Source organism: Mesorhizobium sp. C399B (genome assembly GCF_030323185.1).
Classification (GTDB): Bacteria; Pseudomonadota; Alphaproteobacteria; order Rhizobiales; family Rhizobiaceae; genus Mesorhizobium.
This window is the reverse complement of record NZ_CP100472.1, coordinates 2,978,306-3,090,336: the sequence shown is the minus strand read 5'-3', so window position 1 is coordinate 3,090,336 and position 112,031 is coordinate 2,978,306. Positions and strand designations below refer to the sequence as shown.

Below are 112,031 nucleotides of genomic sequence, written 5' to 3'. Positions count from 1 at the left end.
GGTCGTCGGATTGCCGCGGCCAGACTTCGCCGAGACCTTCATGTCGGTGCCAGTCTTCATGGCGGCGATCAGCACAGGCTCTTCGGCGGCGTTCTCGACCCAGGCCGACTTGCCGCGGGTGAACATCGAGAACGTCTTCTTGTCGATGGTGACGGTGGCCTTGGAGCCTTCCTGGAATGTGTAGCCGGCGATGAATTGCGGCTCGTAGGACACTTGCTGGCCCGGGCGCTGGCTGACGAAGAAGAACATGTCGCCGTGATCGAGCGTCGGCGGCTGCTTGTCGGTCGGCACGGTGAGCACATAGCAGACCTTGCCGCCCTGCGCCTGGTAGCTGTAGGTGCCCCAGGCATTGTGCTGGCCGATCTTGGTCGCCTGCTGCGCCAGCGCCGGCGCGGCAAAGGCCACCAGGACCAGGCTCGAGACTAGTGCAATCAATCCGCGCATCGCTTTTCCCGTATTCCAAATGGTGCGGGGCAGGCCGGCTTGGCGTCCTGCCCGTCGCTTCATTTTGATTTAATCTGGGTTACCAAACGGTGAATTTCCCTTGGAAAAGGACATTCACCCATGGAAACCACCGCCATTTCCGCGCCGCTTCTTGAAAAAACGGCTTTCGCAATGTCCCTGCGGCGACTTGGAGGCCACGAAAGCGGCAAGAGTTTGACTTTTCGAACGGCCGCAGCGGAACCCGAAGCCAAGCCGCTATCGTCCTGTTTGATCGGAGGATTTCTTCTGAACCCAGTTGCCAACGCGACGCCGATTCAGCTCTTGTCGGCGATCGCCTCCTTGGCGGCCTTGCGGTGCGCAGGGGTGATATGGGCGCTTACCGCGGAGATCGCGGCGGTCAGCACGGCGATGTCGTCGGTGAAGCCGAGGCCGAAGACGAAATCGGGTATGACATCGACCGGCAGCACGAAATAGCCAAGCGCTGCCAGCAATATGCCCTTGGCACGCAAAGGCGTCTTCCTGTCGAGCGCGCAATAATAGCCGGCGACGACCTCTTCCATGAACGGAATCTGCCGGGCGGCCTTCTTGGCCGTGCGCCAGAATTTGGCGCGCACTTCACTCTCGTCGCCGAGCTTGCTGCCGAAGCCGAAGAAATCAAAACCGGGCTGCTGCGCCATCAATCCTCTCCTTGCCGGCCGTCGCGCTACGCGTTGCGCGCGGCCGCCACGGAAAATGTGGTGAAAGTCCCGGTCCACTGCAAGAGGATGGCGCCGATTTGGCGTTGCCGCCCCAGCGTTCAGCCGCCTGCATACCCATTCATCTTCTTGGCCAGCGCGATGTCGAGCGCGGTGACACCGCCGGCATCATGGGTGTTGAGCGTCACGTCGACAGTCTTGTAGACGTTCGACCAGTCGGGATGATGGTCCATCTTCTCGGCGGCCAGCGCGACGCGGGTCATGAAGGTGAAGGCTTCGGAAAAATTCTTGAAGACAAAGCTGCGCTTGATGGAGGCGCCATCGGCTGCCTGCGACCAGCCAGGCAGTTCGGCCAGTGCGGCGGCGATGGCGTCCTTGCTGAGTTTCTCTCTCTTCATGATGATTTCCCGTGCTATCCCACATATCGACCCTCACCATAATGCAAGTCGCCCAAAAGTCCTTTGCGTTTTGGGCTTCCAAATGCACGAACGGCGCATATCGAATGAGCGTAAAGCCGATAAATTCCATACTCTTCGTCTGCCTCGGCAACATCTGCCGTTCACCCCTGGCCGAAGGCGTGTTTCGCGCCGTGCTGGCGGAGCGCGGCCGCGACATGGTGCTGGACGATATTGTGCTGGACTCTGCGGCGACCGGCGGCTGGAACCTCGGCGAAGCGCCCGACCCGCGCTCGATCGCGATTGCGGCCCGCCACGGCATCGACATATCAGGGCAGCGGGCACGCAAGGTCAGGCCGGGGGATTTTTCGCGCTTCGACCTGATCCTCGGCATGGATAGGCAGAATGTCCGCGACCCTCAAGGCGTTGGCGCCGGCCGGTGCGCGCGAACGTATTCATCTCTTGGCAGAGTTTGCGCAGGGCAAAACCCGCGACGTGCCGGATCCCTATTATGACGGGGCCGAAGCGTTCGCTTCGGTCTACCGCATGATCCGCGAAGCGTCGGAGGCGCTGGCGACGAGATTGGTGGCGCGGGCGTCGACGCCGGAGAGCGGCCACGCCTCCTCGACAATGTAGGGACCGCCGCCGACCGAATCGCGCGACGACATCAGCACGAAGCGGCCGACGCGAAACGGTAGCGTCGCAAAATTGCCGCGCGCCGACAGGTACTGGGCGACGTCGAGCGGGCTCGAATTGCGCAAGCGTGCCAGCGTAACATGCGGGGTGAACTTGCGCGGGTCGGCGGGCAGGCCGAGCCGCTGGCAGATGCGGTCGATTTCGCTCTGCAGCGCCGAAAGGTCGGGCGAGGCGAAGACGCCGGCCCAGACGGCGTGCGGCTTCTTCTGGCCGAAAGCGCCAACTCCGGACAGGGTGAGCGAGAAGGATGGGCGGTGCACCCGGTCGAGCGCGTTGGCGATTTCGTCGGCGATATGGCCTTCGACGTCGCCGATGAAGCGCAGCGTCAGATGGTAGTTTTCGACATCGATCCAGCGGGCTCCGGGCAGGCCGCCCCTGAGCAGGGACAGCGAAAGAGCGGCGTCACGGGGTATTTCGAGGGCGGTGAAAAGACGCGGCATGGTGAGCCTCCCTTCCTCGAATCGAACTGTGCCCCTAGCGAATCATCGATAGTCAAACGGGGCAAGTGGTTTGTTGGTTGCAGGCATTTTTACGAACAGGCGCCTCCAAGCGATGAATAAGCACTATTGCCGTGCCGCCTCGGCGCTTGCATTACCCAGATGCTGCATATGCTCTTCGAGCGCAGCATGGATGACTCGGGTCATCGGCAGCCCGGTCTTTTGTTTCAAAGTTCGCGCGAGGCGAACGCCGCGTTATTCTCGTCAGACCGGCGTTCAACCGCCACCCTCAACTGCCGCAATCGCCTTCTCCACGGCGGGCATGATGCGCTCGACCATCGCTGCGATGCCCTTCGGATTGGGATGCAGGCCATCCTCCAACTGCAGGCCGGACTGCCCGGCGACGCCATCGAGAAAAAACGGATAGAGCGGCACATCGTATTTCGCGGCCAGCTTTGGGTAGATCGCATCGAAGGCGTTCTGGTAGTCGGCGCCGAGATTGGGAGCGGCGCGCATGCCGGCCAAAAGCACCGCGATCTTGCGCGCTTTCAGCTTCGCCAGCATGTCGTCCAGGTTCTTTTCCGTAATGCTGGGCGAGACGCCGCGCAGCATGTCGTTGGCGCCGAGTTCGAGGATAACCAGCCTTGTCCCATCCGGCACCGACCAGTCAAGCCGCGCCAAGCCGCCGCTCGAGGTGTCGCCTGAAACGCCGGCGTTGGCGACGGTGACGTCATGGCCTTTGGCGCGCAGCGCAGCTTGCAATTTGTCGGTAAAGCCATCGCCAGGCCCGAGGCCGAAACCGGCCATCAGGCTGTCGCCGAAGCCGACGATGGTGAACGTCTCGGCGCGCACGGACGAAATGGCGCCGCAAAGGGTGACGAAAAGGACGAGCCCTGCGGCATTCAAGCGTTTGAAAGATATCTTGCGTTTGAAAGACATGTGGCAGGCCCCATATACCCGAGGAATTCTTCCGGCGACGGCTTCCGGCAAGCAGAGCCTTCATCCTGATATAGGACGCTTTAATTGTGACAGAAGCCGTCATCGCGCTTAAAGACATATCCCTGACCCTGGGCCAAGGGGCTTCGTCTGTGCATGTGCTGAAAGGCGTCAGCCTTGACGTGACGCGCGGCGAGGCGACCGGCGTTGTCGGCCCTTCGGGTTCCGGCAAGTCGACCTTGCTGATGGTGCTGGCCGGGCTGGAGCGGGTCGATTCGGGCACGGTGCGCATTGCCGGCGAATTGCTGAACGGCAAAAGCGAGGACCAGCTCGCCTCGTTTCGGGGCCGAAACATTGGCATCGTCTTCCAGTCCTTCCATCTCATTCCCAACATGACGGCGCTCGAAAATGTCGCGGTGCCGCTGGAACTGGCCGGCCATGCCGATCCGTTCGGCGTCGCCGCGCAGGAGTTGGCGGCCGTCGGCCTGAGCGACCGCGTCACCCACTATCCCGGCGAACTCTCCGGCGGCGAACAGCAGCGCGTGGCGATCGCCCGCGCGCTGGCGCCGTCGCCGCGCATTCTGATTGCCGACGAGCCGACCGGCAATCTCGACCAGGCGACGGGGCGGCAGGTCGCCGACCTTTTGTTCGCCAAGGCGGCCGAGCGCGGCATGACCTTGGTGCTGGTCACGCACGATCCGGCCCTTGCGGCGCGCTGCTCGCGCCAGGTGTCGATGCGCTCCGGCCGCATCGAGGATGCGCCGGTAGCGCAGGTCAAGGTGCCGGCCTGATGCCACTGTCGCAGACGCTGAAGCTCGCGTTCCGCTTTTCGCTGCGCGAGATGCGCGGCGGACTGTCCGGCTTCATGATCTTCCTTGCCTGCATCGCGCTCGGCGTCGCTGCAATCGGCGGGGTCAATTCGGTGGCGCAGGCGATCACCGCAGGCGTTGCCGACCAGGGCCAGACGCTGCTTGGCGGCGACTTGCGCTTCCAGCTCAACCAGCGCGATGCGACGCCAGCCGAAAGCACCTTCCTCGACCGCCTCGGCACTGTGTCGCACAGCGCCAATATGCGCTCGATGGCGCGGCTGGAAGACGGCTCCGACCAGGCGCTGGTCGAGGCCAAGGCCGTCGACGACGTCTATCCGCTCTATGGCGCGATCGAGACCGCGCCGCAGCTTGGCAGAAAGGATTTGTTCGGCGAGAAATCAGGCGTCTTTGGCGCCGCCGCGCCCGACCTGTTGTTCGACCGGCTGAATGTGAAGATCGGTGACCGGCTGAAGGTCGGCAGCGCGACATTCGAATTGCGGGCCAGGCTGGTGAGCGAACCGGATGCGGTGTCGGACGGTTTCGGCTTCGCGCCGCGGCTGATGGTCTCGACCGCGGGGCTTGCCGCGTCCGGCCTGATCCAGCCAGGCAGCCTGGTCGAGAATGCCTACAAGGTTCGGCTGCCGGCCGGCGCCAGCGAGGCCGATCTCAAGACCATCCAAGATCGGGCGGCGAGCGATTTCCCTGAAGCCGGCTGGTCGATCCGCACGCGTTCCAATGCGGCGCCGGCGCTGTCGGCCAACATCGAGCGCTTCTCGCAATTCCTCACGCTGGTCGGGCTGACGGCGCTGGTCGTCGGTGGCGTCGGCGTTGCCAATGCGGTGCGCGCCTATCTCGACGGCAAGCGCGGCGTCATCGCCACCTTCAAGAGCCTTGGCGCCTCGGGCGGCTTCGTCTTCACCGTCTATCTCGTGCAGATCCTGATGATCGCCGGCCTCGGCATCGCGCTTGGCCTCATCCTCGGCGCCGCCATGCCGTTTGCTGCCAGCGCTGCGCTCCAGTCGGTCATTCCGGTGCCGGCTAAAGGCGGCTTCTATCCCGGTGCGCTGTCTCTTGCCGCGCTGTTCGGGCTGCTGGTGACGCTTGCCTTCGCGCTGTTGCCGCTCGGCCGCGCCCGCGATGTGCCGGCGACCGCGCTGTTTCGCGAAATGGGTTTTGAGGGCCGCGGCTTTCCACGCCTGCCCTATCTTGCCACGGCGGTCGGCATCGCGGTCGCTTTGGCGGCGCTCGCCATCCTGTTTTCCGGCGACCGGCGCATCGCCTTGATCTTCGTCGGCGCGACGGTCTTTGCCTTTCTGGTGTTGCGCCTGGTCGGTGCGCTGGTGCAGTGGGTGGCGCGCAAAAGCCCGCGTGTGCGCTCGGTCGCGCTCAGGCTCGCCATCGGCAACATCCACCGGCCCGGCGCGCTGACGCCGTCCGTCGTGCTGTCGCTGGGCCTCGGGCTGACGCTTTTGGTGACGCTGGCGCTGATCGACGGCAATCTCAGGCAGCAGATCTCCGGCAGTCTGCCGGAACGGGCGCCGAATTTCTTCTTCGTCGACATCCAGAATAGCGAGGTCGATGCCTTCTCGACATTGATCGGCAATGAGGCGCCGAAGGGAACGCTGGTCAAGGTGCCGATGCTGCGCGGCCGGGTGATGGCGCTGAACGGCGTTAGTGTCGACAAGGCCAATGTGCCATCGGAAGGCGCCTGGGTGCTGCGCGGCGATCGCGGCCTGACCTACGACGCCAAACAACCGGCCAATGCGACATTGACCGAGGGCAGCTGGTGGCCGGAGAACTACAGCGGCGAACCGCTGGTCTCGTTCTCCAACGATGAAGGCAAGGCGCTCGGCCTGAAGCTCGGCGATACCGTCACCGTCAATGTGCTCGGACGCAATGTGACGGCCAGGATCGCCAATTTCCGAGAGGTGCAATGGGAGACGATGGGCATCAACTTCGTCATGGTGTTCTCGCCCAACACTTTTGCAGGCGCGCCCCATGGCTGGCTGGCGACGCTGACCGAAAAGGATGCCACGGCAGCAGAGGATGCCCGCCTGCTCAACGCCGTCACCCGCGCCTTCCCGGCGGTGACGACAGTTCGGGTCAAGGACGCGCTCGACGTCGTCAACCGGCTGGTCGGCCAGCTCGGCACGGCGATCCGGGCCGCGGCCGGCGTGGCGATGATCGCTTCGGTGCTGGTGCTGGCCGGCGCGCTCGCCGCGGGAAATCGCGCCCGCATCCACGATGCCGTGGTGCTGAAGACGTTGGGCGCCACGAGGCGCACGCTGATCGCGGCGTTTTCGCTGGAATACATGCTGATCGGCCTGGCCACCGCGGTGTTTGCGTTGGCTGCCGGTGGCATCGCCGCCTGGTACATCGTTGCCCGCATCATGACGTTGCCGTCGCATTTCATGCCGGAGGTGGCAGTGGCGACCTTGGTGTTTGCGCTGGTGATCACGGTCGGCATCGGCCTTGCCGGCACCTGGCGGGTGCTCGGGCACAAGGCGGCGCCGGTGCTGCGCGACCTCTAGGCCCAAAACGGCAAGGTTGGCCGAATCTGCCGTTTCCGATTAAATCTTGGTAATGTGCAGTCATGGAAGCCCAAGAAAACCGGCTTCCGGAGATTCACCAAGCGTTGCAGCCCGTTACGGTCTTGTTCTTGACGTCAAGAACCATCATATTTCGCCACAGGCATGCTGGAGCCCCGCCAGCGGCGCCCAGGTCCGAAAGGGCCTGACACCGTACGGGGCAGAAGCAACAGAGGATTCCAATGGCTGAGCCCATTCGCAACTACCAGACTTCGGCCGTGCCGGGCGCGCGCGCCGACATCGACCAAGGCCTGCGCACTTACATGCTCAAGGTCTACAATTTGATGGGGCTTGGCCTCCTCATCACCGGCGTCGCCGCCTGGGGCGCTTTCCAGCTCGCCGTCACCGGCGACGGACAGCTGACCGCTTTCGGCACGCTGATCTATGCCAGCGCCTTCCGCTGGGTGGTCATCCTGGCTCCGCTCGCCGCCGTCTTCTTCCTGTCGTTCAGGATCCAGTCGATGAGCGTGGCCGCGGCGCAAACCACCTTCTGGGTCTATTCGGGCCTGGTCGGCCTGTCGCTGTCGACCATCTTCCTGGTCTACACCGGCGCCTCGATCACTCAGACCTTCTTTGCCACGGCGGCCGCCTTCGGCGCGCTGTCGCTCTACGGCTACACGACCAAGCGCGACCTTTCGGCGTTCGGCTCGTTCCTGGTCATGGGCGTGGTCGGCCTGGTGATCGCCATGCTGATCAACATCTTCCTGCAGTCGTCGGCGCTCGGCTTCGCCATCTCGGCGATCGGCGTGCTGATCTTCGCCGGGCTCACCGCCTATGACACGCAGACCATCAAGGAAATGTACTACGAAGGCGATCAGGCCGACGTTGCCGGCCGCAAGGCGATCATGGGCGCGTTGAGGCTATATCTCGACTTCATCAACCTGTTCATGTTCCTGCTGCAGTTCATGGGCGATCGCCGCTAGGCGGTCTTCCCATCAGGCAACTGGACCAGCTGATATCAAGAGGGCGGCCAACGGCCGCCCTTTTCTTTTGTGCCGGCCTTTGCTGTCATGGAGGCAGATGAATCGTCTGCATAAATCATGAGCACTATTTCCATCCGCGCGGCCTTGGAAGGCGACCTCGGCCGAATCACCGAGATCTACGGCGATGCCGTGACGCATGGCACCGCGAGCTATGAGCTCGAGCCGCCCAGCCGCACTGAGATGGGTGGGCGCTTCGACAGCCTGACGGCGGGGGGCTTTCCCTATCTGGTGGCGGAACGAGATGGCGCGCTGCTCGGCTACGCCTATGCCGGCGCGTTCCGGCCGCGCCCGGCCTACCGCTTCATCGTAGAGGATTCCGTCTATGTCGCGCCTGATGCGAAGGGCCAGGGCGTCGGGCTGCTGCTGATGCAGGCGCTGATTGAAGCCTGCCGTATGGCGGGCTTTCGCCAGATCGTCGCGGTGATCGGTGACGGCCATGCAGACAGCGCCTCGGTGCGGCTGCATGAAAAGCTCGGCTTTCGCCATTCCGGTCGCCTGGAAGGCTCCGGCTACAAGCATGGGCGCTGGCTTGACACGGTGTTCATGCAGCTGTCGCTGAATGGCGGCGCAACGGTTCCGCCCGATCCGCATTCGCTGCCGGAGCGGAAGTTTCGTGAGAGCCTGAGGAGCGGGAATTGAGGAGTTGAAGAACTGAAGAATTGAGGATTTGAATAGCAACAAACCCGGCGGTATTTCGACCGTTACATCCTCTTTTTTCAATTCTTCAATTCCCCAATTCTCAATTAGGCCTGGACAATCTTCAGCTTAGCATCGAAGACGTTGAGCACGCGACCGAGTTCCTGGCCGCGCTTGAGGATTCGGCCGCCGGCGGCGATGACGGCGAAGGCGCCTTGCCGGCGCGCCAGTTTCGGATCCTTGACGATCTGGAACAGCGGCACTTCGCTGGCCCGGCGGAAGACTGAAAACACAGCCCGATCAGACAGATGATCGATGGCATAGTCGCGCCATTCGTTGGCGGCGACCATGCGTCCGTACAGCCTCAGGATCTCATCGAGTTCACGCCGGTCGAAACGGACCGGCTGGTCGAGGCGTTCGCGTCGCGCCTCGTGCAGCGGGATCAATATTGCGGATGCGTCCCCATCCTCCGTCCCACCGCTGCGATCGGTCATCCCGCGATCCCTTTGAAAATGAATCTCGCTTGCAGAAGTTGGCGTGTTCGCCGTGGAATTGCAAGGCCCGGCTAACCATCCCGGGACCGCGCTGTTTTCGCAACGTCCAGTCACTTTTATAAAACGCGGTGTTTGAATTGGTGATGCCTCGCCACATTTCCGCCCTTTTTTATCCGCGCTCATGCCCCAATGTCCGACGAATTTACCGGCGTTGCCTGAGACGGTTCGGTCCGGCACCGGCTCGTAAACCCCAAGCCCCCCGCCCACGGGTCTGCGTCGGATCGAACCAACCTCGGACTTTCCTCAGGGAGAGACCGGGTGCGACGATCCCAAAGCCTAAATGACCGACGTCAGAAGCAAGCTGACGTCGGTTTTTTTGTTGGGCGGCGCCAGACACTTGTCGTCGTGATCCTTCACACCCCCCTCTGTCCTGCCGGACATCTCCCCGCAAGGGTGGAGATCAGATTTCGCGTTTGCTTTCGCCAATCTCAAACGTGGGACAGGATGGCGGATGTGGCGAAGCTGCCAATCTCCCTCCTTGCGGGGGAGATGGCCGGCAGGCCAGAGGGGGGTGCTGTCCCGCCGATATCAAAAGGTATGGACCAGCCTCTTAAGGCTTGTGAATAAACGCCGCGCCCAGAATAGGCCCCGGCAGGCCGTCCTTGCCAACCGATTGCAGCAGCACGGCGCAGCCGCCTTTCTTGGCGATCTCGGTCATCGGCAATTCGTAGCGCTGCGCCTTGCCGTGCCACATGCCGGCGGTCTGGATGCCGGTGACGGCGTTCCAGTAGGTCATGCTGCGGCCGGTGTTCTCGCCCTTGGCGATGGTCACCGTCTGCGGTGGTTCGAAATAGACGATGACGACATGGGCGTCGCTCGGGCCGCTACCGGCGTCGCCGGCATCGATCATGACGCGATCGCTGGTGCGGCTGACCTTGACGCTGACCCGCATGCCTTCACCGGATTTCTCCATGCGGGCAAGCGCGCCGTCGACCTCCTTGCGGCTGGCGCCGTTGACATGGCTGCGACCATTGATGACGGCTTGCGGCGTGTAGACGGAGCGGGTGCCGAAGGCGCGCATATAGTCATATTGCCGGTCGGTATTGTCCTTGCTGCTCAGCGTGTCCTGCCAGCCGAGATAGTCCCAGTAATTGACGTGGTAGGCGAGCGCGACGACGTTGTCCTTGGCCGCCAGCTCGGCAAAGAAAGCGTCCGCCGGCGGGCAGGAATTGCAGCCCTGGCTGGTGAACAGCTCGACCACGCCCAAGGGCCTGTCAATCTGCGGTTTGTCGGTCTGGGTCGTTCCCGATTCCTCGGCGAACCCGGTCCCGGCAAGCGCCGAGAAGGCCAGCGCAAAAGCCGCAAGCCGCAGAGGTTGTCGAGGTGCCATGATCGTTCCGATTCCCGCCGGTGACGCCGGCCTTGTTCTGGTTGCCCAGATTTGTGGCAGAAGCGACAGTCAACGGGAAGTCACGTTGCGGTGAAATTTTTGCTGCCGCAACCATGGGTATGGCATCACAGGGGGAGCACTTCACCGCCCGGTTCGATCGGGAGCATGGCATCAGGAGCGTGGGGCAGATCTTGCTGAGCCCAGCCGGTTTTTACTCCTGTCGTACAGGGCGGGGCTTCGATCGGGTCGGGCAATGCTTTGGAAAGACTGGGAGTAGGGAGTAGGGAGTAGGGAGTAGGGAGTAGGGAGTAGGGAGTAGGGAGTAGGGGATGTCGTTCCCCGCTACCGCCCAATCCCTACTGCCTAAGCCCTGGCCGCTACGCGGCCAGATCGCGCAGCACGTATTGCAAAATGCCGCCATTCTTGAAGTAGTCGAGTTCGTCCAGCGTATCGATGCGGCAGATGATCGGCACGTTCTTCACGGTGCCGTCGCCATAGGTCACCTTGGCGATCATCGTCTGGCGTGGCTTGATGGTGCTTATGCCGTCGATCTCGACCAGCTCGTCACCCTTGAGGTTGAGCGAGGCCCATGAGGTGCCTTCCTCGAAGACGAAGGGGATGACGCCCATGCCGACTAGGTTGGAGCGATGGATGCGCTCGAAGGACTGGGCGATGACGGCACGGACACCGAGGAGATTCGTTCCTTTAGCTGCCCAGTCGCGCGAGGAGCCGTTGCCGTATTCGACGCCGGCGAAGATGACCAGCGGCACGCCTTCCTTTTTGTATCTCATCGCCGCGTCGTAGATCGATTCCTCTTCCTTCGACGGGTAGTGGATGGTGTAGCCGCCCTCGCGGCCGTTCTCGCCCAGCATGTGGTTGCGGATGCGGATGTTGGCGAAGGTGCCGCGCATCATCACCTCATGGTTGCCGCGCCTTGTGCCGTACTGGTTGAAGTCGGCAACGCCGACGCCATGGTCGGTGAGGTATTTGCCGGCCGGGGAAGCGGCCTTGATCGAACCCGCCGGTGAGATGTGATCGGTGGTGATCTTGTCGCCGAACAGGCCGAGCACGCGCGCGCCCTTGATGTCGCCGATCTTGCCGAAACCGGAGGTCATGCCGGCGAAATAGGGCGGGTTCTGCACATAGGTCGAGTTGTCGTCCCAGGCATAGGTCTGGCCTTCCGGCGCCTTGACGTTCTGCCAGTATTCGTCGCCCTTGAAGACGTCGGCATATTTGCGGGCGAATAGCTCACGTGTGACGTTCTTCTCGATGAACTCCTGGATCTCGGCCGAACTCGGCCAGATATCCCTGAGATAGACCGGCTTGCCGTCGCGGCCTTCGCCGAGTGGCTCGGTGGTCAGGTCCTTGGTGACGGTGCCGGCCAAAGCATGGGCTACCACCAGCGGCGGCGACGCCAGATAGTTCGCCTGCACGTCAGGTGAAACACGGCCTTCGAAGTTGCGGTTGCCGGAGAGCACTGCGGCGGCGATCAGGCCCTTATCGTTGATGGTCTTGGAGATCGGCGCCGGCAGCGGGCCGGAATTGCCGATGCAGGTGGTGCAGCCGAAACCAACCAGGTTGAAGCCGATCTGGTCGAGCTCCTTCTGCAGGCCGGACTTTTCCAGATATTCGGCGACCACCTGGCTGCCCGGCGCCAGCGAGGTCTTCACCCACGGCTTCTGCTTGAGGCCGAGCCGGTTGGCGTTGCGCGCCAAAAGGCCGGCGCCGATCAGCACGCTCGGGTTGGAGGTGTTGGTGCAGGACGTGATGGCGGCAATGACGACATCGCCATGACCGAGATCATGGTCGGTGCCTTCGACGGCATAGCGCTTGTGGATTTCGGCAGCCTTCTTGTACTCGGTTTCCATCGCCTTTGCGAAGCCGGCCGGAATGCCTTCGAGCGGAACGCGGCCTTCGGGGCGCTTGGGACCTGCCATCGACGGCACGACGCTGTCGAGCTCGAGTTCGAGCAGGTCAGTGAAGACAGGGTCGGCCGAGCCGGCGTCACGCCACATGCCTTGCGCCTTGGAATAGGCCTCGACCAGGGCGATGCGGCTTTCCTCGCGGCCCGACATTGTGAGGTAGCGGATGGTCTCGCCGTCGACCGGGAAGAAGCCGCAGGTGGCGCCATATTCGGGCGCCATGTTGCCGATGGTGGCGCGGTCGGCCAGCGTCATGTTGGACAGGCCCGGGCCGAAGAACTCGACGAACTTGCCGACGACGCCCTTCTTGCGCAGCATCTGGGTGACGGTCAGTACGAGGTCGGTGGCGGTGATGCCCTCCCTGAGCTTGCCGGTAAGGCGGAAGCCGATGACTTCGGGCAACAGCATGGAAACCGGCTGGCCGAGCATCGCCGCCTCGGCCTCGATACCGCCGACGCCCCAGCCGAGCACGCCAAGGCCGTTGATCATGGTGGTGTGCGAATCGGTGCCGACGCAGGTGTCGGGATAAGCGGTGGTTTCGCCGTCTTCCGTGTTGGTCCAGACGACCTGACCGAGATATTCGAGGTTGACCTGATGGCAGATGCCGGTGCCGGGCGGCACGACGCGAAAATTGCGGAACGCCTGCTGGCCCCATTTCAGGAATTTATAGCGCTCTTCGTTGCGCTCATATTCGAGCTCGACATTCCTGGCAAAGGCCAGTGGCGTGCCGAATTCGTCGACGATGACGGAGTGGTCGATGACGAGGTCGACCGGCACCAGCGGATTGATCTTCTGCGGATCCCCGCCGAGCGCCTTGAGGCCGTCGCGCATGGCGGCCAGGTCGACCACCGCCGGGACGCCGGTGAAATCCTGCATCAGGACACGCGCGGGGCGATAGGCGATCTCGACGCCGGCGGTGCCCTTGTCGGTCAGCCAGCCGGCAACAGCCTGGATAGAGTCCTTGGTGACGGAGCGGCCGTCTTCATTGCGCAAAAGGTTTTCCAGCAGCACCTTCATCGAATAAGGCAGCTGGGCAATGCCGGTGAGGCCGTTCCTCTCGGCCTCGACCAGATTGTAATAGACATAGTCCGCGCCACCCACGGTGAGGGTGCGGCGGCAATTGAAACTGTCGAGGGATTTTGACACGTGCGGTCCGTCCTTGTCTGTTCAGCCTGAAAGGGAACGGACGCCGATGGGCATGCAATCACGCGCAAAGGTGCGGGTACGGCCATTTCCGCTGTCCGTTCCCAGCCAACCCGAGCCGTTCAAGGCGGCGCGTGCGCTGGTTCGGCGCAAATTCTGTTCCCGTGCCGACCGCTGGCACGGATGTCCCGCATATAGAGAATTTTCTGGAATAGTTCTAGACAGTTGCGGAGCAAATTTGTGCGATGCGGCAGCTATCGCGCGGTAAAGTTTTCGGGACGGGCAGGCATGCGGCTGATTGCCGAAAATCTGGGCGGCGAACGCGGCGGCGAGACGGTCTTTTCCGGCATCGGTTTTGCGCTCGACAAGGGCCAGGTGCTGGTCGTCACCGGGCCGAACGGCTCGGGCAAATCGACGCTGCTCAGGGTCATCGCCGGGCTGCTGCCGAAGGCGCAAGGCGATGTGCGCATCGAGGGCGGCGGCGAGACGTTTCCGACGATCGCTTCGGCGATCCACTATCTCGGCCACCTCAATGCAATGAAGACGGCGCTCAGCGTGGCGGAGAATCTGCGCTTCTGGCGCGATTTCAACGGCGACGGGCAGTCGGGTGTGGGGGAGGCGCTGGAGACGGTTGGTCTCGGCGGCATCGGCCATCTGCCTTTCGGATATCTGTCGACCGGGCAAAGGCGGCGGGCGGCGATTGCGAAATTGCTGGTCAGTCATAAGCCGCTGTGGCTGCTGGATGAGCCGACGGCTGGGCTGGACAAGGCCTCGGAGGCGCGGTTTGCGGGGCTGATGACGAGGCATTGCGCGGAGGGCGGGATTATTGTCGCGGCGACGCATTTGCCACTGGGATTGGATGGGGCGAAGGAATTGAGGATGGGAGCAATAGGGTGATGTCGGCATTCCCGCCCACCCCCCTCTGCCCTACCGGGCATCTCCCCCGCAGGGGGGGAGATCAGATGTCATGCCGGCTTTCGCCAATCACCGGCATTGAAAAAGAGGCGTCAGCAACGGAACTGCCAATCTCCCCCCTTGCGGGGGAGATGTCCGGGAGGACAGAGGGGGGTGTGAAGGAACGCCACCTGCGGCAAGATGGCGATCAAACCGCAGGCGCGGCTCGCCAATGCTAGCCCTCTTCCTGCGCGACGTCCGTCTCTCAATCCGTGCCGGGGGCGGGGCGCTCACCGGCGTCATCTTCTTCCTCGCCGTCATCGCCACCATCCCCTTCGGTGTCGGACCGGACCTGAAGCTGCTCGCCCGCATCGGTCCGGCGATCCTTTGGATCGGCGCTCTGCTCGCCTGCCTGCTCGGCCTCGACCGGCTGTTTCAGGCCGATCGCGAAGACGGTTCGCTCGATCTTCTGGTGCTGGGCAATGACCGCCACATGCTGGCGCTGACGGTGCTGGTGAAGTGCCTGGCGCACTGGATGGGCAGCGTTCTGCCGCTGGTGGTTGCGGCACCTCTGCTCGGCCTGTTCATGAACATGGAGCCGCTCAGCATCGGCGCCACCGCGCTCACGCTGCTGGTCGGCACGCCGGCCATCACTTTCATCGGCGCGGTCGGGGCGGCGGTGGCGGTGGCGCTGCCGCGCGGCGGGCTGCTGATCTCGGTGCTGGTGTTGCCGCTGACCATCCCGGTGCTGATCTTCGGGGTGTCGGCGAGCTACGGCGCGGTGGCCGACCCTGATCCGTTCCTGCAGCCCTTCCTCATTCTTGCCGCGCTGACGCTGTTTCTTGCCGTGCTGGGTCCGGTGGCGGCAGCACTGGCGCTGCGGCATGGAACGGATTGATATGACCGCTGCGGCGCGACGATCAATTGCGAAGCCCCAGCCGCAAAGCTAAGAAAGCCGCAAAGCCATGGGAAGGCCATGATCGAGCACGACGAAGTGACGGTGGAAGGGGAGCGAAGCGCATGAGTGCACACGCACTCTATGTCGCGGCCGCCTATGGCATCACGGTGATCGTGCTGGCCGGGCTGATCGGCTGGATCCTGCTCGACCAGCGGACCCGCAAGCGCGAACTGGCAGACCTCGAAGCGGCCGGCGTGCGGCGTCGCTCGGACAAAGCCGGTACTCGGGCCAGCACTGGGGCCAGCAAGCCATGAGCACGGAAATCGAAACGCCGGCGTCGCCGCGCCGCCGCCTGATCGTGCTGTTGCCGCTGCTGGTTTTTCTCGGCCTCGCCGGATTGTTCCTGTCGCAGCTTTTGTCGGGACGCGATGAGGCGGCAGTGCCGTCGGCGCTGATCGGCCTGCCGGCGCCGCAGACCAACCTGCCGGCGCTGGAAGGGTCAAACCTGCCCGGGCTGGATTCGAAAGCCTTCGCCGGCAAGGTAACGCTGGTCAACGTCTTTGCATCGTGGTGCGCGCCGTGCCGGGAAGAGCATCCGGTGCTCTTGCAGCTGTCGCAGGACAAGCGCTTCGTCATGGCCGCGCTAAACTACAAGGACCAAGCGCAAAACGCGCGCCGGTTCCTTGGTGATCTCGGCAATCCGTTCCAGGCGATAGGTGTCGACGAGGCCGGCCGCACGGCCATCGACTGGGGCGTCTACGGCGTGCCGGAAACCTTCGTCATCGGCAAGGACGGCAAGATTGCCTACAAGCATGTCGGGCCGCTGACAGGGGAGTCCGCGAGGGATGTTCTGTTGCCGCAGATTGAAAAGGCGCTCGCGGCACCGGGCTGACGTTGGCGCCATGCCCCCTCATCGGGCCGCTACGCGCCCCCTCCTCCCCGTGGGGGAGAAGAGGGAAGCATCGGCACAGGCTAGCTCCTCTCCCCGGGGGGAGAGGTCGGATTGCCCGAATTGCTCATGCAATTCGGTTTGGCAATCCGGGTGAGGGGGCGGTGCCCCGCTGAGGTCTGAAATGCTCAGCCGTAGATCTGCCTGTGGACCTGGTAGAGCATTTCCGAGCGGTCGGCGCGCAGGTCGGCCAGATCGCGGCTCGTCAGGTTTTCGATTTCCGCGACGAGGCGGTTATAGTGGCGGCGCTTGGCCATCGAGGTGCGCGCGCGGGAGAAGAGGTTGTCAAAAGCCATAGCAAGGGTCCTTTCGTGCCGCATATCAGCGGTGAATTTGTTCCTCCCTTGGTCGTTCGCACCATGACATAGGAATGGTGCGATGCAAAAAGAAGATGTTGCAATGCACCATTGCACAGGGCGCATAGCGGGTTAATACAGCGCTACAGCACCATAAACGGCCGGACAGGCTGGCGGGCCATGCCGGCCGGGCACCTTTTGTCTTACAAATTGCGCCTGCGCCACCTTGCCATCGCGCCCGCAGGCTGGCTTGATCCGCGCGTCACGTGATGCCCGGAGGAAATGCATGGCGACCGCAGACTATTACGAAATTCTGGATCCGCGTTTCGCGCGGCTGTTCAACGGGAACGCCCAGGTGGAAAAGCTGTTTACCGGATGTCAGTGGGCGGAAGGGCCGGCCTGGTTCGCCGCCGGCCGCTATGTCGTCTGGTCCGACATCCCCAACAACCGCATGCTGCGCTATGACGAGACCGACGGCAATGTCAGCGTCTTCCGTCAGCCCTCCGGCAATTCCAACGGCAACACCGTCGACCGCCAGGGCCGACTGGTGACGTGCGAGCATTCCGGCCGCCGCGTCAGCCGCACCGAGCATGACGGTTCCGTCACCACCATCGCGGCCGAATGGAAAGGCAAGCGGCTGAATTCGCCCAATGACGCGGTCGTGAAATCCGACGGCTCGATCTGGTTCACCGATCCGAGCTATGGCATCGACACCGACTATGAGGGCGACAAGGCCGAAAGCGAGATCGGCGCTTGCAATGTCTACCGGGTCGATGCGGATACGGGCGAGGTCGAGGCCGTCATCACCGACATGGTCCGGCCGAACGGGCTTGCCTTTTCACTGGATGAAAGCCAGCTCTATGTCGTCGACACCGGCCGCACCCATGGCGCGCAGAACCCCGCGCATATGCGGGTCTTCAACGTCGGCAAGCACGGCAAGAAGGTCTCGGGCGGGAAGGTGTTCGCTGACTGCACGGCCGGCCTATTCGACGGCTTCCGGCTCGACGAGGCCGGCCGCATCTGGACCAGTGCCGCCGACGGCATCCATTGCTACGATCCCGACGGCACGCTGATCGGCAAGGTCAAGGTGCCGGAAGTGACCGCCAATTGCGTGTTCGGCGGCAACAAGCTGAACTGCCTCTACATCGCCGGCACCACGTCGCTCTACATGGTGCGGCTGATGGTGAACGGGGCGAAGACGTATTGAGGCTGCTGGAAACGCTTCTCTGGCGGCCCTTGATGGCGTTTCTGCGCATGTCCGCGGCGCCTGTTGCGCGGCGGCCGCCGGAACGACCGACAAGCGATTCGCCGGAGCGGATTTCGGAGCCGCGGCGCGGCGCTATCAGACACAATTCAAGGGGAGGACATCATGCCATTCGTCAACATCCGCATCGTCAAGGAAGTGATCGCCGCTGATCCCGCTGGCAAGAAGGCCGACATTGCCAAAAAGGTCACGGCGGCCATCATGGACGCCACCGGGCTTAGCAATGACGACGTCTGGGTGGTGTTCGAAGAGGTCAACGCGCGCGACTGGTATGTCGGTGTGACCGATGTCGAGACGTTGCGGAAGGGGTAGCACAGCGGCACGTTGGGGTGCGCCGCCCCCTTTCGTTCGTCATCCTAGGGTCTGCGCCGCGTCGCTTCGCTCCTTGCTCCGCCCTAGGATGACGAGGCAACGTTTGCGCGTATAAAACTCGCGAAAACCTGCACCGCTTCGCGCATGGCCCGCAGGTTCTCGTCCTCTCCCAGGATCGCTTCTATCTCCGGCGGTTTCTTGCCGAGCAGGGCAATCTCCAGAACCGCATTCTCACAAAGCGCGAACGACATGGTGCGCATGATCTCGGCCAGCGCGGCGCGGGCATAGAGCGAGCGCGCGGAGGCGTGGGCCAGCATGGCGGGCTTGCCGACGGCGGCGTCGCGCGAGACCAGCCAGTCGAGCGCGTTTTTCATGCCGCCGGGCACGCCATGGGCATATTCGGGGCAGGAGACGATGATGCCGTCGACGCTGGTGACGACCTCGATCAGCCGCATGGCCTCGGCCGGTGTGCGCTCGCCTTCGTCATCCGGGTTGAAGATCGGCAGCAGGCCGAGCCCGTCATACACAGTTACGCGGCAATTCGAAGGCGCGTTCGCGGACAGCGCCACCAGCAGCGCCGAATTGGTCGAGGCGGCGCGCAGGCTGCCGGAGATGGCGAGGAGTTCGATCAAGGGCAAACAGGGCTAGCGAAAACCGGCAAAGGACCGCAATGGCGAATCGTACCCGAAATCTACCACAGGGTCTTGCTGTAGGCTTCGTCCAGCGAGCGGTCGAAATCGTCGGCAGTTTCGGCATGCGCCATCTGATCGGACAGGATCTGACCGAGCGTCGGCAACGTCGCGCGGTCGTGCCAGCTGTCCGGCTTCCACAATTCGGAGCACATGAAGGCCTTGGCGCAGTGCATGTAAGCGGCCTTGACGCTCACCACGACGACGCTTTGCGGTTGCTTGCCGTCGACGGTGAGGCGCTCGCGCAAACCGGCATCGACGGTTATGCGGGCGTCGCCATTGATGCGCAGCGTCTCGTTCATGCCGGGGATAAGAAAAAGCAGCCCGACCGAAGGGTTGAGCAGGATGTTTTCCAGCGTATCCAGCCGGTTGTTGCCGGGCCGGTCGGGAATGGCGATGGTCTTGTCGTCAAGGACAAGGGCGAAGCCGGGCCTGTCGCCTTTCGGCGTCACGTCGGCATTGCCTGCGCCGTCGGAAGAACCGATCAGCACGAAAGGGCTCTTGCCGATGAAAGAGCGGTAGTGGCCGTCGAGCGCCCTGAGTTCCTTGCGCATCGAGGTGTCGGTCGGCCGCGGCGTCTTGTAGATCGTCCTCAGTTCATCGCGCGTGGTAACGAATTCCATGGCCGTCTCCGTTTATTCGGGCGCAATTCCGGACGGAAAACCGCTTCACACTTTTCCTGGAATTGCTCTACTTGCCGGCTTCTTCCACCTTCTCGGTCTTATCCTCGATCGAATGGTGCAGGATCAGCGGCATCTGGCTGAAGGTGAACAACAGGGTGATCGGCATGATGCCCCAGACCTTGAAGGTAACCCAGAAGTCGGTGGAAAAATTCCGCCACACCACTTCATTGGCAAGAGCCAGGAACAGGAAGAACAGGCCCCAGCGGAAAGTCAGCTTGCGCCAGCCTTCGGCATCGAGGCGAAAGGCCGAATCGAAGACATAGCCGAGCAGCGATCGGCCGAAATACAGACCGCCGAGCAGCACGCCGCCGAACAGGGTGTTGACGATGGTCGGCTTCATCTTGATGAACACGTCGTCCTGCAGATAGAGCGTCAGCGCGCCGAAGATGAAGACGACGACGCCCGAGACCATCGGCATGATCGGCAAGGTGCGCAGCAGCAGCCAGGAGGCGATCAGCGCGATCGCCGTCGCCGCCATGAAAAGGCCGGTGGCGACGAAGATCGGCCCGCCGAATTCGGCCAGGACAGGAAATTTCTGCACCAGCCAGGCGCCGCGTGCATTGGCGAAGAAGAACACCATCAGCGGCCCGAGTTCCAGCACCAGCTTGAGCAGCGGATTGACGCTTTCTTTCTTCTTTCGCGGATCGGACGGGTCGCGTTCGAGGATGGGTGAGTTCATGACTTCCTTCTGACGCATGATCTTGTCCAAAAAGCCGTCAGCTCTTCGGGATCATTGCCTGTTACGCTACGCCGGCGATCGCCCTGGCGAATTCGCCGGCCGAGAATGGTTCGAGGTCGTCGACCTGTTCGCCGACGCCGATGAAGTAGACCGGCAGTTTGTGCTTTGCCGCGATCGCGACCAGAATACCGCCGCGCGCCGTGCCGTCCAGCTTGGTCATCACCAGGCCGTTGACGCCGGCGACATTGCGGAAGATCTCGACCTGATTGAGCGCATTCTGGCCGGTGGTGGCGTCGACCGTCTGCAGCACGGTATGCGGCGCTTCCGGATCGAGCTTGCCCAGCACGCGCACGATCTTTTCCAGCTCCGCCATCAGTTCGGTCTTGTTTTGCAGCCGGCCGGCGGTGTCGATGATCAGCACGTCGGAGCCGGCCTCCTTGGCGCGTTCGAAAGCGTCGTAGGCGAGGCCGGCGGCATCCGCGCCTATCTTCGAGGCGATGACCGGCGACTTCGTCCTCTCGCCCCAGATCTTCAGCTGCTCGATGGCTGCAGCGCGAAAGGTATCGCCGGCGGCCAGCATCACCGACAGGCCACCATCGGTAAGTTTGGCGGCGAGCTTGCCGATGGTCGTGGTCTTGCCGGTGCCGTTGACGCCGACCACCAGAATGACATGCGGCTTGTGCGACAGGTCGAGCTCCAGCGGCATGGCGACATGGGCCAGCACCTTCTCCACCTCGGCCGCCATGATGGTGCGGACATCCGCGTCGGAGACATCCTTGCCATAGCGGCTGGCGGCGAGCGCATCGGTGACGCGCAAGGCTGTTTCCATGCCGAGATCGGCGCGGATCAGCACGTCTTCGAGGTCCTGTAGCGTCTCTTCGTCGAGCTTTCGCTTGGTGAAGACGCCGGCAATGTTGCCGGTGAGTTCTTTCGAGGAGCGGGCAAGCCCGTCGCGCATGCGCTGGAACCAGGAGCGTCGCGGCGCCGGTTCGGGCGCCTTTTGCGGCTCGGCTTTCTGCTCGACCTTTTTGGTGACGGTGACTTTGCCGGGAGCTGGTTTTGACTGTGGCGAAGGTTGCGCGGCCGGCGCGGGCGCTAGCTCGGCAACGATGGTCTTGGCTTCGACCGGCGCGGGTACAGCTTCAACCGACGTGCGCTTTACCTCCCCCTTGATGGGGGAGGTCCCAAGCGAAGCTTGGGGGTGAGGGTGATTTGCGCTGGCGTCGGCGCCATCACCCCACCCCGCCGCTTCGCGTCGACCCTCCCCATCGAGGGGAGGGTGGGGCGCCTCGTCCTTCTCCCCGTGGCTATACGGGGAGAAGGTGCCGGCAGGCGGATGAGGGGCGGCGCTGACCTCTGAGGTAGGCTGTGCGGGCGGCGCGGACGGTTGCGGCACTTCGATCGGGGCGGCCGGTTCTGCTGGAGTATCGGCAGGCGTCGGCACTTCGACGGGAGCCGGCTCCAGCTGCGGTTCCGGACGCGATGGTTCGATCTCCGGCTCGGCCGGCGCCGGCGGCACTTCTTGGGGCTGCGGCTCGGGAGCCGGCTCCGGAACGGCTGGCGGCGCAGGAACTTCTTCCGGTGCAGGCGGCTCGGGTATCTCCGGCTCAGGCTGCGGTTCTTCTACCGGCGCGGGCTCCGGCAACGGTTCCGGCTCGGATGGGACGACCGGTTCCGGCGCGGGCGGGATGGTCGGCGCGGGTTCGGGCTTCGGTTCTTCTGGCGCCGACTGCGGCGCAGGCTTTACCTCCCCTCGATGGGGGAGGTCCCAAGCGAAGCTTGGGGGTGGGGGTGAGTGGCGCCGGCGTCGGCGCTCTCACCCCTCCCCGCCACTTCGTGGCGACCCTCCCCATCGAGGGGAGGGTGGGGCGTCGGCGGCTCGGGCTCCTCGCGCTTCAAGAACTCCGGAACGACCTGCTCGGCCGCCGGCTTCAGCGCCTCAAGCGCATCCCATTTGATCGGCGGCAGGGGAGCGGTTTCGTCGATGCGCTCCTCGACGACTTCCTTCTTGCCGAACGAAAATATGTTCTTGAAAAAACCGGCCATGCTTCAATCGTCTCAGGCGGCGCGGGCAGTGAGGGGCGAGGCTATCAGGCGCGCGCCGTCATGGCCGGTGATATCTGCCTCGACGATCTCGCCCGGCGCGCCGGTGCCTAGCGCGGCAAGCGTGAACCCTTCGGTGCGGCCAAGGCCGTCCCGCTCGACCAGGATCGACTGGCGCGTTCCCGGGAGTGACGACAAATGGCGGCGATACGCAGTCTCACCAGCGGCGCGCAGCTGGGCCGCGCGCTGCTTGACCAGTTCGCGGCGGACCTGCGGCATGCGCGCGGCGGGCGTGCCTTCGCGCGGCGAAAACGGGAAGACATGCAGGTGCGTCAGCCCACATTCCTCGACGATCTTTATCGAATTCTGAAACATTTCCTCGGTCTCGGTCGGGAAGCCGGCGATGATGTCGGCGCCGAAGACGATTTCGGGGCGCAGCTTGCGCACATCCTCGCAGAAGCGGATCGACTGGTCGCGCAAATGCCTGCGCTTCATGCGCTTCAGGATCATGTCGTCACCCGATTGCAGCGACAGATGCAGATGCGGCATCAGCCTGGGTTCGGTGGCGATGGCGTCGAGCAGATCATCATCCGCCTCAATCGAATCGATTGAGGACAGCCGCAGCCGCTTCACGTCGGGCACCTGCTTCAGGATGGTCTTCACCAGCTTTCCCAGCTTGGGCGCACCCGGCAGGTCGGCGCCGAAGCTGGTCATGTCGACGCCGGTCAGCACGATCTCGGCATAGCCGTTGCCGGCCAGACGCTTGACCTGCTCGACCACGGCGCCCATCGGCACCGACCGTGAATTGCCGCGCCCATATGGGATGATGCAGAAGGTGCAGCGGTGGTCGCAGCCGTTCTGCACCTGCACGAAAGCGCGCGCCCGGCCCTCGATGGCGTCGACCATATGGCCGGCGGTCTCGCGCACCGAGAAAATGTCGTTGACGCGCGCCTTCTCGCTGTCGTTGACGCCGAAATCCGGCAGCGCGCGGTAGGAGTTGGCCTTCAGCTTCTCTTCGTTGCCAAGCACGAGGTCGACCTCGTCCATGGCGGCAAAATTCTGCGGTTCGGTTTGCGCGGCGCAGCCGGTGACGATGATGCGCGCCGCCGGATTTTCGCGGCGGGCCTTTCTGATCGACTGCCTGGCCTGGCGCACCGCTTCGGCGGTGACGGCGCAGGTGTTGAAGATAATGGCGCCGCCTTTGAGCGCGCCGAGGCCGGCACTTTCGGCCTCGCGGCGCATCACTTGGGATTCATAGGTGTTGAGACGGCAGCCAAAGGTGACGACGTCTATGCCTTGGGAGTTGGGGCCCTTGGTATCGGCAAGTGCAGACATCAGGCCGCGCTTTTGGTGTCGCGGGCCCAGGTGCCGGTCGACGGATCGAAATTGCCGGAAAACTCCCATTCGGCAGCGCCGGTCAGGATGACGTGGTCGTCGTCGCGCCATTCCACATGCAGCGAGCCGCCGCCGGGCGTCATCAGCGTAACGCTGCGGCCGGTGCGCCGGGTGCGGGCAGCGGCGACGACGGAAGCGCAAGCGGCCGAGCCGCAAGCCTTGGTCAGGCCGGCGCCGCGCTCCCAGGTGCGGATGATCATCGTCTCCGGCGACGTTACCTGGGCGATGGTGATGTTGGCGCGCTCGGGGAAGATCGGATGGTTTTCGAGCAGCGGGCCGAAACGCTCGAGTTCGTAGGACCAGACATCGTTGTCGACCCAGAAGATAGCGTGAGGGTTGCCCATCGAGAGAGCCGAAGGCGAATGCAGCACCGGCGCGTCGATGGGGCCGATCTGCAACTCGATCATGCGGGTGTCGCGGAATTCCTCGGCCAGCGGAATGTCCTGCCAGCCAAAGCGCGGAGTGCCCATGTCGACCGAGATGGTGCCGTCGGCATGTTCGACGGCGTTGAGGATGCCGGCGCGGGTCTCGAAGGTGAAAGTCTTCTGGCCGGTTTCGGCGGCCAGCGCCTGGACGACACAGCGCATGCCGTTGCCGCAGGCCTGCGCGCCCGAGCCGTCGGAATTCAAGATGTCGATGTAAAAGGCGGTGCCCGGCGTGCGCGAATCGTGGATCGCCATGATCTGGTCGAACCTGGTCGCCGCATCGGCGTTCAGCGCGACAGCCGACGCCGCCGTGACCCTATCGGCACGGCCACGCATGTCGGCGACGATGATTTCGTTGCCGATGCCGTTCATCTTGGCGAAGGGGGCAGTGCCTGCCATGATCTGAGGTAATTCCTGTACGTTTCGCCGCTATATGGCGGAAACGGGCGGGAATTACCAGTGTGGGCTGCGTCTAGGTTACCGCGAAAACGCCGAGTACGATCAGCAGGAAGATGACGAGAACGATGCCGATCAGCAGGCGCGCGCCGGTGGCGGCGGCACCGGCCAGCGCCGGCATGCCGAGCAGGCTGGCGGCGGCAGCAACGATCAGAAGAATGATGATCCATTTGATCATGGACAATGCCTCGCAAATTGACTGGCCTGCAGCCGGCTTAAGAACGCATCTGCGGCGCTCTGGTTCCGTTGCCGCGAGGCTCTTTCCGACTGGGCGCGCTATTCGGCAATCTCGAAGTCGGTCGTGAAAGGCGCCGTCTTTGGCGAGTTCTCGTCGTGCATTAGGAAATCCGCGCGGTATTTGCCCGGGGGAACGCCATCCAGGGAGACGTTTAATTTGAAGAACATCTCTCGGTTATGCGAGCGCGAGGCGAGCTGGACCCGACCAAGCTTTTCGACGGCTCCCAGCTTCTCGCCCGACTGGGAAAGCACGGTAAGGTCAACGTAAAGCGCGATCTGGTTGTTGCCGAGCCCATCCGAGCCGTAGCCGTAACCGACCGGCTCCATATAAAGCACAATCTCTTCGCCCGGCTTGTAGACATGGTTCGGGCGCTCGGCGTAGGCGCCGAACCCGCTGGCCGACATGATATGCTTCACATTTTGCACGCCAAGCGGCATCGCTTGCCACAGAGCGTCCTCGGCGCTGCGGAATTTGTCCAGCGCGCCGGCGCCATCACCCGCCTGCAGTGCCTTTTCGGCTTCAGCGGCGCGATCGGTGATTTCACCCGCGAAAGCGGCCGGCGTCGAAATTACCAGCGCGATCAAAACTGCCAAGATTGATTTCATCTGTTCCCCCTGTTGCGATAGACCATCGGCTAAAATGGCAGTGCCGTAAACGGCCAAATGCAGACTCCAGCCGCGCTCGATCTCGGGAACGTCCCAAACCTCGCCCGGACGCAAGGCGCGAAACCGCTCACGCGCCAGGCCTTGCGCCTCAAGCGCTTCAGTCAGTTTTGCGCCGGCAGTTGCGCTCGACCGCCGATGCGCCGACCTGCTGCGGGCTCCGGTGCCGCTTTCGCAACCAATGTACCGGTTGGAACCGCGCTAGAGCGAAGACATGCCTTTTGTCCGCCAGCCATTTTGCGACAAATTTACAACAATTCGTGGTGCAAACCCTATTTTAACCATATCGGGTTGAAATTTCGCCACCTTCTCCATCTTGGTGAGGGGTGAGATTGTGCGGACGGCTTCCCCCCCAGCCGGATCCGACGGAGGTTTGAATGATTTTTTCGAGAAGCGGGCTGATGGCCGTATCGCTGGCAGCGCTCGTTGCGAGCGGCTGTTCGACCTCGCGTTTTTCATCGATGGATGACCAGCAGCCCGCCCCGCTGCAGCCCGCGCCCGCCGGCACGGTGAGCGGAAGCCAACTGCCGCCCCCGGCAGCGCCGGGCACCACCGACCCATCGCAATTCCCGACCGCGCCGGCAGGCGCGCAGGTCGCCTCGCTGCCGCCGGACGGATCGGCGCCGGCCGGAGCCTCCGACCTTACCGCTGCGAGCGTTGCCGGCGTCTGGAACGCCAGCGTGTCCGGACAGAGCTGCAAGGTGGCGACGCCGCAGACCAAATTCGGCGCCGGCTTCCGCGCCGGGCCGCTGCATTGCCCGCCGCCCATCGACGGCATCAAATCGTGGAACGTCGCCGGCAAGCAGCTGACGCTCTATGACGAGAATGGCGGCACGCTGGCGCGGCTCTATTCCTCGGGCGGTTCGAAATTCGACGGCCAGACTACCAACGGCTTGCCGATATCGCTTACAAGGTAGGCAGGGTATGCTGATATTCAGGTGAGGCCGGCCTGCGAACGGCGGCTTCCTGCGCTTCCGGTGCGTACTTAAGTACGCTCCGCTCCGGTTCTCAGGAGCCACCATTCTCGGCTCGGCCTGACCTGAACCGCAACACACCCTGATCTTTCCTGGAGCAATCCGCTCAAAGTAAGTGACGTGACCGATGCATCTGCGTGACGGCCTCCAGACCCATGCGACCGTCAGGCAGCGCTACGACCATCTGGTCGCAACCGGCGCCATCGAGCGCGATCCTGCGCAGGAGCGCATCGCCGCCGCGCTCGACCGGCTGACCGACGAGATCTCGGTCAAGCGGCTGGCGCACAAGTCGAGCGCGCTCGGCTGGCTGTTTGCCCGCAAGCGCGAGACGCGCGAGGTCGTCAAGGGCCTCTACATTCATGGCGGCGTCGGTCGCGGCAAGACCATGCTGATGGATATGTTCTTCGAGCTGTTGCCGGTCAGGCGCAAGCGCCGCGTTCATTTCAACGACTTCATGGCCGATGTGCAGGACCGCATCCAGAAGCACCGGCAGGCGCGCAAGAACGGCGACGTCAAGGAGGACGACCCGATCCCGCCGGTCGCGCTTCAGCTTGCCGAACAGGCCTGGGTGCTGTGCTTCGATGAGTTTTCGGTCACCGACATTGCCGATGCGATGGTCCTGTCGCGGCTGTTTTCGGCGCTGTTCGCCAATGGCGTGGTTCTGGTCGCCACCTCGAATGTCGCGCCGCAGGACCTTTATCGCGACGGGCTGAACCGCCAGCTTTTCCTGCCCTTCATCAGCATTCTCGAGCGCCACGCCCATGTGCTGACGCTTGATGCCGACAAGGACTACAGGCTGGAAAAGCTCGCCCGCACGCCGGTTTATGTCACCCCGGCGGATGCCGAAGCCGACCGTGTGCTCGACGAGGCCTGGCAGGCGATGACGCGTGGAGCGCTGACGGCCGAGACCTCGCTGACGCTCAAGGGGCGGCAAGTGAGGATACCGGCTGCCGCCGGGGATGCAGCGCGGTTTTCCTTCGCCGACCTCTGCGAAAAGCCGCTCGGCGCACGCGATTTCCTGGCCATTGCCGGCCGCTTCTCGACCGTCTTCATCGATCACGTGCCGGTGCTGGGCGAAGGCAAGCGCAACGAGGCCAAGCGCTTCATCCTCCTGATAGACACGCTCTACGATCATCACACGCGGCTGGTGGTGAGCGCTGAGGCTCCCCCGCCTGAGCTTTACACGGCCAGGCGCGGCGTCGAGGTGTTCGAATTCGAACGCACCGCCTCGCGGCTGATCGAGATGCAAAGCCGCGACTGGCTGGAGGACTGGGCGGAACGGCAGAAGGACAACGCGGAAGCGCAGGTCTGAGGGTTCCAAGAGGTCATTATGTAGTGATCCTTCGCCCCCCTCTGTCCTGCCGGAGATCTCCCCCACACGGGGGGAGATTGGCGGTTTCGGCGCTCCGCTCATTCCTGCGGCCATTGGAGATTGGCGAAAGGTCGCGTGACGTCCGGTCTCCCCCCTCGTGGGGGAGATGCCTGGCAAGGCAGAGGGGGGCGCTGTCCCGCCGACGCCTAAAGCTCATACACATACATCTCAAACGACTCCGCCGGCCCATGCACCTCCTCGCGCGATTCATAAAGCGCGCGCGCTGGAACATTGTCCGGTTCGGTGCCGACCCAGGCTTCGCCGCATCCCTGCTCGCGGCCGAGCGCGAACATGGCGTCGAGCATCTTTCGCGCGATGCCATGGCGCTGGAAGGCCGGCGAGACGCCGACTTCGTCGATGTAGAGTTCGGTCACCTTGTCGGGATGGCGGTGGATGATGGCAGCGCATTGGCCGACGACGACGCCGTCTGCCAGCGCGACAATCATTAAATGACCCGGCGAGGCGAGGTAAGCGGCAAGCCTGTCGGCCCGCACCGGCTCGTCGAACACGTCTTCGGCGATGCGCTTCACAAGGGCGTCATCGCCTGGATAGAGTCTTCTGATTTCCACGTTCATTGTATAAAACCTCTCAAGTCGGCCTACAAACCTTGACGTTTACGTAAGTCCCAATGTTTCTAACCGATTGAAATCATTCACTCGAAAATAATCGATTGAATATATTTTCCACCGGGGCTACTGGATGCGGCGAAATCTAGCTGAGACCACAGCATTCCGGCCTCTTCCTCGACGCCGTCAACAGATCGCCAGGGATTTTGGGCGTCGTCACAGACAAAGGGAAAATTTCCTCACATGGCACGCAACAAGATAGCGCTCATCGGCTCCGGCATGATCGGCGGCACGCTCGCTCACATGATCGGCCTCAAGGACCTCGGCGACGTGGTGCTGTTCGATATTGCCGAGGGCATCCCGCAAGGCAAGGGCCTCGATATCGCGCAGTCGTCGCCGGTCGACGGTTTTGACTCCCGGCTGACCGGCGTCAATGATTATGCCGGGATCGAGGGCGCCGATGTCTGCATCGTCACTGCCGGCGTGCCGCGCAAGCCGGGTATGAGCCGCGACGATCTGCTCGGCATCAACCTCAAGGTCATGGAACAGGTCGGCGCCGGGCTGAAGAAATACGCGCCCAAGGCCTTCGTCATCTGCATCACCAACCCGCTCGACGCCATGGTCTGGGCGCTGCAGAAGTTTTCGGGCCTGCCCAAGACCCATGTCGTCGGCATGGCCGGCGTGCTCGACAGCGCGCGCTTCCGCTATTTCCTGGCCGAGGAATTCAAGGTCTCGGTCGAGGACGTCACCGCCTTCGTGCTGGGTGGCCACGGCGATTCCATGGTGCCGATGATCCGCTATTCCACGGTGTCGGGCATTCCGCTGCCGGACCTCATCAAGATGGGTTGGACCTCGAAGGAAAAGCTCGACCAGATCGTGCAGCGTACCCGCGATGGCGGCGCCGAGATCGTCGGCCTCTTGAAGACCGGCTCGGCCTACTATGCGCCGGCCGCCTCGGCCATCTCGATGGCCGAATCCTACCTCAAGGACAAGAAGCGCGTGCTGCCTTGTGCGGCGCATCTCTCGGGCCAGTATGGCGTCAAGGGCACCTATGTCGGCGTTCCCGTGGTCATCGGCGCCGGCGGCGTCGAGCGCATCATCGAGATCGACCTCAACAAGGCCGAGCAGAAGATGTTCGACGCTTCGGTGGCGACGGTGCAGGGCCTGACCGAGGCTTGCGTCAAGATCGCCCCGCATCTCGCCTCGAAATAATCCTCCGGAGACCATCCAGATGAACATCCATGAATATCAAGGCAAGGCGCTGCTGAAGTCGTTTGGTGCGCCGGTGGCCGAAGGCGTGCCGGTGTTCAAGGCAAGCGAGGCGGAAGCCGCGGCACAAGCGCTGCCCGGCCCGCTCTATGTGGTGAAGAGCCAGATCCACGCCGGTGGCCGCGGCAAGGGGAAGTTCAAGGAACTGTCGCCCGACGCAAAGGGCGGCGTGCGGCTGGCTAAGTCGGTTGCCGAAGTCGTTGCCAACGCCAATGAGATGCTCGGCCACACGCTGGTGACCAAGCAGACCGGCCCCGCCGGCAAGCAGGTCAACCGTCTTTATATCGAGGACGGCGCCGACATCGAGCGCGAGCTTTATCTGTCGATCCTGGTCGACCGCTCGGTCGGCCGCATCGCTTTCGTCGTCTCGACCGAGGGCGGCATGGACATTGAAGGCGTCGCCCACGACACACCGGACAAGATCATCACCCGCGCCATCGATCCGCTGGCCGGCGTGACGACCATCGACGTCGACATATTGGTGGAAGCGCTGGGACTAAACGGCGATGCCGCCAAGGATGCCGGCACGCTGTTCCCGATCCTCTACAAGGCCTTTGTCGAGAAGGACATGAGCCTGCTCGAGGTCAACCCGCTGATCGTGATGAAAAACGGCCGCCTGCGCGTGCTGGACGCCAAGGTGTCGTTCGACAACAACGCGCTGTTTCGCCACCCCGAACTGATGGAATTGCGCGACACCACCGAAGAGGACGAGAAGGAGATCGAGGCGTCGAAATACGACCTCGCCTATGTCGCGCTCGACGGCAATATCGGCTGCATGGTCAATGGCGCCGGCCTCGCCATGGCGACTATGGACATCATCAAGCTCTACGGCGCCGAGCCCGCCAACTTCCTCGATGTCGGCGGCGGCGCGTCGAAGGAGAAGGTGACGGCGGCGTTCAAGATCATCACCAAGGATCCGGCCGTCAAAGGCATACTGATCAACATCTTCGGCGGCATCATGAAGTGCGACATCATCGCCGAGGGCGTCCTTGCCGCAGTCAAGGAAGTCGGCCTGGAAGTGCCGCTGGTGGTGCGTCTTGAAGGCACCAATGCCGAGCTCGGCAAGAAGATCATCAACGACAGCGGCCTCAACGTCGTGTCGGCGGACGATCTCGACGACGCAGCCAAGAAGATCGTGGCGGCGGTGAAGGGCTGAAGGCGAATGCCTCCGCGCAAGATAAACCTGGTCGAGGCGGCGGATCGAACGATCACCAAGGTCTTCGATCCGCATATTGCCGGCGACGTCAATGACAGCCAGGCCAAGGTCGCCAAGTTCGGCGAGACCTTCGACTGGCATGCGCACGAGCATGAGGACGAGGCTTTTCTCGTGCTGCGGGGCAAGATCGCCATCGATTTTCGCGACGGCCCGGTCGAGCTCGGCGAGGGCGATTTCATTGTCGTGCCGAAGGGCGTCGAGCACCGGCCGCGGTCGCTGACCGCCGAGCCGGTGGTGCTGATGTTCGAGCCGGCAACGACGCTCAACACCGGCAAGGCCAAGAGCGACCTCACCGTCTCCGACCTGAAGCGGCTCTGACCCATGAACGCGTTCTCCTTGCTCTCGGCCGATCACCAGCGCCTGCAGGCGCTGGTCGGCGCGTGGCGCGGCGAGGAAGAGGTGGCGGAAACACAATGGGCCGATGGTGGACCGGCGACGTCGGAAGTGCTGGGGGAGGCACAGTTCGGCGGCCTGTTCGTGGTGCAGCGCTATCGCCAGCGCCGCGACGGCACGGTCTCGTTCGGCTCGCACTCAGTGTTCGGATTCGATCAGCAAAACAGCCTCGTCACCATGCACCAGTTCGATTCCATGGGCTTTGTGCCGGCCTCGCCGGCCACAGGCGCATGGAACGGCAGCGAGCTCACTCTTGATCGGTCGTCGCCGCGCGGTTCCGCGCGGGTCACATATATTTTCGACAATGCCGATGCCTACCGCATGCGATTGCATTTCAAACCTGCCGGCAGCGACAGCTGGCAAGACATGGTGAGCGGCGTCTACCGGCGCGTCTCGCCTTCCTCGATCAACGGTTTTTAGAAAAGGGCTCCGATGTCCATTCTCATCGACAAGAACACCAAGGTGCTGGTGCAGGGCCTGACCGGCAAGACCGGCACGTTCCACACCGAACAGGCGCTGGCCTATCACGGCACCAGGATGGTGGGCGGTATCCATCCAAAGAAGGGTGGCGAGACCTGGACCGGCGCCAAGGGCGAAAACCTGCCGATCTTCGCCTCGGTCGCCGAGGGCAAGGAAAAGACCGGCGCCAACGCCTCGGTCGTCTATGTGCCGCCGGCGGGCGCCGCCGAAGCCATCCTCGAAGCCATCGAAGCCGAGATCCCGCTGATCGTCTGCATCACCGAAGGCATTCCGGTGATGGACATGGTCAGGGTCAAGGCGCGGCTCGACCGCTCGACCTCGCGGCTGATCGGCCCGAACTGCCCTGGTGTGCTCACCCCCGACGAATGCAAGATCGGCATCATGCCCGGCAACATCTTCCGCAAAGGCTCGGTCGGCGTTGTTTCGCGCTCGGGAACGCTTACCTATGAGGCAGTGTTCCAGACCACAAATGTCGGCCTCGGCCAGACGACCGCCGTCGGTATCGGCGGCGACCCCGTCAAAGGCACCGAGTTCATCGACGTGCTCGAGATGTTCCTCGCCGACGACGAGACCAAGTCGATCATCATGATCGGCGAGATCGGCGGTTCGGCCGAGGAAGACGCCGCGCAGTTCCTCAAGGACGAGGCCAAACGCGGCCGCAAAAAGCCGATGGCGGGCTTCATCGCCGGGCGCACCGCGCCGGCCGGTCGCACCATGGGCCATGCGGGCGCGGTCATCTCCGGCGGCAAGGGCGGCGCGGAAGACAAGATCGCGGCGATGGAATCGGCCGGCATTAAAGTATCGCCATCGCCGGCGCGTCTGGGCACGACGCTGGTCGAGGCGATCAAGGCCAAGTGAGTAGCGAGTAGTGAATAGCGAATAGGGAAAAGAGAGTAACGGCGCGACCCGGGAAAAATCCCTACTCGCTATTCGCTACTCACTATTCGCTTTTGAAAAGGAGACGGAGCCAGGCTCCGCGGACAAAAATGGCAAGACAAGATCAGGCCAACGACCAATTTTCGCTCACCTCTTTCCTCTATGGCGGCAATGCCGACTATATCGACGCGCTGTACGCGTCCTATGAGGATGATCCAGAGTCGGTAAACCCCGAATGGCAGGATTTTTTCGCCGGGCTGAAGGACGACGCCGGCGATGTGCGCAAGAACGCCAAGGGCGCTTCCTGGGCAAAGCCCTCCTGGCCGCTGCAGGCCAATGGCGAACTGGTGTCGGCGCTCGACGGCAATTGGGGCATCGTCGAGAAGCATCTGGAAAAGAAGGTCAAGGACAAGGCGGTCACCAATGGCGTCGTGCTGTCGGATGCCGACGTGCATCAGGCGACGCGCGATTCGGTGCGCGCCATCATGATGATCCGCGCCTTCCGCATGCGCGGCCATCTGCATGCCAATCTCGACCCGCTCGGCATCGCCAAGCCGCTTGAGGACTATAACGAGCTGTCCCCGGAGAATTACGGTTTCACCGCAGCCGACTACGACCGGCCGATCTTCCTCGACAATGTGCTCGGCCTCGAATTCGGCACCATCCGGCAGATGCTGGAGATCCTGACCCGCACCTATTGCTCGACGCTCGGTGTCGAGTTCATGCACATTTCCGACCCCGAGGAGAAGGCCTGGATCCAGGCGCGCATCGAGGGTGCCGACAAGGAGATTTCCTTCACCGCTACGGGAAAAAAAGCGATCCTGCAGAAGCTGGTCGAGGCCGAAGGCTTCGAGCAGTTCATCGATGTCAAGTACAAGGGTACCAAGCGCTTCGGCCTCGATGGCAGCGAAGGCCTGATCCCGGCGCTGGAGCAGATCATCAAGCGCGGCGGCCAGCTCGGCATGAAGGAGATCGTGCTCGGCATGGCGCATCGCGGCCGGCTGAACGTGCTGTCCCAGGTGATGGCCAAACCGCATCGCGCCATCTTCCACGAATTCAAGGGCGGCTCGGCCGCTCCTGACGAGGTCGAGGGCTCGGGCGACGTCAAGTACCATCTCGGCGCCTCGTCGGACCGCGAATTCGACGGCAACAAGGTGCATCTGTCGCTGACCGCCAATCCTTCGCATCTGGAAATCGTCGATCCGGTTGTGATGGGCAAGGCGCGCGCCAAGCAGGACTATCTGTTCGGCCGCAGCCGCGAGGAGATCGTGCCGCTGGAAGAGCGCGCCAAGGTGCTGCCGCTGCTTCTGCATGGCGACGCCGCCTTTGCTGGCCAGGGCGTAATCGCGGAAATTCTCGGCCTGTCGGGCCTGCGCGGCCACCGCGTCGCCGGCACGCTGCATTTCATCATCAACAACCAGATCGGCTTCACCACCAATCCGCGCTTCTCGCGCTCGTCGCCCTATCCGTCCGACGTCGCCAAGATGATCGAGGCGCCGATCTTCCACGTCAATGGCGACGACCCGGAAGCGGTGGTGCATGCCACCAAGGTGGCGATCGAATTTCGCATGAAGTTCCACAAGCCGGTGGTGGTGGACATGTTCTGCTATCGCCGCTTCGGCCACAATGAGGGCGACGAACCGGCCTTCACGCAGCCGATCATGTACGCCAACATCCGCAACCACAAGACGACGGTGCAGATCTATGGCGAGCGGCTGATCGCCGAGGGCCATATCAGCCAGGCCGAACTCGACAAGATGAAGGCCGACTGGCGCGCCCATCTGGAGTCCGAATGGGAAGTCGGCCAGCACTACAAGCCCAACAAGGCCGACTGGCTGGACGGCGCCTGGTCTGGTTTGCGCACCGCCGACAACCAGGACGAACAGCGCCGCGGCAAGACCGCCGTGCCGGTCAAGGTGCTGAAGGACATCGGCAAGAAACTGACCGAGGTGCCGAAAGGTTTCGAGGCGCACAAGACCATCATCCGCTTCCTCGAAAACCGCCGCCAGGCGATCGACTCCGGCGAAGGCATCGACTGGTCGACGGCCGAGGCGCTGGCCTTCGGCGCCATCCTGCTCGACGGCAATCCGATCCGGCTCTCCGGCCAGGATTCAGAACGCGGCACCTTCTCGCAGCGCCATTCCGTGCTCTACGACCAGCGCGACGAGACCCGCTACATCCCGCTCAACAATCTCTCGGCCGCACAGGCCGGCTACGAAGTCATCAACTCGATGCTGTCGGAAGAGGCGGTGCTCGGCTTCGAGTATGGCTACAGCCTGGCCGAGCCTAAGGCGCTGACGCTCTGGGAAGCGCAGTTCGGCGATTTCGCCAACGGCGCCCAGGTGGTGTTCGACCAGTTTATCTCGTCGGGCGAGCGCAAGTGGCTGCGCATGTCGGGCCTGGTCTGCCTGCTGCCGCATGGCTATGAGGGCCAGGGGCCGGAACATTCCTCGGCCCGGCTCGAGCGTTTCCTGCAGCTCTGCGCCGAAGACAATATGCAAGTCGCCAACTGCACCACGCCGGCAAACTACTTCCACATATTGCGCCGGCAACTGAAGCGCGACTTCCGCAAGCCGCTGATCCTGATGACGCCGAAGTCGCTGCTGCGCCACAAGCGGGCAGTGTCGACGCTGCCGGAGATTTCGGGCGAAAGCTCGTTCCACCGGCTGTTGTGGGACGACGCCCAGCTGTTGCAGAACCAGGCGATCAAGCTCACCAAGGATTCCAAAATCCGCCGCGTCGTGCTGTGCTCGGGCAAGGTCTATTACGACCTGTACGAGGAACGCGAGAAGCGCGGCATCAACGACATCTATCTCTTGCGCGTCGAACAGCTCTATCCGTTCCCGGCCAAGGCGCTGATCACCGAACTGTCGCGCTTCCGCAATGCCGAGATGGTGTGGTGCCAGGAGGAACCCAAGAATATGGGCGCCTGGTCGTTCATCGATCCGTATCTGGAATGGGTGCTGGCGCATATCGACGCCAAGCACCAGCGGGTGCGCTATACCGGACGTCCTGCGGCGGCATCGCCGGCGACCGGCTTGATGTCGAAGCATTTGGCGCAGCTCGCCGCCCTGCTCGAAGACGCGCTCGGCGAATAGAACAACCCGGCGAATAGAACAGACAGAGAAGAAACGGAACAGGCACAATGGCTACCGAAATCCGCGTTCCCACTCTCGGCGAATCCGTCACCGAGGCGACCATAGGCAAGTGGTTCAAGAAGGTCGGCGATGCCATTGCCGTCGACGAGCCGCTGGTCGAGCTCGAAACCGACAAGGTGACGGTGGAGGTGCCTGCCGCCGCCGCCGGCACGCTGGGCGAGATCACCGCCAAGGAAGGCGAGACCGTCGGCGTCGGCGCGTTGCTGGGTTCGATCTCGGCAGGCGTCGCCACGGCCGCCCCGGCGTCCAAGCAGGAGACCAAGCCGCAAGCTGTGTCGCAGGCGTCGAGCCCCGACGCGGCACATACGACCAAGCAGGCCGCGGCCGAGACCGCCAAGATAGCCGGCGACGCCGGGCCGGTCGAGCCGCGCACCATGCCGCCGGCGCCAGCTGCCGCAAAGCTGATCGCCGAGAACAATCTGTCGGTCGACCAGGTTTCCGGGTCGGGCAAGCGCGGCCAGGTGCTGAAGGGCGACGTGCTCGACGCGATTTCCAAGGGCGCGCCGTCGCAGCCGGCCGAAATTCCGAAGGCCGCACCGGCTCCGGTCGCCGTGCGTGCGCCGTCCTCGGGCGACGATGCGTCGCGCGAGGAGCGCGTGCGCATGACCAAGCTGCGCCAGACCATTGCGCGCCGGCTCAAGGAAGCGCAGTCGACCGCCGCCATGCTGACCACCTTCAACGAGGTCGACATGTCGGCGGTGATGGCGCTCAGGACCAAGTACAAGGACATCTTCGAGAAGAAGCACGGCGTGAAGCTCGGCTTCATGGGCTTCTTCACCAAAGCGGTTACGCACGCATTGAAGGAAATCCCCTCGGTCAATGCCGAGATCGACGGCACCGACATCATCTTCAAGAACTATGCCCATATCGGCGTTGCCGTCGGCACCGAAAAGGGTCTCGTCGTGCCAGTGGTGCGCAATGCCGACCAAATGTCGATTGCCGAGATCGAAAAGGATATCGGCCGGCTGGGCATTGCCGCGCGGGACGGCAAGCTGTCGGTCGCCGACATGCAGGGTGGTACGTTCACCATCTCCAATGGCGGCGTTTACGGCTCACTGATGTCGACGCCGATCCTCAATGCGCCGCAGTCCGGCATTTTGGGCATGCACAAGATCCAGGACCGGCCGGTCGTGGTCGGCGGCCAGATCGTGATCCGGCCGATGATGTACTTGGCGCTGAGCTACGATCACCGTATCGTCGACGGCAAGGAAGCCGTGACCTTCCTGGTCCGCGTCAAGGATAGCCTGGAGGATCCCGAACGGCTGGTGCTTGATTTGTGATCGGAGCTGATCCGTCATGAGCGGCTGGCTGGCGCGGTTTGGGTTCAAGCTGGGTCGAGTAGCGGGTAGCGTATTGAGGCGTTCCCGGCCGGCGGCTTCCGCCGCCATCTCTCCGCCGGCGACCTCGACTGAATGGGATTCGGCGCCGGCGAGCAGCAATCTCGGTGTCTTCGCTCTCAGCGAAGCCGAAATGGCGGAGCGGAAGATCATCGTCACCGCGATCGGTGAGCTTGAGCTACCGACCGGCGAAATCATCCCTTGCGATCCACTGATTACCGGGCTGGAACGGCCTGTGTTTAGCCGTAAGGTCAGGCCGGGATGCTATCCAGTCACGTTGCTTGAGGCGCAAGGCCGTGTTGCTGCAGCGGTATTGCGGTTTGGCACTGGCTTGCCGGTGCGGTGGGAGTTGGCTGCCTTCGTCCGCGACGTCGGCACATCGTCCTGGAAGTCTGGATTTATTGTCGATGACAATGTTGCTTCGTTCATGGACAAGTCGGTTCTGACGCTGATGTCCGAGCAGGAGGAACTCGACAGCTATCTTGCTGACGTTGCATGCTCGTTCGACAAGTTCCGCATGGATAATCCGGTTGATGGAAATCCGCTTAATATAGCCATGTTCGACACTGGCTTCGGTGATGGGAACTATTATTCCTTCTGGGGACTGGATGCGGCCGGCGAGCCGCTGGTCTTGATGACCGATTTCGAGGTGCTCGAAAACGCCGACGGCCGCGAGAGCAGCCCGAGCAATTCATGACAAACATCGCTTCGCCAATGATCGGATTTATGGCCGGGCTGGCTGTTCTCGCAGCGGGTTACGAGGCGCATGCCGCCTGCCCGCTGGCGCTTGCTGTCTATGGCGATGCCGAAAGCGAGGCCGGCATTGATTTCCGGCCGACGACGGATGCGGTCACCGTCACCAACTCGTTCAAGATGGTGCTCGACAAGGGCATCGTTCTCGACGGCATTGTCATGTGGACATCCGGTGTTTCGCGACCGCAAGGGTCGCTGATGTACAAATGCCCGACCGGCGACGTCACCGGTGACGAGCTTGCCGCCTGCACGGTCTGGCATGGCGTCATCTACAGCGCCGACGACAAGGGCAACATCGCGCTCCTGGCGGCGGAAGGCACGGACGCGCCGCAGAGCCTGATCTTCCCCGATCTCGGGCCGTCGCTGCAGATGTCGACGGCCTTCGGCCCGAACGGTTTCTCAAAACTGCCATGGGACGTGTTTCTGCTGAAAGGTTGCCAGGAATGAGCGCGTCCAAGAAGGTGCTTCTGGTCACCGGCGGCAGTCGTGGCATTGGCGCGGCCACCTGCCGGCTTGCGGCAAAGGCGCGCTACCGGGTCGCGGTCAACTATGCCTCGAACGAGGCTGCCGCCAAGGCGCTGGTCGACGAAATCGAGGCGGCGGGTGGCGAGGCATTTGCCGTCAAGGGCGACGTCGGCGTCGAAGCCGACATCGTCGCCATGTTCGAAGCCGTCGATCGCGCCTATGGCCGGCTCGACGCGCTGGTCAACAATGCCGGCGTCGTCGACGTCAAGGCGCGCGTCGATGAGATGAGCCTGGCGCGGCTGGAGCGCATGATGCGCATCAACGTCATCGGCTCGTTCCTGTGCGCGCGCGAAGCGGTCAAACGCATGTCGAGCAAGCATGGCGGCCAGGGCGGCGCCATCGTCAATATATCGTCGGCGGCGTCGCTACACGGCTCGCCCGGCGAATATGCCGACTATGCAGCGTCCAAGGCGGCGATCGACACTTTTACGCTCGGCCTGGCGCGCGAAGTCGCGACCGAAGGCGTGCGCGTCAACGCGATACGGCCGGGCATCATCGACACCGAGATCCACGCCTCGGGCGGCCAGCCGGACCGGGTCGAGCGGTTCCGCGACATGCTGCCGATGAAACGCGCCGGCACGGCCGATGAAGTCGCGCATGCGGTTCTCTATCTTTTGTCGGATGAGGCGTCCTATACGACGGGCGCGATCCTGAATGTCAGCGGCGGCCGCTGAAGGCCACAAATCAAAGGGATAAAGCATGATGTTCTCCGAAAACCGCTTCACACTTTTCGGCATCATCCTCTAGGCAAGAAGGACACCCATCATGGCTTATGACGTCGTTATCATCGGATCGGGACCGGGCGGCTATGTCTGCGCCATCAAGGCGGCGCAGCTCGGGCTGAAGGTCGCGGTGGTCGAGAAGAACGCGACCTTCGGCGGCACTTGCCTCAACATCGGCTGCATCCCGTCCAAGGCGCTGCTTTATGCCTCGGAGATGTTCGCCGAAGCGGGCCATTCCTTCGATACGCTGGGCGTCGAGATACCGGCGCCGAAACTCAATCTGAAGAAGATGATGGCGCACAAGGACGCGACCGTTTCGGCCAACGTCAATGGCGTCGCCTTCCTGTTCAAGAAAAACAAGATCGATAGTTTCCGTGGCACCGGGAAGGTGGTTGCGGCCGGCAAGGTGTTGGTGACGGCTGAGGACGGCAAGGTCGAGGAGATCGAGACGAAAAACATCGTTATTGCCACGGGCTCCGATGTCGCCGGCATTCCCGGCGTCAAGGTCGGCATCGACGAGAAGGTGATCGTATCGTCGACCGGCGCGCTGTCGCTGGAGAAAGTGCCTGGCCATCTGGTGGTGGTCGGCGGTGGGGTCATCGGTCTGGAGCTCGGCTCGGTCTGGGCACGGCTCGGCGCCAAGGTCACCGTGGTCGAATTCCTCGACACCATCCTGGGCGGCATGGACGGCGAGGTCTCCAAGCAGTTCCACCGCCTGCTTTCCAAGCAGGGTTTCGAGTTCAAGCTCGGCGCCAAGGTGACAGGGGTGACCAAGGCCAAAAAGGGCGCCGCCGTTACGTTCGAGCCGGTCAAGGGTGGTGCGGCCGAGACCATCGAGGCCGACGCGGTGCTGATCTCGACCGGACGCCGGGCCTATTCCGACAGCCTCGGGTTGAAAGAAGCCGGCGTCGCGGTCGACGAGCGCGGCCGGGTCAAGACCGACGGGCATCTCAGGACCAACGTGGCCGGCATCTACGCCATTGGCGACGTCATCGCCGGTCCGATGCTGGCGCACAAGGCCGAGGATGAAGGCGTGGCGGTGGCCGAGACCATTGCCGGCCAGGCCGGCCATGTGAATTACGACGTCATTCCGAGCGTCGTCTACACCAGCCCGGAAATCGCTTCGGTCGGCAAGACAGAGGAAGAGCTGAGGAAGGCCGGCATCGACTACAAAACCGGCAAATTCCCGTTCACCGCCAACGGCCGCGCGCGCGCCATGCTCCACACGGACGGCTTCGTGAAGATCCTCGCCGACAAAGCCAGCGACCGCGTGCTCGGCGTCCACATTGTCGGCTTCGGCGCCGGCGAGATGATTCATGAGGCGGCGGTGCTGATGGAATTCGGCGGCTCATCCGAAGACCTCGCCCGCACCTGCCACGCGCATCCGACAATGTCGGAAGCGGTGAAGGAAGCAGCGCTGGCGACGTTCTTCAAGCCGATCCATATTTAGGGAAACGCTGGAGGGACAGCACCCCCCTCTGGCCTGCCGGCCATCTCCCCCTCAAGGGGGGAGATTGGACTTCACCGCCGCGTCGCGAGCTTTCAAGTTTCTCACGTTTCTAACCTGGCGCTGTTCGTGAACTGCCGATCTCCCCTCTCGAGGGGGAGATGTCCGGCAGGACAGAGGGGGCGGTGAAGAATCGCGACGCTCGCCGATAGGTGCCCCAAACAAAACGGCCCGCTTTTCAGCGGGCCGTTCTTGGCTGGAATCAAGATGCCAGATCAGTTGGCCAGATTACGGGCTCGGCGCCGGAGCGGGCGCGGGTGCCGGGGCTGGCGCAGGAGCCGGTGCGGGAGCCGGTGCGGGAGCAGGGGCTGGTGCGGGAGCCGGTTCGGCGGGCTTCATCGGCTCAGCCGGTGCAGGTGCGGGCGCCGGTGTGCTGGCTGCCGGCGGCTCTGCGGGTGCAGGATGTTCGCCGCTTCTGCCGAAAACATAGTACGCGACAATCGCAAGGATGACGACGACCAGCGCAATCAGCCAGCCGCTGCCACCACCCGACCTGGGCGCTGGATCGTTAGGGTTCGCCATAAAAGTGTCCTCCGTGGATGAAAAGCATCAATCAACACCCCTCAACGCGCAACCGTTGAACGGGTTCATACTAGGCCTTCAAATTGACGAACGCAGGAAAATTCTGATTCGCAACCGCTTGTTGGCCTGTATTTCCCCCGCAAAATCAATCACGAACGAGGTAGAACGAGCTTAGCTGGCCTTTTCCGCCAAAAATAGGGCCAACCGCCTCCGCTTTGCGAATCAGTTGCGCACCGCACAGAGCCGGGCTTACGTGATTCGGTATTCAAGACGGGCGCTGCTCAGTCGACGGCGGTGACGGTATAGCCGGCCTTGCGAAAATCCTCGACCAGGCCTTCGGGGCCGGGAAGATGCATGGCGCCGACGGCCATGAAGGCATTGCCCTTGGCCAGGATCGGTGCGGCATGGTCGGCCATGACCTTGTTGCGGCCGGTGATCATCGTCCGGTCGAATTCGGCGTAACCTGCGTCGTCGTCTTCGTCGGGCGAGATCGAACGCAACAGCGGCCAGAAGGTGCCGGTGTCGCCGCGCTGGTAAAGCACGATCATGGTTTCGTTGATGTCGTTTATCTTGTCGCCGAGCTTCAGGGTCTCGACCAGCCCTTTGATGTGGAACGCAATCGGCAGCGAGGCTATGGCGCGCAGCTGGCTGGCAGCGGTCTCCAACCCTTCCACCGGCTTCCCCAAGGCCTTGGCGTCCTGCGCCAGCTTGACGTCCAGAACCGGTGCGCCGCCTGCCTGACGGGCGACCTCACAGACCGGCAGCGCGACCATGGCCGACAGCAGCCACGGCTTCATCTTGGAGACGCTCGCCGGCGGAATGCCGCGCGCATCGAGCCCTTTGTTCACCACCGCCGCATCCTCCGGCGACAACAGCGACGACAACGTCGTGTTGTCGGTGAACATCATCAGCTCGGGTTCCTTGAGCATGGCCTCCATCATCTTCTGCTTGTCGAGCACGTCGGTGGTCTCGATGATGATGGTGCCGGCAGCGTCATAGGCTTTCCTGGCTGCCGGCGGCAGAGTGGTCACGCGCGGGTCGGTCATGTGCATGGTGCCGAACAGGAAGGATGGCTTTTCGCCTGATTTCTCCAGCTTCCACAACAGGCCCTTGCCGTTCAGCGTCGCTGCTGCTTCCGTCTCGATCCTGGAATAGGTGGCGGGGTCTTCCTTCTGCAGGGCCGACAGCAGATCGGCGCCGGCGCAGGCCGGGGCTTCGGCATGCGCCCTGCCCATGGCAAGCAGCAGCACGACGAGAAAAGACAGGCAAAACACGGCGTTGAGCGCGACGAGCAGCTTCAGCGACACAAGGGCCGCGCGATCGGCAATGGCAAGGGCGCGTTTCATGGTGCGGTTCTAGGACTGAAAAGCGGCGAAACGGTTAACCGGCGTGGGGAAATTGTCCTGGACTTATACAGTGGTCACGCGCGGGGATGCGCGGATTCGTAAATCTCGAGCAGTCTTGCGGTGTCGACGCCGGTATAGACCTGCGTCGTTGACAGGCTGGCGTGGCCGAGCAGTTCCTGGATGGTGCGCAGGTCGCCGCCGCGCCCGAGCAGATGGGTGGCGAAGGAATGGCGCAACGCGTGCGGCGTCGCGGTGTCGGGCAGGTTCAGCGCCGAGCGCAGCCTGGCCATGTCGCGCTGGACGATGGCCGGGTTGAGCGGCCCGCCGCGGGCGCCGCGAAACAGCAGGCCCTTGGGATCGAGATGGTAGGGACACCGTTTTCGGTATTCGGCGATTGCCCGGAGCGCCACCGGCAGCACCGGCACCAGCCGTGTCTTGCCACCCTTGCCGGTGACGCGCAGCACGGTGTCGGCTTCCGATGCCAGGTCGGCGGCGCTGAGGCCCAGCGCTTCGGAAATGCGCAGGCCCGATCCATAAAGCAGCGTCAGCACGGCGGCGTTGCGGGCGGCGATCCAAGGCTCTTCAGCCAGCTGGCCTTCCACCGACACGACATGTTTGGCATCGCTGGCGGTCAGCGGCTTGGGCAGCGATTTCGGCTGGCGCGGCGCGCGCAACGCCGCGGCACCGGCGGCATTGGCGAGACCGCGCCGTTCGAGGAAGCGCAGCAGCGAGCGGATGCCGGCGAGGCCGCGTCCGAGCGTGCGGGCGCCGGCGCCGGCATTGCGCCGCGCGGCAAGAAAGCCGCGCAGATCGGCCGGGCGGAGAGTGGCGATGTCGGAAAGACCAGGCGAGCCGCCGCAATGCCCTGTGAGGAAATGCAGGAACTGGCGCGTGTCGCGCTCATAGGCTTCGACGGTCGCCGGCGACAGCCGGCGCTCGCGCGCCAGCATCTTCAGCCAGCTTTCGCGCGCTGCCTGGAGGTCGGGTTTTGCCGGGATGAGAAATTCCTGCATGCCGCCATTGTCAGGCAGCCGGGTTAGGAAGCGGTGAAGAACCTGTCATTGAAATGGCCACGAGCGATCATTGAAATGACGCCCGTAGGGCGTTAGAGCAGGGCAAAGGATATCAGCCATGTCGAAGCCCCAGAACCCCGTGCAAATGGCCGTAATCGGCGCCGCCCACGGCATCAAGGGCGAATTGCGGGTGAAGACCTTCACTGGCGAGCCGATGGCGCTGGCCGATTATGGGCCGCTCTATGCCAAGGACGGCCGCGCCTTCCAGATCATCGACATCAGGCCCGCCAACACCGTCGTGGTGGTGCGCTTCAAGGGCATTGCCGACCGCAACGCCGCCGAGGCGCTGGCCGGAACCGAGCTGTTCGTCGACCGCTCGATGCTGCCCGACGATGGCGAGGAGGACGAATTCTACCACGCCGATCTCGTCGGACTTGAAGTCCGCGACGATAAGGGCGCGGTCATCGGCAAGGTGGTGGCGGTGCATAATTTCGGCAGCGGCGACATTCTCGACGTTACCCTCGGCGGGCGCAAAGGCGTGCTGATCCCGTTCACCCAGGCCGCCGTGCCTCAGGTTTCGATCGCCGAAGGTTTTCTCCGCGTCGACCCGGCAGCCGCCGGCCTTGTTGAGGATGAGGATGGCGACGCGCCGCGCGAAGAAGATTTCGACGCGAAGGGCCGGCCGCGCGGGCCGCGCGAAGCCGGAGGCAACCGGTGACGTTCAAGGCGTCGGTGCTGACGCTCTATCCCGAGATGTTTCCGGGCGGGCTAGGCCTGTCGCTGGCCGGACGGGCGCTCGAAGTCGGGACATGGTCGCTGGAAGCTATCCAGATCCGCGACTTCGCCAGCGATCGCCATCACACCGTCGACGACACGCCGGCCGGCGGTGGCGCCGGCATGGTGATGCGCGCCGATGTGCTGGCCAAGGCGATCGACCACACGTCGCCGGCGGGCGATCCGCGGCCGCGTTTGCTGATGAGCCCGCGTGGAAAGCCGCTGACGCAGGCGCACGTGCGCGAACTGGCTGGCGGGCCAGGCGCCGTCATCGTTTGCGGCCGGTTCGAGGGCGTCGACCAGCGGCTGATCGAGGCGCGTGGACTGGAAGAGGTCTCCATCGGCGATTTCATCCTGTCGGGCGGCGAGCCGGCGGCGCTCGTACTGCTCGACGCCGTTGTGCGGCTGTTGCCCGGCGTCATGGGCAATGCGGTGTCGGGCGAGGAAGAAAGTTTCGAGAACGGCCTGCTCGAACACCCGCATTACACGCGGCCACAGGAGTTCGAAGGCCGCCCCATCCCCGACGTGCTGGTCTCCGGTAATCACAAGAAGATCGCCGCGTGGCGGCGCGCCGAGTCCGAGAAGCTGACCAGGGAGCGCCGGCCGGATTTGCTCGCCGCTCAGCCCTTGGCAAAATAGTAGACGGCGAGAAACAGGCCGACGGCGATGACGAAGCCGCGTACTGCGTTTTGCGGCACGCGCTTGGCGATCCAGACGCCGGCATAGCCGCCGAGCGCGCCGCCGGGGATCATGACGATTGCCTGAGGCCAGGCAACAACGCCGCCGGAAACGAAGACCAGTATGGCAACGGCGGCGATGACCACGGCCAGCATGTTCTTCAGCGCGTTCAGCCGGTGATAGTCGCCGGATTGCGTCAGGCCGAGCGTCGCCAGCATCATGACGCCCATGCCGGCGCCGAAGAAGCCGCCATAGATGGCGGTAGCGAACTGCGCCAGCGAACCGGCCAGAGAGCCGACCGTGGCTTCATGCCCAGGCTTCGGCGTTGGTTTCAGCCACGGCCCGGCGGCGAACAAGGCGGTTGCGGCCAGCAGCAGCCACGGCACGAGGGCGCGGAACGACGGATTTGAGAGCGCCAGCAGGATGAGCGCACCAGCCAGCGCTCCCAAAGCCGAGATCAGGGAAAGCAGCAGCGCGCCGCGCCAGAAATGCTTGATGTCGGTCCAGTAAGCCAGCGTCGAGGTGATGTAACCGGGAAACTGCGTTACCGAGGAGGTGGCGTTGGCGACGATCGGCGGCAGGCCGGCCAGCGTCATGGCGCCGAAGGTGATGAAGGTGCCGCCGCCGGCAACGGCGTTGACGGCGCCTGACAGAAAACCCGCGAGGAAGAGCAGGACTGCGTCGAAAACAGACATTGTGAGGCCGCCGGACAAGTGTGCTGCTCCCGGATTAGGAAGCTTGAAGGGCCGGCGCAACCCAAAAAAGACAGGGCCAAGGCGTGACAAGTCAGTGAAATAGCTGTATGTGCCCGCCCGTACTGGCGAGAAAAATCTCCCGGACCCGTCAACAATGACGGTGTAGTCGCCCCTGCCCAATGTTTCGAAGACAAGATGTCTCGGGGACAAAGGGCATAGCCGAGCGGTCAATGGAACTGCAAGGCGAGTGTCGGACGCTCTGACTGTCGGAAGAACAAGAAGTGGACTATTGAGATGGATATCATCCGTCAGCTCGAGGCCGAACAGGCCGCCAAGATCGAAGCCAAGCGCAAGCTTCCCGAGTTTCAGCCCGGCGACACCGTGCGCGTGCAGGTCCGCGTGACCGAAGGCACCCGCACCCGCGTCCAGGCCTATGAGGGCGTCGTCATCGCCCGCGCCGGCGCCGGCTTCCAGGAAAATTTCACCGTCCGCAAGATCTCCTACGGCGAAGGCGTCGAGCGCGTTTTCCCGGTCTACTCGCCGATGGTCGAAGGCGTCGAGATCGTGCGCCGCGGCAAGGTGCGCCGCGCCAAGCTCTATTATTTGCGCGACCGTCGCGGCAAGTCGGCCCGTATTTCGGAAAACACCGGCGTGCGCGCCCGCAAGCTGAACGATGAGGAGCGCGACGCGCTGAACGCTGAGAAGGCCCGCATCGAGGCCGAGAAGGTCGCCGCTGCCCAGGCGCTGGCCGCCGAGACGGCCGCCAAGGAAGCCGCCGAGAAGAAGGCCGCCGACGAGGCTGCAAAGGCGGCTGAAGCGACCCCGGCCGAATAAGATCTCGTCCAAGGATTTTGAAAAGGCGGCTTCGGCCGCCTTTTTTCGTTTCACCAGACTGTGAACGATTGCCGGCCGAGAGTTTGGCCACGGCTGTTGACCCGAATTACATCGTACACTAAATAATCGTTTACAAATCAAATGGAGAACTGACATGGCACTCTACACCACACAGGCTCGCGTCACCGGCGGCCGCGCCGGCCACGGCGAGACCAGCGACGGCCTGCTGAAGGTCGACCTCGCTTTGCCGAAGGAGCTCGGCGGACAGGGTGGCGCCACCAATCCCGAGCAGCTGTTCGCGGTCGGCTATGCCGCCTGCTTCGAAAGCGCCATCCGCTTCGTCGCGCGCAAGCAGAAGCTGCCGCTGGAGGATGCGGCGGTGAGCGCCACCGTCAGCCTGCTTCCCAATGGTGAAGGCTTCAAACTTGGTGTCGCACTCGCCGCGGAGACCAAAGGCCTTAATCAGGCGGCGGCGGAAGCGCTTGTATCGGCAGCGCATCAGATTTGCCCCTATTCCAATGCGATCAAAGGCAATATCGAGGTGGCGCTTTCGACAGTGGCGCTTCCGGCAAAGGCAGCATGACGACGAAGACCGAAACCAGGGCCAGCGAAGTCCCGGCGGACACCGCCGGGACACTCGCCGTTCCGCGCCTCGACCAGCAGCTCTGCTTCGCGCTCTATTCGGCGAGCGGGCTGATGACCAAGCTCTATCGGCCGCTGCTTGACCCGCTCGGCCTGACCTATCCGCAATATCTGGCGATGCTGGCGCTGTGGCAGCGTGCGCCGAGCACGGTCGGCGAACTCGGCGAGGCGCTGGGGCTGGATTCGGCGACATTGACGCCTCTGCTCAAGCGGATGGAAGCGGCTGGTCTCGTCACCCGCCGTCGCGATCCAGCCGACGAGCGCCGCGTGCTGGTCGAACCGACTGCCAAGGGCCAGGCGCTGCGCGCCCGCATCAAGAACGTATCCGCAGGTCTTGCCTGCGCCATGCCGCTCGAAGCTGAAGAGCTGAAGTCGCTGCACCGGACCTTGACTGGATTTGTGGCCAAGTTGCGCAACGCGACTTCACCGTCCTGACTCGTCGTTTGACGGATTTCCTTGTGTCCGTGAGAGGCCTGGTTTGCCGTCGCGGGATCACGGAATAAATTCCGACCGCGGGGCGTTCTAAAACCGCGTTGGTTGAAGGCATTGGAATCCGCTTTCACCGGACGCTGAGCACCGGACCGGCTTGCAAGCCGTCTGCGGACGGCTAAAGTCGCGCCTGGATTTTCATGCGAGCCCGGCTGCAAGCGGGCTTCTCATCCTGGAGCGTGTCATGACCAAATCGAAGCTGCTGCTGGCCGCCCTCGCGGCCTGTTTCCTCGCGCCCGTCGCTGCATGGGCGGCCGATGCGCTGCCCGATCTCGGCGGCAAGAAGGTCGTGGTGGTGACGGAAAACGCCTATCCGCCGCTGCAGTTCATCGACGCCAAGACCGGCAAGCAGATCGGCTGGGAATATGACGCGATGGACGAAATCGCCAAGCGGCTGAACTTCAAGGTGGAGTACCAGAACACCTCCTGGGACGCGATGATCCAGGCGGTTTCCGACAACCAGTACAACATCGGCATGACCGGCATCACCATCAAGGACGACCGAAAGGAGAAGGTCGATTTCTCCGACCCCTATATGCGTTCGGAGCAGTTCATGCTGGTGCGCGCCGATGAAAGCCGCTTCACCGACGCCAAGACCTTCGCCGCCTTCAAGGACGGGTTGATCGGCGCGCAGGCCGGAACGACGCCGTTCTACACCGCCGTCTACAGCGTGCTCGACGGCAATGAGCAGAACCCGCGCATCAAGCAGTTCGAGACCTTCGGCGCTTCGGTGCAGGCACTGAAATCCGGCGACGTCGATGTCGTCCTGACCGACGGCACCGCCGGCAAAGGCTATGTCGATGCCTCCGGCGGCAAGCTCAAGCTGATCGGCGGCCCGCTCGGCACCGAGGATTTTGGCTTCATCTTCCCGAAAGGCTCGGACCTGGTGAAGCCGGTCAACGCGGCGATCGCGGCGCTGAAGGCCGACGGCACGATCGAGGCGCTGAACAAGAAGTGGTTTCTCGACTACAAGATGGGGCAGTAGGCCGTCTTGGCGCGACGGCCGCTGACCCCCCTTGCGCGGGAGATGCCCGGCAGGGCAGAGGGGGGTGTGAAGGATCGCCTCCCTTTTGTTTTGAGCTTTTCCAAAGAGGCCAAAGGTTGTGACTGTAACCGTTTGACAGGTTGGAGGGACAGCACCCCCCTCTGTCCTGCCGGACATCTCCCCCGCAAGGGGGGAGATCGGCAGATCTTGCGAGCGCAGCTGTTCACCAGCGTTGGGCATTGATGCTCGCCTCAACCTCAAAACCCGATTTTCCCTGGTGGCTTGCCGCCGCGATCGCGCTCGCCGTCGTCGCTGCGCTCTCCATTGCCGCCAGCGATCTCTACGCCCAGGTTTTTGCCACCGTCGCCAAAGGCATCGGCATCACCATTCTTGTCACCGTGGTCGCCTTCGCGCTGGCTTCCGCCACCGGGCTCGGCATTGCGCTGATGGGGTTGTCGGGGTCGCGTTGGCTCAGGCAGATCGCTCGTTTCTATGTCGAGATCATCCGCGGCGTGCCGATCCTGGTACTGTTGTTCTGGATCGCCTTCGCCGGCGCGCCGGCCTTCGTGGCTGCGTGGAATGCGCTGACCGCGCCGCTACAAAACGCCGGCTATCTCGGCGAGCTTTTGGTGCGCGACGTGTCGCTGTTGTGGCGTGCGATCATGGCGCTGACCATCGGTTATTCCGCCTTCATCTCCGAGGTTTTTCGCGCGGGCATCCAGTCGGTCGAGAAAGGCCAGATCGAGGCTGCCAAGGCGCTCGGGCTGACGCGCACGCAGCGCTTCCGGCTGATCGTCTTCCCACAGGCGGTCCGCACCATCCTGCCGCCGCTCGGCAATGACTTCGTCGCCATGGTCAAGGATTCCTCGCTGGTCTCGGTGCTCGGCGTCGCCGACATCACGCAGATGGGCAAGATCTACGCCGCCGGCTCGTTCCGCTTCTTCGAGACCTATACGATCGTCGCCTATATCTATCTCATCCTCACCGTCAGCCTGTCGCTGGCGCTGCGGGGGCTGGAGCAACGACTGCGGCGGGCGCAGCAGGAATAGAAGTCCGACGCGGGCACGGCTACGATCGCGGAGGACAGGATTCCGGAGGATGCAGGCGATGACGATCGACAAGGCCAATGCGGCGCTGGGTACCGTCTATTCGGCCGACACGCCGGAAGGGCTGGCCAAGGCCTATGCAGACTGGGCCGCGACCTATGACGGCGAGACCGCTTCGCTCGGCTATCTGCTGCCGTTCCTGATCACCGCCTGGGTGGCGCGCCATGTGAAGGTGGGTGAAGGCCCGCTGCTCGACGCCGGCTGCGGCACCGGCCTGTCAGGTCCGTCATTGAAGGCGCTGGGTTATCACGACATTGCCGGCCTCGACCTCTCCGACGACATGCTGAAGATCGCCGGCAGCCGCAATGCCTATGGCGATCTGAAGCAGGCAATGCTCGGCGGGCCGCTGCCCTGGCCAGACGGGCATTTCCGCGCCTTCTTCTCGACTGGCGTGTTCACCATCAGCCATGCGCCGGCGTCCGGCCTGCACGAGCTTGTCCGCATCACCAGAAAAGGCGGCCACGCCATCTTCACGGTGCGCGACCAGGTGTTTGACAGCGGCGGCTTCCAGGGCGTGTTCGATGAGTTGGAACGGGCCGGGAAATGGCGGCCGGTCGAGCAAAGCCCATGGTTCCGCTGCTATGCGATCGCCGAGCCGGATGCGTTGGTAAAGACTTTTGTGTTCGAGGTGCTTTGAGCGCCGCCCCTTCCCTTTCTCTTACAAGGGGAGAAGCGAAAACACGCCGCAATTGCCGAAAAGCCAAAACATTGGTATGAGCCACGCCATGGAAGAGCTTTTTGGCGATCCGGCCTATAAGGGTTTCGTGCTGCAGGACAGAAAACGCCTGCCGTCGCGTTTCTCTTCGCGCATTTCCGGCGCGCTCACCAGCCGACTTAGCTAAGCCGCTTTCGCCGGGCCGAAGGCTTAGGCGCGTCTGCCCTTCCCCTTTTTGCAAATCGACGGACTTACGCACATGAGCGCACCGCGCACCCTCTACGACAAGATTTTCGACGACCATGTCGTCGATCGCCAGGATGATGGCACCTGTCTGCTCTACATCGACCGCCATCTCGTCCATGAAGTGACCAGCCCGCAGGCCTTCGAAGGTCTGCGCATGACCGGCAGAAAAGTCCGGCATCCGGAAAAGACGCTGGCCGTGGTCGATCACAATGTCTCGACCTCGCCCGAGCGCAAGTTCGGCATCAAGAACGAGGAAAGCCGCATCCAGGTCGAGGCCTTGGCCAAGAACGCTAGGGATTTCGGTGTCGAATATTATTCCGAGAACGATATCCGCCAAGGCATCGTCCACATCATCGGGCCGGAGCAGGGCTTCACGCTGCCTGGCATGACCATCGTCTGCGGCGACAGCCACACCTCGACGCATGGCGCCTTCGGCGCATTGGCACATGGCATCGGCACCTCCGAGGTCGAGCATGTGCTGGCGACCCAGACGCTGATCCAGCGCAAAGCCAAGAACATGCTGGTGCGTGTCGATGGCCAGTTGCCGGAAGGCGTCACCGCCAAGGACATTATCCTCGCCATCATCGGCGAGATCGGCACCGCCGGCGGCACCGGCTATGTCATCGAATATGCCGGTGAGGCGATCCGCGCGCTGTCGATGGAAGGCCGCATGACGATCTGCAACATGTCGATCGAGGGCGGCGCGCGCGCCGGCCTGATCGCGGCCGACGAAACCACCTTCGCCTATGTCAAGGGCAAGCCGCGCGCGCCGAAGGGCGCGTCGTGGGACGCCGCGCTCGAATACTGGAAGACGCTGCAGTCCGACGAGGGCGCGCATTTCGACAAGGTGATCGTGCTCGACGCGGCCAAGCTGCCGCCGATCGTCTCCTGGGGTTCCTCGCCCGAGGACGTCGTTTCGGTGCAGGGCGTCGTTCCCAATCCGGAAGAGATCACGGACGAGAACAAGCGGACGTCAAAGATCCGCGCGCTCGACTATATGGGGCTGACGCCGGGCACGAAGATCACCGACATCACGCTCGACCGCGTCTTCATCGGCTCCTGCACCAATGGCCGCATCGAGGATCTGCGTGCGGTGGCCAAGGTGGTCGAAGGCAAGACGGTGAGTGCGCATGTCGATGCGATGATCGTGCCGGGCTCCGGTCTGGTCAAGGAACAGGCGGAGGCCGAGGGTCTCGACAAGATCTTCATTGCCGCCGGTTTCGACTGGCGCGAGCCGGGCTGCTCGATGTGCCTGGCCATGAACGACGACCGGCTGAAGCCGCATGAGCGCTGCGCCTCGACCTCGAACCGCAATTTCGAGGGCCGGCAAGGCTTCAAGGGCCGCACCCATCTGGTGTCGCCGGCGATGGCGGCGGCGGCGGCGATCGCCGGCCATTTCGTCGACATCCGCGACTGGAAATAGCGCAGACTGTTTCAAGCCTGATCTGAGCTTATGCAAACCCCGAACGGCAAAACCGTTCGGGGTTTTGTTTAATGGGCGCCGCTCTAAGACCCTTGGGGTATATGCCCTAGCCGGCACGCCGGATGATTTCATGAAATTCCTCCCGGCTGCCGGGTTCGTCGGCCGCGACCACCAGCGCCAGTTCGCGCTCGTCGAAGATCTTGAACCACTCGTCCCATTCGACCAGCTCGTAGCCGCCTGCGTTGACCGGGCGTTCAGGTTGATCCTGGTCCTGATAGGCGTGCTGGCCGAAGACGAGCCTCAGCAACGGCTGCGTTCCGGTTTCGGGCGATACATCGACGATCGCCGGAAATCCGGCGCGCCCTGCGGCCCATGAGCGAATTGCTTCGTGGTCGGTCAGCGTGATCGTGTCGGCCATGAATAACTTCTCCTTGATTGCTGTCACGAAACGCCTGCCTCAGGTCCCGGTTCCGTGCAGCAGCTTCATCAGTGGCGACTTGCATATTCGTCCCGGCTTAACCGCTTGTTGGGGCTTGCGCTCTAAGGTCTTCCCTGACGTCAAGCGGGGAAGTCACCGTCCTTTGGACACCGGCCTGTTCATAGCGCTGCTCAATCCGACGATCGCGCTGGCGCTCGGCGCGGCGTTCCTCGTGCTATGGTTCTATCAGCGCCACCGGCCCTATCTGGCTGTGCTCGGCACGAGCTATTGCGTGTCCGCGCCCGGCTTCCTGCTGCAGTATTTCACGCTGCCCGGCGGCATGGTGCTGACCAAGCTGGTCTCCAACCTCTGCTTCACGCTCGCCGCCTGTTGCCTCGTCGGTGCGATCATCTCACGCTACGGCAGGCGCGTGCCCTATATCGCGATCGGCATTCTGGCGGGTGGCGGGATGGTGGCATTCTGCTGGTTCCTGTTCGTCCAGCCGGACTTGACTTGGCGCATCCTGTCGATCAATTTCGGCTTTGGCGGCCTCAGCCTGCTGGTCGCCGCCGAGCTGCGCGCCGTGCGCAAGAACGGCCCGACGGAAAAAATCCTGTTCGTACTGTCGCTGCTGTCCGGGCTGAACTTTATCGGCCGCACGCTGCTCGTCGTCATCTCGCACGGGCCGTTCACCAGCTATGACGGGTTTTATGGCTCGTCCTACTGGACGACGGCGCTTTTGACGCACGCGCTGCTGTCGTTGCTGATCGCGCTCTGCCTATTCTCGGCAGCTGCGCTCGACGTGATGAAGGCGCTGAAGACCGAGACGCACACCGATCCGCTGTCTGGCCTGCTCAACCGCAGGGGTTTCGAGGAGCGCGCCTTGCTGGTGCTGCAACACTGCGCCGCCGCCAAGGTGCCGGTCGCGCTGGTGCTGGCCGATCTCGATCACTTCAAGGCGCTCAACGACAAATATGGACATGCCGCGGGCGACCAGGTGATCGCCGACTTCGCCGCCAAGCTTCGCGCGGCCGCCGGCACGCGTGCGGTTGCCGGCCGCATCGGCGGCGAGGAGTTCGCCGTGCTTCTGTCGCTGAGCGATCTTGCCACGGCGCGGCTGTTTGCCGAAGCCGTGCGCACGCACTATTCGGCCGGCAGTGTCGACGGGTTGCCGCCGGGCACCAGGGTGACCGCGAGCTTCGGCGTCGCGGCGCGCACCGGCGACGAAGGGCTGGAGCCGCTGATGCGGCGCGCCGACGAAGCGCTCTACAAGGCCAAGAAGAACGGCCGCGACAGCGTGCGGCTTTCCTATGAGCGGGCCGAAACGGTGTTCATCCCGGATACAGGCAGCGTCGGTTAGCGTCTCGCTTAAACGGCCTCTCGGCCGTGCCGGATCATCAGCGGCAAGGGCTGAGGTTGGGCATTTCGCCGTCGGAGAGGCCGTACATATAGGAGCGGCCCTTCACGAACACCGGCGGCTGGTAGCAGCCACGCCTGGAGATGTGATCCGCCTCGTCTTCATAAAGGACTTCCGGTTCCGCTTCCGGCTGACCGGCGCTGGTATAGTCGGACAATTTCTTGGCCAGCCTGCCTTGGCCGACAATGATGCGCTTGTAGCCGGCGGCGCTGTCGATGACGAGATTGCCCAGGGAATCGGCATAGACACGGTCATGATGACGCGACCAGGCCATTGCCGGGGCGGCGAAGCCGAGACTGGCCGCAGCCAGCACAAGCGCCGCAAGGCGCTCTCTTCCTGAATTCGAAAGCATGGTGTCCTCTCTGATGTGGACCCGATCGAATCGGAAATTAACCTTTTCTTAATCTTTGTTAAGAGGGCAGGCGCATCCGGCGGCGATCTCTCGCCAAACATGGTTAATATCCGACGGGATGGAAAACCCGGGCGTCATCATTCGGCCATGCTTGCCCGCACCATCGGCCGCGACGCACACAACTACGCTGACGTCGGGTGAGCTTGATCTTGGTGGAACATCGCGGCTAGTTAGCCGCGCAGGAGGACAGCATATGGCGTTACGCCGGACGTTTCGGGTGACGCTGTTGTCGATCCCCTTGCTGACTGCCGCAGCCTGCGTGCCGCAGAACGGCGCGCCGACGGCGGTGAATACCGTACCACCCACTGTCGCGCCCGCGCCGGCTCAGCAGTCCGCCCCACCTGTGGCGCCCCCGGCTTCCGCAACGGCTCCTGCAGCACCTGCCGCACCGCCAGCCAAGATTGTCACCGACCTTACGGCCCCGCGGTCTGCTGTCGGCACGGCGACTTACAGATGCGGCAATGGCGGTGTGATCACCATCCAGAATCTCGGCACGGCGCTGCGCGTTGTCAGGCCAGACGGCACGACCGAGGAGTTTGCCGCATCACCCGCCAACCAGTCCAGCCGCTACCAGGAAGCGGCGTCGCATGACGCAATCGTGATCGACGCGCGCGAGGCGCTGGTGATGAAGAGGGGCTCGACACCACAGACCTGCAAACGATAGCCTGGCGTCGATTGCAAAGGAAATGCCGCACTGCAGCGAACGGTGCGCCGGCTTTCGACGGTGGCCAAATCGATTGAAGCGAAACAGCAGCCTTTTGTCAGACTAAATGACGTTTTCAAAACGATTTTCCGGCTTTGACGCGGTGCAAAAAGAGCATTAGAAACCGGCTGTCTGAAGTCATATATCGAGGCGGTAAGTGCCGCTTTCCACCGCGGCTCCGGACATCGAACTGGGGCAGCCATGAGCAAATCACCAGCCACCCGAACCGCCAGACGTGAACGGCCGCTCTCGCCGCACCTGACGATTTACCGCCCACCGATCACCATGACGATGTCAATCATTCATCGCATCACTGGCGGGGCGCTGTATTTCGGCACGCTGCTGGTCGCCGCGTGGCTGATGGCGGCGGCGAGTTCGCAAGGCGCTTTCGATTGGATCAACTGGGCCTTCGGCACCTGGCTCGGCCGGCTCATCCTGTTCGGCTACACCTGGGCGCTGATGCACCACATGCTGGGCGGCGTGCGCCATCTCGTCTGGGACACCGGCGCCGGGCTGGAGAAACACACGGCATCGAAGATCGCCTGGGCGACGCTCGCCGGTTCCATCCTGCTCACGCTGCTGATCTGGGTCGCCGGCTACATGGCGCGGGGAACCTTGTGATGAGCGGCACGAACAACAACGATATGCGCACGCCGCTGGCCAAGGTCCGCGGTCTGGGCTCGGCCCGCGAAGGCACCGGGCATTTCTGGCGACAGCGGCTGACGGCCATTGCCAACATCCCGCTGATACTGTTCTTCGTCGGGTTCCTGATCGCGCTCAATGGCGCCGGCTTCGCCGAGGTGCGGGCGGCGCTCGCCAGTCCGTTCGTGGCGCTGGTGTTGGCGCTGGTGCTCGTTTCCGGTCTCACCCATATGCGTGTCGGCATGCAGGTCATTATCGAGGATTACGTGCATGCCGAAGGCATGAAGCTGGCGCTGATCGCACTCAGCACGTTTTTCACCATAGCGGTCGGCGTCGCCTCGATCTTCGCCCTGCTCAAACTGGCATTCGGAGGCTGATTTGGCCAAGGACGCGAAATCGGCCACCGGCTATACCTTTGTCGACCACAAGTTCGACGTGGTGGTCGTCGGCGCCGGCGGCGCCGGCCTGCGCGCCACGCTCGGCATGGCCGAGCAGGGCCTGCGCACGGCCTGCATCACCAAAGTGTTCCCGACCCGCTCGCACACGGTGGCGGCACAAGGCGGCATTGCCGCGTCGCTGTCCAACATGGGTCCGGACTCCTGGCAGTGGCACATGTACGACACCGTCAAGGGTTCGGACTGGCTGGGCGACGTCGACGCCATGGAATATCTGGTGCGCGAGGCACCGGCGGCGGTCTACGAGCTCGAGCATTACGGCGTGCCGTTCTCGCGCACCGAAGAGGGCAAGATCTACCAGCGGCCGTTCGGCGGACACATGATGAATTATGGCGACGGCCCGCCGGTGCAGCGCACCTGTGCTGCCGCCGACCGCACCGGTCACGCCATCCTGCACACGCTCTACGGCCAGTCGCTGAAGAACAATGCACAGTTCTTCATCGAGTATTTTGCGCTCGACCTGATCATGGAACCGGACGGCACCTGCACCGGCGTCGTCGCCTGGAACCTCGACGACGGCACCATCCATCGCTTCTCCGCCAAGATGGTGGTGCTGGCGACCGGCGGATATGGCCGCGCCTATTTCTCGGCGACGTCGGCGCACACCTGTACAGGCGACGGCGGCGGCATGGCGGCACGGGCCGGCTTCCCGTTGCAGGATATGGAGTTCGTGCAGTTTCATCCGACCGGCATCTACGGCGCCGGCTGCCTGATCACCGAAGGCGCGCGCGGCGAGGGCGGCTATCTCGTCAATTCCGAGGGCGAGCGCTTCATGGAGCGCTACGCGCCGTCGGCCAAGGACCTGGCCTCGCGCGACGTCGTCTCGCGTTGCATGACGCTGGAGATCCGCGAAGGCCGCGGGGTCGGCAAGAACAAGGACCATATCTTCCTGCATCTCGACCATCTCGATCCGGCCGTGCTGCATGAGCGGCTGCCGGGCATTTCGGAATCGGCCAGGATTTTCGCCGGCGTCGACCTGACCAAGGAGCCGATCCCCGTGCTGCCGACGGTGCACTACAATATGGGCGGCGTGCCGACCAATTACTGGGGCGAGGTGCTGAACCCGACTGTCGAGAATCCTGACCGGGTGTCACCCGGGCTGATGGCGGTCGGCGAGGCCGGCTGTGCCTCCGTGCACGGCGCCAACCGGCTGGGCTCGAACTCGCTGATCGATCTGGTGGTGTTCGGCCGCGCCGCCGCAATCCGCGCCGGCCAGGTCATCGACCGCAATTCGGCGATCCCTTCGCCCAACGAAGCCTCGGTCGAAAACATCATGGACCGCTTCGACCGGCTGCGCCATGCCAATGGCTCGACGCCAACCGCCGTTCTGCGTGAGAAAATGCAGAAGGCGATGCAGGAAGACGCCGCCGTGTTCCGCACACAGGAGTCGCTCGAAAACGGCTGCAAGCGCATTTCGCAGATATGGACCGAGCTCAAGGACCTGAAAGTCTCCGACCGCTCGATGATCTGGAATTCCGACCTGGTCGAGACGCTGGAGCTGGAAAATCTGATGGCCAACGCCATCACCACGGTCTACGGCGCCGAGGCGCGCAAGGAGAGCCGCGGCGCGCATGCGCGCGAAGATTTTTCGGCCCGAGACGACATTATCTGGCGCAAGCATACGCTGGCCCGGCTAAGCGAGGACGGCCAGGTGAGCCTCAGCTATCGTCCCGTGCACACCGAGCCGCTGGTGGCGGAAAAGGACGGCGGCATCAGTCTTGCCAAGATCGCGCCGAAGGCCAGGGTATACTGACCATGGTGCCGAAGACCGTCATCCGAAAGGATCTGAGGTAATGGTCGAACTCACGCTTCCCAAGAACTCCAAGGTGCAGCCGGGCAAGACCTGGCCGAAGCCGGAGGGCGCCACCAACCTGCGGGAATACCGCATCTACCGCTGGTCGCCCGACGATGACGAGAACCCGCGCATCGACACCTATTTCGTCGACATGGACGATTGCGGGCCGATGGTGCTCGATGCGCTGCTCTGGATCAAGAACAAGATCGACCCGACGCTGGCGTTGCGCCGCTCCTGCCGCGAAGGCATTTGCGGCTCCTGCGCCATGAACATCGATGGCTCCAACACGCTGGCCTGCACCAAGGGCTGCGACGACATTTCCGGCGCCGTCAAAGTCTACCCGCTGCCGCATATGCAGGTGGTCAAGGATCTGGTGCCCGACCTCACCAATTTCTACGCCCAGCACGCCTCGATCCAGCCATGGCTGAAGACAGTGTCGCCAGAGCCAGCCAAGGAATGGCTGCAGAGCCATGAGGACCGCGAAAAGCTCGACGGGCTCTACGAGTGCATCCTATGCGCCTGCTGCTCGACCTCGTGCCCGAGCTATTGGTGGAACGGCGACCGCTATCTCGGCCCGGCGACGCTGCTGCAGGCCTATCGCTGGCTGATCGACAGCCGCGACGAAGCCACGGGCGAACGGCTCGACGATCTCGAAGACCCGTTCCGGCTCTACCGCTGCCACACCATCATGAACTGCGCCCAGACCTGCCCGAAGGGGCTCAACCCGGCCAAGGCGATTGCCGAGATCAAGAAGATGATGGTGGAGCGCAGAGTCTGACGCCGCCGCTACCCGCCGACTTTTCGCCGGACGCCGTCGCGGCGCTGCGCGCCCGCCTCGATCTGGTGCGAAGCCAGCCTGTAAAAATCCTGTTTGCCATCGAAAGCGGCAGCCGCGCCTGGGGGTTTCCGTCTCCCGACAGCGATTATGACTGCCGCTTTGTCTATATCAGACCGGTAACCGATCACCTCGTGCTGCAGCAGGCGCGCGATGTGATCGAGTTTCCGATCGAAGGCGAGATCGATGCCGGCGGCTGGGATCTGCGCAAGGCGTTGCTGCTGGCGCTTGGCGGCAATGCCGTCATAGTCGAATGGGCGAAGTCGCCGATCGTCTATGAGGAGGTTTCGGGGTTTCGCCAGCGCCTTCTCGATTTGCTGGCCGAGATCGTCGATCCGGCGAAGGTATCGCACCACTATCTCGGCCTTGCGCGTTCGCATGTCGCCAAGATCGGCAGTTTCTCCGGCGAGGTGAAGCTGAAGAAGCTGTTCTATCTGATCCGCCCGCTCGTGGCGCTCGACTGGATGGAACAGCGCGGCTTTGCCAGCCTGCCGCCGATGAACCTTGGCGAATGCCTCGATCAGACCGAGATACCGGCTCAAGCCAGCGACGAAATCCGCGGCCTGATCGAGCGCAAAAGCCGGACGCGGGAGATGGGCTCGGGCCTCATCCCGACCGCAATCGCGCGCTATCTCGAAGCCCGCTATGGTCACCACGAAATGAACCTAGTCGGCCCCGTCAGGGACAAAGCCGGCCAAGCGCGCAAACATGCCCTTGCAACCGAATTTTACCGCCGGGAGGCTGAACTTCAATGAGCGATGACCTTCCCATTCTCAATCCCGTCGAAGCCCGTGTGCTCGGCTGCCTGATCGAGAAGAAGGAGCTGACGCCGGATGTCTATCCGCTGACGCTGAATGCAGCACTTGCAGCCGCCAACCAGAAGACGGCGCGCGAGCCTGTGATGGCGCTCGAGCCGACAGAGGTGCATCGGACGCTGAAGCTGCTCGAGCAGAAGGGGCTGGTGCGTCAGATGTTCGGCTCGCGCGTCGAGCGCTATGAGCATCAGATGGCGCAGCGCTTCTCGCTGACGAGGCCGCAGACTGCGGTGATCGGCCTGCTTTTGCTGCGCGGGCCGCAGACGGCGCATGAGTTGCTGGCGCGAGCTGAGCGCATGGCGCGGTTTTCGTCGATCGAAGACCTGCGCGCTGAACTCGACATGCTGATCGGCCGCCGACCGCCGCTGATCCAGGAAATACCGCGCGGGCCAGGCCAGCGCGAGGACCGCTACGTGCATCTGCTCGCAGGACCGGTGGACGTCGCGGCGTTATCGGTGCAGCGGAGCGCGCCGGCCTTGCCTGCTTCCGACCTGGAAGCGAGATTGGAGGCTCTGGAGCAGGAAGTCGCAGCCCTTCGCGCCCGGCTTGATGCGCTGGGCGCTTAATAGTTATCCGAGACGTTGGTGGGACAGCACCCCCCTCTGGCCTGCCGGCCATCTCCCCCTCAAGTGGGGAGATCAGATGTCACGCCGGCCTTCGCCAATCACGAACGTCGAAAGAAAGTGCCAGCTACCGGGCTTCCAATCTCCCCGGGAGATGCCCGGCAGGGCAGAGGGGGGCGCGAAGGATCGCTACCCCGGGCAAAATCGGCGGATCACCCCAGTTTCGCGTCGAGCGACACTTTGATGGCGCCGAGTGCCTTCGAAACCGGGCACTCCGCCTTGGCCTTCTCGGCCAGTTCCTTGAACTTCGCCGCATCAATGCCCGGCACCTTGCCGATCAGGGTGATGGCGCTGCCGGTGATGCCGGTGCCGGGCACCAGCGTCACCACCGCCTTGGCGTCGAGCTCGGTGGCGGGCGTGCCGTTCTCGGCCAGGAAATGCGACAGCTGCATGGCGTAGCAGCCGGCGTGTGCCGCCGCGATCAACTCTTCGGGATTGGTGCCGGATTTGCCGCTCTCGTCCTCGAAGCGAGCCTTGAACGAATAGGGCGTGCCCTTCAAGGTGCCGCTCTGGCTGTCGAGCGTGCCCGTGCCCTCCTTCAGATTGCCTTTCCAGACGGCGTTTGCGGTGCGGTCCATAAGATTCTCCTTGATTACAGCGACAGCGCCGGCCACGCGGCGTTCCCTCCAACTATAGCGCGGCGGCAGGGGAAGACCACCGCGCTGTTTCGGCCGGATGCGACGCCGGCGAGCCCTGCAAATCTTTTCTGAAAAATGTGCGTGCAAAAATGTCGACTTGCATCGGCGCCGGCCGTCCTGCGAGCGTCCACGGATTCTCGTGGCGGATGGAGATCCAAGATGAACAATCTGTTTTCTGCCCATTGGAACGACGCCGACAAAAGCGCGCGTCTACACGAGATCGAGTGCTCGCGACCTTCCGGCTTCGGCCGGCTGCTTGCTGTGGCCGCTGTGATCGGCATTGCGGTCTGCGTGCTCGACCACGCTGCTGCCGGCAAGGATGCCGCCGGCACCGTGATCGCCTATGGGTCGTCACAGCAAGGGAGCTGGAAATGAAATATGTCTGTCTGGTGTACGGCGAGGAAAAGGACCTCCATGCCATGACGCCGGAGCGTTTGGCCAAGCTCGACGCCGATTCGATGGCCTATGATCGGTCATTGGACCAGCAAGGCAAGCTGATCATCGCGCAGGCGCTGCAATCGGTGAAGACGTCGAAGACGGTGCGGCGGCGCCAAGGCAAGCGGCTGATCACTGACGGTCCGTTTGCCGAAACCAAGGAGCAGTTGCTTGGTTTCGTCATGATCGAAGCCGACACTCTCGAACAGGCGCTGGAGATCGCCGGCAAAATTCCGCTGGCCGAAATCGGCACCGTCGAAGTCAGGGCGATCTACGACGTGCCGGGGTCTTAAACTAGCCCCCGCTCCCCCACACATCTATGCAGGCCGGCGGATCATATCCGCCGCCTTCTCGGCGATCATCACCACTGGCGAGGCGGTGTTGCCGGAGACGATGCGCGGCATGATCGAGGCGTCGACGACGCGCAGGCCCTCGACACCGGTCACGCGCAGGTCCGGGCTGACGACGGCGCGGTCGTCGACACCCATCCGGCAGGTGCCGACCGGGTGGAAGATGGTCGTCGCGATCGAGCCGATCTGGTGCAGCAGGTCATCGTCGGACTGGTGGGCGAGGCCCGGCAGGATCTCCTCCGGCCGGAAACCGGTAAGCGCCTTCGCAGTCATGATGCCGCGCGCCTGGCGCACCGAGCGCAGCGCGATCTCGCGGTCGCGCACCGTCGAGAGGTAGTTCAGCCGGATCTCCGGCTGCACCGCCAGGTCGCGCGTCGTGGTATGCACGGAGCCGAGGCTGTCGGGGCGCAGATTGCAGACCGACATGGTGATTGCCGGGAACGGGTGCAGCGGGTCGCCCAGCCGGTCGGTAGACAAGGGCTGGACGTGGTACTCCAGGTCCGGCGTCGCCATCGACGGATCGGATTTCGAGAACATGCCGAACTGGCTCGGCGCCATCGACATCGGTCCCGAGCGGCCAAAGGCATATTGCAGCGCGATCTTCGCCTTGCCGCTCAGGCTGTTGGCAAGCGTGTTGAGCGTCAGCGCCGCCGACACTTTATAGACGGTACGGATCTGCAGATGGTCCTGAAGGTTCTCGCCGACATTGGGGCTGGCGTGAACCACATCGATGCCGAGCGCGGCGAGGCGATCCGGCTCGCCGACCCCGGAAAGCTCCAGCAGTTTCGGCGTGTTGATCGAGCCGGCGGTCAGCAGCACCTCGCTGGCCTTTGCCTCGATGGTTTGGCCGCCGACGCGATAACAAACGCCGATAGCACGCTTGCCCTCGAACAGCACCGTCTCTACATGCGCGTTGACGACCAGCCTGAGGTTCGGCCGTCGCAGCGCCGGGCGCAGGAATGCTTTGGCCGTGTTCCAGCGCACGCCCTTGCTCTGGTTTACTTCGAAGAAACCCGACCCCTCATTGTCGCCGTCATTGAAATCCTCGCGCGGCATGATGCCGAATTCCTTGGCCGCCTCCTGCACCGTGTTCAGGATCGGCCAGGACAGGCGTTGCCGCGCCACTTTCCATTCGCCGCCGGAGCCATGCAGCTTGGTCTTGCCGCCATGATGGTCCTCGGATTTGAGGAAGTAGGGCAGCACATCGTCCCAGCCCCAGCCGACATTGCCCATCTGCCGCCAGCCATCATAGTCTGCCGCCTGTCCCCGCATGTAGATCATGCCGTTGACCGAGGTGCAGCCGCCCAGCACCTTGCCGCGGGGATAGACCAGCGAGCGGCCGTTCAGGCCGGCTTCGGGGGCAGTCTTCATCATCCAGTCGGTGCGCGGATTGCCGATGCAATAGAGATAGCCGACCGGGATATGCACCCAGTGATAATTGTCGCTGCCGCCGGCCTCAAGCAGCAGCACGCGCGTCGCCGGGTTTTCGCTCAGCCGATTGGCCAGCACGCAGCCCGCCGTGCCTGCGCCGACGATGATGTAGTCGTAGTCGCCATCGAGCCGTTGGGTCATTGCGGTGGTTTACTCGGTGTTCTACTCGGTTCTGCCGCCTGTTCGTCCCAGAACGATCGCAGCGTATCGGCAAGGCCGCAATAGGCGCGATAACGCCTGTTGTAATGGTCCTGCATGGCCGGGTTCGGACGATAGGCGGCGCTTGACCGGGTCATGGCGTCGACGCCGGCCTCATAGTCGGCGAACAGGCCGGCCGCGACCCCGGCGCCGATTGCCGCGCCAAGCGCGCCGGTCTCGCGCGCCTCAGGCACGGTGATCGGCACCCCAAGCCCGTCGGCGAAGATTTGCGGCCGGTGCTCGCTGCGCGAGCCGCCGCCGGACAGGACCGCCTTGTCGAAGCTGACACCGGCGTCCTTCAGGACATTGATGTGGCGCCGGTGCTCGAACATCACGCCCTCGAACAGCGCGCGCAGCATATGGCCTTCCCTATGCCAGCCGGCGAGGCCGTAGAAGCCGGCGCGGAACTCCGCCCCTTGTCCCGACCCGTAGAGAAACGGGTGGAACATCGGATCGTCCCAGGTTGGCGTCACCGCGCCGACAGCCGCGTTGCAGTGGCCGAACGGATCGTCATAATGGGCACCGCGCTCGACGAGTTCGCGTACATACCATTCGAGATTGGCGGCCGATGTAGCGCTGGATTCGATGTTGACGAAACGGCCGGGACCGAAGCGCGCCACCATGAAAACATCTGGGTCGACGACCGGCGCGGTGGAGAAGACCTGATTGACCGACCAGGTGCCGGCGATAACAGAGGCTTCGCCGGGACGCACGACGCCGGCTCCCATGGCGCTGGCGACGACGTCGAAATAGCCGGCGATGACCGGCGTGCCTTCCGCCAGTCCGGTCTCTTCAGCCGCTTGTGCGGTGACCGCGCCGGCGATGTCGGCGCTGTCGCGCAATCGAGGCAGTTTGGCCTGCGCGTCCTCGATGCCGTAGAGCGCGAGAAGCTCGGAATCATAGACGCCTTCGGGCATGCGGACGAGGCCGCAACCGGACATGTCGGAGACGTCGCTCCCCCGCTCCCCTGTCAGGCGGTAGGTGATGAAATCCTTGCACAGCATCGCTGTGCCGGCCGCGGCATAAAGGTCGGGCGCATGCTGCTTGACCCAGGCCAGCAAGGTCGGCGTCTGCGCCGGCCATGGCTTTTGCAAGCAGATGGCGTGCAGCGCTTCGGCATTTCGCGCCGCCAAGGCCGCCGCCATGCCGGCGGCGCGGGTGTCGAGCGACTGGATGCCGATCAGCGGTTCGCCGGCACGGTCGACCAGATAAAGGCCGTTGCCATGGCCGGCGCAACCGATGGCGGCGATTCCGCGGGCATCGATGCCGGCCTGCGCGATGCAGGCGCGGATAGCGTCGCGCGCATCGGCCCACATGCCGCCGAGGTCGCGCTCGACATAGCCGGGTTGCGGCGTCTGCGAACGGCCGGCGACCGCATGCATGGCGAGCTGCCGCCCGGCATAATCGAACAGCACCGCCTTGATGATGGTGTTGCCGGCGTCGAGGCCGAGCAGATAGGCGGCTTGATCAGCCATTGTTGTAGATGTCCCAAGCCTCTTCGCCGGCGTCGTTGTGGATCATCGCCATCAACGCACTCACTACCGCCTTCGGATTGGCATGCTGATAGATGTTGCGGCCATAGACCAGCCCCTTGGCGCCTTGTCTGAGCAGGGCTGACGATTTTGCCAGCACCGTCTTGAGATCGTCCTTGCCGCCGCCACGCACCAGCACCGGCACGCGTGCCGCCTCGACGACGCGGTGGAAATCTTCCGCGTGCTCGGTCGGGTCGGCCTTGATGATGTCGGCGCCCATTTCGGCGGCGAGCCGCACCAGCGTTACGATCTTTTCCGCATCGCCGTCGACCTGGTAGCCGCCCCTGATATCGTTGGGCAGCATGACCAGCGGCTCGATCATCAACGGCATGCCGTATCGCTGGCAGGCGGCGCGGACCTTGGCGATGTTTTCGACGCATTGGCGAAACAGCTCCGGCTCGTCGGGCAGCATGAACAAATTGACGACGACGCAGGCCGCATCCATCTCCAGCGCGCCGATGATCGGCTCGTCATAATTCTGCAGCATCGACCACATCACGCGGTGGCGCTGGGCATTGTAGGGGTTGCCCATGTCGATGCGCATGACCAGCGCCGGCTTGTCCTTGTCTTGCCGCGACTGCAAGAGGTCGGCCTGGCCATAGGTCAGCTGCAACGCGTCGGGCCCCGCCGCGATCAGCGTGTCGATGACACGTGGCATGTCCTCCAGGCCAACGAGAAACCCCGGCTCATTGCAGACGCCGTGATCGAGCGCCACGTCGAGGCAATTGCCGTTGGTGAACATCCGGTTCATCCGGGCCTTGGTGCTGACTTTCATGTTCTGCTCCTGGGATCGTGCGTTGGTCGAGCATCTCTTGCGAGACGCCGTGATAGGTGTCGAGTTCGGCGCTGAGACTTTTTATCTCCTCGTCGCGGTACGGATCGCTCCAGCCGCGTTCGGCGGCCAGTACATCGGCGATGCGCTCGATTGATACCGTCGAGATGTCGCCGGCAATGGCAAGCGACGTGCGGCGCAAGACAACATCCGAGAGGCAGGTCACGAACTCATGCCGGGCGAGATAGACGATCTCGGCCGTCGTGGTTTCGGTCCTGTCGTCGAGCCTGATATCGTCGGGACGTCCGAGGCAGAACAGGATGATGTCGCGCGCGCCGCTGCCGTAGCGATCGACGAGATACGCGGCGCGGTCGGTACCGATCGCGAACTCACCGGCGAGATCGGCTGCCATCGATTCCAGATCTGCGGGGAAACCGAGGCCGCCGCCGATCGGCAGCGCCAGCGTGCCGCGAATGCGCTCGCGGCCAAGCTCGGCCAGCACTTCGTCGGCCGCCTGTTCGGCGAAGGCGCGGAAGGTCGTCCACTTGCCGCCGATCATGCAGAACTGTGGGATGCCGCCGGCTATGCGATGCACGGAATGGCCTCGCGATATCCTGCCGGTGAAGGCATGGTCGCTCTTCGGCAGCGGCCGGATGCCGCTATAGGTGAAGACGACGTCGGCGGCACGGACCGGAATGGACGGGAATACCAACCGCGCCGCCGCCAATATGTAGTCGGTCTCGGCCGGTTCGCAGCGCACGCGCCCGGCTTCGCTGACGCGGATATCCGTCGAGCCGACCAGCACCTTGCCGAGATAGGGAAACATGATGCAGACGCGACCGTCGGCATTCTCGAAGAAAATCATGTGACCGCCGAGCGCACGGTAGAGCGGCTCGTTGTCGAGGATGAGGTGCGAGCCCTTGGTGCCCTCGACCAGGGGCGACGCGGGCTTTTCGGAGGCGTCGAGCCGGGCGATCGCCGAATCGAGCCAGGCGCCTGTCGCATTGACGATCGCCTTGACGGTCACGGCGAAACGTTCTCCGCCAGCCGTGTCGGTGAGTTCGAAGGCCGACCCTACCCGCGCAATCTCAGCGCGGTTCAGCGCGAGGCTGTCGGGCGCCAGGCGTGCGGTATCGAGCAGCAATTCGATGCCGAGCCGTTCGGGATAGCTTATCCATGCGTCGTAGTAGGTCGCGGAAAAACGAAGGTTGGGATCGAGCGCCGGCCATTGCGCGAAGGTCGCCCTGGCGCCACGGAAACTGTGGCGCGGCAGCACCCGGCGCTTGCGCGTCGTCCAGTCGTAGAGCGCGAGGCCTGCCTTGATCGCCAGCGCGCCACGGCTGGAAGGCGTTTCCGAAAAGCCGAGAAAGCCTGCCGCGCCGTTCATCAGCCCGGAGAAGACGGAGCGGATCGGAATTGTCGTCGGCAGCGGCCGCACCATATGCGGCGCATTGGCCAGCAGCGCGTCGCGTTCGCGCAGCGATTCCTGCACCAGGCCGAACTCGCCATTCTCGAGATAGCGCAGGCCGCCATGGATCATGCGCGAGGGTGCCGCACTGCAGCCCGAACAGAAATCGTTGCGTTCGACCAGCAGAACTCGGAGACCCTGCAGCGCCAGTTCGCGGAAAACGCCGATGCCGTTTATGCCGCCGCCCATGACAACGACATCGAACGCGCCGTTGCGGCGGATCGTGTCGAGGATGACGGTTCTCTGATCAGGCATGGCTTTGCCGGGCAAGGTTGGGCCGTTCTGCCGTCCGGTGGACGGCAGCTCAACTTGGTTCGGGTTACTGGTGGCGGTCAGGCGTCGAGATTGGTCAGATGGCGGCTGGCGGCCTCACTGATCTGGTTGATCTCCTGTCCCGACAATTTGATGCGGCCGGCCTGCGCGTTTTCCCTGGCTTGCTGCGGGCTGCGCGCGCCGCAGAGTGAGAAGGTGATGCCGGGCTGCTGCAGCGTCCAGGCGATGACCACCTGCGCCTCGCTGGCGCCGTGCGCCTCGGCACTCGGCTTGATCGCTTCCATCAGCGCTGCCACCTTGCGGCGGTTGGGCTGCGAGAAGCGCGGATTGTCCTTGCGCTGGTCGTCGCCGGTAAAGAGGCGGTCGGGACCGATCTTGCCCGAGAGCAGACCGAGCGCCAGCGACGAATAGCTGAGCACCGACACGTTGTTCCCGGCGCAGAAGGGCAAGAGATCCTGTTCCATGTCACGCGCAACCATGCTGTATTCCTGCTGGACCGCATCGAGTTGGCCGGCCGCGAGATAGGCCTTCACATCGGCGACGCTGACATTGCTGGCGCCGATGGAGCGGATCTTGCCCTGGGTCTTGAGGCGGTCGAGCGCTTCCATCGTTTCAGTGACCGGCGTGGTCGGATCCTGCCAGTGGGTGATGTAGTGGTCGATATGGTCGGTGCCGAGGCGGCGCAGGCTCTGCTCGACTTCGTAGACGACAGAGTCGGCACCGAGATAGCGATGCACCGGCGCGCCGTCATAGTCGAAGAAGTGGTTGCCCTTCTTGGTATGCCAGACCAGCCCAAGCTTGGTGGCAAGGACGACCTTGTCACGGCGACCCTTTATCGCCTTGCCGACGATTTCCTCCGACAGGCCTTGGCCATAGGCAGGCGCGGTGTCGATCAGCGAAACGCCTTCGTCGATCGAGGCGCGGATGGTGTCGACCGACTGCGCCTCATCGGTGCCGCCCCACATCCAGCCGCCAATGGCCCAGGTGCCGAGGCCAATCGCGGAGGCGGATATTCCCGACGCGCCAATGGTGCGCGTCAACATTTCAGGCGACATTGCGTATGCTCCCCGCATTGCTCAGGACTGCATTGGCCGTCTCTTCGTCGACGACCAGTGATTTGAGATAGTTGCCGCGAAGCGCTGCGCGGATCGGCCAGACCTTTTCGGCGCCGCTGGCGACGCCCATCACCGACCGGCAACGACCGAGCTCCGAAGGCGCCAGCGCCACCAGGCGGTCGTTGGGCGGATAGTCGGCCAGCGTGCCGTCGTCGCGGATCAGATGCGCAAGGAACTCGCCGACCGCGCCGCTGGCGGCGAGTTTTTCGCGGTCGGGATCGAGGCCCGGGTGGAGGTCGTAATAGCTCGACCCCGGCGTCTGGATCGAGCCGACGCCGACCAGCGCGATCGCCGCCTTGCGCGCCAGATCGAAGATTTCGCGCACCGAGGCCATGTCCAGCAGGAGATCGCGCTGCTCGCGGCTTTCGGCAAAGAGCGGCGCGTGCAAGAGCATGCTGGTACCGCCGAGGCGTTCGGCCAGCCGCGTCGCCAGATGGTTGACGTCGGTATAGTGCTTGCCCTGGACGCCGCCGGTCAGCGGCACGACGGTGACGTCGAAGGCGCGCTCGGGCTGCAGGTTTTCGACCAGCGCGCTGATCGCCTTGCCGCCGGTGATGGCAATGACGTCGCCGTCGCGCAAGGTCTCGAGCAACTGGTTGGCCGCCGCACGTCCCACTTGCTGCAGGGTGCTGTCGGGACTGCCGGCCACGGTCGGCGTCACGATCGCGGCCGCCAGTTGCGCGACCTCGATCAGCTGCTTTTCGATGTCGACGAGGCGCTGGAACGGGCTCTCGACCGCGATCCGCAGCATGCCGAGCTTGCGCCCTTGCGCGATAAGCCGATTGACCTTCGACGCCGAGAGGTTGAGCGCTGCCGCAATGTCGTTCTGCTTCATGCCGTCGACGAAGTGCAGCACCAGAACGGTGTGGATCTGCCGGATCGCCTCGAAATCTTCCCTGCCGTCCGCCATCTCAGCCCCGCCGCTTGTTGAAGTAGTAGTCGGCGGTGACCGCCGTCAGCAGAATGGACCCGCGGATGATGTCCTGCCAATAGACGGACACGTCGAGCAGAGCGAGCGAGCTTGAAACGACGGAGAGCAGGATGGTGCCGAGGATGGCGCCGAGAATGGTGCCGGAGCCGCCGGTCAGGCTGGCGCCGCCGATCACCGCGGCGGCGATGACGTTCAGCTCCATGCCGGCGCCGAAAGTCGGCTGGGCCGAGCCGAAGCGGGCCATGTAGATGACGCCGGCAAAGCCGCACAGTGTCGAGCAGAGCGTCGTCGTCAGGAACACGACCTTCTTGGTGCGGATGCCGGAATAGGCGGCCGCCTTCTCATTGCTGCCGGTGTAGAAGACTTTGCGGAAAATCGTCGTGCGGCGCAGCATGAAGTCGGACAGGATGACGAAGACGATGAAGATAATGATGACGACCGGAATGCCGCCAATGGCGCCCTGGCCGATGAATTTGAACTCGGGCGGCAGTGTGTAGAGCCCGAGCGGCCGGCCGCCGGTGCCAAGCAAGCAGAGCCCGCGCGCGATCACCATTACCGCCAGCGAGACGATGAAGTGGTGCAGTCCCACTCGGGTGACGAAGAAGCCCATGAATCCGCCGATGCCGGCGCATGCAGCGATGGCAACCAGCGATGCCAGCCAAGGGTCGACACCGCCGAGGAACAGCAGGCCGGCGATCACCATGGCGAGTGCGGTGACCGAACCGACCGAAAGGTCGATGCCGCCTGAGATCAGAAGGATCGTCATGCCGACGACGACGATGCCTTCGACCGCGAAGGCCATCGCCATCGCCCGCATGTTGTCCCAGGTCAGGAAGTACGGCGATGCGAGCGACATGACCGCAAAGAGCACGGCGATGATGAGGATCAGGCCGGTCTCGCGCATCCTGATCAGGCCGCCAAGCCTTTCACTGAACCCGATGCGGGCCGGCGGTGTCACGCTGTCCATGCTTTCCCCCACGATGCTCATGCGGCGCTCCGTTGCCGGCCGTCATCGGCAAGCGATGCCAGGACCATGATGTTTTCTTCGGTCATTTCCGCGCCGGTGACCTCGCCGGTGATGCGCCCTTCGCGCACGATCAGCACCCGGTCGCAGACGCCGATCAGTTCCGGCAGTTCCGACGAGATGACCACGATGCCGACGCCGTCGCGCGCCAGCTTGCGCAGGATCCGGTGGATTTCGGCCTTGGCGCCGACATCGACGCCGCGCGTCGGCTCGTCGAGGAAGATCACTTTCGGGTCTACCGACAGCATCTTGGCGATCGCCACCTTCTGTTGGTTGCCACCCGACAGCGTCGAAACCGGCTGGCCGACATGGCCGCACTTCAAGGACAGCTGCCTGCCGATCGTCTCCGCCCGCTGCTTCTCGCGGCGATCGTTGATGAGGCCGAAGCGGCTCGAGATCCGATCCACCGCCAGCGCCGAAATGTTGGCGGCGATCGACATATCGAGGAACAGCCCGTCACCCTTGCGGTCCTCGGAGAGGTAGACGATGCCGGCGGCGATGCTGTCGCCATAATGGGTCAGCGACAGCGGCTTGCCATGCAGGCTGACATTGCCGGTCACCTGACCCTCCAGCCGGCAGACACCCCGAACGATCTCGCTGCGACCGGCGCCGATCAGGCCGCCAATGCCGAGGATTTCGCCCTTGCGCAACTGGAAGCTGATGTCGCGGAAGGTGGTTGCTTCCGAGAGCTTGTTAACCTCGAGCAGGATTTCCTCAGCCCGCTCGTCGTCGCGCAGCTTCTCGGGATAGAGGCTGTCGATGACGCGGCCGACCATGGACGCCACCACCTGTTCGGGCGTCGTCGCCGATATGTCGAGCGTGGTGATGTACCGGCCGTCGCGCAGCACCGTGACGCGGTCGCAGTTTTCGAAGATTTCGGCCATGCGGTGCGAGATGTAGATGATGCCGATGCCTACGCCGGCAAGCTGGTGGATGATCTCGAACAGTTTCTTGGCCTCGCGCTCGGTCAGCGCTGCCGTCGGCTCGTCGAAGATGAGGACGCGGCAATCGAGCGTCAGCGCCTTGGCAATCTCGACCAGCTGCTGCTGGGAGATCGACAGGCTCCGCACCATTGCGGTTGGATCGATGTTGCCAAGTCGCGCCAGGATGGCTGTCGCACGTTTCTCGAGGTCGCGGTAATTCATCAGCAGCGCCTTGCTGGCGTTGGTGATCGACATGAAGATGTTTTCGGCCACCGAGACATCGGGGCAGAGCGCGATCTCCTGATGAACGAAGCCGATGCCGAGCTTTTGCGCCGCCAGCGGCGAGGGGATCGAAACGGAGCGGCCGTCGATCTGGATGTCGCCGCTGTCGGGCGGCAGTATGCCGTCGATCACCTTCATCAACGTCGACTTGCCGGCGCCGTTCTCGCCGGCAATGGCGTGGATTTCGCCGGCGCGCAGCTCGAACCCGACATCGCGCAACGCACGGACAGGGCCGAACGATTTGCTGAGGCCGGATATTTTGAGGAGGGCCGGTTTTTCCACGGAGGTTCTCGACTGCTCAGGAAGATGGAGGCAACCGCGCCAAGCGGCGCGGCTGCCCAATGGTCGGATCAGCTGGGATCGCGGCCCTGCATGTACTTGTTCAGGTCGAACGAGTCGGCATTCTCCTTGGTGATGACGGCAAAGCCGTTATCGGCGAAGGGGATGCTCATCGGGTTGTGGCCCGACGTCTTGTAGTCGTTGAACGGGTCGATCAGCTCCGGATGCGCCGCCATGAAGGTGGCGATGAAGCCGAGATAGCCCTGCATGCCCTGGTTCGGGCTCAGCGCCATGTGGATGTTGCCGGCCTTGATCTGCTCCAGCGTCGCCGGGGTGATGTCGGCATGCATGATCAGCACCTTGGCCTTGGCTTCGAGAACGGCCGCGACCGCGCCTTCAGCCGAGCCGGCTTCAGGAATCCACAGTGCCTTGAGGTTCGGGTTGGCCTGCAGCATCGAAGCCACCGCCTTGTTGGCGACATTGGCGTCCTGGTTGGAGACCTGGCGTCCGACCAGCTTCATCTTCGGATAGTTCTTGGCGAGATAGTCGATGAAGGCGGTGACGCGCAGATCGTGGTTGCTCTGGCCGGGGTTCTCAAGCACGCCATATTCGGCGTCGTCGCCGACCTGCTTGACGATCTCCTCGGCGGCAAACTTGGCTTCCGCCAGATTGTCCGAGGTGATGTAGGAGACGCGCTTGGATTTTGGCGAGTCGGCGGCGAAGGTGACGACGGTGGTGCCGTTCTCGATGGCGCGGTTGATCGGCTCGATGAACGGATCGGCCTGCATCGGGTGCAGCAGCACGCCGGCCGGCTTCTTGATCAGATCCTGTTCGAAGGAAGCGATCTGCTTGGCGATGTCATAGTCCGGCGTGCCCGAAAACACTGTCTTGCAGCCCATCGCCGCAGCCGCCTGCTTGAAGCCCTGATAGACCGGCACCCAATAGGGATGCGCGGAGACCATGACGTTCATCACGTAGGTCTCATCCGGCTTGCACTGAAACTTGCTCTCTGCCGACGCCGGCATCGCCAGGGTCAACGTCATCACAGCGGCGCTCAGCGCGCCCACCAGCCCAATCCTGTTCATTCTCTCCTCCGGGTTCCCCGACGATGAAAGCCTCGTCGCATCAGCTTTGCAAGAAATTTCATAAGATGAAATCTCTGGCGAGATTGAATACGGCGGGATTTGTGGCATGTCAATGATGGCGAACGAAATATCAGTATGTGAAATATCTTGCAGGTGGGGTGGGGTGGATGCGAAGTCGGCGTTATCGCCAAGCGGTGCACCATTAGATGCCCGTGACGAGCGACCTGAACCCAGGACGTCCGATCTCGGCGTCTGGATGATTAGGGGGCCAGCTCTGTTTTCTCATCAGATACAATTCTTGCGTGTTGAAGCAACGCCGGAGTTCTCCTATCGTCGCCGCATTTTCGGGGGAATTCGACATGCCTTTCCTGATTGCTATTCTCGGCGTGCTGGGAGCCGGGGCGTTCTGGTGGTATCGCATGAAGGCCATGAACGAAGCCGCGCGCGAGGTCGCCGACGTCGTCGGCCGCGTCCAGGGCAACATAAGGCGCAAGAAGCTGCGCAAGCAGGCGGCGCTGTCGCCGCTGACGGCGATCGACGATCCGGTGGTGGCGGCGGCAACGCTGATCACCGCACTGGCAGCGGAGCACGGCCCGATCCTGCCGAAGCGTGAAACGGTCATCCGCGAGGTGATCTCGCAGATTGCGGACAACCAGAAGAAGACCGATGAAGCCGTCGTCTACGCCAAATGGGCCGCGGCGCAGATCGACGACACGACGATCGTCATCGACAAGCTGGCGCCCTTCCTGCGCGAGCGCCTCGATCCGCATGAGCGCGAAGATCTGCTGCAGATGCTGGATCGTGTTGCCAAGAGCGGCGAGCAGAGTTTCAAGGTCCCCGACCAACGCATGCTGCGACTGCGGCAGAAGCTGGGGTTTGAGGTCAACTGACCTCGGTCAACATTGATCTTGAACGGAAGGCGGTCGTCCCCACATCAATGGGACGGTACCCCCAAACCGTCAAGGCACAGATGGAAGCAATTGCGTACGTGGCTGCGGAATTGGCCGATCTGATCGGCATGCTGTTTGGTGACAGATTGCGCAAATCCCGCGCCGGCAGGCTGGTGATCGGCACGCTGGTCGCCATTGTGGTCTTCTACTACCTTGTCTGGCTGCTAGATCGCCTCCCCCTTCAATAGTCGCGGTGTGCCGCCGGAAAGCCCCGACGCATGGCGGATGAAGAACTCCTTCAGCCTGGGCATCCGTTCGACAAGGCCGAGGCTTATGTCGCGGAGCTGGCGCAGCGCGCCGATGTCGTTGGAAAACAGCCGGTTCAGCACATCTGTGGTGACGCCCATCTGCACCGTGTCGAAGCGGCGCCATTGCTGGTAGCGCTCGAGCACGTCGAGCGCGCCGATATCCTGTCCCAAGCGATCGGCCTCGACCACCACTTCAGCAAGGGCCGCCACATCCTTGAAGCCGAGATTGAGGCCCTGGCCGGCGATCGGGTGGATGCCGTGCGCGGCGTCGCCGGCAAGCGCGATGCGCGGGGCGACAAAGGCGCGCGCGATGGTCAGGCCGAGCGGCCAGGCGCGCGGCTTGTCGGTGACGCGGATTTCGCCGAGCTTCAGGCCGAAGCGCAATTCAAGCTCCTGCTCGAAGACGAGGTCGTCGCCCGAGACCAGCTTTTCGGCATCCTCGGAACGTTCGACCCAGACCAGCGACGAACGGTTGGTGCCGTCCTCGGTCGGCTTGAGCGGCAGCGTTGCAAACGGGCCGGCCGGCAGAAAATGCTCTTCGGCGCGGCCATTGTGCGGGCGCTCATGCGCCACCGTGCAGACGATGCCGGACTGGCCATATTCCCATTTCACCGTCTTGATGCCGGCCATGTCGCGCAATTTGGAATTGACGCCGTCGGCGGCGACCAGCAGCCGCGCCTCAATCGCCGCGCCGTCGGCCAGATGCACGGTGATGCCGGCGCCATTGCCGTCGAACGATGCGACCGCGACACCTTCGCTGATGTCGATGCCGAGCTTTTGCGCGCGGCGGCGCAAGGCGCTGTTCAGGTCCTTGTTGGCGACCATGTGGGCGAACGGTTCGCCCGGCGCGACCTCGCCATCGAAGGTGAGAAACACCGGACGCACCGGATCGGCGGTGCGCGAATCGGTGACGATCATCTCGGTGATCGCCTGCGATTGCCCGACGATTTCCTGCCAGACGCCGAGCTGGTCGAGCATGCGGCAGGCGGCGGCGGCGATCGCCGAGGCGCGGCGGTCCTTCTGCCAGACGCCGGCGGGGGCAGCATCAACGACCGCCACGGCGAGGCCCGGCCGCGCCTGTTTCAGCGACACGGCGGCGGCGAGGCCGACATAGCCGGCGCCAGCGACCAGCACGTCGAGCGGGGTTTTTGCGTCCGGGTTGCGGTTCGCCATGTCAATTCCTTTCGAAGTCTCGACCATCCCCGCCCACTGGGGCATTCCGGCCTTGACTGCCCGCCATTCCTGTCGGAAACCGCCATAGCATCTTACGGCGAGGTCACGAAGCATGACGGCGGCCATGGACGAGCTTCTCAGCATTCTCGACCTCGAGCAGCTTGAACACAATCTGTACCGTGGTCGCAGCCCCAAGCTCGACTGGCAGCGCGTTTTCGGCGGCCAGACCATCGCCCAGGCGCTGGTCGCCGCGCAGCGCACCGTCGAGCCCGAGCGCCACGTGCATTCGCTGCACGGCTATTTCATGCGGCCCGGCGACACCAAGGTGCCGATCGTCTACGAGGTCGACCGCATCCGCGATGGCGGCTCCTTCACCACGCGGCGCGTGGTGGCGATCCAGCACGGCCAGGCGATCTTTTCGCTGGAAGCCTCGTTCCAGCAGGACGAGGTTGGCCTTGAGCATCAGCTGCCGATGCCGCGCGACGTGCCGCCGCCCGACAGCCTGTTGTCGCAGCGCGAATTGCTGGGCAAGTTCGGCGAGGCGGTGCCGGACGGCATCAAGCGCTACTGGGAGCGTGACCGGCCGATCGAGATGAAGCCGGTGATGCTGAAGCATTACACCAGCCGCGAAAAGCTGGAGCCGCAGCAGAACATCTGGATCCGCACCACCGGCCCGGTGCCGGCCGACCGCGGCATCCAGGCGGCGGTGCTTGCCTACCTCTCCGACATGACGCTGCTCGACACCTCGACCTTTGCGCACGGCCGCGCCATTTTCGACCGCGACATCCAGGCGGCGAGCCTCGACCATGCGATGTGGTTCCATCGCAGCCATCCGCTCGATGACTGGATCCTGTACACGCAGGACAGCCCGTCGACGCAGGGGTCGCGCGGCTTCACCCGCGGCTCGCTGTTTGCCCGCGACGGCACGCTGATCGCCTCGGTTGCCCAAGAAGGCCTGATCCGGCTGAAGCGGCCGCCTGCGGAATAGGCATTTTCGAAAAATTGCCTACTTTTTAATCAGTGACTGTCCGTTGACAGTGCGCACCGTGGCGCCGGGACTCGAGCGATCCGTTTGTTTACAATGAGTTAACACCCTGCTTCGGCAACTGGCACGGAGCTTGAATCCTGTTGGGCACTCTCCGGGCTTTTTGGGATCGGTGAAGGTGTGCAAACGCGGGGGACCGCAACAGCAAAGGGTGAAACCTTATGAAAATCGTGATGGCAATCATCAAGCCGTTCAAGCTCGACGAGGTGCGCGAAGCGCTCACCGCCGTCGGCATCCAGGGCCTGACCGTCACCGAAGTCAAAGGCTACGGGCGTCAGAAGGGACACACGGAAATCTATCGCGGGGCGGAATACGCGGTCAGTTTCCTGCCGAAAATCAAGATCGAAGTCGCGGTTAGCACAGACCTGGTCGACAAGGCCGTCGAAGCCATCACGGCGGCGGCCAAGACCGGCCAGATCGGCGACGGCAAGATCTTCGTCTTCGGCATCGATCAGGCGGTGCGCATCCGTACCGGCGAAACAGACACCGACGCACTTTGAGCGGCGAACACGTATTCCAATGGAGAGTTCAATGAATATACCTTCCACCTTGAAGTCAGTGGCGCGCTCCGCGCTGCTGGGCTCCTTAGCGCTCGGAGCATTGGGCACGGTTGCTGCCTTCGCGCAGGAGGCGGCTCCCGCCGTCGCGGCGGCAGCGCCAGCAGCGCCGGCTTTTACCGTCGACAAGGGCGACACCACGTGGATGATGATTTCCACCGTGCTGGTGCTGTTGATGACCATTCCCGGCCTTGCGCTTTTCTACGGCGGCCTGGTTCGTACCAAGAACATGCTGTCGGTGCTGATGCAGGTCTTCACCATCACCAGCGTGGTCATGATCATCTGGGTCTTCTACGGCTACAGCCTCGCCTTCACCCCGGGCAACGCCTTCGTCGGCGGCCTTTCGAAGATGTTTCTCTCCGGCGTCAACGTATCGACGCTTTCGGAAACCTTCAGCAAGGGCGTCGCCATTCCTGAACTGGTGTTCGTCGTCTTCCAGATGACCTTCGCCTGCATCACGCCCGCCCTGATCGTCGGCGCATTCGCCGAACGCGTCAAATTCTCCGCCTTGATCCTTTTCGTTATCCTATGGGTGACGTTAATCTACTTCCCGATCGCGCACATGGTCTGGTTCTGGGGCGGCCCGAGCGCCTATGCCGACCCGTCCGGCCTGATCTTCAGCTTCGGCGCCATCGACTTCGCCGGCGGCACGGTCGTTCACATCAATGCGGGCATTGCCGGTCTCGTCGGCGCGCTGATGATCGGCAAGCGCATCGGCTACAAGAAGGACATCATGGCGCCGCACTCGATGACGCTGACCATGGTCGGCGCTTCATTGCTGTGGGTCGGCTGGTTCGGCTTCAACGCCGGTTCGAACCTCGAAGCGAACGCCTATGCGGTGCTGGCGATGATCAACACCTTCGTCGCCACGGCGGCGGCGGCAGTGGCCTGGATCGTGCTTGAATCGCTGCTGCGCGGCAAAGCCTCCATGCTCGGCGCTGTTTCGGGCGCGGTCACCGGCCTCGTCGCGATTACGCCGGCTGCAGGTTTTGCCGGCCCGATGGGCGCTATCGTGCTTGGCATCGTTGCCACCTTCGTCTGCTACTTCTTCGTCTCGGTGGTGAAGAACACGTTCGACTATGATGACAGCCTCGATGTCTTCGGCGTCCACTGCGTCGGTGGCATCATCGGTGCGCTAGGCACTGGCATTCTGGTCAATCCCGCCCTCGGCGGCGCCGGCATCGTCGACTATTCGACGGCCGACTTCGCCGCCGGCTATGCCGGCACGGCCACGCAGCTCCTGGCGCAGGGCAAAGGCGTCCTGGTAACCCTGCTGTGGTCGGGCATCGGCAGCGCAATCCTCTACAAGGTCGTCGACTTGATCATCGGTCTGCGTCCGACAGCCGACGCCGAGCGCGAAGGCCTCGACCTGACTTCGCATGGCGAAGCGGCCTACCACTCGTAAGCACCGCGGGGCGGCTTCGGCCGCCCCGCATTCTCCCATCCCGTCGTGACGCTCCCGAAAGGAGTTCACGCTTTGAGGCCCGGGTTATTCCGGGCCTCTCTTTTTGGCAACCGTGCTGGCAGGCCTCGGTCCCTGCGCAATCACGTTCTAGTGATGGCCGCCGGCGGGGAGACGTCGACCGGATTGGTTCTGAACTGTTGAGACTGCCTACAGTGGAGTGAGCAAGATCGTGGCTCTGGGTGCGTATAGTTAATGCGGCCTTAACCTTCCCCCCGATAGTCTGACATCCGAATCTGCCGGAGTGCGTCATGCGCCCGGCCAGTCCATGACAGACGGGGAACGAAGCATGCGTTCAGGGGCTTCAGCACCGCTCGCGCTAACCGATACGGGGCACGGCATCCAGGCATTCGCGCGGCGCCAGGTCGGGCGGCTGGTCGGCGCCGGCCTGTTTGCGCTGGTCGCCTTTGGCGTCGCGGCGCTGGCGACCTGGAACGTCGCCGATCCCAGCTTCTCGCACGCCACCGACAACATCGTCACCAACGCCATGGGCTATGCGGGCGCGGTATTCTCCGACCTCGCCATGCAGTTCTTCGGCCTTGCCGCGGTTGCCGCCCTGGTGCCGGCGGTGATCTGGGGCTTTCTTCTGTTTTCGGCGCGCGGCGTCGACAGGCTGCCGAAGCGCGGCCTTGCCTGGTTCGGCTTCGCGCTGCTCGCGGCGGCGATGGCCGGCTGCGTGGTGCCGCCCAAGACGTGGCCGTTGCCGACCGGCCTCGGTGGCGTGTTCGGCGACATGGTGCTCAATATTCCGGGCCTGGTCATTGGCGGCTACCCGACCGGCATCGTTGCCAGCATCATTGCCATGGTGCTCATTGCGCCGGCGCTGTGGCTGTTTGCCTATGGCTCGGCGCTGATTGCGCGCAAGAACGGCTTTGCCGTCATGGAGCGCACCGCGGAGCCCGATCCCCGAGAGGACGACCTGCTCTTCGACGAAGACGAGGACGAGGGCGACGAGGGGATACTGGCGCTCGGCGCCGTTACCCACTGGTGGCTGTCTTTCCGCGCCTGGATGCATCGCCGGGCTGTGCGCCGCCAGCAGGAGCGCGACGAGTTCGAGCCGGAGATGGAGCAGCGCTCCACCGCATGGCGCCGCGCCGCCGAACGGGTCGAATCGGCGGAATTCGCCGAAGCGCGGATGAGCCCGGATGGCCGCGCCCGCGTCGAGCCGGAATTCTTCGCCGCCATGGTCAATGACCGCAGCGTTTCCGTCGATCCGGACGATGACGACGTCCTCGATGCCGGTTTCGACAATGGCGACGAGGAGGTCGAACTCGACGACGAGCCGGTCCAGCGCCGTGCCGCGCCGAACGCCAAGGTGCAGAACTTCCGGTCAGATGCGGCGACCCGCGTCGCCGCACCTGCGCCGCGTCCCGCTCCCGGCGCGCGCGTCCAGCGCGAGGCGCAGACCTCGCTGATCGGCTCGGAAACATTCGAAATGCCGTCGCTGCATTTCCTGTCGGAGCCGAAGAACGTGGTGCGCGACGCCAGCCTGTCCAAGGACGCGCTGGAGCAGAATGCGCGCCTGCTCGAAGGCGTTCTGGAGGATTTCGGCGTCAAGGGCGAGATTATCGCGGTGCGGCCCGGCCCCGTCGTCACGCTCTATGAACTGGAACCGGCGCCCGGCATCAAATCGTCCCGCGTCATCGGCCTGTCCGACGACATCGCCCGCTCGATGAGCGCGATTGCCTGCCGCGTCGCCGTGGTGCCGGGCCGCAACGCCATCGGCATCGAATTGCCGAATGCCAAGCGCGAGACCGTCTATCTCCGGGAGATCCTGGCCAGCCGCGATTTCGAGACGACCAAGTCCAAGCTGGCGCTGGCGCTGGGCAAGACCATCAATGGCGAGGCGGTGATCGTCGACATCGCCAAGATGCCGCATGTGCTGGTCGCAGGCACCACCGGCTCCGGCAAGTCCGTCGCCATCAACACCATGATCCTGTCGCTGCTCTACAAGCTGACGCCGCAGGACTGCCGGCTGATCATGATCGACCCGAAGATGCTCGAACTTTCCGTCTATGACGGCATCCCGCACCTTCTGACGCCGGTGGTCACCGACCCGAAGAAGGCCGTGGTGGCGTTGAAATGGACGGTGCGCGAGATGGAGGACCGCTACCGCAAGATGTCCAAGGTCGGCGTGCGCAACATCGACGGCTTCAACGCGCGCGTGCAGTTGGCTGAAAAGAAGGGCGAAAAAATCTCGCGCACCGTGCAGACCGGCTTCGACCGCCAGACCGGCGAGGCGATCTACGAGACCGAGAACCTCGATCTCGAGCCAATGCCCTACATCGTCGTCATCATCGACGAGATGGCCGATTTGATGATGGTCGCCGGCAAGGACATCGAAGGCGCGGTGCAGCGCCTGGCACAAATGGCGCGCGCGGCCGGCATCCATGTCATCATGGCGACGCAGCGTCCGTCGGTCGACGTCATCACCGGCACCATCAAGGCCAATTTCCCGACCCGTATCTCCTTTCAGGTGACGTCGAAGATCGACAGCCGCACCATTCTGGGCGAGCAGGGCGCCGAGCAGCTGCTCGGCATGGGCGACATGCTGTATATGGCCGGCGGCGGCCGCATCCAGCGCGTGCACGGCCCGTTCGTCGCCGACGACGAGGTCGAGAAGATCGTCGCCCATCTGAAGCTGCAGGGCGTGCCCGAATATCTCGACGCCATCACCGAGGATGACGGCGAGGACGATGACGAGCCGTCGGGCAAGGGCGGCGCTGGCGGCGGCGGCAACAGCAATTTCGAGGATTCCGACGATCCCTACGACCAGGCGGTCTCGGTCGTGCTGCGCGACGGCAAGGCGTCGACCAGCTACATCCAGCGCCGGCTCGGCATCGGCTACAACCGCGCCGCCTCGATCATCGAGAAGATGGAGAAGGAAGGCATTGTCGGCCCGGCCAACCATGCCGGCAAACGCGAAATCCTGGTGCCGACCGAGGACGACAAGTTCTGATCAGCCGATACGGCCCGGCGGCAACCTTGAACCTTTTGGCGCGTTTCAGCGACTGAGCGCTGTCAGGCCCGCCAAACTTAAGTCTAACTGGGGGTCCACGGACTGCAACGAGACACACACCACACGAGAGTGACCGGCATGAAAAACGATCTTTCCGCGATCAGCGATTTCGCTCCAAACCGTCGCCAGTTGCTCGGCCTTGGCCTGATGCTTGCCGGCGCCGCGGCCATCAACGTCGTGCCGGGGTTCCAGCTCTTGGCCTCGGCGCAGGCGGCGGTGCCGCCGACGGCGCAAAAGATCGCCGACCATTTCTCCTCGGTCAAATCGATGAGCGGCGAGTTCGTCCAGTTCGGCCCCAACAACCAGCAGACCGGCGGCAAGTTCTTCCTTGAGCGGCCAGGCAAGATTCGCTTCAACTATGACGGCAAGTCGAATTTCCGGGTGATTTCCGACGGCAAGTCGGTGGTCATCCTCAACAAGCGGCTGAAAACGTCCGATCTCTATCCGTTGTCGAAGACGCCGCTGAAGCTGTTGCTCGACACCAAGATCGACCTCTCGGGGGGCCGCGTGAAATCGATCAAGGAAGAGAGCGACCTCACCACCATCCAGCTTGCCGACAAGTCGGTGTTCGGCAATTCGAAGATCACCATGATGTTCGATCCGAAATCCTATGATCTGCGCCAGTGGACCATCACCGACGCGCAGGGCAAGGACACCACGGTGATGATCTACAACACCAAGGAAGGCGTCAGCTTCCCTGCGGACACCTTTGCCATCGACTATGCGGCGAACCGCGAGCTGAACACCAACCAGCGCTAGATGCGGTGAGGCCGGCCTGCCAATGGCGATCTCCTGCGCTTCCGGTGCTCACGTGGTTTAAGTACGCTCCGCTCCGGTTCTCGGAGACCGCCATTCGACTCGGCCTGATCTGAATCAGAGCCGCCGCCCGCAAAGGCTGGCTTGTGTTTGTGGCGCTAGGCTGGCAGTAGATCGGCGACCTTGTTCGGACCGCCGCATGCCCTTCTCCATCGCCACCTGGAACATCAACTCCGTGCGCCTGCGCATGCCGATCGTCGAGCGGCTGCTGACGGAGCAGGCGCCCGATGTGCTTTGCCTGCAGGAGACGAAGGTTCCCGACGAGCTGTTTCCGGAAAAGGCGTTCCGCAAGGCCGGCTACGAGCACATCGCATTCCATGGCCAGAAGGGCTATCACGGCGTTGCGACGGTGGCGCGGCGGCCGATCGAGATTGTCGAGAAACGGCGCTTCTGCGAGATCGATGACAGCCGGCATCTGTCGGTCAAGGTGCAGGCCGGCGGCAAGGCAATCCTGGTCCACAATTTCTACGTGCCGGCCGGCGGCGACGAGCCCGATCCGGAGATCAACCGCAAGTTCCGCCACAAGCTCGATTTCGTTGCCGAGATGAACGCCATCCGCGCCGCGCATGACGAGGTGTCGGCCTCGATCCTGGTCGGCGACCTCAACATCGCTCCGCAGGAGCACGATGTCTGGTCGCACAAGCAATTGCTCAACGTCGTCAGCCACACGCCGGTCGAGACGCAAAATTTCGACGCGATGCGGATCGCCGGCGACTGGGTCGACCTGATGCGGCTCGACGTGCCGCCAGAGCAGAAGCTCTACACCTGGTGGAGCTATCGCGCGCGGGACTGGGAAGCCTCGAACCGCGGCCGCCGGCTCGACCATGTCTGGTCGTCACCGAACCTGGTGCCGAGCTTTGCCGGCTATGAGATCCTGCGAGAGGCGCGTGGCTGGGAACGGCCCTCGGACCATGTGCCGGTGATTGCGCGGTTCGACCTGGATTAGGCGGGCCGATATTCAGGTGAGGCCGGCCTGCAAATGGCCGATACCTGCGCTTCCGGTGCTCGCGTACTTTGAGTACGCTCCGCTCCGGTTCTCGGTATCAGCCATTTTCGACTCGGCCTGACCTGAATCTCGACACACCCAAGCGTGAGCGCGGTCGCGGGGACCTACCCGCCAAACCTTGGCGCCAGCTTCTCGATGCGGGCGATCATGGCCTGGAAATCATCGAGGATGCGCTGGTGCAGTTTCACCGCCACCTCGGGATATTCCTCCAGAATGCGGCGAAACATCTTGCGGCTCAACCTTATCACTTCCGAATCGGTCTCGGCCGAGGCGCTGGTCAGCCGTCTTGAGTCGGCGATCAGCGCCAGTTCGCTGAGGATCGTGCCGGGGCCGGCGGTGCCGATCGGGATGCGGTCGCCATCCTGCTCCCGGTAGAGCACGATGCGGCCACTGACCACGATATAGGCCGAGTCGGCTTCGTCATCCTCGCGGTACAGCTTGCGGTCGGCCTGCAGATGGGTGGCTTCGGCGCCGAAGGCGAGCAGGCGCAGTTGTTCCTGCGTGAAACCCTCAAAGAGCTTCACGGCGGACAGGATGCGGATGTCGTCATCCAGCGCCATCTCTAGCTGCGTCCCCGAACGGTCAGTCCAATCCCTCCCTTAGAGCGCCGCGTGTCCAATTGAACGCGCAAAGGACGCTCTAACACTTCAATCTGCGCAGCGGGCCGATCCAGGCTCCCCCAGCCGGATCCTCCCCGAAACAGTCCCGCCCCGACCGCTTATTGAACAATGAAAAGTTTAAGGAACCAGCTTGTAGCCGCCGCTTTCTGTCACAAGAATTTCAGCATTGGAAGGATCGCGCTCGATCTTCTGGCGCAGCCGGTAGACGTGAGTTTCCAGCGTGTGCGTGGTGACGCCGGAATTGTAGCCCCACACTTCCTCGAGCAGGACGTCGCGCGTCACCACCTTCTGGTCGGCTCGATAGAGATATTTGATGATCGAGGCTTCCTTCTCGGTCAGCCGCACCTTGCCGCCGCGCTGGTCGATCAGAAGCTTCTGGCTGGGCTTGAACGTGTAGGGCCCGACCGAAAAGGTGGCGTCTTCGCTCTGCTCGTGCTGGCGCAGTTGTGCGCGTATGCGGGCGAGCAGCACGGCGAAGCGGAACGGCTTGGTGACATAGTCGTTGGCGCCGGCCTCGAGGCCCAGAATTGTGTCGGAATCGGTATCGTGGCCGGTCAGCATGATGATCGGCGCCTTGTAGCCGCCCTTGCGCAGGATCTTCACCGCCTCGCGGCCATCCATGTCGGGCAGCCCGACGTCCATGATGAGCAGGTCGATGAGCCCGCCGCGCGCCGCGGCGACGCCTTTGGCGGCGGTCGCTTCCTGCAAGACGTCGAATTCTTCGTAAAGGGCCAGTTGCTCGACGAGGGTTCCGCGCAGGTCGTCATCGTCGTCAACGATCAGAATGGTACGTGATGTCATGGATCAATCCATTGTTTTGAAAAGAATTTTCAGTTGACCGCCCCCCATTTATGCGGAAGCTGACCGGCGCAACAGTCCGATCACAGTGATTTGTTCCGTGACACGATCATACAAGAAAAAACGCGATCGCAATGCAGCCGGCGCAATTTTGCCGAAAGGGCTGCGTGTGCTGGTGGTTCGGGCGAGGCCGGGCAACCCCAGCCAGGGGATATTGCAGGCCGGCAGCAAGGTGTTTGCCTGCGCGCTCGGAGGCGGCGGCATCTCAGCCAACAAGCGCGAAGGCGACGGTGCGACGCCGCTTGGCGAGATGCGGATTTTGTCAGGATATTTTCGGGGCGATCATTTCGCGGCCGGCCGCAAAACCCGGCTGGCGATGGCGCCGATCGGCGCCGATCTCGGCTGGTGCGAGGTGCCGGACGACCGCAACTACAACCGGCCGGTGAAAATCCCCTATGGCGCCAGCCATGAGCGAATGCGGCGCGACGACCGCCTCTATGACGCCTGCCTTGTGCTCGACTGGAACATGGCGCCGCGCCGGCGCGGCCGCGGCAGCGCCATCTTCTTTCATCTGACCCGCCCAGGCTTCACACCGACGCAAGGCTGCGTGGCGGTGACAGCGCGGACAATGGCGCGGCTGTTGCCGCTGGTGTCGGACCGGACGGTGGTGAGGGTGGTGAGGTAGGGAGTAGGGAGTAGGGAGTAGGGAGTAGGGAGTAGGGAGTAGGGAGTAGGGAGTAGGGAGTAGGGAGTAGGGAGTAGGGAGTAGGATGGTCTCGGCGTCGTTTCAATCCTTCACTACTCACTACTCACTACTCACTACTCACTACTCCCTACTCACCATTGCCTAACGCCTTCTCGGCTTCTGCCACCCAGTGTCCAGCAATCCAAGCCGGCCGAGTTCCCGGTCCACGGCCCGCGTCACGTCCTTGCGCTGCGCGCCGACATCGCGCAGTTGGCGATCCGAAAGGTCCTCCACGTCCTGGCGCGGCAGGTTGATGGCGACTTTCGCCTGGCGAAGCCAGTCCGTTACGGCATGCAACCAGTTCGAGCGAGCTGCTGGCGAGTTCAAAACGAAGATGGACATGATGCGCTCCGTGTTCCGCCGGATATCAAATCCGGCTTGATGGTGTTTCGATGGATGCATCATGCCGCATTGAAATCCATAAGAGAAACGAGTAGTTCTTTTCGGACCGTCAAGTTTTATTTGAGGATACGGTGATGTCCCGTCTGTTGCCCGGAACGCGCGCGCTGAGGACTCTGGAAGCCGCCGCCCGCCACCTCAATTTTACCCGCGCTGCCGACGAGCTCGGGCTGACGCCGGCGGCGGTCAGCCACCAGATCAAGGAAATCGAGGATCAGCTCGGGCTGGTGCTGTTCACGCGAACCAGTCGTACCATCCGGTTGACCGAGGCAGGTACGGTGCTGTTCGAGGCCTCGATCGATGCGCTCGACCTGCTCAACCGGGCGGTGTCGCGGGCGCGCAAGCTGACGCGCGGCACGGCATTGCTGAAGGTGACGCTCGACGCGCAGTTCGCGTCAAAATGGCTGATGCGGCGCGTCGACGATTTTCGCAAACTTCAGCCCAGTATCGAGCTGAGGTTCGACATCGGCTACGAAGTGCGCGATTTCGAACTCGACGACGTCGATGTCGGCATCCGGTTCGGGGTCGGCAAGTATCCGGGGCTTCGCGCCCATCGCCTGTTCGACAACATCCTCATTCCGGTGTGCAGCCCGAGCCTGCTGACCTCCGGCCCGCCGCTGCGCGAACCGCGCGACCTCTTCAACCACACGCTTGCCCATATCGAATGGTCGCGCCAAGGCGTGACATGGCCGAACTGGCGCATGTGGATGGCGGCGGCCGGCATCAACGATTTCGACGACAGTCGGACTATCGTGTTTGGAACCTCCACCGATGCCGTGCAGGCGGCGCTCGACGGCAATGCCGTGGCGCTCGCCGAGTTCGCCATGGTGGCAAACGACCTTTCCCAGGGAAGGCTGGTGCAGCCCTTTGAACTCGGTCTGCGCGTGGGGCCGGAGTTCGGCTACTTCCTGGTCTATCCCGAGAGCACTGCCAACGATCCGCGCATCATCGCTTTCCGTGAATGGATCCTCGACGAAGTCGCCAGGACGCAGACCTGACGACTTCTGCAGGCCTCAGCCGGCGACCGGCGTCCCGAACCAGCCTATCACCGCGCCGATGATCAACAGCACGCCGAGCCAGTGGCCGCCGTCGATCAGGGTCAGGTCCCAGCCGAAATTCTCATAGCGATGGTTGGCCGTCAGCGTCGTGGCGACGAAACCCAGCCAGAGGACGAAGCCGAAGACCAGCCCTACGACAAGGACCGGCTCGCCGCCCGTCATCGCGCCGACGACCAAGGCCAAGACCAGCGCCATGATCAGCTCGGCGATGAAGGAGATGATGAAGGGCAATATTGATTTCTTTGACGTTGACGGATCGATCCTGGCCGCCCTCATCCAAGGCTTGCTGAGGGCCGTGTACCAGACGGCGCCAAACAGCCACGCCGCGACGGCCGCGACAGCCACCGCCAGCCAGTTCACCACTGAAAAATCCATAAAGTCCTCCCCTCAAGCATGCAGCCCAAAGCCTGACGGTTCTGGGATAACGACATGCGTATTCTTCAAATCAATGCGCGATGGAACGCCTGTTCGGCAATGCCGTCAAGCGAAGCGCCACACCGTGGTGCGCTTGACAAGGGCGTCCTCCAGCGCCCGCGTCACCGCCACTTCGTAGACGGCGAGCGGCTCCAGTCCCGCCTTCGGCATGTAGGAGCGGCCCGGATCGCCGACGAGGATGTCAGCGCCGCGCGCCTTCAGTGTCGAAAACCACGGCATCAGCGTGTCGGCGAAGGATTTGTCGTAGAAGACGTCGCCCGCCAGTACCACGTCCCAGCCGGCGTCGGTGCCGATGCAGTCCGTGCCGCAAAAGTCGATGGCAACGCCATTGGCCTCTGCGTTGAGGCGGATCGCCGTTTCGCAGAACGGGTCGATGTCGGCGGCGATCACGTGCGCCGCACCCGCCTTGGCGGCGGCGATGGCGACAAGGCCGGAGCCGGAGGCGAAGTCGAGCACGCGTTTGCCCCGCACATCCGACGGATTGTCCAGCACGTAGCGGGCAAGGCCCTGACCGCCGGCCCAGGCAAAGGCCCAGAACGGTGGCGGCAGGCCGATTTCGATCAGCTCGTTCTCCGTGCGCTGCCAGAGGTCATGCGCTTCGTCGGCCAGATTGAGGACAATCTCCGGCACATGCGGCGGCGACATAAGCGCCGTGTTGTCGAGAATGAACTTTTTCGCGCTGTTCGGCGTAAGGACCGTCACGGAGCCGGCGTCAGGCCGCCCATGCGGCAGACTTCCTTCCATTCGGCCGGCGTCACCGGCTGTACGGAAAGCCGTCCAAGCCGCACCAGCGCCATCTCGGCAAGCTTCGGATTGGCCTTGACCTGCTCCAGCGTCGGCGGGTTCGGCACGTCCTTGAAGGCGCGGATGTCGACGCATTCCCAGCGCGGATCGTCGGTGGTGCTGTCGGGATGGGCAAGCCCGCAGACTTCGGCAATGCCGACGACGTTCAGCCCTTCATTGGAGTGATAGAAGAAGCCGAGATCGCCGATCTGCATCGCCTTCATGTTGTTGCGCGCTGCATAGTTGCGCACGCCGTCCCACTGCGTGCCGGCCTTGCCCTTGGCCTTCAGCGCCTCGAAGGAGAAGACCGAAGGTTCGGATTTGAACAGCCAGTAGTTCATGTCTTTGCTCCAACTACTATTTTTTGCGCAATTCCGGACGGAAAACCGTTACACAATTTTCCTGGGATCGCTCTAGGCGCCGCCGGAACTAACTAGCCGCCGGCTTGTTGAAGGTCCAGTTCCACTGGCGGATTTCGACACTTTCGAACAGCCCGGCCTTGGCATAGGGGTCGGCAGCCGACAGCGCCTGCGCACCGGCGAGGTCGGGCGCTTCCACGACGACGAGGCTGCCATTGGGCTTGCCCTCGGCGTCGAGGAACGGGCCGGCAAAGGCCAGTTTGTTGTCGGCGTTCAGGCGTTCGAGAAAGGCGACGTGGACCGGCCGCGTATCGACCCGCACCTGCAGGCTGCCCGGCTTGTCCTTGCAAATCAACGCAAACAGCATGTTAAACTCCGGTTTGTTTGGGGATCAGAGGTCGGTTTCGGTTTTCAGGGGTCGCGTCATCAGCGCGGACACAGCCTGCCGAATGGTGATCGTGCCGTCCAGTATCGCCGACACCGCAGCGATGATCGGCGCGTCGATGTGGCGCTCGGTGGCGATGCGGGCGGCGATCGCCGCCGTCGGCACGCCTTCGGCGAGCGGCAGTCCGGCCAAGGGCTTGCCTTGCCCCAGCGCCAGCCCATAGGCGAAATTGCGCGACTGGGCCGAAGAGCAGGTGAGCAAAAGGTCGCCGAGGCCGGAAAGCCCCATCAGCGTCTCCGGCTTGGCGCCGAAGGATGCCCCGATGCGGCGCAGTTCGACGAAGCCGCGTGTCACCATGGCGGCCTGCGCGCTGGCGCCGAGCCCAGCGCCGGTGACGGCGCCAGCGGCAATGGCGAAGACATTCTTCAAAGCGCCACCAATCTCGACGCCGATCAAATCGTCGCTGGAATAGCAGCGCAGATTCTGCGCCGAAAAGCGCGCGGCAAGCTCGGCCGCCAAGGCGTCGTCGGGGGAAGCAACCACGACAGCGGTCGGCAGACCCCTGGCCACATCGGCGGCAAAGCTCGGACCGGACAAGGCCGAAACCGGAGTTTCGGGCAGGATCTCACCAACGATCGCCGACAGCAGCGCGCCGGTGTCGCGCTCGATGCCTTTGGCGCAGAGAACCAGCGGGATGCCTTTCGGCATATGGGGCTTTGCCGTCGTCAGCATGGCGCGCAGCGCCTGCGCCGGCGCCACGGCCAGCGCGCAATCGGCATCGGTCAGGGCCGTGCTGATATCGCTCGTCGCCGCAATGCCTGTTTCAATGGCGATGCCGGGGAGATAACGCGGGTTCTCGCCGCGGCGGATCGCGGAAACCGTCTCTTCGTCGCGGGCGTAGAGCCGGACATCGTGACCGGCGCGTAGCATCGCCAGCGCCAGCGCCGTGCCCCAGGCGCCGCCGCCAAGCACGGCAACGCGCCAGCCGGTCTTGTCCCTGCCGCTTGTCTTGCCGGCGCTCATGCTTTCGCTCCACGCCGGCCGGAGCCGACCATCGGCGCCGAAATGCTGTCCAGCGGCCAGCGCGAACGCGGCACGAAATCGAAGCCGTTCTCTTGCGACAAGCCTGCCCGCAACCGCTCGATCCCGGCCCAGGCGATCATCGCCGCATTGTCGGTGCAAAGCTTCAGCGGCGGCGCGACAAAGGCGAAGCCGGCCTCGGCGCACTGCTTCTGCAGCGTCGCCTTGATCGCTCTGTTGGCGGCGACGCCACCGGCAACGACCAGCGCCGGCTCGGCCTTGTCCGGAAATTCGTCACGGAAGCGGGCCAGCGCGCGGGCCACGCGGTCGCCAAGTGCGTCGGCTACCGCCGCCTGGAACGAGGCGCAGATGTCGGCGACATCCTGCTCGCTTAGCGGCTGGATGGCGGTCGCCGCCTGGCGCACGGCGGTCTTGAGGCCGGAGAAGGAGAAATCGGGCTGCGCCGAGCCCCTCATCGGCCGCGGAAAGGCAAAGCGCGTCGCATCGCCCGACATTGCCGCCTTTTCGACGTTCGGGCCGCCGGGATAGGGCAGGCCGAGCATTTTGGCCGTCTTGTCGAAAGCTTCGCCGAGCGCGTCGTCGATGGTCGTCGCCCAGCGTTGGTAGTCGCCGACGTCGCGCACGGCGACGATCTGGGTGTGGCCACCGGAGACCAGCAGCAGCAGATAGGGAAAGTCGAGCCCGTCGGTCAGCCTTGCGGTCAGTGCGTGGCCTTCGAGATGGTTGATGGCGATCAGCGGCTTGCCGGCGGCCGCTGCAATCGCCTTGGCCGTCATCAGGCCGACGATCAGCCCGCCGACCAGGCCGGGGCCGCCAGTGGCGGCAATGGCGTCGATGTCGGCCAGGGCTACGCCCGAATCCGCAAGAGCGGCCTCGACAATGCCGTCCAGCGCCTCGACATGGGCGCGCGCGGCGATCTCCGGCACGACGCCGCCGAAGGCGGCGTGCTCCTTGATCTGGCTGAGCACGATGTTGGACGCAATCACCGGCACGGAATCACCGTCCAGCGTCACCACGCTGGCGGCGGTCTCGTCGCAACTCGTCTCAATGCCCAGAACGCGGATCAATTCGTCGCTGTCTCCAGAGATTGTGTCGCCGGACTTTCCTAGTTAGAGGGAGTGCCGGAAACGCAAAGCCAGCCGGGGGTTATCACGGACCGCGCGCCATGCAAACTTTGAAAATCGGAACACGCGGCAGCCCGCTGGCGCTCGCCCAGGCGCATGAAACGCAGGCGCGGCTGATGGAAGCGCACGGCATGCCGGCGGAAGCCTTCGAGGTCGTCGTCATTTCGACCAGCGGCGACCGCATCCAGGACCGGCCGCTGTCGGAAGCCGGCGGCAAGGGTCTGTTCACCAAGGAAATCGAAGAGGCGCTGCTGGCCGGCACGATCGATATCGCCGTGCATTCCTCCAAGGATATGCCGACAGTGCTGCCGGACGGGCTGGAGCTGTCCGCCTTCCTGCCGCGCGAGGATGCGCGGGACGCCTTCATCGGAAAGGCGGTGAAGCGCATTGTTGATTTGCCGCAAGGCGCCAAGGTCGGGTCGTCTTCGCTCAGGCGCCAGGCGCTGATCCGGCGCATGCGGCCGGACCTAGACGTGGTCATGTTCCGCGGCAATGTGCAGACCAGGCTGCGCAAGCTGGAGGAAGGCGTCGCCGAAGGCACGATCCTCGCCTATGCCGGGCTGAAGCGGCTCGGGCTCGGCCATGTCGTCACCGACCTGATGCCGCTCGATGCTTTTCCGCCGGCGCCGGGACAAGGCGCAATCGGCATCGAAACCCGCATCGGCGACAGCGAGGTCGAAAAGATGCTGGTGGCCATCCATGATGTGCCGACAGGCCAGGCGCTGGCCTGTGAGCGCGCCTTCCTGGCGGCGCTCGACGGCTCCTGCCGCACGCCGATCGCCGGCTATGCGACGATCTCGGGCGGCAGGCTGGTTTTCGCCGGGCTGATCATTTCGCCCGATGGCACGCAATCGCATGAGGTCAAGGCCGAAGGCTTGGCGCTGGATGCCGCTGACATCGGCACGGACGCGGCCAGGATGGTGCGGGTCAAAGCGGGCGAAACCTTCTTCGACGGCTGGGTCTGATATGCGTGTCCTGGTGACGCGGCCGCAACCTGGGGCGTCGCGAACCATGCGGCGGCTGCAGGAATTGGGATTTGAGCCGCTCCTTCTGCCGCTGACCGAAACGGTGACACTGCGGGTTGGCGCCGATGCTGCGAGCGACAATGCCGTGGCCGTCGCTGTGACCAGCGCAAATGCGGTGCGGCATGCGCCGAAAGAACTCATTCGTGCGCTCGCCGCCTTGCCTTGCCATGCCGTCGGACGCAGGACGGCTGAAGCGGCACGTTCGACAGGGTTCTTGTCGGTCAGCGAAGGGGCGGGCGACGCCGAGCGGCTGGCCGAGGCGATTGCTGCCGGCCTTTCCGGCAAGGCGGTCGTCTATCTCACAGGGCGCGTGCGGTTTCCGGCATTCGAGGCGCGGCTGCGAAAGGCCGGCGTCGAGGTCCGCACCGTCGAAACCTACGACACGATTTCGCTCGATTATTCCGATGCTGAAATCCGTACACGCCTGTCCGATCAGGCGGTCGACGCGGTGCTGCTCTATTCAGCCAAGGCGGCGGCAGCGTTGCAGGCCTTGGCCAGCCGGGCGGAACTGCGCGATCTCTTTGAAAACATGCAGGCTTTTGCGCTCTCCGAGCGCGTGGCAGCGGCGTTTGACAATGCCGCCGGCAAAAAAATACGCATTGCGCGGGAACCGCAGGAGGAGGCGCTGCTTGAGCTGTTGCACCGCGGCGACTGAGCCCCGTGTCATCACGCCGCCCCTTTTCACCTGATGATGATGTGCTAGACCATTTTTCAAACCATCACGCGCCGTCGGGCGCCCAGACGAAGCAGGATTGCGGAGCCCAGGCATGGTCAAGACGCCGAAGATGCGACATTCGAAAAGCCGCCGCGAGCCGGTGACCATCGAACTCGAACCCGGCGCTGTCTCGCGCATTGCCGATGCGGATGCCGCCAAGACGGATGTCGCCAACTCGGACGACGTCGAGGCCCCGGCAGGGTCGGTTGCGGCTGAGGATGCGGCTGCCATGGCCAATGCGCAGCCGGAGACGCCTGACGAGCCCGTTCATGCCGATCAAGCCGATCTCGAGCCGTGGGAGCACTCCGATGCCGCGGCGCAGGCCGCTCCCGAAAGCGCCGATGCCAAGGCGTCCACCCAGGCGGAGCAGCCTTACCCCACTGCTTCGGATGCGCCACCGCGCGCCAGAACCTCCGACTTCAGTTTCGAGGATGCCTCGCCCAAGCCGGGTGCACCCAAGGAAACCCCAAGGACAGCCGGGAACCAGCCCATGGCCGCGCAACCGAAGCGCACGAACGGCATTGCCGCCGGCATCATCGGCGGTGTCATCGCGCTGGCTGCCGCCGGGGGGCTGCAGTTTGCCGGCGTGCTTGGCGCTCCGGGCTCAGGGGCGGGCACGGTCTCGCTCGACGGCGTCAATGGCGAGATCGCTTCGCTGAAGCGCGAAATCGCCGACCTCAGGGAAGCCAGCGGCAATGGCGCCGCAACGGCCAAGGTCGACGGGCTGTCTTCGGCGCTGGATCAGGTCAAGGCCGATGTCGCATCGCTGAAATCGGCGGTCGAAAAGGACGGCGCCGGCGACAATGCCGGGCTTGCCGCGCTTGGCGACAAGGTCAAGCAGATCGAGACGGCGGTTGCCGCCCTTGGCCAGGCCGGTGGTGCAGCGCCCGTCGATCTCGCGCCGCTCAATGAAAGACTGGCGGGCCTCGACGCACTGGTGAAATCGGCCGGTGAGGCAGCCAAGACGCAGGAAGGCAAGATCGCCGCGCTGGAGCAGTCGGTGACGCAGCTCGCCGGCAAGGTCGATGCGCAGGCCTCGCAGCCAAAGATCGCGATGGCCATCGCCGCTTCGGCCTTGAAGGCGGCGCTTGACCGCGGCGCGCCGTTCGCCGCCGAGTTGGAGACCTTTGCGGCGATCTCGCCCGATGCACCGCAGATTGCAGCGCTGCGCCCCTACGCTGAAAAGGGCGTCCCGACCCGCACCGAGATCGCCGGCGAGGCCGACGCCGCGGCCAATGCGATGGTCGCGGCGGCGACGCCGGTCGATGAAAATGCCGGCTTCTTCCAGAACCTTTTGTCGAGCGCCGAATCGCTGGTCAAGGTCCGGCCGATCGGCGGCGTCGAAGGCGCCGGCGCGCCGGAAACCGTGGCGCGCATCGAAGTGGCGGTCAATCAGGGCGACTACGCCAAGGCGCTCAGCGAATACGCAACGCTGCCGGATGCGGTCAAGGCTGCTGGCGCCGACTTTGCCGGCAAACTGAAGGCGCGCATCGACGTCGAGACGCAGGTCGACGCGCTGATTGCAGGAGCGATGAAGGCATGAGGACGACACGATGATCCGCATTCTCATCTTTCTCGCCGCCGTCTTCGCCCTCGGTCTGGGCTTTGCCTGGCTGGCCGATCGTCCCGGCGAGATGGTCGTTACCTTCAACGGTTACCAATACCAGGTCAGCCTGATGGTGGCGGCGGTGGCGATCGTTGCCGTCGTCGCAGCGGTGATGATCGTCTGGTGGCTGATCAAGTCGCTGTGGAACAGCCCATACACGATCTCGCGCTATTTCCGCGTCCGCCGCCGCGACCGCGGCTACCAGGCGCTGTCGACCGGCATGATCGCAGCCGGCGCCGGCGACGGCGCGCTGGCCCGCAAGAAGTCCAAGGAAGCCGCCAAACTGATCCGCTCCGACCAGGAGCCGCTGATCCAGCTGCTCGAAGCGCAAGCCTCGCTGCTCGAAGGCGACCATGAGGGCGCGCGCGAAAAATTCGAGGCCATGCTCGACGACCCCGAAATGCGGCTGCTTGGCCTGCGCGGGCTCTATCTCGAAGCCGAACGGCTCGGCGACCGCAACGCGGCGCGTCACTATGCCGGCCGCGCCGCTTCCGTCGCGCCGCAACTGGCTTGGGCCGCCGAATCGACGCTGGAAGATCTGACCGGGCGCGGCGACTGGGACGGCGCGCTGAAGCTGGTGGAGGCGCAGAAGTCGACCAGGCAGATCGAACGCGACGCCGCCAATCGCCGCCGCGCCGTGCTGTTGACCGCCAAGGCGCAGGCGCTGACCGACAGCGACCCCAATGCAGCCAAGGCAGCGGCACTCGAGGCAAACAAGCTCGCGCCCGATTTCGCGCCGGCCGCGGTTGCAGCCGCCAATCTTCTGTTCAAACAGAACGATGTGCGCAAAGGCTCGAAGATCCTTGAGGCAGCCTGGAAGGCTGAGCCGCATCCCGAGATCGCCGAGCTCTACACCCACGCAAGGCCGGGAGATGCCGTGGTCGATCGTCTCAACCGGGCGAAGAAGCTGCAGGAGCTGAAGCGCAACAATGCCGAATCGTCGATGACGGTGGCGCGCGCCGCGCTCGATGCGCAGGATTTTTCCACCGCCCGCCGCGAGGCGGAAGCGGCGATCCGCATGGATCGCCGGGAAGGCGCTTACCTGCTGCTGGCCGATATCGAGGAGGCAGAGACCGGCGACCAGGGCAAGATCAGGCAATTGCTGTCCAAGGCGGTCCGCGCGCCGCGCGATCCGGCCTGGGTCGCCGACGGCGTCGTCTCCGAACGCTGGGCGCCGGTATCGCCGGTCAGCGGCAAGCTCGACGCTTTCGCCTGGCGCGCGCCGATGGAGCGGCTGGGCCAGCTCATCGACAGCCATGAAGAAGCGTCCGAAGCCGATGTGCCGGTGCTTGCGGCACCCGCCAAGCCGGCAAAGGAAGCCGAAGTGATCGATCATCCGGCCATCGCCAGGACGAGCAGCGAGGCGCCGATCGAGCCGAAGCCTGCTGTGGGCGACGACCAGGTCACACCGGTCACTTCCGCCGCTTTCGCCGCAATACCACCCGATGCCGAACCCGTCGAACCTGCCGAGGAACTGGCGCGGCTGCCCGACGACCCCGGCGTCGACCCCGATGACGAAGCGGAGAAGTCACCGCGCCGCTTCCGCCTGTTTTGATCCCTGAAGCATGATCCCAAAAAGTGGATACCGGTTTTTGGAAAAGATCATGCTCCAATAAAGTGAAGTGAGCACCATGTTCGAACGCGTCCTGGCCTTTCTGAAAGACCTGCCCTCCGGGGCTGGGGCTCGCGCGAATGCGGACGATCCGCGCGTTGCGGCGTCGGCTTTGCTCTATCATGTGATGAATGCCGACGGCGTACGCCAGGATGTCGAGTGGGAGCGGTTCAAGCAGGTGCTGGCGCAGAGCTATTCGATCAGCGGCGACGAGCTCGATGCACTGGCTGCCGCCGGCGAGCGCGCCGACAATGAGGCGATCGACCTCTATGCCTTCACCAGCGTCTTGAAGCGCCATCTCGACGCCGAGGCGCGCAAGGCTTTCATCGGCCTGATGTGGGAAATCGTCTATGCCGACGGCGAACTGCATGAACTGGAGGACAACACCGTCTGGCGCGTTGCCGAACTGATCGGCGTCGAGCGCCAGGATCGCGTCGAGGCGCGCCGCAAGGCGGCGGCCGCCGCGCCCGACGCCAGCGGAACGTCGAGCGACGAATAGGATTCCGCCTTTCCATGCCGCCCAGACCGAGCTCGAAACCAAAAATCCTGATCGTGCTGCATCAGGAGACTTCGAGCCCCGGCCGGGTTGGCCACATGCTGCTCGAGGAAGGTTTCGACCTCGACATCCGCCGGCCGCCTCTTGGCGACAGCCTGCCGGAGACGCTGGAGGGACACGCCGGCGCCGTGGTGTTCGGCGGGCCGATGAGCGCCAATGACGAAGATGAGTTCGTCCGCCGCGAGACCAACTGGCTCAATGTTCCGCTAAAGGAGAATCGGCCCTTCCTCGGCATCTGCCTTGGCGCGCAGATGCTGGCCAATCATCTCGGCGGCAAGGTCGAGGGGCATGGCGAGGGGCTGGTCGAGATCGGCTGGTATCCGCTGAAGCCGACCGAAGCCGGCAAGAAGCTGCTGCCTTGGCCCGACATGGTCTACCAGTTTCACCGCGAAGGCTTTTCGCTGCCCAGGGATGCGACGCTGCTGGCGACGGCGGAAACCTACCCCAACCAGGCTTTTCGCTATGGCGACAATGCCTGGGGCATCCAGTTCCATGGCGAACTGACCCGGTTGATGATGCAGCGCTGGGTGGTGCGCGGCGCGCACCGTTTCGAATTGCCCGGCGCGCAGCCCGGCCGCGACCATCTCGGCGGCCGGCTGATCTGGGATATGCACCTCAAGCGCTGGCTGAGCGAATTTTTGAGCCTGATCTTCGGCAAGCCTACTGAGGGATAGAGCAAAATCCAACTACTCTGAACGGCCGAGCTTGCCCAAAGACGACTTACCTCTGGGAGGCGTGTACGATGGATCCGGGACCTTAGCCCGTTCCCGCAGATTTGGATTGCGCCCCAAACACTCCGATGGATCGAAAAACTCCGTGGCGCATTTAAGCTTCGGCTAATAACGGCCCCAGGAGAGAACCAATGAAGAAGACGCTGCTCATTTTGAGCCTACTCATTCCGCTCGCGGCATGCTCCCGCACCGAACAAGGCGCTGCCGTCGGTGGTTTGGGTGGCGCAGCTGTAGGCGCAGCAGTGGCCGGCGACCCGGTAAAAGGGGCGGTTGTTGGCGGGGCGGTCGGAGCGCTGGCCGGGGCGGTCATCGGGCACGCCAGCGAAGCCGGCCAGTGCAGATATCGCGGTCGGAACGGTCGAGTTTACGTTGCTCAGTGCCCGGACGGCTACTGATCTCAAAGACGCGTGATCTCTTTCGATCACGCGTCTTTTCGGGGTAGGATAACTGAATGGCATATAACAGCAAAAGACTGCGGGCTTTCTGGTTCGCCGTTGTCAGCGCTGTCGCGATAAACGCCGAACTTTCGACCGCGGCCTTGGCCGCACCTGTAGAAGCGAAGACGATTGCCGATCACTTCTCATCGGTAAAGTCCATGTCCGGGGACTTTGTCCAGTCGGGCCCAAGAGCGGAAAGGACCAAAGGGAAATTTTTCCTCCAGCGGCCGGGCAAGATCCGGTTCAACTATGCAGGCCAATCAGGGGTCAGCGTAATTGCAGATGGAAAATCCTTGGTGGTCTATAACAAGAAGCTCAAGACATCGCGGCTTTATGCTCTCTCGAAGACGCCGCTCAAGCTGCTCCTCGACAATCAGGTCAACTTTTCCGGCAATCGCCTCAAAAGTATCAAGGACGATGGCGCCCAGGTGATCATCAGGCTGGCCGACAAGTCGGCCTTCGGCAATTCGAATATCACTATGGTGTTTGACAGGGAATCGCTCGATCTACGCAGATGGACCCTGACTGACGAGAGGGGCCTTACCTCGACAGTCACCATATCCAACGTGAAGCAGGGCGTTCGCGCTCCTGCGGGCACCTTCACTATCGACTATGCCGCAAACCGTGAATTCAACACCAAAACGAAATAGTCGGCAGCGCCACGAACTGCCCGTGTAACACTACTCGGCGGCCGTCTCCGACGGCACCTCTGCCGGTGCCGAAGGCTCGGCCTCGGCATGCGGCTTGCGCCGTGAAAACAGCGACCTTAGCGTGACGTAGAACACCGGCGTCAGGAACAGGCCGACGAAGGTGACGCCGAGCATGCCGGAGAACACCGCGGTGCCGAGCGACTGGCGCATTTCCGCGCCCGGGCCCGTCGCGATCATCAGCGGCACGACGCCGAGGATGAACGAGAAGGCGGTCATCAGGATCGGCCGCAGCCTGAGCCGGCAGGCTTCGACGGCAGCCTCGGCGGCCGACAGGCCGCGTTCCTGCGCCTGCCGCGCGAATTCGACGATGAGGATCGCGTTCTTGGCGGCAAGTCCGATCAGCACGATGAGGCCGATCTGCACGAGGATGTTGTTGTCCAGCCCTCGGAACGACACGCCGAGCAACGCCGCGAGCACGCCGAGCGGCACCACCAGCACGATGGCGAAGGGCAGCACCCAGCTTTCATATTGCGCCGCCAGCGCCAGGAACACGAACAGCACCGACAGTCCGAAGATATAGACAGCGGCATTGCCGGTGTTGCGCTCCTGATAGGCGAGTTCGGTCCATTCGTAGGAGGTACCGGCCGGCAACGTCTGTGCCGTGATTGCTTCCATCTTGGCAAGCGCATCGCCGGTGGAAACACCGGGCGCGGCGTTGCCCTGCAGCGGCACGGAGACGTACATGTTGTAGCGCTGGACCAGCGCCGGGCCGGTGACGTCGCGGATCTCGATCAACGTGCCCAGCGGAACCAGCGCGCCGGTCGCCGAGCGCACCTTCAGTTTCAAGATGTCGGCGCGATCGAGGCGGAACGCCTGGTCGGCCTGCGCGCGCACCTGGTAGACGCGCCCGAAAGCGTTGAAGTCGTTGACGTAGGCGGTGCCCAGATTGATCGACAGCGTCTCGAAGATGTTGGGGATCGGCACGTTCAGGATGCGCGCCTTGTCGCGATCGATCGCCAGGAAGAATTGCGGGCTGGACGCGGAGAAGGTGGTGAACACGCCGGTCAGCCCCGCCGTCTTGTTGGCCTTGCCGGCAATTTCATAGGCAAGCGCCAGGATCTGCCGCATGTCGGCGCTGTTGCGCTCCTGGATCTGCAGCTTGAAGCCGCCGGCATTGCCGACGCCGCGGATCGGCGGCGGCGGCAGTGCGATAATGAAGGCTTCCTTGATGCTTTGCAGGCTGCCGAACAAATTGCCGATGACCTGGGTCGCGGACTGGCCGGCTTCCAGTCGCTCGTCAAACGGCTTGAACCTGGCGAAGATCACGCCCGCGTTGCTGGCATTGGTAAAGGTGGCACCGGAGAAGCCGGCGAAGGCGACCGCGTAGTCGACGCCCGGCGTTTTCTGGATGATCTGCGACGCCTGCTGGATGACGGCATCGGTCCGCGATAGCGAGGCGCCGTCCGGCAACTGGACGACGACGATCGCATAGCCCTGGTCGAGCGACGGAATGAAACCGCGCGGCACCGTCTGAACCATATAGACCGTGGCGTAGATGAGGGCCGCGAAAACGGCCAGCGTGGCGGCGATCGCTATCCGCGAGCCGACCAACACGCGCACGATGCTCGAATACCAATGGGCGACCTTGTCGAAGCCGCGATTGAAGCCGTCGGCGAGCGCCCGTCCAAACCGCTCCAGGAAAAAGCGCGGCGGCGCCGCAGCAGTGTGGTGCGGCTTGAACAGCAGCGCGGCCAAGGCCGGCGAGAGCGTCAGCGAATTGAATGCCGAGATCGCCGTCGACACCGCGATGGTGATCGCAAACTGCAGGTAGAACTGCCCGGAAATGCCGGGAATGAAGGCTGTCGGCACGAACACCGCTATCAGCACCAGCGAGATCGCGATGACCGCCGTTCCGACTTCGTCCATGGTCAGATGCGACGCCGGATTGGGCGCCAACCCCCTGGCGATATTTCGCTCGACGTTCTCGACCACGACGATCGCATCGTCGACGACGATGCCGATGGCCAGAACGAGGCCGAACAGCGTCAGCATGTTGAGGGAGAAGCCGGCGGCGTAAAGCACCGCCAGCGTGCCGATCAGCGACACCGGGATGGCCACGATCGGCACGATCGCCATGCGCCACGATTGCAGGAAGACGATGATGACGATGATGACCAGCACCATCGCCTCGAGGATCGTCTTGTAGACCTCCTGGATCGACTCGGCGACGAACTCGGTCGGATTGTAGACGATGTCGTAGCTCAATCCCTTCGGGAAGTCCTGGGAAAGCTCCTTCATCTTGTCCTGGATCTCCGCGGCTGCGGCGAGTGCATTGGTGCCTGGCCGCTGGAAGATGGCGAGCGCCACCGCCGGTTTGCCGTTGAGATAGGAGTTGGTGACGTAATCCTTGGCGCCGAGCTCGATGCGCGCCACGTCCTGCAGCTGGATCAGGCGGCCGTCTTCGGCCGATTTGACGATCACGTATCGGAAGTCGCGTGCGTCGTTGAAGCGGCCTTGCGTGGTGACCGTGTACTGGAACGCCGTGCCGGTATTGGTCGGCGGCGCGCCGATGGAGCCGCCCGACACCTGGACATTCTGGTCGCGCAGCGCCTGCACCACATCGCCCGAGGTCATCCCCAGGGCGGACAGTTTTTCCGGATCGAGCCAGATGCGCAGCGAATATTCGCGTTCGCCGAAGATGATGAGGTCGCCGACGCCGTCCAACCTGAGCAGTATGTCGCGCACCCGCGAGCGGGCGTAGTTCGAGACGTAGAGCTGGTCGTAGGTATTGTCGGGCGACAGCATGTGCACGACCATCATCAGGTCGGGCGAGCTCTTGATGGTGGTGATGCCGAGGCGGCGGACTTCTTCGGGCAGGCGCGGCTCGGCGACCGACACGCGGTTCTGTACCAGCACCTGCGCCTGGTCGAGATCGGTGCCTAGCTTGAAGGTGATGGTCAGCGCCATCGCCCCGTCGCCGGACGAATAGGACGACATGTAAAGCATGCCCTCGACGCCGTTGATCTCCTGCTCGATCGGCGTTGCCACCGTCGCTGCGACCGTCTCGGCGTCGGCGCCCGGGTACTGGGCGCGAACGACGATGGTCGGCGGCGCGATCTCGGGATATTGCGCGATCGGCAGCTGGGTATAAGCAATCCCGCCGAGGATCAGCAGGACGATCGAAACGACCGATGCGAAGATCGGACGGTCGACGAAGAAATGGGCGAACCTCATTGCTGCAACCCGGCGGTGTCGACCTTGGGCGGCAACGTCACCATCTCGACTTTCACCTTGGTGCCGGGCCTGGCGTGCATCAGCCCATTGACGATGATCGTCTCGTCGCCGGTCAGGCCCGCGCGGATCACCCGGTAGCCGTCGAGAAGCGGGCCGGTGCGCACGGGCTTCGCCGACACCATCCCAGCCTCATCCACCAGGTACACGATGCGGCGATCCTGATCGGCGCCGACCGCCTCGTCGGGCACCAGGACGCCGCTATGCGGCAGCGACCCCGGCACGTTGATGCGCCCGAACATGCCTGGCTGGAGAACGCCGTCGGCGTTGGCAAACCTTGCACGCACCCGCATGGTGCCGGTCGCGTTGTCGATCCGGTTCTCGGCAAAATCGAGCTTGCCCCTGAATACCGCCTCCGCGCGGTCGGCGACGCGAACCACCACCTCGAGCCCGCCGGCGCCTTCCTGCATGCTGCCGCCGCGCTCCTTCGCGTCGCGGGCGTAGCTGAAATACAGGCGCTCATCGACGTCGAAATAGAAGTCGATCGGGTCGCGCGTGACGATGGTCGTCAGCAAGGTGGAATCCGGCTGCACGAGGTTGCCGACCGACACCAGCCGGCGGTCGATGCGGCCGGACAAGGGCGCCTTGATCTCGGTGAACTCCAGGTTCAGGTTGGCCGTCGTCAGCGCCGCCGTCGCGCCCTGCATCTGCGCCTGCGCCGAAAGGTATTCCCGCCGGCGGTCGTCGACCGTCGCGGCCGAGATATTGCCGGTCTTGGCGAGTTCATCGGCGCGATCCAGCTGCATCTTGGAGAATTCGAGCAGGGACTTGGCGACGTCTACTTGCGACTTGGCGGCATCGTAGGCCGCCTGGTACGGACGCTGGTCGATGGTGAAGAGCAGGTCGCCCTTGTTGACCAGTGCGCCGTCCTGGAAGCTGATCTTGTCCAGATAGCCGCTGACGCGCGAACGGATGGCGACCTCGTCGACGGCTTCGAAGCGCCCGACGAACTCGTCGTCTTCGACGATTTCACGCACCACCGGCTTGGCCGCCGTCACCACCGGCAGTTGCTGGTCCTGCGCAAACGCGTTGCTGCTGAAAGCCATGCCGAGCAGGAATGCCACTGGGACGGCGGAGCGGGCCAGCCAGCCGACCGATCGGCTGGGTCGCCCGCTTGCGTCGCGATGCGATTGCCGATTCCCTGAAGTGTCCATTTGCGTCCCCGCTAGCTGGACCCGGAGGTCGGGTGGTTCTCTTCTATATTTAAGGTTTCTCGTCGAGACCAGAGCACTGCAGTATTGTGCATGGCAACATAATCATTTTCCATATGGACTGAAATGTCCACCCTGTGGCTGCCCCGCCATCTGGCTAGTTCGCCCAGAACCGGCCCATCCGCTTCCGGCCCATCTCAGCCGTCATCGGCGCAAGCTGATTTGGACCGAGCGCCGGATCCTGCGGCTTACTCGATCAGTTGCGGCTGTTGAGATGCCGCACCCTTCGCAGTTGCGGAAACAGCACCGCCCACAGTCCGGCGACGGCAATCGCACCGACGCCGCCGATCACCACCGCCGGCACGGTGCCGATCAGCGCCGCCATGGTGCCGGCGCGGAACTCGCCGACTTCGTTGGAGGCGCCGACGAAGACCTGGTTGACGGCGTTGACGCGGCCGCGCACCTCGTCGGGTGTCCACAGCTGGATCAGCGTCTCCCTGATATAGACGCTGAACATGTCGGTGGCGCCGAGGCCGGCAAGGGCCAGGATCGACAGCCAGGTGATGGTCGAGACGCCGAACAGCACGGTGAAGGCGCCGAACCCGGCGACGAAGCCGAGCATGATCTTGCCGGCACTGTCGCGCAGCGGATGCCCGGCAAGCCAGACCGCGACACAGATGGCGCCGATGCCGGGCGCCGAGCGCAGCAGGCCGAGGCCCCACGGGCCGAGTTCCAGAATATCGCGGGCATAGACCGGCAGCAGCGCCGAGGCACCGGACAGAAGCACGGCGAAGAGGTCGAGCGAGATGGCGCCCAGGACGATCTTCTCGCTCCAGATGTATCGGAAGCCGGCAAACAGCGTCTCCATCGTCGGCTTGTCGGTGGCGCTCTGCTGGGCCGGTTTCGGAATGGTGAAGATCAGCAGACCGGCCACCAGCATCAGCACGGAGGCAACGGCGTAAGCGGCTTCGGCCGAGACGCCATAGAGCAGGCCGCCGGCGACCGGGCCGACAATGGTCGCCGTTTGCCAGGCGGACGAGTTCCAGGCGATCGCATTGCCGAAATCTTCCGGCGGAACAAGGTTGGCGAACAGCGACGACGAGGCCGGCCCATAAAAAGCGCGCGCCAGGCCGAACATAGCCAGCACGATGAAGATCGGCAGCGGGCTGACGAGACCGCGCAGCGTGAAGTACAACAGGACAAGCGCACAACCTGCCTCGACTACCGTCGCCAGCGCCATGATCAGGCGGCGGCCGAAACGGTCGGCGACAACGCCGGTGACCAGCACCAGCAGCAGCGACGGCAGGAACTGGACGATGCCGACAATGCCGAGATCGAAGGGATCGCGCGTCAGATCATAGATCTGCCAGCCGACGGCGACGGACACGATCATGGTGGCGAAGGTGGTCAGGAAACGCGCCGCCCAATAGCTCAGGAAGGAGCGATGGCGGAAGGCGGCGTAACGCCGGTCAGGCGGTGTATGGGAATGGGATGTCATGGATACAGGCCCCGTTGCTTGCATTGGCCGGCGGGGCACTTCCCGGAAATGGGCGCTGTTCCGGCCAATGAAACTTATCAAAGTTCGGGGCGCGTATGCGTGAAAATCGGGCCTGGATCAAGTGGTTTTCCAGCCGCTCGCCCGATTGCACGCGGACGTTACTGCCTCAGCGCGGCGGTGATGGCGTCGAGGCCGCCCTGTAATTCCGCCTCTTTCGGCCAGCCGAAACCGACGCGGAAGAAGCGCTTGGGCATATCGAACCAGTGGCCGGGACCGACATAGGTGCCGTGGTTTTCCAAGAGATTGACGTAGAAACGGTCGAGGTCGAAGTCTGGACTGACATTGAGCCTTGGAAATCCGACGACGCCGCCTTGTGGCCGCACCCAGTCGACCAGCGGCTCGCGGTCGATCCAGTCTTGCACGATGTCGCGGCGTTTCGCCATCTCGGGCAGCAGCGCGCCCAAGAAAGCGTCGCGGCGCCCCAGCATGCCGCGCGCAATGCCTTCGTCGATGACGCTGCCGCAAATGCCGATCTGCTCCTTGGCGGCGAGGAAGCGCTCCTGCAGTTCGGCATCGCTGGTGATCAGCCAGCCAATGCGGATGCCGGGAATGCCGAAGGCTTTCGACAGCGACGAGACGCTGATCGCTTTGGGGCTGAGAGAAGCCGCCGCCGGCAGGCGCTGTCCATAGGAGAGGTCGCGATAGGTCTCGTCGACCAGCAGATGGCAGCCGCTCGCTTCGGCCAGCGCAATCAGCGCGTCGAGATCGGCCCGGCCCATCATCGTGCCGGTCGGGTTGTGCGGGCAGGTGACGCTGATCAGCTTGGTGTTCGGTTGCATGCTGGCGGCGACGCGGCCGAAATCGATGGCAAAGCCTGCGTCGAAATCGAGATCGACATAGGAGATGGCGCAGCCGATCGCCTTGGGGGTCTCGATGTTGGTGGCGTAGTTCGGCCGGACGACGACAAGATGGTCGCGCTCCGACAGAAGCGAGGTCGAAATGATGAAGAGCGCGCCCGCCGCACCGGCGGTCACCAGAACATCGTCAGCGGAGATGCCTTTGTCTTGCGCCGCGATCAGCGCCCGCAACTCCTTGTCGCCGCGATGCTCGCCGTAGAACAGCGTGAGATCCGGCAGCGACAGGCCGACGTCGGAGAGTTTCTGATCGGCGATCGAGCTTTCGGAGAGATTGAACCGAATGCGATCGTAGCCGTATTCCTCCGGCGCCTCTTTCTCGATCACCATTCTGGCGTAGTTCATCGCTGCTCCCCCAAAGCAATCTCTGTGGTGTATCCAAGCCACAAAAGCACGAAGCCTGCCAAGGCTCATTCGCCGGCAGGCTTCTGTTCCAGTCGTCCAAACGATTGGCTCAGGGCCGAGGCGCTGATCCCACTCAGGCCGGAACTTTGGCCTTCCGACCCTTGGCTTTCGCCGGCGCGGCCACTGCAGCCTTGCGGCCGAGGCCGATCGACTTGGCCAGCTCGGAGCGCGACGCCGCGTAGTTGGGGGCAACCATCGGATAGTCGGCCGGCAGGCCCCATTTGGTACGATAGGCTTCCGGCGTCAGGTTGAAATGGACGCCGAGATGGCGCTTCAGCGATTTGAATTTTTTGCCGTCCTCGAGGCAGATGATGTAATCCGGCGTCACCGACCGCTTGGGATTGACGGCCGGGATCTGCGGCGCCGCCACTGGGGCTGGCGGCTGGCTGAGCCCGCCGATCGACGCCGCAACGCTGGCGATGAGATCGCTCAGGCCGGCAACGGGCAAGCGGTTCTTCTCGACGTAAGCGGACACGATATGGGCGGTAAGCTCGAGCAGGTCGATGTCCTTGTCAGAGTCGTTGCTGTCGTCGGCCAATTTATCTCTCCGTCGCTAGGGGGGTGGCGGAAACTCCCAGAGTGGTCCCAGCGGAGCCGGAAATCCGCTCTAGTCATTTGTCTTGCCGCATATGTGCGGTTGCGCCAGATGATTCCATCCGGTGCCACCGATCTAATCGCCAAATCTGCGTAACGCAATGACTTCGTATCGCGCCACACGTCATTTTGAACAACTATACTGAATTTTAATACTATCAGACGATCAGCGCCTTGTCGCGCCATAGTCGAAAACCGCCCTCGAAAGCGCGCGTATTGTCGCCGCGCCTGGATGTGGCGGGCAATTCATCCAGTCTGTCGACATTGCCGCCGCCGATGACGACATAATCCGGCTGCAGCGCCGCACGCAGCCGCTCGACGACGTCGACAACGTATTTGCGCCATTTTTTCTTGCCGTATTTCTCCAGGCCGCGCTCGCCGACATAATCTTCGAAACTGCCGCCCTTGCGGTACGGCAGATGCGCCAGTTCCATTGGCTGGCCGACATTGTTGAGGATCATCGCCGCGCCCAGGCCGGTGCCGAGGCCGAGGAACAGCATGCGCCCGCCATCGTAGCTGCCGATCGCCTGCAGCAGCGCGTCGTTGACGACCTTGACCGGCTTGCCGAAGGCGGCGGCAAAATCGTAGCCGTCCCAGCCCTTGCCGAGATTGGCGGGATCGAGCGAAGGCCTGTTGTGCCTGACCGGGCCGGGATAGCCCATCGAGATCACGTCATAGGGCAGCCCTTCGGCCAGCGTCTTCACCGTGGCGACCATCTGCTGCGGCGTCAGATCCGGTCCGGAATCGGCCCGGCGCATCTCGCCGCCTGCGCTGGTGAGGATTTTTACGTGCGAGCCGCCGACATCGATCGTCAGCACGATCGGTTCCGCCTTGGCCTTCGCGGGCCTGGCTGCCTTGGCCATGTCGTTTCCTCCGCTCACTTGGCGCGTTCCCCGTTTCAGGGAAACGGGGGAATGCTCCAACTCTTTGTTTTTACGCAATTCCGGACGGAAAAACCGCTCGCACTTTCCTGGAATTGCTCAAGTCGGATTGATCCAGCCGTTGGGCGGCCCGAAGCTGGCCATGGCGTCGGCAGGCCCCCAGGTCTTCGGCTCATACATATGCGGCGGCGTGGTGTCGCCCAGCACCGGGCCGACGATGCGCCAGGCAAGCTCGCTGGCATCCTGGCGGGTGAACAATTGGCCATTGCCGTTCATGGCATCGCCGATCAGCCGCTCATAGGGCGGCATGTCGCCCTTCGAATCGTCGAGCGCGGTGAGCTCGACCTGCTCGCCGACCATATCGTCGCCGGGCGCCTTGCGTTGCGCGCCGATCGAGATCGCCACCTGCGGGTCGATGCGGAAGCGCACGTAATTTGCGTCGCTGGGCTTGATCGGATCGAAGACGTCGAGCGGCGGCCGCTTCAGCCGCACGATCACTTCGGTCACATGCACCGGCATGTTCTTGCCGGTGCGGATGAAGAACGGCACGTCCTGCCAGCGCCAGGTGTCGACCATGAAGCGCACGGCAGCAAAGGTTTCGACCGGCGAGTTCGGCTTCACGCCGGGTTCAGCGAGGTAGCCGGTGAACTGGCCGCGCACGACGTCGTCCTTGGTCAGCGTGCGGATGGCGCGCAGCACCTGCACCTTCTCGTCGATCAGATCGTCGGCCGAGCGGCCGACCGGCGGTTCCATGGCGAGCAGCAAAAGGATGTTGAGCAGATGGTTCTCGATCACATCGCGGATAGCGCCGACATCGTCATAGAATTTGCCACGGCCTTCGACGCCGAAGTCCTCGGCCATGGTGATCTGTACGCTTTCGACGAAGTTGCGGTTCCAGATCGGCTCGAGAAAGGAATTGGCAAAGCGGAAATAGAGCAGGTTCTGGATCGCCTCCTTGCCGAGATAGTGGTCGATGCGGAAGATCGACTGCTCTTCGAACACCAGATGCAGCACGCGGTTCAGCCAGCGCGCCGATTGGAGATCGTGGCCGAACGGCTTTTCCACCATCAGCCGCGCGCCATGCGCGGTACCGGATTGCTCCAGCCCCTGGACAACGGTCTCGAACATGGTCGGCGGCACCGCCATATAGTGCAGCGGCCGCTGCGCCGAGCCGAGCGCCGTCTTCAGCTTCTCGAAGGTCGCGCCGTCGCGGTAGTCGCCGCTGACATAGCGCAGCAGACTGGCGAATTTGGCGAAGATCTTTTCGTCGATCTTGCCGAGAGCGTTGACGATGCCGTCGCGGGCCCGCGCCTGCAATTGGTTGATGTCCCAGGCATCGAAGGCGACGCCGATCACCGGCTCGGTCAGCGTCCCCTTGGCTACCATCTGGTAGAGGGCCGGAAATATCTTCTTGTGGGCAAGGTCGCCGGTTGCTCCGAAGAGCACCAGCGTGTCGGACCGTTCCGGGCTCATCTTGCGCGTCTCCCCTGCGGCCTTCACTTGCCGGCCTTCGGCTTTTCGACATGGCCGCCAAAGGCATAGCGCATGGCCGACAGCAGCTTGTCGGCGAATTCGGATTCGCCCTGCGAGGAGAAGCGGTCGAACAAAGCCGAGGACAGAACCGGCGCCGGCACGCCGGTGTCGATCGCCGCCTTCAGCGTCCAGCGGCCTTCACCGGAATCGGAGACGCGGCCGCCGAACTGGGCCAATGCCGGGTCGCTCTTCAGAGCGCCGGCGGTGAGGTCGAGCAGCCAGGAGCCGATCACACTGCCATGGCGCCAGACCTCGGCCACCTGCGGCAGGTCGATGTCGAACTGATAGTATTGCGGGTTTTCCAAAGGGCTGGTCTCGGCGTCGGCAGTGCGCTGTCTTTTGCCGGCATTGGCCGATTTCAGGATGTTCATGCCTTCGGCGTAGGCGGCCATGACGCCATATTCGATGCCGTTGTGGATCATCTTGACGAAATGGCCGGCGCCGCTCGGTCCGCAATGCAGGTAGCCAAAGGGTGCGGTCCCGCCCGCCTTGTCGGGCGTGGCGCCGGCATCGGCGCCGGGCGCCAGCGTGGCGAAGATCGGATCGAGGTGTTTGACCGCCGTATCGGGGCCGCCGATCATCAGGCAGTAGCCGCGCTCCAAGCCCCAAACGCCGCCGCTGGTGCCGACATCGACATAGTGCAGGCCCTTGGCCGCAAGCTCGGCCGCCTGGTCGACAGCGTCGTGATAATAGGAATTGCCGCCGTCGATAATGATGTCGCCGGGCTCCATCAATGCTGCCACCTGGTCGGCGATCTTGCCGGTGATCGCCGCCGGCAGCATCAGCCAGGCGCTGCGCGGCTTGGAAAGCTTGCCGACGAACTCCTCCATCGATGCGGCGCCGATGGCGCCATCGGCAACCAGGGCGGCAACGCTTGCCGGGTTGATGTCGTAGACGACGCATTGATGGCCGTCGCGCATCAGGCGGCGCACCATGTTGGCGCCCATCCTGCCCAGTCCCATCATTCCGATCTGCATGGTGTTGTCCTAGTCGCTTGAGGAAAGAAATTGCTGGCGAGTTAGTTCTCAATGCCGACGGTGAAGTCGACATTCTCCCAACGGTCGCCGTCGGGCCAGAAAAAAGTGAAGACGATCGTATTACCTCGCGGAATATCGGTCACCGGCAGATCCGCCATATGGACGCCAAAGACATTCACGGACGTGTTGATTTCATGGCTGGTCTGCCACTGGTCGCCGCTCCAGCGGATCAGTGCCGGCTGCAGCAGTTCAACCCGCAGCGTCTTGCCGGCTTCCATGGTGCGCAGCCTGTTGTTGAAGCGCCATATCCTCAGCGGCGAGCCGGTCTTGTCCCTGACATAGCGCTTGACGCCTTGCGGCGGCATGTCGAAGACGGCGCCGTCGCGGAGCGAGCGCAACAGCTTGATGTGTTCCGAATGCGCCCAGACCAGCGGCATGGCGCTGCCCGACGGCTTGCCCAGCCACAATTCGCGCTCCGGTATGTCGGCGCCGTCCCAGACCTGTTCCGGCAGCAGACCGCCCACCCCAGCCGAAGCCTCGAATGTGTCGAGCAGGCTTGCCGCCTTGTCCTTGCGGCCGGCGGCCAGCTCGTAGTGAGCGCGTTCGCCGGCCAGCAACGGCCAGGGTCGGCCCTGGCCGTTGCCGTCGAAGGGGGCGCCGTCGGCGTGTTCGCCATAACCGTCGCTGGTGTAGCGGTACCATAGAGGCCCTTGCGGCAGGTCGCAGCGCAGTTGCGCGTCGATGATCTTGACCGTGCCGACGATGCGCGGATCGTCCGCGGCCCTGAGGCCGAAGCGGACCAGCGCCAGCGCGTCCGGGCTGACAATCGCTTCGGCCGGCTTGTCGGTATCGCCCGGCGGACGGTTCTTGATCGGTACGAAGCCGTCCTTCGGCGATGCGGCGCCTGAAGCGTCGGCCGGCGCGATGCGGATGTAGTACCCGTCGACGCCAGCCTCGTGGCACTCCGGTGTGCCGCTGACATAGGTCCAGCGCTCGATCTGGTCGTTCCAGCAATCTGCGACCTCGCGCAAATAGTTAGCCGGCTCGGGTTTGCCGTTGACGTCGAACAGATCGGCGGCGCCAAGCAGTGCCGATATTTCGACGGCGAGCGTGAATGGGCTGTAGCCCGCGTCCTCTTCCCAGCGGTCCTGCCCGGTGACGGGGCCATTGCGCACGATATAGGACGCTGCTTTCTCGACCATCGGCATGAAGGCGGCGAGCTTTGCGCGCGGCAGGTGGCCGGCGCGGTGCAGCGCATCGGCAAGCAGCAGCGGGAAGGCGCATTCGTCCATCTGGATGCCCGGCCAATAGAGCGAGCCGTCGAGCCACACATTTTGTGGCCAGTGGCCGTCCGGCTGCTGGATGGAACGGAGATAGGCGAGGATCTCAAGCGCCTGCGCCGGATCGCCGGCGGCGAGGAAGCCGCCCGCAGTTTCGACGAGGTCGCGCGGCCAGACCAGATGATATCCGCCAAGGTCGTCGTCGCCCTTGCTGAACCCCCAGGGGATCGACAGGCTGGCGACGGCCGCACCGGGCCTCGCCAGCGACAGGTGTGTCGCCAGCACCGCTGTGCTGACGCGGTAGGTGTTGAGGCCGGATGCATCATGGTGGTCGAGCGCCGTCAGGCCTGCCTGCCATTTCCGCCATTTCGCGACATAGACCTTTGCCGCCGGCTCAAACCCGCGTTTCAGGCTGGCGGCGGCGTTTTCGGCCGCTTCATCCGGCGTTGCCCCAAACCCAAGCGCAAGCAAGGCTTTGCTGTTGCGTAAGGAAAAGCCGATCTCGCCGGTCAGCGCGACATTGCCGTCCTCCGCCCTTTGGCAGGCCGGATTGAGCCGGCCGGCGCGGCTGAGTTGCTGCCAGCCGTCGGAAAAGCCTGCATAGCCGGCCGAGCAATCACCCCAGGGCAGCGAGGATGCAAGCGCCAGGCAGGTGCCGCGCCCGGACGCGAACAGCATCGGCCTCCCCTTGTGCTCGTCGGTCCAGGCGGTGTTGCCCATGCCGGCATTGACCAGATGCGGCGCCAGCAGGGCGTAGACGCGGTAGTCCGTGGCCACGCCCTCGAGTGCCGTGAAGCTGGTTTCCTGCAGCAAGGCCGGGCGCGCCGGATCCGCCAGGATGCGCTTTTCGATCTGGTAACGCGCCGTCGCGTTGATCAGCCGGTAGGCGGGCACGCCGTCCTCGAACGGCTCGATGGCATGTGTGGCGTCACGCTTCTCCTCGGAAAACCAGCCGCCGGGACCGGTGACCAGCAGTCCCATGTCGCGCGTGCAGGCGCTGTCGAGGCCGGGATAGTAGACTTCATTGACGATGCCATGGCTGAGCGTGAACCAGACGCGGCTCGCCGTCGAAAGCGCGGCACCTACGCCGCTCTTGGCGCTTGACGTCCAGCGCGCCGGAATTCCGGGCGCGCCCATTCTTTTGGGTGCACTGGGGGGAAGGGTCGGCGGCGTCGCTGCCATGCATGGTCTCCTGGGCCCTTCCCTAGACCAGCAGGCGAAGGCTTTTCAATCATCGCACCTGAAGTTGATCGCCAAAGCGTAACCGATCGCAGTTGACAAGCGAGCTCATCTG

General features: G+C 63.6%; 113 protein-coding genes and 1 pseudogene (1 of these 114 cut by a window edge). 61 read left to right on the top strand and 53 right to left on the bottom strand.

The window, feature by feature from the left end; all coding sequences use genetic code 11:
• From NLY36_RS14785 to NLY36_RS14775, 3 genes are all read right to left on the bottom strand, one after another.
• Positions 1–444: the 5' portion of an invasion associated locus B family protein gene (locus NLY36_RS14785; RefSeq protein WP_023671718.1), read on the bottom strand. 60 nt of this gene lie to the left of the window's left edge; only the first 444 of its 504 coding nucleotides appear in the window; the start codon lies at positions 442–444; its stop codon lies off the left edge, out of view.
• 314 nt (positions 445–758) lie between these two features.
• Positions 759–1,121 carry a YkvA family protein gene (locus tag NLY36_RS14780; protein ID WP_023687669.1) on the bottom strand — a complete coding sequence of 121 codons (363 nt, stop codon included), beginning with the start codon at positions 1,119–1,121 and terminating at the stop codon, positions 759–761.
• Positions 1,122–1,240: 119 nt separating this feature from the next.
• Positions 1,241–1,537, bottom strand: a complete 297-nt coding sequence (locus NLY36_RS14775) for a 4a-hydroxytetrahydrobiopterin dehydratase (RefSeq protein ID WP_023698863.1) — start codon at positions 1,535–1,537, stop codon at positions 1,241–1,243.
• Positions 1,538–1,641: 104 nt separating this feature from the next.
• On the opposite strand from NLY36_RS14775, the pseudogene NLY36_RS14770 reads away from it, so the two are divergent.
• Positions 1,642–2,170 (top strand): annotated as a pseudogene (locus NLY36_RS14770) (low molecular weight protein-tyrosine-phosphatase).
• Here NLY36_RS14770 and thpR read toward each other — a convergent pair.
• Both thpR and NLY36_RS14760 read right to left on the bottom strand, forming a co-directional pair.
• Positions 2,074–2,670, bottom strand: coding sequence for an RNA 2',3'-cyclic phosphodiesterase (thpR, locus tag NLY36_RS14765; protein WP_023671722.1), 597 nt, complete (start codon positions 2,668–2,670; stop codon positions 2,074–2,076). The pseudogene NLY36_RS14770 and the gene thpR sit on opposite strands and share 97 nt — an antisense overlap.
• Before the next feature lie 273 nt (positions 2,671–2,943).
• Complete coding sequence (locus NLY36_RS14760; protein ID WP_502882031.1) at positions 2,944–3,606, bottom strand: arylesterase; 663 nt, start codon at positions 3,604–3,606, stop codon at positions 2,944–2,946.
• Positions 3,607–3,692: 86 nt separating this feature from the next.
• Between NLY36_RS14760 and NLY36_RS14755 the strand changes: the two genes are divergently transcribed.
• From NLY36_RS14755 to NLY36_RS14740, 4 genes are all read left to right on the top strand, one after another.
• Positions 3,693–4,394 (top strand): ABC transporter ATP-binding protein, encoded by a 702-nt coding sequence (locus tag NLY36_RS14755; protein WP_023732872.1) that lies wholly within the window; start codon positions 3,693–3,695, stop codon positions 4,392–4,394.
• Complete coding sequence (locus NLY36_RS14750) at positions 4,394–6,943, top strand: ABC transporter permease (RefSeq protein WP_023736751.1); 2,550 nt, start codon at positions 4,394–4,396, stop codon at positions 6,941–6,943. Before NLY36_RS14755 ends, NLY36_RS14750 begins: the two co-directional genes overlap by 1 nt.
• Before the next feature lie 239 nt (positions 6,944–7,182).
• Positions 7,183–7,923: a Bax inhibitor-1/YccA family protein gene (locus tag NLY36_RS14745; protein WP_023671726.1), complete on the top strand. Its 741-nt coding sequence runs from the start codon at positions 7,183–7,185 to the stop codon at positions 7,921–7,923.
• A 117-nt stretch (positions 7,924–8,040) separates the two neighbouring features.
• The gene (locus NLY36_RS14740) at positions 8,041–8,622 is read left to right on the top strand and encodes a GNAT family N-acetyltransferase (RefSeq protein WP_023698867.1); all 582 of its coding nucleotides are present in this window, start codon (positions 8,041–8,043) and stop codon (positions 8,620–8,622) included.
• 104 nt (positions 8,623–8,726) lie between these two features.
• On the opposite strand, the gene NLY36_RS14735 is transcribed toward NLY36_RS14740, so the two are convergent.
• From NLY36_RS14735 to acnA, 3 genes are all read right to left on the bottom strand, one after another.
• On the bottom strand, positions 8,727–9,113 hold the full coding sequence (locus NLY36_RS14735) for a DUF2794 domain-containing protein (protein ID WP_023683844.1): 387 nt from the start codon (positions 9,111–9,113) through the stop codon (positions 8,727–8,729).
• Between the two features lie 610 nt (positions 9,114–9,723).
• Positions 9,724–10,503, bottom strand: a complete 780-nt coding sequence (locus tag NLY36_RS14730) for a DUF1223 domain-containing protein (protein ID WP_023671730.1) — start codon at positions 10,501–10,503, stop codon at positions 9,724–9,726.
• 377 nt (positions 10,504–10,880) lie between these two features.
• Positions 10,881–13,571 (bottom strand): aconitate hydratase AcnA, encoded by a 2,691-nt coding sequence (acnA, locus tag NLY36_RS14725; RefSeq protein ID WP_023715753.1) that lies wholly within the window; start codon positions 13,569–13,571, stop codon positions 10,881–10,883.
• A gap of 285 nt (positions 13,572–13,856) precedes the next feature.
• On the opposite strand from acnA, the gene ccmA reads away from it, so the two are divergent.
• The 4 genes from ccmA to NLY36_RS14705 all read left to right on the top strand — a co-directional run bounded on the left by ccmA (position 13,857) and on the right by NLY36_RS14705 (position 16,252).
• Positions 13,857–14,465 (top strand): heme ABC exporter ATP-binding protein CcmA, encoded by a 609-nt coding sequence (gene ccmA, locus NLY36_RS14720; RefSeq protein WP_023732874.1) that lies wholly within the window; start codon positions 13,857–13,859, stop codon positions 14,463–14,465.
• A gap of 229 nt (positions 14,466–14,694) precedes the next feature.
• Positions 14,695–15,360 carry a heme exporter protein CcmB gene (ccmB, locus tag NLY36_RS14715; RefSeq protein ID WP_023824364.1) on the top strand — a complete coding sequence of 222 codons (666 nt, stop codon included), beginning with the start codon at positions 14,695–14,697 and terminating at the stop codon, positions 15,358–15,360.
• Positions 15,361–15,482: 122 nt separating this feature from the next.
• Positions 15,483–15,674, top strand: coding sequence for a heme exporter protein CcmD (gene ccmD, locus NLY36_RS14710; RefSeq protein WP_023736754.1), 192 nt, complete (start codon positions 15,483–15,485; stop codon positions 15,672–15,674).
• The gene (locus NLY36_RS14705) at positions 15,671–16,252 is read left to right on the top strand and encodes a DsbE family thiol:disulfide interchange protein (protein WP_023736755.1); all 582 of its coding nucleotides are present in this window, start codon (positions 15,671–15,673) and stop codon (positions 16,250–16,252) included. The genes ccmD and NLY36_RS14705 overlap by 4 nt, the downstream gene beginning before the upstream one ends.
• 185 nt (positions 16,253–16,437) lie before the next feature.
• On the opposite strand, the gene NLY36_RS14700 is transcribed toward NLY36_RS14705, so the two are convergent.
• Positions 16,438–16,605: a hypothetical protein gene (locus tag NLY36_RS14700; RefSeq protein WP_023671737.1), complete on the bottom strand. Its 168-nt coding sequence runs from the start codon at positions 16,603–16,605 to the stop codon at positions 16,438–16,440.
• A gap of 286 nt (positions 16,606–16,891) precedes the next feature.
• On the opposite strand from NLY36_RS14700, the gene NLY36_RS14695 reads away from it, so the two are divergent.
• Both NLY36_RS14695 and NLY36_RS14690 read left to right on the top strand, forming a co-directional pair.
• Complete coding sequence (locus NLY36_RS14695) at positions 16,892–17,812, top strand: SMP-30/gluconolactonase/LRE family protein (RefSeq protein ID WP_023736756.1); 921 nt, start codon at positions 16,892–16,894, stop codon at positions 17,810–17,812.
• Positions 17,813–17,974: 162 nt separating this feature from the next.
• Positions 17,975–18,181 carry a tautomerase family protein gene (locus NLY36_RS14690; protein WP_023683852.1) on the top strand — a complete coding sequence of 69 codons (207 nt, stop codon included), beginning with the start codon at positions 17,975–17,977 and terminating at the stop codon, positions 18,179–18,181.
• A gap of 83 nt (positions 18,182–18,264) precedes the next feature.
• Here NLY36_RS14690 and NLY36_RS14685 read toward each other — a convergent pair whose 3' ends face one another.
• From NLY36_RS14685 to NLY36_RS14645, 9 genes are all read right to left on the bottom strand, one after another.
• A complete protein-coding gene (locus NLY36_RS14685) occupies positions 18,265–18,813 on the bottom strand; it encodes an NADPH-dependent FMN reductase (protein WP_023736757.1) in 549 nt (182 codons plus the stop codon).
• 59 nt (positions 18,814–18,872) lie between these two features.
• Positions 18,873–19,493 (bottom strand): pyridoxamine 5'-phosphate oxidase family protein, encoded by a 621-nt coding sequence (locus NLY36_RS14680; protein ID WP_023736758.1) that lies wholly within the window; start codon positions 19,491–19,493, stop codon positions 18,873–18,875.
• Positions 19,494–19,560: 67 nt separating this feature from the next.
• The gene (locus NLY36_RS14675) at positions 19,561–20,232 is read right to left on the bottom strand and encodes a septation protein A (protein ID WP_023726033.1); all 672 of its coding nucleotides are present in this window, start codon (positions 20,230–20,232) and stop codon (positions 19,561–19,563) included.
• A 61-nt stretch (positions 20,233–20,293) separates the two neighbouring features.
• Complete coding sequence (gene ftsY, locus NLY36_RS14670; RefSeq protein ID WP_023736759.1) at positions 20,294–21,751, bottom strand: signal recognition particle-docking protein FtsY; 1,458 nt, start codon at positions 21,749–21,751, stop codon at positions 20,294–20,296.
• 224 nt (positions 21,752–21,975) lie between these two features.
• Positions 21,976–22,278, bottom strand: coding sequence for a hypothetical protein (locus NLY36_RS14665; RefSeq protein WP_286462186.1), 303 nt, complete (start codon positions 22,276–22,278; stop codon positions 21,976–21,978).
• A gap of 12 nt (positions 22,279–22,290) precedes the next feature.
• The gene (gene mtaB, locus NLY36_RS14660) at positions 22,291–23,610 is read right to left on the bottom strand and encodes a tRNA (N(6)-L-threonylcarbamoyladenosine(37)-C(2))-methylthiotransferase MtaB (protein WP_023698871.1); all 1,320 of its coding nucleotides are present in this window, start codon (positions 23,608–23,610) and stop codon (positions 22,291–22,293) included.
• Positions 23,610–24,494 (bottom strand): diaminopimelate epimerase, encoded by an 885-nt coding sequence (dapF, locus tag NLY36_RS14655; protein WP_023736762.1) that lies wholly within the window; start codon positions 24,492–24,494, stop codon positions 23,610–23,612. The genes mtaB and dapF overlap by 1 nt, the downstream gene beginning before the upstream one ends.
• 73 nt (positions 24,495–24,567) lie before the next feature.
• Positions 24,568–24,729: a DUF1328 family protein gene (locus NLY36_RS14650; protein ID WP_023671746.1), complete on the bottom strand. Its 162-nt coding sequence runs from the start codon at positions 24,727–24,729 to the stop codon at positions 24,568–24,570.
• Positions 24,730–24,827: 98 nt separating this feature from the next.
• Positions 24,828–25,451, bottom strand: coding sequence for a hypothetical protein (locus tag NLY36_RS14645; protein ID WP_245260310.1), 624 nt, complete (start codon positions 25,449–25,451; stop codon positions 24,828–24,830).
• A gap of 377 nt (positions 25,452–25,828) precedes the next feature.
• On the opposite strand from NLY36_RS14645, the gene NLY36_RS14640 reads away from it, so the two are divergent.
• Positions 25,829–26,368: a protease inhibitor Inh/omp19 family protein gene (locus tag NLY36_RS14640; RefSeq protein ID WP_023687689.1), complete on the top strand. Its 540-nt coding sequence runs from the start codon at positions 25,829–25,831 to the stop codon at positions 26,366–26,368.
• A gap of 184 nt (positions 26,369–26,552) precedes the next feature.
• Entirely contained in the window at positions 26,553–27,737 is a 1,185-nt protein-coding gene (gene zapE, locus NLY36_RS14635) for a cell division protein ZapE (RefSeq protein WP_023699243.1), read from the top strand.
• A 206-nt stretch (positions 27,738–27,943) separates the two neighbouring features.
• On the opposite strand, the gene NLY36_RS14630 is transcribed toward zapE, so the two are convergent.
• On the bottom strand, positions 27,944–28,372 hold the full coding sequence (locus NLY36_RS14630; RefSeq protein ID WP_023699242.1) for a GNAT family N-acetyltransferase: 429 nt from the start codon (positions 28,370–28,372) through the stop codon (positions 27,944–27,946).
• A 234-nt stretch (positions 28,373–28,606) separates the two neighbouring features.
• On the opposite strand from NLY36_RS14630, the gene mdh reads away from it, so the two are divergent.
• The 11 genes from mdh (at position 28,607) to lpdA (ending at position 40,542) form a co-directional block, all read left to right on the top strand.
• Entirely contained in the window at positions 28,607–29,575 is a 969-nt protein-coding gene (gene mdh, locus NLY36_RS14625) for a malate dehydrogenase (RefSeq protein WP_023726040.1), read from the top strand.
• Positions 29,576–29,594: 19 nt separating this feature from the next.
• A complete protein-coding gene (gene sucC, locus NLY36_RS14620; RefSeq protein ID WP_023736763.1) occupies positions 29,595–30,788 on the top strand; it encodes an ADP-forming succinate--CoA ligase subunit beta in 1,194 nt (397 codons plus the stop codon).
• A gap of 6 nt (positions 30,789–30,794) precedes the next feature.
• Positions 30,795–31,166 (top strand): cupin domain-containing protein, encoded by a 372-nt coding sequence (locus NLY36_RS14615; protein WP_023699239.1) that lies wholly within the window; start codon positions 30,795–30,797, stop codon positions 31,164–31,166.
• Positions 31,167–31,169: 3 nt separating this feature from the next.
• Complete coding sequence (locus tag NLY36_RS14610) at positions 31,170–31,661, top strand: DUF1579 family protein (RefSeq protein ID WP_023699238.1); 492 nt, start codon at positions 31,170–31,172, stop codon at positions 31,659–31,661.
• A 12-nt stretch (positions 31,662–31,673) separates the two neighbouring features.
• Positions 31,674–32,579, top strand: a complete 906-nt coding sequence (gene sucD, locus NLY36_RS14605) for a succinate--CoA ligase subunit alpha (RefSeq protein ID WP_023699237.1) — start codon at positions 31,674–31,676, stop codon at positions 32,577–32,579.
• A gap of 128 nt (positions 32,580–32,707) precedes the next feature.
• The gene (locus tag NLY36_RS14600; protein WP_023736764.1) at positions 32,708–35,695 is read left to right on the top strand and encodes a 2-oxoglutarate dehydrogenase E1 component; all 2,988 of its coding nucleotides are present in this window, start codon (positions 32,708–32,710) and stop codon (positions 35,693–35,695) included.
• 47 nt (positions 35,696–35,742) lie between these two features.
• The gene (odhB, locus tag NLY36_RS14595; protein WP_023683869.1) at positions 35,743–37,035 is read left to right on the top strand and encodes a 2-oxoglutarate dehydrogenase complex dihydrolipoyllysine-residue succinyltransferase; all 1,293 of its coding nucleotides are present in this window, start codon (positions 35,743–35,745) and stop codon (positions 37,033–37,035) included.
• Between the two features lie 16 nt (positions 37,036–37,051).
• On the top strand, positions 37,052–37,789 hold the full coding sequence (locus NLY36_RS14590) for a DUF4241 domain-containing protein (protein WP_031249377.1): 738 nt from the start codon (positions 37,052–37,054) through the stop codon (positions 37,787–37,789).
• Entirely contained in the window at positions 37,786–38,292 is a 507-nt protein-coding gene (locus NLY36_RS14585; RefSeq protein WP_023736766.1) for a hypothetical protein, read from the top strand. Before NLY36_RS14590 ends, NLY36_RS14585 begins: the two co-directional genes overlap by 4 nt.
• Positions 38,289–39,044: an SDR family oxidoreductase gene (locus NLY36_RS14580; protein WP_023699236.1), complete on the top strand. Its 756-nt coding sequence runs from the start codon at positions 38,289–38,291 to the stop codon at positions 39,042–39,044. The genes NLY36_RS14585 and NLY36_RS14580 overlap by 4 nt, the downstream gene beginning before the upstream one ends.
• A 91-nt stretch (positions 39,045–39,135) precedes the next feature.
• Complete coding sequence (gene lpdA / locus NLY36_RS14575; RefSeq protein ID WP_023736767.1) at positions 39,136–40,542, top strand: dihydrolipoyl dehydrogenase; 1,407 nt, start codon at positions 39,136–39,138, stop codon at positions 40,540–40,542.
• An 860-nt stretch (positions 40,543–41,402) separates the two neighbouring features.
• On the opposite strand, the gene NLY36_RS14570 is transcribed toward lpdA, so the two are convergent.
• Positions 41,403–42,467 carry a TraB/GumN family protein gene (locus NLY36_RS14570; protein WP_023736768.1) on the bottom strand — a complete coding sequence of 355 codons (1,065 nt, stop codon included), beginning with the start codon at positions 42,465–42,467 and terminating at the stop codon, positions 41,403–41,405.
• Between the two features lie 74 nt (positions 42,468–42,541).
• On the bottom strand, positions 42,542–43,480 hold the full coding sequence (locus tag NLY36_RS14565) for a tyrosine recombinase XerC (protein ID WP_023736769.1): 939 nt from the start codon (positions 43,478–43,480) through the stop codon (positions 42,542–42,544).
• 118 nt (positions 43,481–43,598) lie between these two features.
• Here NLY36_RS14565 and rimM point away from each other — a divergent pair, with 118 nt between their 5' ends.
• Positions 43,599–44,198, top strand: a complete 600-nt coding sequence (rimM, locus tag NLY36_RS14560) for a ribosome maturation factor RimM (RefSeq protein WP_023736770.1) — start codon at positions 43,599–43,601, stop codon at positions 44,196–44,198.
• Positions 44,195–44,893, top strand: a complete 699-nt coding sequence (gene trmD / locus NLY36_RS14555; protein ID WP_023726048.1) for a tRNA (guanosine(37)-N1)-methyltransferase TrmD — start codon at positions 44,195–44,197, stop codon at positions 44,891–44,893. The genes rimM and trmD overlap by 4 nt, the downstream gene beginning before the upstream one ends.
• On the opposite strand, the gene NLY36_RS14550 is transcribed toward trmD, so the two are convergent.
• Positions 44,875–45,627, bottom strand: coding sequence for a sulfite exporter TauE/SafE family protein (locus NLY36_RS14550; RefSeq protein ID WP_023736771.1), 753 nt, complete (start codon positions 45,625–45,627; stop codon positions 44,875–44,877). The genes trmD and NLY36_RS14550 overlap by 19 nt on opposite strands.
• A 294-nt stretch (positions 45,628–45,921) precedes the next feature.
• Here NLY36_RS14550 and rplS point away from each other — a divergent pair, with 294 nt between their 5' ends.
• From rplS to leuC, 7 genes are all read left to right on the top strand, one after another.
• Positions 45,922–46,461: a 50S ribosomal protein L19 gene (rplS, locus tag NLY36_RS14545; protein WP_023683875.1), complete on the top strand. Its 540-nt coding sequence runs from the start codon at positions 45,922–45,924 to the stop codon at positions 46,459–46,461.
• A gap of 154 nt (positions 46,462–46,615) precedes the next feature.
• Positions 46,616–47,044, top strand: coding sequence for an organic hydroperoxide resistance protein (locus NLY36_RS14540; RefSeq protein WP_023736772.1), 429 nt, complete (start codon positions 46,616–46,618; stop codon positions 47,042–47,044).
• Positions 47,041–47,538, top strand: coding sequence for a MarR family winged helix-turn-helix transcriptional regulator (locus NLY36_RS14535; RefSeq protein ID WP_023736773.1), 498 nt, complete (start codon positions 47,041–47,043; stop codon positions 47,536–47,538). Before NLY36_RS14540 ends, NLY36_RS14535 begins: the two co-directional genes overlap by 4 nt.
• A 238-nt stretch (positions 47,539–47,776) precedes the next feature.
• Entirely contained in the window at positions 47,777–48,577 is an 801-nt protein-coding gene (locus NLY36_RS14530) for a transporter substrate-binding domain-containing protein (protein WP_023687705.1), read from the top strand.
• A gap of 242 nt (positions 48,578–48,819) precedes the next feature.
• Entirely contained in the window at positions 48,820–49,626 is an 807-nt protein-coding gene (locus tag NLY36_RS14525; RefSeq protein ID WP_023736774.1) for an amino acid ABC transporter permease, read from the top strand.
• A gap of 58 nt (positions 49,627–49,684) precedes the next feature.
• Entirely contained in the window at positions 49,685–50,320 is a 636-nt protein-coding gene (locus NLY36_RS14520; protein ID WP_023736775.1) for a class I SAM-dependent DNA methyltransferase, read from the top strand.
• Positions 50,321–50,597: 277 nt separating this feature from the next.
• Positions 50,598–52,007, top strand: a complete 1,410-nt coding sequence (gene leuC, locus NLY36_RS14515; protein WP_023670518.1) for a 3-isopropylmalate dehydratase large subunit — start codon at positions 50,598–50,600, stop codon at positions 52,005–52,007.
• Between the two features lie 106 nt (positions 52,008–52,113).
• On the opposite strand, the gene NLY36_RS14510 is transcribed toward leuC, so the two are convergent.
• Positions 52,114–52,425, bottom strand: a complete 312-nt coding sequence (locus NLY36_RS14510; RefSeq protein WP_023670517.1) for a hypothetical protein — start codon at positions 52,423–52,425, stop codon at positions 52,114–52,116.
• 163 nt (positions 52,426–52,588) lie between these two features.
• On the opposite strand from NLY36_RS14510, the gene NLY36_RS14505 reads away from it, so the two are divergent.
• Positions 52,589–53,785: a GGDEF domain-containing protein gene (locus NLY36_RS14505; RefSeq protein WP_023736776.1), complete on the top strand. Its 1,197-nt coding sequence runs from the start codon at positions 52,589–52,591 to the stop codon at positions 53,783–53,785.
• A 37-nt stretch (positions 53,786–53,822) separates the two neighbouring features.
• Here NLY36_RS14505 and NLY36_RS14500 read toward each other — a convergent pair whose 3' ends face one another.
• Complete coding sequence (locus NLY36_RS14500) at positions 53,823–54,194, bottom strand: hypothetical protein (RefSeq protein WP_023670515.1); 372 nt, start codon at positions 54,192–54,194, stop codon at positions 53,823–53,825.
• A 253-nt stretch (positions 54,195–54,447) separates the two neighbouring features.
• Here NLY36_RS14500 and NLY36_RS14495 point away from each other — a divergent pair, with 253 nt between their 5' ends.
• The 7 genes from NLY36_RS14495 (at position 54,448) to NLY36_RS14465 (ending at position 60,065) form a co-directional block, all read left to right on the top strand.
• Complete coding sequence (locus tag NLY36_RS14495; protein WP_023736777.1) at positions 54,448–54,918, top strand: hypothetical protein; 471 nt, start codon at positions 54,448–54,450, stop codon at positions 54,916–54,918.
• A gap of 240 nt (positions 54,919–55,158) precedes the next feature.
• Positions 55,159–55,578, top strand: a complete 420-nt coding sequence (sdhC, locus tag NLY36_RS14490; protein WP_023683884.1) for a succinate dehydrogenase, cytochrome b556 subunit — start codon at positions 55,159–55,161, stop codon at positions 55,576–55,578.
• A complete protein-coding gene (sdhD, locus tag NLY36_RS14485; protein ID WP_023683885.1) occupies positions 55,578–55,976 on the top strand; it encodes a succinate dehydrogenase, hydrophobic membrane anchor protein in 399 nt (132 codons plus the stop codon). Before sdhC ends, sdhD begins: the two co-directional genes overlap by 1 nt.
• Before the next feature lies 1 nt (position 55,977).
• Complete coding sequence (sdhA, locus tag NLY36_RS14480; RefSeq protein ID WP_023687711.1) at positions 55,978–57,807, top strand: succinate dehydrogenase flavoprotein subunit; 1,830 nt, start codon at positions 55,978–55,980, stop codon at positions 57,805–57,807.
• A gap of 40 nt (positions 57,808–57,847) precedes the next feature.
• Positions 57,848–58,627 (top strand): succinate dehydrogenase iron-sulfur subunit, encoded by a 780-nt coding sequence (locus NLY36_RS14475; protein WP_023670510.1) that lies wholly within the window; start codon positions 57,848–57,850, stop codon positions 58,625–58,627.
• Positions 58,628–58,692: 65 nt separating this feature from the next.
• Complete coding sequence (locus tag NLY36_RS14470) at positions 58,693–59,439, top strand: nucleotidyltransferase domain-containing protein (protein WP_023730237.1); 747 nt, start codon at positions 58,693–58,695, stop codon at positions 59,437–59,439.
• Entirely contained in the window at positions 59,436–60,065 is a 630-nt protein-coding gene (locus NLY36_RS14465) for a YceH family protein (protein WP_023736778.1), read from the top strand. Before NLY36_RS14470 ends, NLY36_RS14465 begins: the two co-directional genes overlap by 4 nt.
• 209 nt (positions 60,066–60,274) lie before the next feature.
• Here NLY36_RS14465 and NLY36_RS14460 read toward each other — a convergent pair whose 3' ends face one another.
• Positions 60,275–60,700, bottom strand: a complete 426-nt coding sequence (locus tag NLY36_RS14460) for an OsmC family protein (RefSeq protein ID WP_023670508.1) — start codon at positions 60,698–60,700, stop codon at positions 60,275–60,277.
• Positions 60,701–60,919: 219 nt separating this feature from the next.
• Between NLY36_RS14460 and NLY36_RS14455 the strand changes: the two genes are divergently transcribed.
• Positions 60,920–61,135 carry a hypothetical protein gene (locus NLY36_RS14455; protein ID WP_023736779.1) on the top strand — a complete coding sequence of 72 codons (216 nt, stop codon included), beginning with the start codon at positions 60,920–60,922 and terminating at the stop codon, positions 61,133–61,135.
• Positions 61,132–61,488, top strand: a complete 357-nt coding sequence (locus NLY36_RS14450) for a YciI family protein (protein WP_023670506.1) — start codon at positions 61,132–61,134, stop codon at positions 61,486–61,488. Before NLY36_RS14455 ends, NLY36_RS14450 begins: the two co-directional genes overlap by 4 nt.
• Positions 61,489–61,512: 24 nt before the next feature.
• On the opposite strand, the gene NLY36_RS14445 is transcribed toward NLY36_RS14450, so the two are convergent.
• The 9 genes from NLY36_RS14445 to NLY36_RS14405 all read right to left on the bottom strand — a co-directional run bounded on the left by NLY36_RS14445 (position 61,513) and on the right by NLY36_RS14405 (position 72,816).
• On the bottom strand, positions 61,513–63,117 hold the full coding sequence (locus NLY36_RS14445) for a GMC family oxidoreductase (protein WP_023736780.1): 1,605 nt from the start codon (positions 63,115–63,117) through the stop codon (positions 61,513–61,515).
• Positions 63,114–64,649, bottom strand: a complete 1,536-nt coding sequence (locus tag NLY36_RS14440) for an FGGY-family carbohydrate kinase (protein ID WP_023736781.1) — start codon at positions 64,647–64,649, stop codon at positions 63,114–63,116. Before NLY36_RS14440 ends, NLY36_RS14445 begins: the two co-directional genes overlap by 4 nt.
• Positions 64,642–65,481: a class I fructose-bisphosphate aldolase gene (locus NLY36_RS14435; RefSeq protein ID WP_023736782.1), complete on the bottom strand. Its 840-nt coding sequence runs from the start codon at positions 65,479–65,481 to the stop codon at positions 64,642–64,644. The genes NLY36_RS14440 and NLY36_RS14435 overlap by 8 nt, the downstream gene beginning before the upstream one ends.
• Complete coding sequence (locus NLY36_RS14430) at positions 65,393–67,201, bottom strand: glycerol-3-phosphate dehydrogenase/oxidase (RefSeq protein ID WP_023736783.1); 1,809 nt, start codon at positions 67,199–67,201, stop codon at positions 65,393–65,395. Before NLY36_RS14430 ends, NLY36_RS14435 begins: the two co-directional genes overlap by 89 nt.
• Before the next feature lie 77 nt (positions 67,202–67,278).
• Entirely contained in the window at positions 67,279–68,274 is a 996-nt protein-coding gene (locus NLY36_RS14425; protein ID WP_023736784.1) for an aldo/keto reductase, read from the bottom strand.
• Positions 68,264–69,244 (bottom strand): sugar-binding transcriptional regulator, encoded by a 981-nt coding sequence (locus NLY36_RS14420; protein WP_023736785.1) that lies wholly within the window; start codon positions 69,242–69,244, stop codon positions 68,264–68,266. Before NLY36_RS14420 ends, NLY36_RS14425 begins: the two co-directional genes overlap by 11 nt.
• A gap of 1 nt (position 69,245) precedes the next feature.
• Positions 69,246–70,232, bottom strand: coding sequence for an ABC transporter permease (locus tag NLY36_RS14415; protein WP_031249380.1), 987 nt, complete (start codon positions 70,230–70,232; stop codon positions 69,246–69,248).
• A gap of 17 nt (positions 70,233–70,249) precedes the next feature.
• Positions 70,250–71,776: a sugar ABC transporter ATP-binding protein gene (locus NLY36_RS14410; RefSeq protein WP_023736787.1), complete on the bottom strand. Its 1,527-nt coding sequence runs from the start codon at positions 71,774–71,776 to the stop codon at positions 70,250–70,252.
• Between the two features lie 68 nt (positions 71,777–71,844).
• Positions 71,845–72,816, bottom strand: coding sequence for a substrate-binding domain-containing protein (locus NLY36_RS14405; protein WP_050591549.1), 972 nt, complete (start codon positions 72,814–72,816; stop codon positions 71,845–71,847).
• Between the two features lie 401 nt (positions 72,817–73,217).
• Between NLY36_RS14405 and NLY36_RS14400 the strand changes: the two genes are divergently transcribed.
• Entirely contained in the window at positions 73,218–73,748 is a 531-nt protein-coding gene (locus tag NLY36_RS14400) for a hypothetical protein (protein WP_023736789.1), read from the top strand.
• A gap of 98 nt (positions 73,749–73,846) precedes the next feature.
• Positions 73,847–73,996 (top strand): hypothetical protein, encoded by a 150-nt coding sequence (locus NLY36_RS14395; RefSeq protein WP_156933263.1) that lies wholly within the window; start codon positions 73,847–73,849, stop codon positions 73,994–73,996.
• On the opposite strand, the gene NLY36_RS14390 is transcribed toward NLY36_RS14395, so the two are convergent.
• The gene (locus tag NLY36_RS14390; protein ID WP_023736791.1) at positions 73,973–75,229 is read right to left on the bottom strand and encodes a ubiquinone biosynthesis hydroxylase; all 1,257 of its coding nucleotides are present in this window, start codon (positions 75,227–75,229) and stop codon (positions 73,973–73,975) included. The two genes, NLY36_RS14395 and NLY36_RS14390, sit on opposite strands and share 24 nt — an antisense overlap.
• A gap of 112 nt (positions 75,230–75,341) precedes the next feature.
• On the opposite strand from NLY36_RS14390, the gene tesB reads away from it, so the two are divergent.
• The 6 genes from tesB (at position 75,342) to xth (ending at position 83,074) form a co-directional block, all read left to right on the top strand.
• Positions 75,342–76,217, top strand: a complete 876-nt coding sequence (gene tesB, locus NLY36_RS14385) for an acyl-CoA thioesterase II (RefSeq protein WP_023687727.1) — start codon at positions 75,342–75,344, stop codon at positions 76,215–76,217.
• 218 nt (positions 76,218–76,435) lie between these two features.
• Positions 76,436–76,774: a P-II family nitrogen regulator gene (locus NLY36_RS14380; RefSeq protein WP_023670499.1), complete on the top strand. Its 339-nt coding sequence runs from the start codon at positions 76,436–76,438 to the stop codon at positions 76,772–76,774.
• A gap of 31 nt (positions 76,775–76,805) precedes the next feature.
• Positions 76,806–78,236 carry an ammonium transporter gene (locus tag NLY36_RS14375; protein WP_023670498.1) on the top strand — a complete coding sequence of 477 codons (1,431 nt, stop codon included), beginning with the start codon at positions 76,806–76,808 and terminating at the stop codon, positions 78,234–78,236.
• A 346-nt stretch (positions 78,237–78,582) separates the two neighbouring features.
• On the top strand, positions 78,583–81,252 hold the full coding sequence (locus NLY36_RS14370; RefSeq protein ID WP_023736792.1) for a DNA translocase FtsK: 2,670 nt from the start codon (positions 78,583–78,585) through the stop codon (positions 81,250–81,252).
• Positions 81,253–81,390: 138 nt separating this feature from the next.
• Positions 81,391–82,071 (top strand): outer-membrane lipoprotein carrier protein LolA, encoded by a 681-nt coding sequence (locus tag NLY36_RS14365; RefSeq protein ID WP_023670496.1) that lies wholly within the window; start codon positions 81,391–81,393, stop codon positions 82,069–82,071.
• 196 nt (positions 82,072–82,267) lie between these two features.
• Positions 82,268–83,074, top strand: coding sequence for an exodeoxyribonuclease III (gene xth / locus NLY36_RS14360; RefSeq protein ID WP_023670495.1), 807 nt, complete (start codon positions 82,268–82,270; stop codon positions 83,072–83,074).
• Between the two features lie 164 nt (positions 83,075–83,238).
• Here xth and NLY36_RS14355 read toward each other — a convergent pair whose 3' ends face one another.
• Positions 83,239–83,694 carry a cyclic nucleotide-binding domain-containing protein gene (locus NLY36_RS14355; RefSeq protein ID WP_023730228.1) on the bottom strand — a complete coding sequence of 152 codons (456 nt, stop codon included), beginning with the start codon at positions 83,692–83,694 and terminating at the stop codon, positions 83,239–83,241.
• A 177-nt stretch (positions 83,695–83,871) separates the two neighbouring features.
• Complete coding sequence (locus NLY36_RS14350) at positions 83,872–84,555, bottom strand: response regulator transcription factor (protein ID WP_023670493.1); 684 nt, start codon at positions 84,553–84,555, stop codon at positions 83,872–83,874.
• Between the two features lie 145 nt (positions 84,556–84,700).
• Between NLY36_RS14350 and NLY36_RS14345 the strand changes: the two genes are divergently transcribed.
• Positions 84,701–85,237 (top strand): L,D-transpeptidase family protein, encoded by a 537-nt coding sequence (locus tag NLY36_RS14345; RefSeq protein ID WP_245260317.1) that lies wholly within the window; start codon positions 84,701–84,703, stop codon positions 85,235–85,237.
• Between the two features lie 162 nt (positions 85,238–85,399).
• Here the strand turns inward: NLY36_RS14345 and NLY36_RS14340 are convergent, their stop codons facing one another.
• Positions 85,400–85,639, bottom strand: coding sequence for a hypothetical protein (locus NLY36_RS14340; protein WP_023670491.1), 240 nt, complete (start codon positions 85,637–85,639; stop codon positions 85,400–85,402).
• Between the two features lie 134 nt (positions 85,640–85,773).
• Between NLY36_RS14340 and gcvA the strand changes: the two genes are divergently transcribed.
• Positions 85,774–86,694: a transcriptional regulator GcvA gene (gcvA, locus tag NLY36_RS14335; RefSeq protein WP_023683901.1), complete on the top strand. Its 921-nt coding sequence runs from the start codon at positions 85,774–85,776 to the stop codon at positions 86,692–86,694.
• Positions 86,695–86,709: 15 nt separating this feature from the next.
• Here gcvA and NLY36_RS14330 read toward each other — a convergent pair whose 3' ends face one another.
• The 6 genes from NLY36_RS14330 to tsaD all read right to left on the bottom strand — a co-directional run bounded on the left by NLY36_RS14330 (position 86,710) and on the right by tsaD (position 90,821).
• Positions 86,710–87,129: a DUF1761 domain-containing protein gene (locus NLY36_RS14330; RefSeq protein WP_023736794.1), complete on the bottom strand. Its 420-nt coding sequence runs from the start codon at positions 87,127–87,129 to the stop codon at positions 86,710–86,712.
• 105 nt (positions 87,130–87,234) lie between these two features.
• The gene (locus NLY36_RS14325; protein ID WP_023702382.1) at positions 87,235–87,933 is read right to left on the bottom strand and encodes a class I SAM-dependent methyltransferase; all 699 of its coding nucleotides are present in this window, start codon (positions 87,931–87,933) and stop codon (positions 87,235–87,237) included.
• Positions 87,888–88,313: an EVE domain-containing protein gene (locus NLY36_RS14320; protein ID WP_023683904.1), complete on the bottom strand. Its 426-nt coding sequence runs from the start codon at positions 88,311–88,313 to the stop codon at positions 87,888–87,890. The genes NLY36_RS14325 and NLY36_RS14320 overlap by 46 nt, the downstream gene beginning before the upstream one ends.
• 88 nt (positions 88,314–88,401) lie before the next feature.
• Entirely contained in the window at positions 88,402–88,698 is a 297-nt protein-coding gene (locus NLY36_RS14315) for a YciI-like protein (RefSeq protein WP_023687732.1), read from the bottom strand.
• 24 nt (positions 88,699–88,722) lie between these two features.
• Positions 88,723–89,739, bottom strand: a complete 1,017-nt coding sequence (locus NLY36_RS14310; RefSeq protein ID WP_023710204.1) for an NAD(P)H-dependent glycerol-3-phosphate dehydrogenase — start codon at positions 89,737–89,739, stop codon at positions 88,723–88,725.
• Positions 89,736–90,821 (bottom strand): tRNA (adenosine(37)-N6)-threonylcarbamoyltransferase complex transferase subunit TsaD, encoded by a 1,086-nt coding sequence (gene tsaD / locus NLY36_RS14305; RefSeq protein WP_198020867.1) that lies wholly within the window; start codon positions 90,819–90,821, stop codon positions 89,736–89,738. The genes NLY36_RS14310 and tsaD overlap by 4 nt, the downstream gene beginning before the upstream one ends.
• Positions 90,822–90,922: 101 nt before the next feature.
• Here tsaD and hemC point away from each other — a divergent pair, with 101 nt between their 5' ends.
• From hemC to NLY36_RS14265, 8 genes are all read left to right on the top strand, one after another.
• On the top strand, positions 90,923–91,846 hold the full coding sequence (hemC, locus tag NLY36_RS14300) for a hydroxymethylbilane synthase (protein WP_023736796.1): 924 nt from the start codon (positions 90,923–90,925) through the stop codon (positions 91,844–91,846).
• 46 nt (positions 91,847–91,892) lie between these two features.
• Positions 91,893–92,561, top strand: coding sequence for a uroporphyrinogen-III synthase (locus NLY36_RS14295; RefSeq protein ID WP_245260311.1), 669 nt, complete (start codon positions 91,893–91,895; stop codon positions 92,559–92,561).
• Positions 92,562–92,673: 112 nt separating this feature from the next.
• The gene (locus NLY36_RS14290; protein WP_023736797.1) at positions 92,674–94,164 is read left to right on the top strand and encodes a COG4223 family protein; all 1,491 of its coding nucleotides are present in this window, start codon (positions 92,674–92,676) and stop codon (positions 94,162–94,164) included.
• A gap of 10 nt (positions 94,165–94,174) precedes the next feature.
• Positions 94,175–95,782: a heme biosynthesis protein HemY gene (locus tag NLY36_RS14285; RefSeq protein WP_023736798.1), complete on the top strand. Its 1,608-nt coding sequence runs from the start codon at positions 94,175–94,177 to the stop codon at positions 95,780–95,782.
• Positions 95,783–95,858: 76 nt separating this feature from the next.
• Positions 95,859–96,338, top strand: a complete 480-nt coding sequence (locus NLY36_RS14280) for a tellurite resistance TerB family protein (protein WP_023687738.1) — start codon at positions 95,859–95,861, stop codon at positions 96,336–96,338.
• Positions 96,339–96,352: 14 nt separating this feature from the next.
• A complete protein-coding gene (locus tag NLY36_RS14275; protein ID WP_023834670.1) occupies positions 96,353–97,069 on the top strand; it encodes a glutamine amidotransferase in 717 nt (238 codons plus the stop codon).
• 188 nt (positions 97,070–97,257) lie between these two features.
• On the top strand, positions 97,258–97,521 hold the full coding sequence (locus NLY36_RS14270) for a YMGG-like glycine zipper-containing protein (protein ID WP_023670477.1): 264 nt from the start codon (positions 97,258–97,260) through the stop codon (positions 97,519–97,521).
• 56 nt (positions 97,522–97,577) lie between these two features.
• Positions 97,578–98,213 carry a LolA family protein gene (locus NLY36_RS14265; protein WP_023687739.1) on the top strand — a complete coding sequence of 212 codons (636 nt, stop codon included), beginning with the start codon at positions 97,578–97,580 and terminating at the stop codon, positions 98,211–98,213.
• 30 nt (positions 98,214–98,243) lie between these two features.
• On the opposite strand, the gene NLY36_RS14260 is transcribed toward NLY36_RS14265, so the two are convergent.
• From NLY36_RS14260 to NLY36_RS14220, 9 genes are all read right to left on the bottom strand, one after another.
• Positions 98,244–101,447 carry an efflux RND transporter permease subunit gene (locus NLY36_RS14260; RefSeq protein ID WP_023736799.1) on the bottom strand — a complete coding sequence of 1,068 codons (3,204 nt, stop codon included), beginning with the start codon at positions 101,445–101,447 and terminating at the stop codon, positions 98,244–98,246.
• Positions 101,444–102,550: an efflux RND transporter periplasmic adaptor subunit gene (locus tag NLY36_RS14255; RefSeq protein WP_050591550.1), complete on the bottom strand. Its 1,107-nt coding sequence runs from the start codon at positions 102,548–102,550 to the stop codon at positions 101,444–101,446. Before NLY36_RS14255 ends, NLY36_RS14260 begins: the two co-directional genes overlap by 4 nt.
• A 361-nt stretch (positions 102,551–102,911) precedes the next feature.
• Entirely contained in the window at positions 102,912–104,153 is a 1,242-nt protein-coding gene (locus NLY36_RS14250; protein ID WP_023670472.1) for an MFS transporter, read from the bottom strand.
• A gap of 158 nt (positions 104,154–104,311) precedes the next feature.
• Positions 104,312–105,412: an aminotransferase class I/II-fold pyridoxal phosphate-dependent enzyme gene (locus NLY36_RS14245; RefSeq protein WP_023736801.1), complete on the bottom strand. Its 1,101-nt coding sequence runs from the start codon at positions 105,410–105,412 to the stop codon at positions 104,312–104,314.
• Between the two features lie 133 nt (positions 105,413–105,545).
• A complete protein-coding gene (locus tag NLY36_RS14240; protein WP_023687743.1) occupies positions 105,546–106,010 on the bottom strand; it encodes a Ros/MucR family transcriptional regulator in 465 nt (154 codons plus the stop codon).
• A gap of 214 nt (positions 106,011–106,224) precedes the next feature.
• Positions 106,225–106,929, bottom strand: a complete 705-nt coding sequence (locus NLY36_RS14235; RefSeq protein ID WP_023736802.1) for an ROK family protein — start codon at positions 106,927–106,929, stop codon at positions 106,225–106,227.
• A gap of 117 nt (positions 106,930–107,046) precedes the next feature.
• On the bottom strand, positions 107,047–108,420 hold the full coding sequence (zwf, locus tag NLY36_RS14230) for a glucose-6-phosphate dehydrogenase (protein ID WP_023736803.1): 1,374 nt from the start codon (positions 108,418–108,420) through the stop codon (positions 107,047–107,049).
• Positions 108,421–108,443: 23 nt separating this feature from the next.
• The gene (gnd, locus tag NLY36_RS14225; RefSeq protein ID WP_023683928.1) at positions 108,444–109,457 is read right to left on the bottom strand and encodes a phosphogluconate dehydrogenase (NAD(+)-dependent, decarboxylating); all 1,014 of its coding nucleotides are present in this window, start codon (positions 109,455–109,457) and stop codon (positions 108,444–108,446) included.
• Positions 109,458–109,498: 41 nt separating this feature from the next.
• Positions 109,499–111,919, bottom strand: a complete 2,421-nt coding sequence (locus NLY36_RS14220) for a glucan 1,4-alpha-glucosidase (RefSeq protein WP_023736804.1) — start codon at positions 111,917–111,919, stop codon at positions 109,499–109,501.
• Between the last annotated feature and the right edge of the window lie 112 nt (positions 111,920–112,031).

Bases quoted from the DNA above. Each gene is read 5' to 3' on its own strand.
- sdhD (WP_023683885.1), top strand. From the start codon at position 55,578: ATGAGCGGCACGAACAACAACGATATGCGCACGCCGCTGGCCAAGGTC.
- NLY36_RS14750 (WP_023736751.1), top strand. From the start codon at position 4,394: ATGCCACTGTCGCAGACGCTGAAGCTCGCGTTCCGCTTTTCGCTGCGC.
- NLY36_RS14700 (WP_023671737.1), bottom strand. From the start codon at position 16,605: ATGGCTTTTGACAACCTCTTCTCCCGCGCGCGCACCTCGATGGCCAAG.
- NLY36_RS14585 (WP_023736766.1), top strand. From the start codon at position 37,786: ATGACAAACATCGCTTCGCCAATGATCGGATTTATGGCCGGGCTGGCT.
- sucD (WP_023699237.1), top strand. From the start codon at position 31,674: ATGTCCATTCTCATCGACAAGAACACCAAGGTGCTGGTGCAGGGCCTG.
- NLY36_RS14455 (WP_023736779.1), top strand. From the start codon at position 60,920: ATGAACAATCTGTTTTCTGCCCATTGGAACGACGCCGACAAAAGCGCG.
- NLY36_RS14285 (WP_023736798.1), top strand. From the start codon at position 94,175: ATGATCCGCATTCTCATCTTTCTCGCCGCCGTCTTCGCCCTCGGTCTG.
- NLY36_RS14245 (WP_023736801.1), bottom strand. From the start codon at position 105,412: ATGAACTACGCCAGAATGGTGATCGAGAAAGAGGCGCCGGAGGAATAC.
- ccmD (WP_023736754.1), top strand. From the start codon at position 15,483: ATGAGTGCACACGCACTCTATGTCGCGGCCGCCTATGGCATCACGGTG.
- NLY36_RS14650 (WP_023671746.1), bottom strand. From the start codon at position 24,729: ATGATCAAATGGATCATCATTCTTCTGATCGTTGCTGCCGCCGCCAGC.
- lpdA (WP_023736767.1), top strand. From the start codon at position 39,136: ATGGCTTATGACGTCGTTATCATCGGATCGGGACCGGGCGGCTATGTC.
- NLY36_RS14695 (WP_023736756.1), top strand. From the start codon at position 16,892: ATGGCGACCGCAGACTATTACGAAATTCTGGATCCGCGTTTCGCGCGG.
- ccmA (WP_023732874.1), top strand. From the start codon at position 13,857: ATGCGGCTGATTGCCGAAAATCTGGGCGGCGAACGCGGCGGCGAGACG.
- NLY36_RS14400 (WP_023736789.1), top strand. From the start codon at position 73,218: ATGCCTTTCCTGATTGCTATTCTCGGCGTGCTGGGAGCCGGGGCGTTC.
- NLY36_RS14420 (WP_023736785.1), bottom strand. From the start codon at position 69,244: ATGGCGGACGGCAGGGAAGATTTCGAGGCGATCCGGCAGATCCACACC.
- NLY36_RS14340 (WP_023670491.1), bottom strand. From the start codon at position 85,639: ATGTCCATCTTCGTTTTGAACTCGCCAGCAGCTCGCTCGAACTGGTTG.
- NLY36_RS14540 (WP_023736772.1), top strand. From the start codon at position 46,616: ATGGCACTCTACACCACACAGGCTCGCGTCACCGGCGGCCGCGCCGGC.
- NLY36_RS14610 (WP_023699238.1), top strand. From the start codon at position 31,170: ATGAACGCGTTCTCCTTGCTCTCGGCCGATCACCAGCGCCTGCAGGCG.
- NLY36_RS14310 (WP_023710204.1), bottom strand. From the start codon at position 89,739: ATGAGCGCCGGCAAGACAAGCGGCAGGGACAAGACCGGCTGGCGCGTT.
- odhB (WP_023683869.1), top strand. From the start codon at position 35,743: ATGGCTACCGAAATCCGCGTTCCCACTCTCGGCGAATCCGTCACCGAG.
- NLY36_RS14730 (WP_023671730.1), bottom strand. From the start codon at position 10,503: ATGGCACCTCGACAACCTCTGCGGCTTGCGGCTTTTGCGCTGGCCTTC.
- dapF (WP_023736762.1), bottom strand. From the start codon at position 24,494: ATGGCAGGCACTGCCCCCTTCGCCAAGATGAACGGCATCGGCAACGAA.
- NLY36_RS14600 (WP_023736764.1), top strand. From the start codon at position 32,708: ATGGCAAGACAAGATCAGGCCAACGACCAATTTTCGCTCACCTCTTTC.
- zwf (WP_023736803.1), bottom strand. From the start codon at position 108,420: ATGAGCCCGGAACGGTCCGACACGCTGGTGCTCTTCGGAGCAACCGGC.
- NLY36_RS14260 (WP_023736799.1), bottom strand. From the start codon at position 101,447: ATGAGGTTCGCCCATTTCTTCGTCGACCGTCCGATCTTCGCATCGGTC.
- NLY36_RS14460 (WP_023670508.1), bottom strand. From the start codon at position 60,700: ATGGACCGCACCGCAAACGCCGTCTGGAAAGGCAATCTGAAGGAGGGC.
- gcvA (WP_023683901.1), top strand. From the start codon at position 85,774: ATGTCCCGTCTGTTGCCCGGAACGCGCGCGCTGAGGACTCTGGAAGCC.
- gnd (WP_023683928.1), bottom strand. From the start codon at position 109,457: ATGCAGATCGGAATGATGGGACTGGGCAGGATGGGCGCCAACATGGTG.
- NLY36_RS14780 (WP_023687669.1), bottom strand. From the start codon at position 1,121: ATGGCGCAGCAGCCCGGTTTTGATTTCTTCGGCTTCGGCAGCAAGCTC.
- NLY36_RS14450 (WP_023670506.1), top strand. From the start codon at position 61,132: ATGAAATATGTCTGTCTGGTGTACGGCGAGGAAAAGGACCTCCATGCC.
- NLY36_RS14325 (WP_023702382.1), bottom strand. From the start codon at position 87,933: ATGGAAGGAAGTCTGCCGCATGGGCGGCCTGACGCCGGCTCCGTGACG.
- NLY36_RS14295 (WP_245260311.1), top strand. From the start codon at position 91,893: ATGCGGCGGCTGCAGGAATTGGGATTTGAGCCGCTCCTTCTGCCGCTG.
- NLY36_RS14280 (WP_023687738.1), top strand. From the start codon at position 95,859: ATGTTCGAACGCGTCCTGGCCTTTCTGAAAGACCTGCCCTCCGGGGCT.
- NLY36_RS14640 (WP_023687689.1), top strand. From the start codon at position 25,829: ATGATTTTTTCGAGAAGCGGGCTGATGGCCGTATCGCTGGCAGCGCTC.
- NLY36_RS14465 (WP_023736778.1), top strand. From the start codon at position 59,436: ATGAGCGATGACCTTCCCATTCTCAATCCCGTCGAAGCCCGTGTGCTC.
- NLY36_RS14355 (WP_023730228.1), bottom strand. From the start codon at position 83,694: ATGGCGCTGGATGACGACATCCGCATCCTGTCCGCCGTGAAGCTCTTT.
- NLY36_RS14235 (WP_023736802.1), bottom strand. From the start codon at position 106,929: ATGGCCAAGGCAGCCAGGCCCGCGAAGGCCAAGGCGGAACCGATCGTG.
- NLY36_RS14415 (WP_031249380.1), bottom strand. From the start codon at position 70,232: ATGGACAGCGTGACACCGCCGGCCCGCATCGGGTTCAGTGAAAGGCTT.
- NLY36_RS14275 (WP_023834670.1), top strand. From the start codon at position 96,353: ATGCCGCCCAGACCGAGCTCGAAACCAAAAATCCTGATCGTGCTGCAT.
- NLY36_RS14590 (WP_031249377.1), top strand. From the start codon at position 37,052: ATGAGCGGCTGGCTGGCGCGGTTTGGGTTCAAGCTGGGTCGAGTAGCG.
- NLY36_RS14680 (WP_023736758.1), bottom strand. From the start codon at position 19,493: ATGGAATTCGTTACCACGCGCGATGAACTGAGGACGATCTACAAGACG.
- NLY36_RS14370 (WP_023736792.1), top strand. From the start codon at position 78,583: ATGCGTTCAGGGGCTTCAGCACCGCTCGCGCTAACCGATACGGGGCAC.
- NLY36_RS14365 (WP_023670496.1), top strand. From the start codon at position 81,391: ATGAAAAACGATCTTTCCGCGATCAGCGATTTCGCTCCAAACCGTCGC.
- NLY36_RS14530 (WP_023687705.1), top strand. From the start codon at position 47,777: ATGACCAAATCGAAGCTGCTGCTGGCCGCCCTCGCGGCCTGTTTCCTC.
- NLY36_RS14690 (WP_023683852.1), top strand. From the start codon at position 17,975: ATGCCATTCGTCAACATCCGCATCGTCAAGGAAGTGATCGCCGCTGAT.
- NLY36_RS14705 (WP_023736755.1), top strand. From the start codon at position 15,671: ATGAGCACGGAAATCGAAACGCCGGCGTCGCCGCGCCGCCGCCTGATC.
- NLY36_RS14615 (WP_023699239.1), top strand. From the start codon at position 30,795: ATGCCTCCGCGCAAGATAAACCTGGTCGAGGCGGCGGATCGAACGATC.
- xth (WP_023670495.1), top strand. From the start codon at position 82,268: ATGCCCTTCTCCATCGCCACCTGGAACATCAACTCCGTGCGCCTGCGC.
- NLY36_RS14580 (WP_023699236.1), top strand. From the start codon at position 38,289: ATGAGCGCGTCCAAGAAGGTGCTTCTGGTCACCGGCGGCAGTCGTGGC.
- NLY36_RS14775 (WP_023698863.1), bottom strand. From the start codon at position 1,537: ATGAAGAGAGAGAAACTCAGCAAGGACGCCATCGCCGCCGCACTGGCC.
- NLY36_RS14550 (WP_023736771.1), bottom strand. From the start codon at position 45,627: ATGTCTGTTTTCGACGCAGTCCTGCTCTTCCTCGCGGGTTTTCTGTCA.
- NLY36_RS14315 (WP_023687732.1), bottom strand. From the start codon at position 88,698: ATGCTGTTTGCGTTGATTTGCAAGGACAAGCCGGGCAGCCTGCAGGTG.
- NLY36_RS14390 (WP_023736791.1), bottom strand. From the start codon at position 75,229: ATGGCGAACCGCAACCCGGACGCAAAAACCCCGCTCGACGTGCTGGTC.
- sucC (WP_023736763.1), top strand. From the start codon at position 29,595: ATGAACATCCATGAATATCAAGGCAAGGCGCTGCTGAAGTCGTTTGGT.
- NLY36_RS14475 (WP_023670510.1), top strand. From the start codon at position 57,848: ATGGTCGAACTCACGCTTCCCAAGAACTCCAAGGTGCAGCCGGGCAAG.
- NLY36_RS14675 (WP_023726033.1), bottom strand. From the start codon at position 20,232: ATGAACTCACCCATCCTCGAACGCGACCCGTCCGATCCGCGAAAGAAG.
- NLY36_RS14380 (WP_023670499.1), top strand. From the start codon at position 76,436: ATGAAAATCGTGATGGCAATCATCAAGCCGTTCAAGCTCGACGAGGTG.
- NLY36_RS14255 (WP_050591550.1), bottom strand. From the start codon at position 102,550: ATGGCTTTCAGCAGCAACGCGTTTGCGCAGGACCAGCAACTGCCGGTG.
- hemC (WP_023736796.1), top strand. From the start codon at position 90,923: ATGCAAACTTTGAAAATCGGAACACGCGGCAGCCCGCTGGCGCTCGCC.
- tesB (WP_023687727.1), top strand. From the start codon at position 75,342: ATGACGGCGGCCATGGACGAGCTTCTCAGCATTCTCGACCTCGAGCAG.
- sdhC (WP_023683884.1), top strand. From the start codon at position 55,159: ATGAGCAAATCACCAGCCACCCGAACCGCCAGACGTGAACGGCCGCTC.
- NLY36_RS14405 (WP_050591549.1), bottom strand. From the start codon at position 72,816: ATGACGTTGACCCTGGCGATGCCGGCGTCGGCAGAGAGCAAGTTTCAG.
- NLY36_RS14425 (WP_023736784.1), bottom strand. From the start codon at position 68,274: ATGTCGCCTGAAATGTTGACGCGCACCATTGGCGCGTCGGGAATATCC.
- ccmB (WP_023824364.1), top strand. From the start codon at position 14,695: ATGCTAGCCCTCTTCCTGCGCGACGTCCGTCTCTCAATCCGTGCCGGG.
- leuC (WP_023670518.1), top strand. From the start codon at position 50,598: ATGAGCGCACCGCGCACCCTCTACGACAAGATTTTCGACGACCATGTC.
- NLY36_RS14435 (WP_023736782.1), bottom strand. From the start codon at position 65,481: ATGAAAGTCAGCACCAAGGCCCGGATGAACCGGATGTTCACCAACGGC.
- NLY36_RS14445 (WP_023736780.1), bottom strand. From the start codon at position 63,117: ATGACCCAACGGCTCGATGGCGACTACGACTACATCATCGTCGGCGCA.
- NLY36_RS14510 (WP_023670517.1), bottom strand. From the start codon at position 52,425: ATGGCCGACACGATCACGCTGACCGACCACGAAGCAATTCGCTCATGG.
- NLY36_RS14535 (WP_023736773.1), top strand. From the start codon at position 47,041: ATGACGACGAAGACCGAAACCAGGGCCAGCGAAGTCCCGGCGGACACC.
- thpR (WP_023671722.1), bottom strand. From the start codon at position 2,670: ATGCCGCGTCTTTTCACCGCCCTCGAAATACCCCGTGACGCCGCTCTT.
- NLY36_RS14290 (WP_023736797.1), top strand. From the start codon at position 92,674: ATGGTCAAGACGCCGAAGATGCGACATTCGAAAAGCCGCCGCGAGCCG.
- zapE (WP_023699243.1), top strand. From the start codon at position 26,553: ATGCATCTGCGTGACGGCCTCCAGACCCATGCGACCGTCAGGCAGCGC.
- NLY36_RS14740 (WP_023698867.1), top strand. From the start codon at position 8,041: ATGAGCACTATTTCCATCCGCGCGGCCTTGGAAGGCGACCTCGGCCGA.
- NLY36_RS14495 (WP_023736777.1), top strand. From the start codon at position 54,448: ATGGCGTTACGCCGGACGTTTCGGGTGACGCTGTTGTCGATCCCCTTG.
- mtaB (WP_023698871.1), bottom strand. From the start codon at position 23,610: ATGTCTGCACTTGCCGATACCAAGGGCCCCAACTCCCAAGGCATAGAC.
- NLY36_RS14440 (WP_023736781.1), bottom strand. From the start codon at position 64,649: ATGGCTGATCAAGCCGCCTATCTGCTCGGCCTCGACGCCGGCAACACC.
- NLY36_RS14570 (WP_023736768.1), bottom strand. From the start codon at position 42,467: ATGAAACGCGCCCTTGCCATTGCCGATCGCGCGGCCCTTGTGTCGCTG.
- mdh (WP_023726040.1), top strand. From the start codon at position 28,607: ATGGCACGCAACAAGATAGCGCTCATCGGCTCCGGCATGATCGGCGGC.
- NLY36_RS14265 (WP_023687739.1), top strand. From the start codon at position 97,578: ATGGCATATAACAGCAAAAGACTGCGGGCTTTCTGGTTCGCCGTTGTC.
- NLY36_RS14665 (WP_286462186.1), bottom strand. From the start codon at position 22,278: ATGGCCGGTTTTTTCAAGAACATATTTTCGTTCGGCAAGAAGGAAGTC.
- NLY36_RS14270 (WP_023670477.1), top strand. From the start codon at position 97,258: ATGAAGAAGACGCTGCTCATTTTGAGCCTACTCATTCCGCTCGCGGCA.
- NLY36_RS14330 (WP_023736794.1), bottom strand. From the start codon at position 87,129: ATGGATTTTTCAGTGGTGAACTGGCTGGCGGTGGCTGTCGCGGCCGTC.
- NLY36_RS14320 (WP_023683904.1), bottom strand. From the start codon at position 88,313: ATGAACTACTGGCTGTTCAAATCCGAACCTTCGGTCTTCTCCTTCGAG.
- NLY36_RS14520 (WP_023736775.1), top strand. From the start codon at position 49,685: ATGACGATCGACAAGGCCAATGCGGCGCTGGGTACCGTCTATTCGGCC.
- NLY36_RS14745 (WP_023671726.1), top strand. From the start codon at position 7,183: ATGGCTGAGCCCATTCGCAACTACCAGACTTCGGCCGTGCCGGGCGCG.
- NLY36_RS14735 (WP_023683844.1), bottom strand. From the start codon at position 9,113: ATGACCGATCGCAGCGGTGGGACGGAGGATGGGGACGCATCCGCAATA.
- NLY36_RS14375 (WP_023670498.1), top strand. From the start codon at position 76,806: ATGAATATACCTTCCACCTTGAAGTCAGTGGCGCGCTCCGCGCTGCTG.
- NLY36_RS14500 (WP_023670515.1), bottom strand. From the start codon at position 54,194: ATGCTTTCGAATTCAGGAAGAGAGCGCCTTGCGGCGCTTGTGCTGGCT.
- rplS (WP_023683875.1), top strand. From the start codon at position 45,922: ATGGATATCATCCGTCAGCTCGAGGCCGAACAGGCCGCCAAGATCGAA.
- NLY36_RS14565 (WP_023736769.1), bottom strand. From the start codon at position 43,480: ATGCAGGAATTTCTCATCCCGGCAAAACCCGACCTCCAGGCAGCGCGC.
- NLY36_RS14525 (WP_023736774.1), top strand. From the start codon at position 48,820: ATGCTCGCCTCAACCTCAAAACCCGATTTTCCCTGGTGGCTTGCCGCC.
- NLY36_RS14760 (WP_502882031.1), bottom strand. From the start codon at position 3,606: ATGTCTTTCAAACGCAAGATATCTTTCAAACGCTTGAATGCCGCAGGG.
- NLY36_RS14220 (WP_023736804.1), bottom strand. From the start codon at position 111,919: ATGGCAGCGACGCCGCCGACCCTTCCCCCCAGTGCACCCAAAAGAATG.
- NLY36_RS14630 (WP_023699242.1), bottom strand. From the start codon at position 28,372: ATGAACGTGGAAATCAGAAGACTCTATCCAGGCGATGACGCCCTTGTG.
- NLY36_RS14430 (WP_023736783.1), bottom strand. From the start codon at position 67,201: ATGCCTGATCAGAGAACCGTCATCCTCGACACGATCCGCCGCAACGGC.
- rimM (WP_023736770.1), top strand. From the start codon at position 43,599: ATGTCGAAGCCCCAGAACCCCGTGCAAATGGCCGTAATCGGCGCCGCC.
- NLY36_RS14250 (WP_023670472.1), bottom strand. From the start codon at position 104,153: ATGACATCCCATTCCCATACACCGCCTGACCGGCGTTACGCCGCCTTC.
- NLY36_RS14350 (WP_023670493.1), bottom strand. From the start codon at position 84,555: ATGACATCACGTACCATTCTGATCGTTGACGACGATGACGACCTGCGC.